This is a genomic window from Enterobacter cloacae complex sp. HYC074_NIDB (assembly GCF_056673345.1).
Map to the genome: position 1 here is coordinate 4,640,251 of NZ_CP114214.1, position 115,343 is coordinate 4,755,593.

At 56.4% G+C, this 115,343-nt stretch carries 96 protein-coding genes, 2 tRNA genes, 2 rRNA genes, 2 pseudogenes and 1 riboswitch (2 of these 103 only partly in view); of the genes and pseudogenes, 54 read left to right on the forward strand and 48 right to left on the reverse strand.

The window, feature by feature from the left end:
- From O1724_RS22510 to btuB, 6 genes are all read right to left on the reverse strand, one after another.
- Positions 1 to 2,518: ribosomal RNA gene (locus tag O1724_RS22510) — 23S ribosomal RNA — on the reverse strand; it reaches 387 nt to the left of the window's first position.
- 171 nt (positions 2,519 to 2,689) lie between these two features.
- Positions 2,690 to 2,765: transfer RNA gene (locus O1724_RS22515), tRNA-Ala, on the reverse strand.
- Positions 2,766 to 2,870: 105 nt separating this feature from the next.
- Positions 2,871 to 2,947: transfer RNA gene (locus O1724_RS22520), tRNA-Ile, on the reverse strand.
- Positions 2,948 to 3,016: 69 nt separating this feature from the next.
- Positions 3,017 to 4,558: ribosomal RNA gene (locus O1724_RS22525) — 16S ribosomal RNA — on the reverse strand.
- The 16S and 23S rRNA genes sit together here with 2 tRNA genes alongside, the layout of an rRNA operon.
- A 386-nt stretch (positions 4,559 to 4,944) precedes the next feature.
- Positions 4,945 to 5,796, reverse strand: coding sequence for a glutamate racemase (murI, locus tag O1724_RS22530; RefSeq protein WP_126297426.1), 852 nt, complete (start codon positions 5,794 to 5,796; stop codon positions 4,945 to 4,947).
- The gene (gene btuB, locus O1724_RS22535) at positions 5,741 to 7,591 is read right to left on the reverse strand and encodes a TonB-dependent vitamin B12 receptor BtuB (protein WP_048210862.1); all 1,851 of its coding nucleotides are present in this window, start codon (positions 7,589 to 7,591) and stop codon (positions 5,741 to 5,743) included. Before btuB ends, murI begins: the two co-directional genes overlap by 56 nt.
- 66 nt (positions 7,592 to 7,657) lie before the next feature.
- Positions 7,658 to 7,833, reverse strand: a riboswitch (cobalamin riboswitch).
- Positions 7,834 to 7,937: 104 nt separating this feature from the next.
- Between btuB and trmA the strand changes: the two genes are divergently transcribed.
- Positions 7,938 to 9,038: a tRNA (uridine(54)-C5)-methyltransferase TrmA gene (gene trmA, locus O1724_RS22540; protein ID WP_003862063.1), complete on the forward strand. Its 1,101-nt coding sequence runs from the start codon at positions 7,938 to 7,940 to the stop codon at positions 9,036 to 9,038.
- Positions 9,039 to 9,128: 90 nt separating this feature from the next.
- Here the strand turns inward: trmA and O1724_RS22545 are convergent, their stop codons facing one another.
- Positions 9,129 to 9,488 carry a YijD family membrane protein gene (locus O1724_RS22545; RefSeq protein WP_003862061.1) on the reverse strand — a complete coding sequence of 120 codons (360 nt, stop codon included), beginning with the start codon at positions 9,486 to 9,488 and terminating at the stop codon, positions 9,129 to 9,131.
- A 9-nt stretch (positions 9,489 to 9,497) separates the two neighbouring features.
- Positions 9,498 to 10,136 carry an HTH-type transcriptional repressor FabR gene (gene fabR / locus O1724_RS22550; RefSeq protein WP_003862059.1) on the reverse strand — a complete coding sequence of 213 codons (639 nt, stop codon included), beginning with the start codon at positions 10,134 to 10,136 and terminating at the stop codon, positions 9,498 to 9,500.
- A gap of 196 nt (positions 10,137 to 10,332) precedes the next feature.
- Between fabR and sthA the strand changes: the two genes are divergently transcribed.
- Entirely contained in the window at positions 10,333 to 11,733 is a 1,401-nt protein-coding gene (gene sthA, locus O1724_RS22555) for a Si-specific NAD(P)(+) transhydrogenase (protein WP_003862057.1), read from the forward strand.
- Here sthA and oxyR read toward each other — a convergent pair.
- The 4 genes from oxyR to argC form a co-directional block, all read right to left on the reverse strand.
- On the reverse strand, positions 11,716 to 12,633 hold the full coding sequence (gene oxyR / locus O1724_RS22560) for a DNA-binding transcriptional regulator OxyR (protein ID WP_003862055.1): 918 nt from the start codon (positions 12,631 to 12,633) through the stop codon (positions 11,716 to 11,718). The two genes, sthA and oxyR, sit on opposite strands and share 18 nt — an antisense overlap.
- A gap of 305 nt (positions 12,634 to 12,938) precedes the next feature.
- Entirely contained in the window at positions 12,939 to 14,312 is a 1,374-nt protein-coding gene (argH, locus tag O1724_RS22565; protein WP_003862053.1) for an argininosuccinate lyase, read from the reverse strand.
- Positions 14,313 to 14,417: 105 nt separating this feature from the next.
- Positions 14,418 to 15,194, reverse strand: coding sequence for an acetylglutamate kinase (argB, locus tag O1724_RS22570; RefSeq protein WP_086527949.1), 777 nt, complete (start codon positions 15,192 to 15,194; stop codon positions 14,418 to 14,420).
- A gap of 6 nt (positions 15,195 to 15,200) precedes the next feature.
- A complete protein-coding gene (argC, locus tag O1724_RS22575; protein WP_023315030.1) occupies positions 15,201 to 16,205 on the reverse strand; it encodes an N-acetyl-gamma-glutamyl-phosphate reductase in 1,005 nt (334 codons plus the stop codon).
- An 88-nt stretch (positions 16,206 to 16,293) separates the two neighbouring features.
- Here argC and argE point away from each other — a divergent pair, with 88 nt between their 5' ends.
- The 3 genes from argE (at position 16,294) to O1724_RS22590 (ending at position 21,319) form a co-directional block, all read left to right on the forward strand.
- Positions 16,294 to 17,445 carry an acetylornithine deacetylase gene (argE, locus tag O1724_RS22580; protein WP_126297428.1) on the forward strand — a complete coding sequence of 384 codons (1,152 nt, stop codon included), beginning with the start codon at positions 16,294 to 16,296 and terminating at the stop codon, positions 17,443 to 17,445.
- Positions 17,446 to 17,716: 271 nt separating this feature from the next.
- Positions 17,717 to 20,368 (forward strand): phosphoenolpyruvate carboxylase, encoded by a 2,652-nt coding sequence (ppc, locus tag O1724_RS22585; RefSeq protein ID WP_017383108.1) that lies wholly within the window; start codon positions 17,717 to 17,719, stop codon positions 20,366 to 20,368.
- A gap of 102 nt (positions 20,369 to 20,470) precedes the next feature.
- Positions 20,471 to 21,319: a helix-turn-helix transcriptional regulator gene (locus O1724_RS22590; RefSeq protein WP_045343486.1), complete on the forward strand. Its 849-nt coding sequence runs from the start codon at positions 20,471 to 20,473 to the stop codon at positions 21,317 to 21,319.
- On the opposite strand, the gene O1724_RS22595 is transcribed toward O1724_RS22590, so the two are convergent.
- The 5 genes from O1724_RS22595 to O1724_RS22615 are packed head-to-tail and all read right to left on the reverse strand — an operon-like array spanning position 21,306 to position 26,269.
- Complete coding sequence (locus O1724_RS22595) at positions 21,306 to 21,662, reverse strand: PTS fructose-like transporter subunit IIB (protein ID WP_045343485.1); 357 nt, start codon at positions 21,660 to 21,662, stop codon at positions 21,306 to 21,308. The genes O1724_RS22590 and O1724_RS22595 overlap by 14 nt on opposite strands.
- A gap of 2 nt (positions 21,663 to 21,664) precedes the next feature.
- Positions 21,665 to 22,540 (reverse strand): [formate-C-acetyltransferase]-activating enzyme, encoded by an 876-nt coding sequence (locus O1724_RS22600; RefSeq protein WP_045343484.1) that lies wholly within the window; start codon positions 22,538 to 22,540, stop codon positions 21,665 to 21,667.
- Positions 22,506 to 24,803: a formate C-acetyltransferase gene (locus O1724_RS22605; RefSeq protein WP_048245113.1), complete on the reverse strand. Its 2,298-nt coding sequence runs from the start codon at positions 24,801 to 24,803 to the stop codon at positions 22,506 to 22,508. Before O1724_RS22605 ends, O1724_RS22600 begins: the two co-directional genes overlap by 35 nt.
- 51 nt (positions 24,804 to 24,854) lie before the next feature.
- Positions 24,855 to 25,175, reverse strand: coding sequence for a PTS fructose-like transporter subunit IIB (locus O1724_RS22610; RefSeq protein WP_045346531.1), 321 nt, complete (start codon positions 25,173 to 25,175; stop codon positions 24,855 to 24,857).
- A 14-nt stretch (positions 25,176 to 25,189) separates the two neighbouring features.
- On the reverse strand, positions 25,190 to 26,269 hold the full coding sequence (locus O1724_RS22615) for a PTS fructose transporter subunit EIIC (RefSeq protein ID WP_045346530.1): 1,080 nt from the start codon (positions 26,267 to 26,269) through the stop codon (positions 25,190 to 25,192).
- Positions 26,270 to 26,574: 305 nt separating this feature from the next.
- On the opposite strand from O1724_RS22615, the gene ptsP reads away from it, so the two are divergent.
- From ptsP to gldA, 3 genes are read left to right on the forward strand one after another with little or no spacing between them, the layout of a single operon-like run.
- A complete protein-coding gene (gene ptsP / locus O1724_RS22620; RefSeq protein ID WP_045346529.1) occupies positions 26,575 to 29,076 on the forward strand; it encodes a phosphoenolpyruvate--protein phosphotransferase in 2,502 nt (833 codons plus the stop codon).
- A 14-nt stretch (positions 29,077 to 29,090) separates the two neighbouring features.
- Positions 29,091 to 29,753 (forward strand): fructose-6-phosphate aldolase, encoded by a 663-nt coding sequence (fsa, locus tag O1724_RS22625; RefSeq protein ID WP_023315033.1) that lies wholly within the window; start codon positions 29,091 to 29,093, stop codon positions 29,751 to 29,753.
- A 12-nt stretch (positions 29,754 to 29,765) separates the two neighbouring features.
- The gene (gene gldA, locus O1724_RS22630) at positions 29,766 to 30,869 is read left to right on the forward strand and encodes a bifunctional L-1,2-propanediol dehydrogenase/glycerol dehydrogenase (RefSeq protein WP_126297430.1); all 1,104 of its coding nucleotides are present in this window, start codon (positions 29,766 to 29,768) and stop codon (positions 30,867 to 30,869) included.
- Positions 30,870 to 30,961: 92 nt separating this feature from the next.
- Here the strand turns inward: gldA and katG are convergent, their stop codons facing one another.
- Together katG and metF are read right to left on the reverse strand one after the other, a co-directional pair.
- Positions 30,962 to 33,142, reverse strand: coding sequence for a catalase/peroxidase HPI (gene katG / locus O1724_RS22635; RefSeq protein ID WP_003862046.1), 2,181 nt, complete (start codon positions 33,140 to 33,142; stop codon positions 30,962 to 30,964).
- A 144-nt stretch (positions 33,143 to 33,286) separates the two neighbouring features.
- Positions 33,287 to 34,177 (reverse strand): methylenetetrahydrofolate reductase, encoded by an 891-nt coding sequence (gene metF / locus O1724_RS22640; protein ID WP_032608105.1) that lies wholly within the window; start codon positions 34,175 to 34,177, stop codon positions 33,287 to 33,289.
- Positions 34,178 to 34,550: 373 nt separating this feature from the next.
- Here metF and O1724_RS22645 point away from each other — a divergent pair, with 373 nt between their 5' ends.
- Positions 34,551 to 35,642, forward strand: coding sequence for an IS4 family transposase (locus tag O1724_RS22645; RefSeq protein ID WP_411320431.1), 1,092 nt, complete (start codon positions 34,551 to 34,553; stop codon positions 35,640 to 35,642).
- 49 nt (positions 35,643 to 35,691) lie between these two features.
- Here O1724_RS22645 and O1724_RS22650 read toward each other — a convergent pair whose 3' ends face one another.
- Both O1724_RS22650 and metB read right to left on the reverse strand, forming a co-directional pair.
- Entirely contained in the window at positions 35,692 to 38,124 is a 2,433-nt protein-coding gene (locus tag O1724_RS22650; protein ID WP_003862044.1) for a bifunctional aspartate kinase/homoserine dehydrogenase II, read from the reverse strand.
- 2 nt (positions 38,125 to 38,126) lie between these two features.
- Positions 38,127 to 39,287 (reverse strand): cystathionine gamma-synthase, encoded by a 1,161-nt coding sequence (metB, locus tag O1724_RS22655; RefSeq protein WP_003862043.1) that lies wholly within the window; start codon positions 39,285 to 39,287, stop codon positions 38,127 to 38,129.
- A 275-nt stretch (positions 39,288 to 39,562) separates the two neighbouring features.
- Here metB and metJ point away from each other — a divergent pair, with 275 nt between their 5' ends.
- Positions 39,563 to 39,880 carry a met regulon transcriptional regulator MetJ gene (metJ, locus tag O1724_RS22660; protein WP_003862042.1) on the forward strand — a complete coding sequence of 106 codons (318 nt, stop codon included), beginning with the start codon at positions 39,563 to 39,565 and terminating at the stop codon, positions 39,878 to 39,880.
- A 42-nt stretch (positions 39,881 to 39,922) separates the two neighbouring features.
- Here metJ and O1724_RS22665 read toward each other — a convergent pair whose 3' ends face one another.
- Positions 39,923 to 40,603 carry an oligogalacturonate-specific porin KdgM family protein gene (locus O1724_RS22665; RefSeq protein ID WP_032608106.1) on the reverse strand — a complete coding sequence of 227 codons (681 nt, stop codon included), beginning with the start codon at positions 40,601 to 40,603 and terminating at the stop codon, positions 39,923 to 39,925.
- 321 nt (positions 40,604 to 40,924) lie between these two features.
- Positions 40,925 to 41,137, reverse strand: coding sequence for a 50S ribosomal protein L31 (gene rpmE, locus O1724_RS22670; RefSeq protein ID WP_003862040.1), 213 nt, complete (start codon positions 41,135 to 41,137; stop codon positions 40,925 to 40,927).
- Between the two features lie 200 nt (positions 41,138 to 41,337).
- Between rpmE and priA the strand changes: the two genes are divergently transcribed.
- From priA to rraA, 7 genes are all read left to right on the forward strand, one after another.
- The gene (gene priA, locus O1724_RS22675; RefSeq protein ID WP_126297310.1) at positions 41,338 to 43,533 is read left to right on the forward strand and encodes a primosomal protein N'; all 2,196 of its coding nucleotides are present in this window, start codon (positions 41,338 to 41,340) and stop codon (positions 43,531 to 43,533) included.
- A 119-nt stretch (positions 43,534 to 43,652) separates the two neighbouring features.
- Complete coding sequence (cytR, locus tag O1724_RS22680) at positions 43,653 to 44,678, forward strand: DNA-binding transcriptional regulator CytR (protein WP_003862038.1); 1,026 nt, start codon at positions 43,653 to 43,655, stop codon at positions 44,676 to 44,678.
- Positions 44,679 to 44,770: 92 nt separating this feature from the next.
- A complete protein-coding gene (gene ftsN, locus O1724_RS22685) occupies positions 44,771 to 45,739 on the forward strand; it encodes a cell division protein FtsN (RefSeq protein ID WP_003862037.1) in 969 nt (322 codons plus the stop codon).
- A 94-nt stretch (positions 45,740 to 45,833) separates the two neighbouring features.
- Positions 45,834 to 46,364 carry an ATP-dependent protease subunit HslV gene (gene hslV, locus O1724_RS22690; RefSeq protein ID WP_003862036.1) on the forward strand — a complete coding sequence of 177 codons (531 nt, stop codon included), beginning with the start codon at positions 45,834 to 45,836 and terminating at the stop codon, positions 46,362 to 46,364.
- 9 nt (positions 46,365 to 46,373) lie between these two features.
- Positions 46,374 to 47,705, forward strand: a complete 1,332-nt coding sequence (gene hslU, locus O1724_RS22695; protein ID WP_003862035.1) for an HslU--HslV peptidase ATPase subunit — start codon at positions 46,374 to 46,376, stop codon at positions 47,703 to 47,705.
- Positions 47,706 to 47,773: 68 nt separating this feature from the next.
- Positions 47,774 to 48,694 (forward strand): 1,4-dihydroxy-2-naphthoate polyprenyltransferase, encoded by a 921-nt coding sequence (gene menA / locus O1724_RS22700; protein WP_022652060.1) that lies wholly within the window; start codon positions 47,774 to 47,776, stop codon positions 48,692 to 48,694.
- A gap of 92 nt (positions 48,695 to 48,786) precedes the next feature.
- Positions 48,787 to 49,272: a ribonuclease E activity regulator RraA gene (rraA, locus tag O1724_RS22705; RefSeq protein ID WP_003862032.1), complete on the forward strand. Its 486-nt coding sequence runs from the start codon at positions 48,787 to 48,789 to the stop codon at positions 49,270 to 49,272.
- 80 nt (positions 49,273 to 49,352) lie between these two features.
- Here the strand turns inward: rraA and zapB are convergent, their stop codons facing one another.
- Positions 49,353 to 49,592 carry a septal ring assembly protein ZapB gene (zapB, locus tag O1724_RS22710; RefSeq protein WP_003862031.1) on the reverse strand — a complete coding sequence of 80 codons (240 nt, stop codon included), beginning with the start codon at positions 49,590 to 49,592 and terminating at the stop codon, positions 49,353 to 49,355.
- 399 nt (positions 49,593 to 49,991) lie between these two features.
- Here zapB and O1724_RS22715 point away from each other — a divergent pair, with 399 nt between their 5' ends.
- From O1724_RS22715 to fpr, 4 genes are all read left to right on the forward strand, one after another.
- Complete coding sequence (locus tag O1724_RS22715; RefSeq protein WP_003862030.1) at positions 49,992 to 50,837, forward strand: MIP/aquaporin family protein; 846 nt, start codon at positions 49,992 to 49,994, stop codon at positions 50,835 to 50,837.
- A 21-nt stretch (positions 50,838 to 50,858) separates the two neighbouring features.
- Complete coding sequence (gene glpK / locus O1724_RS22720; protein WP_003862028.1) at positions 50,859 to 52,367, forward strand: glycerol kinase GlpK; 1,509 nt, start codon at positions 50,859 to 50,861, stop codon at positions 52,365 to 52,367.
- Positions 52,368 to 52,490: 123 nt separating this feature from the next.
- Positions 52,491 to 53,501, forward strand: a complete 1,011-nt coding sequence (gene glpX, locus O1724_RS22725; protein WP_023315041.1) for a class II fructose-bisphosphatase — start codon at positions 52,491 to 52,493, stop codon at positions 53,499 to 53,501.
- A gap of 96 nt (positions 53,502 to 53,597) precedes the next feature.
- Positions 53,598 to 54,344 (forward strand): ferredoxin--NADP(+) reductase, encoded by a 747-nt coding sequence (fpr, locus tag O1724_RS22730; RefSeq protein ID WP_003862024.1) that lies wholly within the window; start codon positions 53,598 to 53,600, stop codon positions 54,342 to 54,344.
- Here the strand turns inward: fpr and O1724_RS22735 are convergent, their stop codons facing one another.
- A complete protein-coding gene (locus O1724_RS22735) occupies positions 54,345 to 54,764 on the reverse strand; it encodes a DUF805 domain-containing protein (RefSeq protein WP_003862022.1) in 420 nt (139 codons plus the stop codon). It lies immediately after the preceding gene.
- Between the two features lie 112 nt (positions 54,765 to 54,876).
- Here O1724_RS22735 and O1724_RS22740 point away from each other — a divergent pair, with 112 nt between their 5' ends.
- Together O1724_RS22740 and tpiA are read left to right on the forward strand one after the other, a co-directional pair.
- Complete coding sequence (locus tag O1724_RS22740; RefSeq protein ID WP_003862020.1) at positions 54,877 to 55,473, forward strand: DUF1454 family protein; 597 nt, start codon at positions 54,877 to 54,879, stop codon at positions 55,471 to 55,473.
- Positions 55,474 to 55,584: 111 nt separating this feature from the next.
- Positions 55,585 to 56,352 carry a triose-phosphate isomerase gene (tpiA, locus tag O1724_RS22745; protein ID WP_003862019.1) on the forward strand — a complete coding sequence of 256 codons (768 nt, stop codon included), beginning with the start codon at positions 55,585 to 55,587 and terminating at the stop codon, positions 56,350 to 56,352.
- 47 nt (positions 56,353 to 56,399) lie between these two features.
- On the opposite strand, the gene O1724_RS22750 is transcribed toward tpiA, so the two are convergent.
- From O1724_RS22750 to cpxP, 6 genes are all read right to left on the reverse strand, one after another.
- On the reverse strand, positions 56,400 to 57,704 hold the full coding sequence (locus O1724_RS22750) for an SLC13 family permease (protein WP_032608110.1): 1,305 nt from the start codon (positions 57,702 to 57,704) through the stop codon (positions 56,400 to 56,402).
- 73 nt (positions 57,705 to 57,777) lie between these two features.
- A complete protein-coding gene (locus tag O1724_RS22755; protein WP_003862014.1) occupies positions 57,778 to 58,521 on the reverse strand; it encodes a CDP-diacylglycerol diphosphatase in 744 nt (247 codons plus the stop codon).
- A gap of 111 nt (positions 58,522 to 58,632) precedes the next feature.
- Positions 58,633 to 59,622: a sulfate ABC transporter substrate-binding protein gene (locus O1724_RS22760; protein ID WP_003862012.1), complete on the reverse strand. Its 990-nt coding sequence runs from the start codon at positions 59,620 to 59,622 to the stop codon at positions 58,633 to 58,635.
- 230 nt (positions 59,623 to 59,852) lie between these two features.
- Positions 59,853 to 60,815: a 6-phosphofructokinase gene (gene pfkA, locus O1724_RS22765; RefSeq protein WP_003862009.1), complete on the reverse strand. Its 963-nt coding sequence runs from the start codon at positions 60,813 to 60,815 to the stop codon at positions 59,853 to 59,855.
- 184 nt (positions 60,816 to 60,999) lie between these two features.
- Complete coding sequence (fieF, locus tag O1724_RS22770; RefSeq protein ID WP_022652064.1) at positions 61,000 to 61,884, reverse strand: CDF family cation-efflux transporter FieF; 885 nt, start codon at positions 61,882 to 61,884, stop codon at positions 61,000 to 61,002.
- A 153-nt stretch (positions 61,885 to 62,037) separates the two neighbouring features.
- Positions 62,038 to 62,544 carry a cell-envelope stress modulator CpxP gene (gene cpxP, locus O1724_RS22775; protein WP_003862006.1) on the reverse strand — a complete coding sequence of 169 codons (507 nt, stop codon included), beginning with the start codon at positions 62,542 to 62,544 and terminating at the stop codon, positions 62,038 to 62,040.
- Between the two features lie 150 nt (positions 62,545 to 62,694).
- Here cpxP and cpxR point away from each other — a divergent pair, with 150 nt between their 5' ends.
- A complete protein-coding gene (gene cpxR, locus O1724_RS22780) occupies positions 62,695 to 63,393 on the forward strand; it encodes an envelope stress response regulator transcription factor CpxR (protein ID WP_003862004.1) in 699 nt (232 codons plus the stop codon).
- Positions 63,390 to 64,763, forward strand: a complete 1,374-nt coding sequence (cpxA, locus tag O1724_RS22785; RefSeq protein ID WP_126297311.1) for an envelope stress sensor histidine kinase CpxA — start codon at positions 63,390 to 63,392, stop codon at positions 64,761 to 64,763. Before cpxR ends, cpxA begins: the two co-directional genes overlap by 4 nt.
- A 52-nt stretch (positions 64,764 to 64,815) precedes the next feature.
- Here the strand turns inward: cpxA and yiiM are convergent, their stop codons facing one another.
- Both yiiM and sodA read right to left on the reverse strand, forming a co-directional pair.
- The gene (gene yiiM / locus O1724_RS22790) at positions 64,816 to 65,490 is read right to left on the reverse strand and encodes a 6-hydroxyaminopurine reductase (RefSeq protein WP_479983910.1); all 675 of its coding nucleotides are present in this window, start codon (positions 65,488 to 65,490) and stop codon (positions 64,816 to 64,818) included.
- A gap of 66 nt (positions 65,491 to 65,556) precedes the next feature.
- Positions 65,557 to 66,177 carry a superoxide dismutase [Mn] gene (sodA, locus tag O1724_RS22795; protein WP_003861999.1) on the reverse strand — a complete coding sequence of 207 codons (621 nt, stop codon included), beginning with the start codon at positions 66,175 to 66,177 and terminating at the stop codon, positions 65,557 to 65,559.
- Positions 66,178 to 66,465: 288 nt separating this feature from the next.
- On the opposite strand from sodA, the gene rhaT reads away from it, so the two are divergent.
- The gene (gene rhaT / locus O1724_RS22800) at positions 66,466 to 67,500 is read left to right on the forward strand and encodes an L-rhamnose/proton symporter RhaT (RefSeq protein WP_003861997.1); all 1,035 of its coding nucleotides are present in this window, start codon (positions 66,466 to 66,468) and stop codon (positions 67,498 to 67,500) included.
- Here rhaT and rhaR read toward each other — a convergent pair whose 3' ends face one another.
- Together rhaR and rhaS (O1724_RS22810) are read right to left on the reverse strand one after the other, a co-directional pair.
- On the reverse strand, positions 67,501 to 68,349 hold the full coding sequence (rhaR, locus tag O1724_RS22805) for an HTH-type transcriptional activator RhaR (protein ID WP_003861996.1): 849 nt from the start codon (positions 68,347 to 68,349) through the stop codon (positions 67,501 to 67,503).
- A 73-nt stretch (positions 68,350 to 68,422) separates the two neighbouring features.
- Positions 68,423 to 69,259 (reverse strand): HTH-type transcriptional activator RhaS, encoded by an 837-nt coding sequence (rhaS, locus tag O1724_RS22810; RefSeq protein ID WP_126297312.1) that lies wholly within the window; start codon positions 69,257 to 69,259, stop codon positions 68,423 to 68,425.
- Between the two features lie 301 nt (positions 69,260 to 69,560).
- Between rhaS (O1724_RS22810) and rhaB the strand changes: the two are divergent.
- The 12 genes and pseudogenes from rhaB (at position 69,561) to O1724_RS22870 (ending at position 82,595) form a co-directional block, all read left to right on the forward strand.
- A pseudogene (rhaB, locus tag O1724_RS22815) lies at positions 69,561 to 71,030 on the forward strand (rhamnulokinase).
- Positions 71,027 to 72,284, forward strand: a pseudogene (rhaA, locus tag O1724_RS22820) (L-rhamnose isomerase). The pseudogenes rhaB and rhaA overlap by 4 nt, the downstream one beginning before the upstream one ends.
- Positions 72,285 to 72,380: 96 nt before the next feature.
- Complete coding sequence (rhaD, locus tag O1724_RS22825; RefSeq protein ID WP_126297313.1) at positions 72,381 to 73,211, forward strand: rhamnulose-1-phosphate aldolase; 831 nt, start codon at positions 72,381 to 72,383, stop codon at positions 73,209 to 73,211.
- A gap of 82 nt (positions 73,212 to 73,293) precedes the next feature.
- A complete protein-coding gene (rhaS, locus tag O1724_RS22830) occupies positions 73,294 to 74,280 on the forward strand; it encodes a rhamnose ABC transporter substrate-binding protein (protein ID WP_003861987.1) in 987 nt (328 codons plus the stop codon).
- Between the two features lie 75 nt (positions 74,281 to 74,355).
- On the forward strand, positions 74,356 to 75,858 hold the full coding sequence (locus tag O1724_RS22835; RefSeq protein WP_023315046.1) for a sugar ABC transporter ATP-binding protein: 1,503 nt from the start codon (positions 74,356 to 74,358) through the stop codon (positions 75,856 to 75,858).
- The gene (locus tag O1724_RS22840; protein WP_022652071.1) at positions 75,859 to 76,863 is read left to right on the forward strand and encodes an ABC transporter permease; all 1,005 of its coding nucleotides are present in this window, start codon (positions 75,859 to 75,861) and stop codon (positions 76,861 to 76,863) included. It begins immediately after the preceding gene.
- Positions 76,860 to 77,864: an ABC transporter permease gene (locus O1724_RS22845; protein ID WP_003861982.1), complete on the forward strand. Its 1,005-nt coding sequence runs from the start codon at positions 76,860 to 76,862 to the stop codon at positions 77,862 to 77,864. The genes O1724_RS22840 and O1724_RS22845 overlap by 4 nt, the downstream gene beginning before the upstream one ends.
- 97 nt (positions 77,865 to 77,961) lie before the next feature.
- Entirely contained in the window at positions 77,962 to 79,110 is a 1,149-nt protein-coding gene (fucO, locus tag O1724_RS22850; RefSeq protein ID WP_003861980.1) for a lactaldehyde reductase, read from the forward strand.
- Positions 79,107 to 79,421: an L-rhamnose mutarotase gene (rhaM, locus tag O1724_RS22855; RefSeq protein ID WP_003861978.1), complete on the forward strand. Its 315-nt coding sequence runs from the start codon at positions 79,107 to 79,109 to the stop codon at positions 79,419 to 79,421. The genes fucO and rhaM overlap by 4 nt, the downstream gene beginning before the upstream one ends.
- Before the next feature lie 355 nt (positions 79,422 to 79,776).
- Complete coding sequence (locus O1724_RS22860) at positions 79,777 to 80,289, forward strand: DUF3304 domain-containing protein (protein ID WP_063944854.1); 513 nt, start codon at positions 79,777 to 79,779, stop codon at positions 80,287 to 80,289.
- On the forward strand, positions 80,289 to 80,807 hold the full coding sequence (locus O1724_RS22865; RefSeq protein ID WP_063855752.1) for a DUF3304 domain-containing protein: 519 nt from the start codon (positions 80,289 to 80,291) through the stop codon (positions 80,805 to 80,807). The genes O1724_RS22860 and O1724_RS22865 overlap by 1 nt, the downstream gene beginning before the upstream one ends.
- 3 nt (positions 80,808 to 80,810) lie before the next feature.
- Positions 80,811 to 82,595, forward strand: a complete 1,785-nt coding sequence (locus O1724_RS22870; RefSeq protein ID WP_126297315.1) for a DUF2235 domain-containing protein — start codon at positions 80,811 to 80,813, stop codon at positions 82,593 to 82,595.
- 33 nt (positions 82,596 to 82,628) lie between these two features.
- Here O1724_RS22870 and O1724_RS22875 read toward each other — a convergent pair whose 3' ends face one another.
- The 4 genes from O1724_RS22875 to O1724_RS22890 form a co-directional block, all read right to left on the reverse strand.
- Positions 82,629 to 83,894 carry an MFS transporter gene (locus O1724_RS22875; RefSeq protein ID WP_126297316.1) on the reverse strand — a complete coding sequence of 422 codons (1,266 nt, stop codon included), beginning with the start codon at positions 83,892 to 83,894 and terminating at the stop codon, positions 82,629 to 82,631.
- Positions 83,895 to 83,938: 44 nt separating this feature from the next.
- On the reverse strand, positions 83,939 to 86,062 hold the full coding sequence (locus tag O1724_RS22880; RefSeq protein ID WP_063855755.1) for an alpha-galactosidase: 2,124 nt from the start codon (positions 86,060 to 86,062) through the stop codon (positions 83,939 to 83,941).
- 105 nt (positions 86,063 to 86,167) lie between these two features.
- Positions 86,168 to 87,163 carry a LacI family DNA-binding transcriptional regulator gene (locus O1724_RS22885; RefSeq protein WP_126297317.1) on the reverse strand — a complete coding sequence of 332 codons (996 nt, stop codon included), beginning with the start codon at positions 87,161 to 87,163 and terminating at the stop codon, positions 86,168 to 86,170.
- Between the two features lie 17 nt (positions 87,164 to 87,180).
- On the reverse strand, positions 87,181 to 87,729 hold the full coding sequence (locus tag O1724_RS22890; RefSeq protein ID WP_003861973.1) for a helix-turn-helix domain-containing protein: 549 nt from the start codon (positions 87,727 to 87,729) through the stop codon (positions 87,181 to 87,183).
- A gap of 103 nt (positions 87,730 to 87,832) precedes the next feature.
- Here O1724_RS22890 and O1724_RS22895 point away from each other — a divergent pair, with 103 nt between their 5' ends.
- Positions 87,833 to 88,492, forward strand: a complete 660-nt coding sequence (locus O1724_RS22895) for an AzlC family ABC transporter permease (RefSeq protein ID WP_022652076.1) — start codon at positions 87,833 to 87,835, stop codon at positions 88,490 to 88,492.
- On the forward strand, positions 88,492 to 88,815 hold the full coding sequence (locus tag O1724_RS22900; protein ID WP_003861969.1) for an AzlD domain-containing protein: 324 nt from the start codon (positions 88,492 to 88,494) through the stop codon (positions 88,813 to 88,815). The genes O1724_RS22895 and O1724_RS22900 overlap by 1 nt, the downstream gene beginning before the upstream one ends.
- A gap of 39 nt (positions 88,816 to 88,854) precedes the next feature.
- Here O1724_RS22900 and O1724_RS22905 read toward each other — a convergent pair whose 3' ends face one another.
- Positions 88,855 to 89,067 (reverse strand): YdgH/BhsA/McbA family protein, encoded by a 213-nt coding sequence (locus tag O1724_RS22905; protein ID WP_003861966.1) that lies wholly within the window; start codon positions 89,065 to 89,067, stop codon positions 88,855 to 88,857.
- A 114-nt stretch (positions 89,068 to 89,181) separates the two neighbouring features.
- Entirely contained in the window at positions 89,182 to 90,018 is an 837-nt protein-coding gene (gene fdhD, locus O1724_RS22910) for a formate dehydrogenase accessory sulfurtransferase FdhD (protein WP_003861964.1), read from the reverse strand.
- 371 nt (positions 90,019 to 90,389) lie between these two features.
- Here fdhD and fdnG point away from each other — a divergent pair, with 371 nt between their 5' ends.
- From fdnG to O1724_RS22935, 5 genes are all read left to right on the forward strand, one after another.
- Positions 90,390 to 93,440: a formate dehydrogenase-N subunit alpha gene (fdnG, locus tag O1724_RS22915; RefSeq protein WP_112018002.1), complete on the forward strand. Its 3,051-nt coding sequence runs from the start codon at positions 90,390 to 90,392 to the stop codon at positions 93,438 to 93,440.
- A 12-nt stretch (positions 93,441 to 93,452) separates the two neighbouring features.
- Positions 93,453 to 94,355 carry a formate dehydrogenase subunit beta gene (gene fdxH / locus O1724_RS22920; RefSeq protein WP_014072386.1) on the forward strand — a complete coding sequence of 301 codons (903 nt, stop codon included), beginning with the start codon at positions 93,453 to 93,455 and terminating at the stop codon, positions 94,353 to 94,355.
- On the forward strand, positions 94,352 to 94,987 hold the full coding sequence (fdoI, locus tag O1724_RS22925) for a formate dehydrogenase cytochrome b556 subunit (protein ID WP_003861958.1): 636 nt from the start codon (positions 94,352 to 94,354) through the stop codon (positions 94,985 to 94,987). Before fdxH ends, fdoI begins: the two co-directional genes overlap by 4 nt.
- On the forward strand, positions 94,984 to 95,913 hold the full coding sequence (gene fdhE / locus O1724_RS22930) for a formate dehydrogenase accessory protein FdhE (RefSeq protein WP_023323896.1): 930 nt from the start codon (positions 94,984 to 94,986) through the stop codon (positions 95,911 to 95,913). The genes fdoI and fdhE overlap by 4 nt, the downstream gene beginning before the upstream one ends.
- A gap of 315 nt (positions 95,914 to 96,228) precedes the next feature.
- On the forward strand, positions 96,229 to 97,149 hold the full coding sequence (locus tag O1724_RS22935; RefSeq protein ID WP_003861954.1) for an alpha/beta hydrolase: 921 nt from the start codon (positions 96,229 to 96,231) through the stop codon (positions 97,147 to 97,149).
- 8 nt (positions 97,150 to 97,157) lie between these two features.
- Here O1724_RS22935 and fabY read toward each other — a convergent pair whose 3' ends face one another.
- The 6 genes from fabY to O1724_RS22965 all read right to left on the reverse strand — a co-directional run bounded on the left by fabY (position 97,158) and on the right by O1724_RS22965 (position 101,902).
- Entirely contained in the window at positions 97,158 to 98,099 is a 942-nt protein-coding gene (gene fabY / locus O1724_RS22940; RefSeq protein ID WP_015569910.1) for a fatty acid biosynthesis protein FabY, read from the reverse strand.
- Between the two features lie 44 nt (positions 98,100 to 98,143).
- Complete coding sequence (gene dtd / locus O1724_RS22945; RefSeq protein ID WP_003861951.1) at positions 98,144 to 98,581, reverse strand: D-aminoacyl-tRNA deacylase; 438 nt, start codon at positions 98,579 to 98,581, stop codon at positions 98,144 to 98,146.
- Positions 98,578 to 99,459 carry a virulence factor BrkB family protein gene (locus tag O1724_RS22950; protein ID WP_003861949.1) on the reverse strand — a complete coding sequence of 294 codons (882 nt, stop codon included), beginning with the start codon at positions 99,457 to 99,459 and terminating at the stop codon, positions 98,578 to 98,580. Before O1724_RS22950 ends, dtd begins: the two co-directional genes overlap by 4 nt.
- Positions 99,453 to 100,052: a glucose-1-phosphatase gene (gene yihX / locus O1724_RS22955; protein WP_003861947.1), complete on the reverse strand. Its 600-nt coding sequence runs from the start codon at positions 100,050 to 100,052 to the stop codon at positions 99,453 to 99,455. Before yihX ends, O1724_RS22950 begins: the two co-directional genes overlap by 7 nt.
- Before the next feature lie 118 nt (positions 100,053 to 100,170).
- Positions 100,171 to 100,971 (reverse strand): DeoR/GlpR family DNA-binding transcription regulator, encoded by an 801-nt coding sequence (locus O1724_RS22960; protein WP_003861944.1) that lies wholly within the window; start codon positions 100,969 to 100,971, stop codon positions 100,171 to 100,173.
- A gap of 34 nt (positions 100,972 to 101,005) precedes the next feature.
- Positions 101,006 to 101,902 (reverse strand): sugar kinase, encoded by an 897-nt coding sequence (locus tag O1724_RS22965; protein ID WP_045346523.1) that lies wholly within the window; start codon positions 101,900 to 101,902, stop codon positions 101,006 to 101,008.
- Between the two features lie 155 nt (positions 101,903 to 102,057).
- On the opposite strand from O1724_RS22965, the gene yihU reads away from it, so the two are divergent.
- From yihU to ompL, 7 genes are all read left to right on the forward strand, one after another.
- Positions 102,058 to 102,948 carry a sulfolactaldehyde 3-reductase gene (yihU, locus tag O1724_RS22970; RefSeq protein WP_023323900.1) on the forward strand — a complete coding sequence of 297 codons (891 nt, stop codon included), beginning with the start codon at positions 102,058 to 102,060 and terminating at the stop codon, positions 102,946 to 102,948.
- Positions 102,949 to 102,965: 17 nt separating this feature from the next.
- Positions 102,966 to 103,841 (forward strand): sulfofructosephosphate aldolase, encoded by an 876-nt coding sequence (gene yihT, locus O1724_RS22975; RefSeq protein WP_023323901.1) that lies wholly within the window; start codon positions 102,966 to 102,968, stop codon positions 103,839 to 103,841.
- A gap of 14 nt (positions 103,842 to 103,855) precedes the next feature.
- Positions 103,856 to 105,097, forward strand: a complete 1,242-nt coding sequence (gene yihS / locus O1724_RS22980) for a sulfoquinovose isomerase (RefSeq protein WP_003861936.1) — start codon at positions 103,856 to 103,858, stop codon at positions 105,095 to 105,097.
- Positions 105,098 to 105,113: 16 nt separating this feature from the next.
- Positions 105,114 to 107,138, forward strand: coding sequence for an alpha-glucosidase (locus tag O1724_RS22985; RefSeq protein WP_126297318.1), 2,025 nt, complete (start codon positions 105,114 to 105,116; stop codon positions 107,136 to 107,138).
- Positions 107,139 to 107,183: 45 nt separating this feature from the next.
- Entirely contained in the window at positions 107,184 to 108,566 is a 1,383-nt protein-coding gene (locus O1724_RS22990; protein WP_003861932.1) for an MFS transporter, read from the forward strand.
- A gap of 43 nt (positions 108,567 to 108,609) precedes the next feature.
- The gene (locus O1724_RS22995; protein WP_126297319.1) at positions 108,610 to 110,034 is read left to right on the forward strand and encodes an MFS transporter; all 1,425 of its coding nucleotides are present in this window, start codon (positions 108,610 to 108,612) and stop codon (positions 110,032 to 110,034) included.
- Between the two features lie 74 nt (positions 110,035 to 110,108).
- A complete protein-coding gene (ompL, locus tag O1724_RS23000) occupies positions 110,109 to 110,795 on the forward strand; it encodes a porin OmpL (protein ID WP_003861929.1) in 687 nt (228 codons plus the stop codon).
- A 79-nt stretch (positions 110,796 to 110,874) separates the two neighbouring features.
- Here ompL and typA read toward each other — a convergent pair whose 3' ends face one another.
- Positions 110,875 to 112,698: a ribosome-dependent GTPase TypA gene (typA, locus tag O1724_RS23005; protein ID WP_003861927.1), complete on the reverse strand. Its 1,824-nt coding sequence runs from the start codon at positions 112,696 to 112,698 to the stop codon at positions 110,875 to 110,877.
- A gap of 377 nt (positions 112,699 to 113,075) precedes the next feature.
- On the opposite strand from typA, the gene glnA reads away from it, so the two are divergent.
- Both glnA and glnL read left to right on the forward strand, forming a co-directional pair.
- Positions 113,076 to 114,485 (forward strand): glutamate--ammonia ligase, encoded by a 1,410-nt coding sequence (gene glnA / locus O1724_RS23010; protein WP_003861925.1) that lies wholly within the window; start codon positions 113,076 to 113,078, stop codon positions 114,483 to 114,485.
- A 167-nt stretch (positions 114,486 to 114,652) separates the two neighbouring features.
- On the forward strand, positions 114,653 to 115,343 hold the 5' portion of the coding sequence (gene glnL / locus O1724_RS23015) for a nitrogen regulation protein NR(II) (RefSeq protein WP_003861923.1). The gene runs 359 nt beyond the window's last position; the window shows 691 of its 1,050 coding nt (coding positions 1-691); its start codon is at positions 114,653 to 114,655; the stop codon falls past the right edge of the window.

Genomic DNA, 115,343 nt, shown 5'->3' on the forward strand with positions numbered 1-115,343 from the left:
GTGATGAGCCGACATCGAGGTGCCAAACACCGCCGTCGATATGAACTCTTGGGCGGTATCAGCCTGTTATCCCCGGAGTACCTTTTATCCGTTGAGCGATGGCCCTTCCATTCAGAACCACCGGATCACTATGACCTGCTTTCGCACCTGCTCGCGCCGTCACGCTCGCAGTCAAGCTGGCTTATGCCATTGCACTAACCTCCTGATGTCCGACCAGGATTAGCCAACCTTCGTGCTCCTCCGTTACTCTTTGGGAGGAGACCGCCCCAGTCAAACTACCCACCAGACACTGTCCGCAACCCGGATCACGGGTCTACGTTAGAACACCAGCCATTAAAGGGTGGTATTTCAAGGATGGCTCCACGCAGACTGGCGTCCACGCTTCAAAGCCTCCCACCTATCCTACACATCAAGGACCAGTGTTCAGTGTCAAGCTATAGTAAAGGTTCACGGGGTCTTTCCGTCTTGCCGCGGGTACACTGCATCTTCACAGCGAGTTCAATTTCACTGAGTCTCGGGTGGAGACAGCCTGGCCATCATTACGCCATTCGTGCAGGTCGGAACTTACCCGACAAGGAATTTCGCTACCTTAGGACCGTTATAGTTACGGCCGCCGTTTACCGGGGCTTCGATCAAGAGCTTCGCGTTGCCGCTAACCCCATCAATTAACCTTCCGGCACCGGGCAGGCGTCACACCGTATACGTCCACTTTCGTGTTTGCACAGTGCTGTGTTTTTAATAAACAGTTGCAGCCAGCTGGTATCTTCGACTGATTTCAGCTCCGCCCGCAGGGGCTTCACCTACCTATCAGCGTGCCTTCTCCCGAAGTTACGGCACCATTTTGCCTAGTTCCTTCACCCGAGTTCTCTCAAGCGCCTTGGTATTCTCTACCTGACCACCTGTGTCGGTTTGGGGTACGATTTCGTGTTACCTGATGCTTAGAGGCTTTTCCTGGAAGCAGGGCATTTATCACTTCAGCACCGTAGTGCCTCGTCATCACACCTCAGCGTTAACAAGGTACCGGATTTACCTGGAACCTCCGCCTACATGCTTAAACCGGGACAACCGTCGCCCGGCTGACATAGCCTTCTCCGTCCCCCCTTCGCAGTAACACCAAGTACAGGAATATTAACCTGTTTCCCATCGACTACGCCTTTCGGCCTCGCCTTAGGGGTCGACTCACCCTGCCCCGATTAACGTTGGACAGGAACCCTTGGTCTTCCGGCGAGCGGGCTTTTCACCCGCTTTATCGTTACTTATGTCAGCATTCGCACTTCTGATACCTCCAGCATGCCTCACAGCACACCTTCAACGGCTTACAGAACGCTCCCCTACCCAACAACACATAGTGTCGCTGCCGCAGCTTCGGTGCATGGTTTAGCCCCGTTACATCTTCCGCGCAGGCCGACTCGACCAGTGAGCTATTACGCTTTCTTTAAATGATGGCTGCTTCTAAGCCAACATCCTGGCTGTCTGTGCCTTCCCACATCGTTTCCCACTTAACCATGACTTTGGGACCTTAGCTGGCGGTCTGGGTTGTTTCCCTCTTCACGACGGACGTTAGCACCCGCCGTGTGTCTCCCGTGATAACATTCTTCGGTATTCGTAGTTTGCATCGGGTTGGTAAGCCGGGATGGCCCCCTAGCCGAAACAGTGCTCTACCCCCGAAGATGAGTTCACGAGGCGCTACCTAAATAGCTTTCGGGGAGAACCAGCTATCTCCCGGTTTGATTGGCCTTTCACCCCCAGCCACAGGTCATCCGCTAATTTTTCAACATTAGTCGGTTCGGTCCTCCAGTTAGTGTTACCCAACCTTCAACCTGCCCATGACTAGATCACCGGGTTTCGGGTCTATACCCTGCAACTTAACGCCCAGTTAAGACTCGGTTTCCCTTCGGCTCCCCTATACGGTTAACCTTGCTACAGAATATAAGTCGCTGACCCATTATACAAAAGGTACGCAGTCACCCCATAAAGAGGCTCCCACTGCTTGTACGTACACGGTTTCAGGTTCTTTTTCACTCCCCTCGCCGGGGTTCTTTTCGCCTTTCCCTCACGGTACTGGTTCACTATCGGTCAGTCAGGAGTATTTAGCCTTGGAGGATGGTCCCCCCATATTCAGACAGGATACCACGTGTCCCGCCCTACTCTTCGAGTTCACAACCTGTGCATTTTCGTGTACGGGACTATCACCCTGTACCGTCGGACTTTCCAGACCGTTCCACTAACACACAAGCTGATTCAGACTCCGGGCTGCTCCCCGTTCGCTCGCCGCTACTGGGGGAATCTCGGTTGATTTCTTTTCCTCGGGGTACTTAGATGTTTCAGTTCCCCCGGTTCGCCTCGTTAACCTATGTATTCAGTTAACGATAGTGCAACGAATTGCACTGGGTTTCCCCATTCGGACATCGCCGGGTCAAAGGTTCATATCACCTCGCCGGCGCTTTTCGCAGATTAGCACGTCCTTCATCGCCTCTGACTGCCAGGGCATCCACCGTGTACGCTTAGTCGCTTAACCTCACAACCCGAAGATGTTTCACTTCATGGTTGCGAAAATTTGAGAGACTCGAACACACATGAGCTGTGTGTCGTTTCAATTTTCAGCTTGATCCAGATTTTTAAAGAGCAAAACTTCGCAGTGCACCTTTTCAGGTTCACTCTGAAGTTTTCTTGTGTTCGCAGTAAAAGATGGTGGAGCTATGCGGGATCGAACCGCAGACCTCCTGCGTGCAAGGCAGGCGCTCTCCCAGCTGAGCTATAGCCCCATCGTAGTCACCTCTGTACCGGTAATTTTTGTTGAGGCAAGGCGTGGTGACACGAAGCATACTCAGGTATGTGAGTGTCGCCGCAACGCAGCATCAGCAAAAATTTGGTAGGCCTGAGTGGACTTGAACCACCGACCTCACCCTTATCAGGGGTGCGCTCTAACCACCTGAGCTACAAGCCTGTAGAGGTTTTTACTGCTGTTTTTCATCAGACAATCTGTGTGGACACTACAAAGGCAGGTTCTTTAAGGTAAGGAGGTGATCCAACCGCAGGTTCCCCTACGGTTACCTTGTTACGACTTCACCCCAGTCATGAATCACAAAGTGGTAAGCGCCCTCCCGAAGGTTAAGCTACCTACTTCTTTTGCAACCCACTCCCATGGTGTGACGGGCGGTGTGTACAAGGCCCGGGAACGTATTCACCGTGGCATTCTGATCCACGATTACTAGCGATTCCGACTTCATGGAGTCGAGTTGCAGACTCCAATCCGGACTACGACGCACTTTATGAGGTCCGCTTGCTCTCGCGAGGTCGCTTCTCTTTGTATGCGCCATTGTAGCACGTGTGTAGCCCTACTCGTAAGGGCCATGATGACTTGACGTCATCCCCACCTTCCTCCAGTTTATCACTGGCAGTCTCCTTTGAGTTCCCGGCCTAACCGCTGGCAACAAAGGATAAGGGTTGCGCTCGTTGCGGGACTTAACCCAACATTTCACAACACGAGCTGACGACAGCCATGCAGCACCTGTCTCAGAGTTCCCGAAGGCACCAAAGCATCTCTGCTAAGTTCTCTGGATGTCAAGAGTAGGTAAGGTTCTTCGCGTTGCATCGAATTAAACCACATGCTCCACCGCTTGTGCGGGCCCCCGTCAATTCATTTGAGTTTTAACCTTGCGGCCGTACTCCCCAGGCGGTCGACTTAACGCGTTAGCTCCGGAAGCCACGCCTCAAGGGCACAACCTCCAAGTCGACATCGTTTACGGCGTGGACTACCAGGGTATCTAATCCTGTTTGCTCCCCACGCTTTCGCACCTGAGCGTCAGTCTTTGTCCAGGGGGCCGCCTTCGCCACCGGTATTCCTCCAGATCTCTACGCATTTCACCGCTACACCTGGAATTCTACCCCCCTCTACAAGACTCTAGCCTGCCAGTTTCGAATGCAGTTCCCAGGTTGAGCCCGGGGATTTCACATCCGACTTGACAGACCGCCTGCGTGCGCTTTACGCCCAGTAATTCCGATTAACGCTTGCACCCTCCGTATTACCGCGGCTGCTGGCACGGAGTTAGCCGGTGCTTCTTCTGCGGGTAACGTCAATCGCTGTGGTTATTAACCACAACGCCTTCCTCCCCGCTGAAAGTACTTTACAACCCGAAGGCCTTCTTCATACACGCGGCATGGCTGCATCAGGCTTGCGCCCATTGTGCAATATTCCCCACTGCTGCCTCCCGTAGGAGTCTGGACCGTGTCTCAGTTCCAGTGTGGCTGGTCATCCTCTCAGACCAGCTAGGGATCGTCGCCTAGGTGAGCCGTTACCCCACCTACTAGCTAATCCCATCTGGGCACATCCGATGGCAAGAGGCCCGAAGGTCCCCCTCTTTGGTCTTGCGACGTTATGCGGTATTAGCTACCGTTTCCAGTAGTTATCCCCCTCCATCAGGCAGTTTCCCAGACATTACTCACCCGTCCGCCACTCGTCAGCGAAGCAGCAAGCTGCTTCCTGTTACCGTTCGACTTGCATGTGTTAGGCCTGCCGCCAGCGTTCAATCTGAGCCATGATCAAACTCTTCAATTTAAAAGTTTGATGCTCAATGAATTAAACTTCGTAATGAATTACGTGTTCACTCGTTGAGACTTGGTATTCATTTTTCGTCCGAGGACGTTAAGAATCCATGTCACTTTGAGTGCCCACACAGATTGTCTGATAAATTGTTAAAGAGCAGTTGCAACGCGGCTTTCAGCTCATCGTTGCGAGGTCCCGTATATTACGTTTTCCTCATTCAGAGTCAAGCAATTATTTTCACTTTTCTCTGTTGGCGTTCATCTCTGAACCCCGCTGTCCCGGCGGCTTGTAAGCCGTTGTTCCGTGTCAGTGGAGGCGCATTATAGGGAGTTCTCAGACGTTGACAACCCCTCTTTGAAAAAAAACGTTCAACCGTCTCTTTTTTGCTCAAAACCGTGCTACAGCGCCAGTTTTTTGAGCGTTTCGAAGCCATAACGACGTAAAACGGGCAAAAGTTGTTCGGTTTCTTTTGTTATCGCCATACAAAAAGCGATGTTCGCATCCGCGGATTTCGCATCCGGCGCCTCGTGTTCCAGCAACCAGGCCGTCCGACGCGCAATCGCAGCACCGGAATCCACCAGCCGGGTCCCTTCAGGCAGAACCTTTAACAGCTCTTCCTGTAATAGCGGGAAATGGGTGCAGCCGAGAACAACCGTATCCGGTGGTTCCTGCATCCGCAGCCATGGACGCAGAATACGACGCAGCTCTTCAAGCGATACCGTCTCGCCGTGCAGTTTCGCTTCCGCCATTTCCACCAGCTCCGCGGAGCCGAGCATGGCGATCTGGCATTCATTGGCAAAGCGCTCAATAAGCTCACGCGTATAAGGACGTTTTACCGTACCGCGCGTAGCCAGCAACCCCACAATGCCGTTCGCCGTCAGACGCGCCGCAGGTTTGATTGCCGGAACAACGCCCACAACCGGGAACGGGAATTTTTCGCGCAGGGCAGGAAGAGAGACCGTGCTTGCCGTATTACAGGCAATGACCGCCAGCGCCAGGGGATAACGCTTTTGTACCGCGGTGACGATTTCAACCACACGCTCAACAATAAAGTCTTCACTCTTTTCCCCATACGGGAACGCGACGTTATCGAAGGCGTAGATGTAATGGAGATCCGGCAGGAGCTGCCGAATCTCATCATAGACCGAAAGCCCACCGACGCCGGAATCAAACACCAGCACGGTGGGACGCGGATCAGAAGGTGTAGCTGCCAGACAAGGTGTATTCCCGTCCTGCAGTTTGGTAGCCATAAACTGTCTCGTAATCTTTATCGAACAGGTTGGCTATTTTACCACGAACTGTGAGATGAGAGGTGACGGGATATGAAACCGCGACGTCCCACAGGCTGACGCCGCCCATTTTCACGCGTTCTGTTGCATAGGTATTCGGATCAACGGCAACGTCATAGCGAGTGCCCAGATAACGGTACGCCAGATTCCAGTCGAGATCCCACACCTGCCAGTCAAGCTGATACTTAACCTGCTGCTTTGAGCGACGTGCCAGGACTTCGTTGGTTTTCGCATTGCGCGGGTCAACGTAGTCATAGGAAATTTGGTGCCCTACCGGTCCGGTATCGAACTGCGCCGTCACCTCAATCCCTTTGATGCGAGCCTCATCCACGTTGTAATAACGGTAGGTCCGCGGGTCGCTGTTAATCAGGTTATCAATATCATTACGATAACCCGTCACGCGCCAGTTTACCGGCCCCGTCAGACCTTCAAAGCCGCCTTCCCACTGCTTACTCTCTTCTGGCTTCAGATCCGGATTACCGTAATCTTTACTGTGGATCTGGCTCATGGTCGGTGCTTTATACGCTGTACCGTAAGAACCGATGATGCGATACCCCTCGATGAACTCCCATGCGGCGCTGGTCTGCCAGGTGGCGTGATTGCCAAAATTAGAGTTATCGTCATTACGCGCCGCCGCTTCCAGCGTCACGCTGTTGAACTGCTGCATCGCCGAAAGGAACACGCCGGTATTACGTTGTTCGTAACCTTTTTCCAGATAGCCCGTACCCGCCTGGGTTTTCTGCTTCTGCCAGTCCAGACCCGCGCCGATATTGCCGTGCCCCACTTCAACCGTATTCAGCCACTGGGTGGTGTACTGCTTCACGTCATCCATGGTTGCGGAGTCAGCGTAGCGGCCTTTTTTCGGATCATAGTTCTGATCTTTGCTACGGCCATACCCTGCCACCAGCTGTGACTGGAAAATACCCTGGTTATAGCGCAACCCGGTGTCCCAGTTCTGGCTGTAAACCTGACGCGTGTCCGGCCGCCCATCAATGCCGGTCGCGCCATAGTGATCGTAACCGTCATACGCGGAGCGGTTATCGTAGCCAAAACCACGGACGAATCCGCTGACGCTGTCGGTAAACTGCTGCTCCACCGAGCCAAACAGCGATTTACTCATAAAACCATCGCGGTCTGGCTGGCGCGGGGCATCTTTTGCGGCAATATCAAAACCACGGGTATAGGTATAATCACCGGCCATGGTGATTTTGGTTTTATCGAACACCTGCTGGAAGGCACCGTTATAGTTTTGATACCCCTTTGAACCGACACCCGCAGAAATTTCCGCACCCGGCTTGTCGCGCCCGGTAATGATGTTAATCACACCGCCAATCGCGTCGGAGCCATACAGCGCCGAACGTGGGCCGCGAATGTACTCAATACGCTGAATCAGCGACGTCGGAATTTGGCTTAAATCGGGAACGTTGCTGATCCCGGCATTATTCAGAGGGATACCATCAATCAGTACCAGAACATGGCGGGATTCCGTACCGCGAATAAACGTTGAAGAGGTCGACCCCATCCCGCCGCTTTGTGCGATGTCCACACCCGGCAGGCGTGACATGATTTCCACAACACTCGTTGCCTGCCAGCGTTCAATATCCTCACGCGTCACGACGGAGGTCGGAGCCAGAACGGTTTTTGCTGGTTGTTCGAAACGGTTTGCTGTCACCACCAACGAGTCGGCGCTTTCCTGCGCCCAGCCCGAAAATGCCGTGACGGAAAACACCGTCAACAGCGATACTTTTTTAATCATTGTTAAAGCATCCACAATATAAGAAGGATGCCGCAGGCCTCACCGATAGCACGCGATGATGAAACCAAATGCGACGTGATCCCGGCAGGTCTTCGGGCTGGGTGGCGTTATACGGATGAAGACTTCCCATTTTCACAGTGTCTACAACTCTCATCCCGCCAGTCTTTACCGCTGCGCGTCAGCTCCAGATTTGCACTGGATTCCCTTTTCACTCTAAGGAGACCGGAAACAGAATGCTACAATTAGACACGTATAGATGTCCAGATAGCTATTAGCCATTAAATCTGGACATCCACTGCACAATCCCTACAATCCCCGCGTAATTCTTTATCACTCAGGACGCATCATGACCCCCGAACACCTCCCGACAGAACAGTACGACGCACAGCTGGCAGAAAAAGTTGTCCGCCTGCAAAGTATGATGACGCCTTTCAACGCGCCCGTTCCCGAGGTGTTTCGTTCTCCGGTCAGCCACTACCGTATGCGCGCTGAGTTCCGCATCTGGCACGATGGCGATGACCTGTACCACATCATTTTCGATCAGCAGACGAAATCCCGTATTCGCGTAGACAGTTTTCCGGCGGCGAGTGAGCTTATCAACCAGCTGATGACGCTGATGATCGACGGTGTGCGCAACAATCCGGTACTGCGCAACAAGCTGTTCCAGATTGACTACCTGACCACCCAAAGCAATCAGGCCATTGTTTCTCTGCTCTATCACAAAGCACTGACTGACGAGTGGCGCGAGCAGGCAGAAGCCCTGCGCGATGCGCTGCGCGCGCAGAATATCAACGTGCACCTGATTGGCCGCGCGACCAAAACCAAAATCATGCTGGACCAGGATTACATCGACGAGCGTCTGCCGGTGGCAGGAAAAGAGATGGTTTACCGTCAGGTGGAGAACAGCTTCACCCAGCCGAATGCCGCCATGAACGTGCAGATGCTGGAGTGGGCGTTGAAGGCGACGGAAGGGTCTAAGGGCGATCTGCTGGAACTCTACTGCGGTAACGGCAACTTCTCGCTGGCGCTGGCGCGTAACTTCGAACGCGTGCTGGCGACGGAAATCGCCAAACCGTCGGTGGCAGCCGCGCAGTACAACATCGCCGCTAACCATATTGATAACGTACAAATTATTCGTATGGCGGCAGAAGAGTTTACCCAGGCGATGAACGGCGTACGCGAGTTTAACCGCCTGCAAGGGATTGATTTGAAGAGCTACCAGTGTGAGACAATTTTTGTCGATCCGCCGCGCAGTGGCCTGGACAGCGAAACCGAGAAGATGGTGCAGGCGTACCCGCGTATTTTGTACATCTCCTGTAACCCGGAGACGCTGTGCAAGAATCTGGAAACATTGAGCCAGACGCACAAGGTTGAACGTCTGGCGCTGTTCGATCAGTTCCCGTATACGCACCATATGGAGTGCGGCGTACTGCTTACTGCACGATAATCTTTAGGCCGGATAAGCGTAGCGCCATCCGGCATTTTTTGGCAGGTGGCGCTTCGCTTACCTGCCCTACAACGACTACAAAACCCTTCTCTACTCCGGCAACTCGCTCTTGCGGCTACGCATGCGAGAGCCAATCCAGAACACCAGCGCCACAGACAGTACCGCAGGCAGGAAGTTAGAGCCAATATCCGGATACTCCGCGCGCACCACCGTGCTATAAAGCAATACACCCAGAATAAAACAGGCTGCGGCCAGTCCCGGTAACCCAACTGGCATCGTGCGGTTCAGATAACGTTGATGCAGGCAGTACACCGTCAGCACCAGCGCGATAATCGGGAAAATCGAGAACGGTACAATTGAGCTGAAAACCGCCGCAAACGTACCATTAATGGATAAGCCAGCGATCAATGCCAGCAACAGCGTTCCTTTATCCTGACCTGACTGTTTCATTACTCACCTTCACTCATCGTTTTGATGTGCCAACTTCTCTTGTTCACGGCGATACCAGTAGTACGCACCTTTAGAAATCATCCGAAGCTGCAATACCAGTCGCTCTTCGAGTTGCTTACGTTGTTCAATGCTGACATCCAGCGCTTCAGCACCCGCGCTGAACACAATCGTCACCATCGCCTCAGCCTGTGCTTCAGTAAACGCACGCGGCATATGGTTTTCGAGTTCAAGATAGTCGGCAAGTTCCGCGATGAAATGCTGAATTTCACGCGCGACGGCGGCACGAAACGCGGCTGACGTTCCGGAACGCTCACGCAACAGCAGGCGAAACGCGTTAGGGTTATTGCCGATAAATTCCATAAATGTCGACACGGAAGTGCGGATCACGCTGCCGCCCTTGGCGATACGCTGACGCGCCTGACGCATAAGCTGGCGCAGCATCAAACCGCTCTCGTCGACCATGGTCAGGCCCAGTTCATCCACATCACGGAAATGACGATAGAAGGACGTTGGCGCAATCCCGGCCTCGCGCGCCACTTCACGCAGGCTCAAACTGGCAAAACTCCGCTCAGCACTCAGTTGACTGAATGCGGCTTCCACCAGCGAACGCCGGGTTTTCTCTTTTTGTTGTGCTCTTACGCCCATCACGATAGTTGAATCCTTCCAAAGGCCCGTTGGCACTATACCAGAGAATAAAATTAATCTGTTTACCTGACTTTGTGAATGATTGTTTACGCGCGGTTTGTGCTCCACTGCCCGAAAAAAGCACAACGATAATTGGGTTACCCTGGCAATGATGTTATGATTCTGTTGCTTTTATGTATAAGAACAGGTAAGCCTTGCCATGCCACATTCCTACGATTACGACGCAATAGTTATTGGTTCCGGCCCCGGCGGCGAAGGTGCTGCTATGGGTCTGGTAAAACAGGGAGCCAGAGTAGCGGTTATTGAGCGCTACCATAATGTCGGCGGCGGTTGCACCCACTGGGGCACCATCCCTTCGAAAGCCCTCCGCCACGCCGTTAGCCGCATTATCGAATTTAACCAGAACCCTCTTTACAGCGACCACTCCCGACTTCTTCGCTCCTCCTTTGCCGATATCCTGAATCACGCAGACACGGTCATTAACCAGCAGACGCGCATGCGTCAGGGTTTCTATGAGCGCAACCACTGTGAAATTCTGCAAGGGAACGCGCATTTTGTGGATGAACACACCCTGGCGCTGGAGTGCCACGACGGTTCGGTTGAGACGCTCACCGCTGAAAAATTTGTGATCGCCTGCGGCTCCCGTCCTTACCATCCGGCTGACGTGGATTTCTCGCACCCGCGCATTTACGACAGCGACTCCATCCTCAGCCTGCACCATGAGCCACGCCATGTGATCATCTACGGCGCGGGCGTGATTGGCTGCGAATATGCGTCGATTTTCAGGGGAATGGAGGTCAAAGTTGATCTGATCAACACCCGCGACCGCCTGCTGGCGTTCCTCGATCAGGAGATGTCAGATTCCCTCTCCTACCACTTCTGGAACAGCGGCGTGGTGATTCGCCACAACGAAGAGTACGAGAAAATCGAAGGCTGCGACGACGGTGTGATCATGCACCTGAAATCCGGTAAGAAGCTGAAAGCCGACTGCCTGCTGTATGCCAACGGCCGTACCGGCAATACGGATTCATTGCAGCTGGAGAATATCGGGCTTGAAACCGACAGCCGCGGTCAGCTCAAGGTCAACAGCATGTACCAGACTGCGCTGCCGCACGTTTACGCGGTCGGCGACGTGATTGGTTACCCAAGCCTGGCCTCCGCCGCTTACGATCAGGGCCGCATCGCCGCACAGGCGCTGGTGAAAGGTGAAGCGACGGCGCATCTGATTGAAGATATCCCGACGGGCATCTACACCATTCCGGAAATCAGCTCTGTCGGCAAAACCGAGCAGCAGCTGACGGCCATGAAGGTGCCTTACGAGGTGGGTCGTGCCCAGTTTAAACATCTGGCGCGGGCGCAAATCGTGGGAATGAGCGTAGGTACACTGAAGATCCTGTTCCATCGCGAGACGAAAGAGATCCTCGGTATTCACTGCTTCGGTGAACGCGCGGCGGAAATCATTCATATCGGCCAGGCGATCATGGAGCAAAAAGGTGGTGGCAACACCATTGAGTACTTCGTTAACACCACCTTTAACTACCCGACCATGGCGGAAGCTTATCGGGTCGCTGCGCTGAACGGCTTAAACCGCCTGTTTTAACGCGCTGTCAAAATGGCCATCCATCGCACCGCGGATGGCCTCTGCCAGCTGCTCATAGCGGCTGCGCAGCGGTGACCCCGGACGATAAACCAGACCAATGGTGCGACGCGGCTCCGGCTTAATACACGGCAGATAGACCACGCCATCACGTTTACGCTCGTGCGGCACCGCCAGCGCCGGCAACAGCGTAATACCGCTTCCCGCCGCCACCATATTACGCAGCGTTTCCAGGCTGGTTGCGCGGAAATGGGTATCTTCATCGGCACCCGCTTCGAAGCAGAAGCCCATCGCCTGATCGCGCAGACAGTGGCCGTCTTCCAGCATCAGCAGTTTTTCACCGGCCAGATCGGCCATCGGTACGCGATCGCGGTTCGCCCACGGGTGATCTTCATAGATCGCCAGCATCATCGGCTCATCGAACAGCGGTACTTCAATAAACGCTTCACTCTCTTTAACGAGCGCCAGAATCGCACAGTCGAGCTTACCGCTGTCTAACTGCGCCAGCAGCTGATGGGTTTGCGCTTCATGCAGGTACATTTCGAGTTTCGGGAACGTCTGGTGCAGCATCGGAATGATTTGCGGCAACAGGTACGGGCCAACGGTTGGGATCAGGCCAATATGCAGCGGGCCGGACATCGCTTCCCCCTGCTGGCTTGCCATTTCCTTGAGCACTTTGACCTCGCGCAGTACGGTGCGCGCCTGATCCACCAGCAGCAGACCTGCCTGCGTGAACAGTACTTTACGACTGGTGCGCTCCAGCAGCATCACGCCCAGCTCATCTTCCAGCTTGCGGATCTGACCGCTCAGCGTTGGCTGGCTGACATGGCAGGAGTCTGCCGCGCGGCGAAAATGGCGATGCTCAGCTAACGCTACCAGGTATTCAAGATCACGAATATTCATTATTCATCCTCCGTCGCCACGATAGTTCATGGCGATAGATAGCATAGCAACGAACGATTATCCCTATCAAGCATTCTGTTGAATAATACATCACATAGACGAGGCGGCACGTGTTTGACCCTTGACGTCCCCGCACCGTCAGCGAGTTTCTCTCAAAACTCGAAAAACTAAAGCCAACGTGAACTTTTGCGGACCCCGTGGTCCGCTTTTTTTTGCGTAAAAAAAAGCCCAGCACTAAGCCAGGCTCCGTTTTTCTCCCTCTCCCAGTGGGAGAGGGCCGGGGTGAGGGCACCAGCCCGCACGGTTTAAACCAACCGGTTTTTCGCATCCGCAATCGCCTGCGCTACCTGCTTCGGTGACACGCCGCCTTTCGCTGCACGCTTATCCAGGCAGGATTGCAGGGCCAGAATCGGGTAGACATCATCCCCGATAACCGCGCTGAATTTTTGCAGGTCGGCAAGCGCCAGCTCTTCAAGGGCTTTACCCTGACGAATCGCTTCCACTACCGCTTCACCCACAATATGGTGCGCCTCGCGGAACGGTACGCCTTTCGCCACCAGGTAGTCCGCCAGCTCGGTAGAGTTAGCATACCCCTGCTGCGCCGCTTCCTGGCAGCGCGGACGTTTCACCTGAATGCCGTCCAGCACCAGCGCGCCCATATGCAGACAGTCCAGCCAGGTGTCGAGCGCGTCGAACAGCCCCTCTTTGTCTTCCTGCATGTCTTTGTTGTACGCCAGCGGCAGCCCTTTCAGGGTCATCATCATACCGGTCAGCGCACCCTGCACGCGGCCACATTTCCCGCGGATCAGCTCCAGCGCGTCCGGGTTTTTCTTCTGCGGCATCAGGGAGGAGCCGGACGTCACACGGTCGGACAGCTCCACAAACCCGGCTTCGCCAGAGTTAAAGAAGATCAGGTCTTCGGCAAAGCGCGACAGGTGCACCATCCCGATAGACGCATTTGAGAGCAGTTCCAGCACGTGGTCACGGTCAGAGACGCTGTCCAGACTATTGCGGGTGGCGGAGGCAAAGCCCAGCCAGCCTGCCAGCTGCTCACGGTCAATTTCATAAGCCGTACCGGCAAGCGCGCCGCTGCCCAGCGGGCTCACGTCCAGACGCTTTAAGGTATCCTGTAAACGGCTCTCATCACGCGCCAGCATCTCAACATAGGCCAGACACCAGTGCGCGAACGTCACCGGCTGCGCGCGTTGCAGGTGGGTATAACCCGGCATCACCGCGTCCTGATTGTTCTGCGCGGTGTCCACCAGCGCGCCCTGCAACTGACGATTCGCCGCCAGCAGTTCGCCGACGGTCTCTTTGCACCACAGCTTCAGGTCGGTCGCCACCTGGTCATTACGGCTACGCCCGGTATGGAGCTTTTTACCCAACTGGCCGACTTTGTCGATCAGTTTGCCTTCCACCCAGCTGTGAATATCTTCAGCATCGCTCTGGAGGATTTGCTGCGGATCCAGACGCACCTCTTCCAGCAGATTGTTCAGCGCCTCTTCCAGCTGCTGCTGTTCGTCTGCGGTCAGCACGCCAACGGTCACCAGCGCTTTGGACCAGGCCACAGAGCCGACAATATCCTGTTCGGCCAGGCGGTAGTCGAAGCGCAAAGAGTCGTTGAACTGTTTGAACCGCTGATCCGCTGCCTGTGTAAAACGCCCACCCCAAAGTGCCATAACGAATTTCCTTAATGATGATATTTTTGCCCGGTGGCGCTGCGCTTACCGGGCCTACAAAATTCACGTAGGCCGGATAAGCAAAGCGCCATCCGGCACAGAAACTTAAGCCAGAATACGCGTACCAATCGGCGTACCGTTAAACAGCGCCGGGAGTTGCTCCGCGTGCCGCCAGGAGGCGATATCCACCGGGCGACCCAACGTGCGGGCCGCATCCAGCGCCGCATTCACTTTAACAATCATGCCGTCGGTGATAATGCCTTGATCGATCAGCTGCTCGGCTTTTGCGGCGGTCATTTCCGCAATACGCTGGCCTTTGCCGTCCAGTATGCCGCTCACGTCGGAGAGCAGGATCAGGTCTGCGCCCAGCGTGGCCGCCAGCGCGGTTGCCGCCTGGTCAGCGTTAACGTTCATCAGCTCGCCCTCTTCGGTCACGCCGATTGAGCTCACCACCGGCAGGAAACCGCCTTCCAGCAGGGTGTTAATCAGCTTAGGCGAACCCGGCTGCGCCAGTCCAACATGGCCAAGCTCTTCGTCGAGCTGGGTCACTTTCACGCTATCGCCATCGCCCAGACAGAGGCCAACGGAGGCGATATGGTGCTTCTTCGCCCAGGCCAGCAGCGTTTTGTTCGCCGTGCCCGCCAGCGCGCCGGTAATGATGTCAATCTGGTCGGCAGGCGTCACGCGCAGGCCATTTTTCTTTTTCACCGGCAGGTTGAGCCCTTTCATCAGCTCATCCACCACACAGCCGCCGCCGTGCACAATCACCAGCGGACGTTGGTGTGATTCACGATAGTTCACCAGTGCGTTAAACAGGCGCTCCAGCGCTTCTTCGCTGTCCAGCAGTACACCACCGAGTTTGATAATTAATGGATTCATCATCACACCTTAAATAAGAGCCTGCGTTTCAGGGAAGCCGAAACGAATATTTGCACACTGCATTGCCTGTGCGGCAGCGCCTTTGAGTAGGTTATCTTCTGCTGCCACCACGATGAGATGCTCACCCTGCACGGCAAAGCCGATATCGCAGAACGGCAGGCCGACCACATTTTTCAGCGCCGGCACGCCTTTGTCGTACAGGCGCACCAGCGGTTTGTCCGCATACGCCTGCGTGAAGACCTCGTTCACCTGTTCTTTGGTCACACCCGGCTTCAGGCGGCAGGTAATGGTTTCGAGGATCCCGCGCGGGAAGCTGCCCAGATGCGGGGTGAAAATGACGTCCGCGCCCAGATGCGTCGTGATTTCAGGATGATGACGGTGGTTAAACACGCCATACGGCTGAAGGCTCACTTCGCAGAAGCTGTTGGAGATTGCCGCTTTGCGCCCGGCGCCGCTCACGCCGCTGGTGGCGTTGATCACCGGCCACTGGTTCAGATCCAGCAACCCGGCGTCGATCAGCGGCTTCAGGGAAAGCTGCGCCGCCGTCGGGTAGCATCCCGGAACGGCAATCAGGTTCGCTTCTTTCAGTTTATCTGCGCTCCACTCCGCCAGGCCGTACACCGCTTTTTCAAGCAGTTCCGGATGCTGGTGGGTGAAACCGTAATATTTTTCGTAGAACGCGCCGTCGTTAACGCGGAACGCGCCGGAGAGATCGAACACCACGCATCCGGCTGCCAGGAACTGCGGCGCCAGGTCGTGACTGACCTCGTGTGCGGTGGCTAAAAACACCACGTCAACGCCGTCGGTAAACTCGCTGATGTCAGACATGGGCTGCAAAGGCAAATCAACCACGCCCTTAAGCTGTGGATGCAAATCGGAAATTAACTTTCCGGCATCATTGCTTTGCGCTGACACGGTCAAAGCGGTTATGGTCATATGAGGGTGGCGATTTACGTAGCTTACAAGCTCTGCGCCCGCATAACCGCTAGCGCCTACAATCAGCGTATTCAACATCGGGTTCCTTTATGCTCAACGTTAATGTATTTTTATTCACATTTATTGCATGAATATTGATACTATCACGACCTAAGGTGTGTCAACAATGAAAATGAACTTACCGCCATTTATCGAGATTTACCGCGCCCTGATCGCCACACCCTCCATCAGCGCGACGGAAGAAGCCCTGGATCAGAGCAATGAGTCTTTAATCAATCTGCTGGCGGGTTGGTTTAGCGATCTTGGGTTTAACGTTGAGGTTCAGCCCGTCCCCGGAACACGCCACAAATTTAACCTGCTCGCCAGTACCGGACATGGCGCGGGCGGCCTGCTGCTGGCTGGGCACACTGACACCGTGCCGTTTGATGATGGCCGCTGGACGCGCGATCCGTTCACGCTGACCGAGCATGACAACAAGCTTTATGGTCTGGGCACCGCCGACATGAAAGGCTTCTTCGCCTTTATCCTCGACGCGCTGCGTGACGTGGTCGTGACGAAGCTGAAAAAACCACTCTACATTCTGGCGACCGCCGATGAAGAGACCAGCATGGCGGGCGCACGTTATTTCTCTGAAAACACATCGATTCGTCCTGACTGCGCGATCATCGGCGAACCAACCTCTCTGCAACCGATTCGGGCGCACAAAGGCCATATTTCTACCGCGGTGCGCGTACTGGGCCAGTCTGGCCACTCCAGCGATCCGGCGCGCGGCGTGAACGCCATTGAGCTGATGCATGACGCGATTGGCCGCATCATGACCCTGCGCGACGATCTGAAAGAGCGCTATCACTACGAGGCGTTCACCGTGCCTTACCCAACGCTTAACCTCGGCAGCCTGCACGGCGGTGATGCGTCCAACCGTATCTGCGCCTGCTGCGAACTGCATATGGATATCCGTCCTCTGCCGGGCATGACGCTAAGCGATCTGGATGGCTTACTGAACGAAGCGCTGGCACCGGTCAGCGAGCGCTGGCCGGGCCGTCTGACGGTCTCCGAACTGCATCCGCCGATTCCAGGCTACGAATGCCCGCCTGACCACCAGCTGGTTCAGGTGGTGGAAAAACTGCTTGGCGAGAAAACCGACGTGGTGAACTACTGCACCGAAGCGCCGTTTATTCAGACGCTGTGCCCGACGCTGGTTCTGGGCCCTGGCTCCATCAACCAGGCACACCAGCCGGACGAATATCTCGAAACCCGCTTCATCAAGCCCACCCGCGAACTCATTACCCAGGTTGTGCATCACTTCTGCTGGCATTAAAACCGCACCGAAAAGTCCCCTCTCCCTGTGGGAGAGGGTTAGGGTGAGGGCAACAAATCGCATGATCACCGTCACATTTCCATAAGCATCTCTTATCTGACGCAATGCGAATTAAATTTCGTAAATTGTCCGCATTTATTCGTCTGCTGAACCGTTTTCGCAGCAATTGACGACGGGGGTTTTACGTGGCTTTATAAAGGGAGATGACAAAATAATGTCCAGAAGATTTTCGCCTGGGCATAAACAAAAATGATGGGGTGACTGGGTTTTTATGAACGAACAATATTCCGCGTTGCGTAGTAATGTCAGTATGCTCGGCAAAGTGCTTGGAGATACCATCAAAGACGCACTGGGGGAGAACATCCTCGACCGCGTTGAAACCATCCGCAAGCTGTCCAAATCTTCCCGCGCCGGTAATGAGGCCAACCGTCAGGAGCTGCTTACCACCTTGCAGAACCTCTCCAACGATGAGCTGCTGCCCGTTGCCCGCGCCTTCAGCCAGTTCCTGAACCTGGCAAACACCGCTGAGCAATACCACAGCATTTCGCCAAAAGGCGAAGCGGCCAGCAACCCGGAAGTCATTGCCCGCACCCTTCGTAAACTCAAAGACCAGCCCGACCTCAACGAAGCGACCATCAAAAAAGCGGTGGAATCCCTTTCGCTGGAGCTGGTGCTGACCGCACACCCAACCGAAATCACCCGTCGTACGCTGATCCACAAAATGGTGGAAGTGAACAACTGTCTGAAGCAGTTGGATAACAAAGACATCGCCGACTACGAACGTAACCAGCTTATGCGCCGCCTGCGCCAGCTGATTGCCCAGTCCTGGCACACCGATGAAATTCGTAAGCATCGCCCAAGCCCGGTCGACGAAGCCAAGTGGGGCTTTGCGGTGGTGGAAAACAGCCTGTGGGAAGGGGTACCCAACTACCTGCGCGAGCTGAACGAACAGCTGGAAGAAAATCTGGGCTATCGCCTGCCGGTCGACTTTGTGCCGGTTCGCTTCACCTCCTGGATGGGCGGCGACCGCGACGGCAACCCGAACGTGACGGCGGAAATCACCCGTCACGTCCTGCTGCTGAGCCGCTGGAAAGCAACCGACCTGTTCCTGAAAGATATTCAGGTGCTGATCTCCGAGCTGTCGATGGTGGAAGCGACGCCGGAACTGCGCGCGCTGGCCGGTGAAGAAGGCGCCAGCGAGCCGTACCGCTTCCTGATGAAAAAGCTGCGCGGTCAGCTGATGGCCACTCAGGCCTGGCTGGAAGCGCGCCTGAAAGGCCAGCGCCTGCCGAAGCCGGAAGGTCTGCTGAGCCAGAACGAACAGCTCTGGGAGCCTCTATACGCCTGCTATAAATCGCTCCAGGCTTGTGGGATGGGCATCATTGCCAACGGCGAACTGCTCGACACCCTGCGCCGCGTGAAGTGTTTCGGCGTGCCGCTGGTGCGTATCGACGTTCGTCAGGAAAGTACCCGTCATACCGAAGCGCTGGGCGAGCTGACCCGCTACCTCGGCATTGGCGACTACGAAAGCTGGTCAGAAGCCGACAAACAGGCGTTCCTGATCCGCGAGCTGAACTCCAAGCGCCCGCTGCTGCCGCGCAACTGGGAGCCAAGCAATGACACCCGCGAAGTGCTCAACACCTGTAAAGCGATTGTAGATGCGCCGAAAGGATCGGTGGCCGCCTACGTGATCTCCATGGCGAAGACCCCGTCCGACGTGCTGGGCGTTCACCTTCTACTGAAAGAAGCGGGCATTGACTATGCTCTGCCGGTAGCACCGCTGTTTGAGACTCTCGACGACCTGAACAACGCTAACGACGTGATGACCCAGCTGCTGAACATCGACTGGTATCGCGGCTTTATTCAGGGCAAACAGATGGTGATGATCGGCTATTCCGACTCCGCGAAAGATGCGGGGGTGATGGCAGCCTCCTGGGCGCAGTATCAGGCGCAGGATGCACTGATCAAAACCTGTGAGAAAGCCGGTATCGAGCTGACCCTGTTCCACGGACGCGGTGGCTCAATTGGTCGTGGCGGTGCGCCTGCACACGCGGCGCTGCTCTCTCAACCACCAGGAAGCCTGAAAGGCGGCCTGCGCGTGACCGAGCAGGGCGAGATGATCCGCTTCAAGTACGGCCTGCCGGAAGTGACCATCAGCAGCCTGTCGCTTTATACCAGCGCGATCCTCGAAGCCAACCTGCTGCCGCCGCCGGAGCCAAAAGAATCCTGGTGCCGGATTATGGACGAACTGTCTGACATCTCCTGCGATCTGTACCGCGGCTACGTGCGTGAAAACAAAGACTTTGTCCCTTACTTCCGCTCGGCCACGCCTGAACAGGAGCTGGGTAAACTGCCGCTGGGTTCGCGCCCGGCCAAGCGTCGCCCGACCGGTGGCGTTGAATCCCTGCGCGCGATTCCGTGGATCTTCGCCTGGACGCAAAACCGCTTAATGCTGCCAGCCTGGCTGGGTGCCGGTGCGGCGTTGCAAAAAGTGGTGGAAGACGGTAAGCAGAGCGAACTGGAAACCATGTGCCGCGACTGGCCATTCTTCTCTACCCGTCTGGGAATGCTGGAGATGGTCTTCTCGAAGGCCGACCTGTGGCTGGCGGAATACTACGATCAGCGCCTGGTGAAGCCGGAGCTGTGGGCGCTGGGCAAAGAGCTGCGCGAACTGCTGGAAGGCGACATCAAAGTGGTGCTGGATATCGCCAATGACTCCCACCTGATGGAAGACCTGCCGTGGATCGCCGAGTCTATCCAGCTGCGTAACATCTACACCGACCCGCTGAACGTTTTACAGGCTGAACTGCTGCACCGTTCGCGTCTGGCGGAAGAGGAAGGTAAAGAGCCGGATCCACGCGTTGAACAGGCGCTGATGGTAACGATTGCGGGCGTTGCGGCAGGTATGCGTAACACCGGTTGATCGGTTTTGCCAGGTGGCGCTTACGCTTACCCGCCCTAAAATAGGCTTTTCGTAGGCCCGGCAAGCACCAGCGCCGCCGGGCAATACCCTGGTATCCACACCATGCACCACGACATTACCCAGATCCTGACTAACCTGATCAACGGCACAACGCCGCTGCGTCAGGTGCATTTTGCAAACTCCGCTACCTCCGCCCCCGAACTTGCCTTGCAGGTCGATTTTCCACGTCTGGAGATCGCGATCGAAGGTTCGATGAAAGACCAGGCTGGCTGCGTTTTACAGCAGGGTGATGTTTTATACGTCCCGGCTGGCGGCTGGAATAATCCACAATGGCAAGCACCCGCAACAACGCTGAGCATCCTGTTTGGCAAACAGCAGCTTGGGTTTAGCCTTTTGCACTGGAATGGTATAGACGTTCGAAACCTGACAAAGCAGCACGTTGCCCGCCGCGGTCCCCGTATTGGATCGCTACTCTTACAGACGCTTCATGAAATGCAGATGCAACCGCATGAGCAACAAACCGCGCGGCTGATTATTGCCAGCCTGCTTAGCCACTGCGTCGACCTGCTGGGTAGTCAGATCCAAACCGCCTCCCGCAGCCAGGCTTTGTTTGAAGCAATTCGGGTCTATATTGACGAACACTACGCCACTCCCCTTACCCGGGAATCCGTCGCGCAGGCGTTTTATATCTCCCCAAACTACCTGTCGCATCTGTTCCAGAAAACGGGCGCAGTGGGTTTCAATGAGTACCTGACGCACACCCGACTGGAACACGCGCGCCAGTTACTGAAAGGATATGATTTGAAAGTGAAAGAGGTGGCGCATGCCTGCGGATTTGTCGACAGCAACTATTTCTGCCGGTTGTTTCGTAAAAACACCGAGCGTTCGCCGTCAGAATACCGTCGCCAGTATCACAGCCAGCTCACCGGGAAGGTCATTAGTCCAGAATGACCTGAGTATGCTGCGGAGCGGCTAACATTTTACGCACCGCCCCCATCACCTTTTGTGGGTCGCGTAAAAAGGCGCTAATACCGCACTTCACGTAGCGCGCATGCTCGAAACGTTCGCTGCCCGCCAGTTCGATATCGGTAATGAGCAATACGACATCGGCTCGCCGTATGTCGTCTTCCGTAAGCTCGCACTCAACACCCAGCGCTCCCTGCGTCTCAATGTTAACGCTCCACTTCTCCTGCTGGCAGAGCTTTTCCAGACGTTCGGCAGCCATATAGGTATGTGCGACGCCACTGACACACGCGGTCACCGCCACCAGATGACGTCCCGTTATCACTGTCATGTTCAGCCTCCCACGGTAACATTGAAACCTTCGCGCTCTGCCAGTTGACGCATCGCTGACACCTCATCTTCTGTCGGAGGGGTCGCTTGCCGCATTCCCCACTCCTGTCCCAGCAGACGGTATTTTGGCTCCCCATACTGATGAAAGGGCAATAAATGCAGTTGCCGTATTCCTGAAGGTAGCAGGAAAGCCAGCACGCGCGCCATGTTCGTTTCGTTAAGCGTATAGCCAGGAATAAGCGGCACACGAGGAATCACGTTTATCCCGTCAGCCACCAGCTGGCGGAAATTATCCAGCACTCTGGGAAGATTCATTGCCACAATCGATTGGGCCAGATCCGCGTCCATGATCTTTAAATCAAACAACACTTCATCACACTGGCGAGCCAGCGGCATTAATCGGGACAAAGGGGCATCGCCTGCCGTTTCGATGGCCGTATGCACGCCGAAACGGCGTAAACCCTGTAGAAATTTTGTCGCGAAAGGCGCATGCAGCAACACTTCGCCACCCGAGAGCGTCACCCCACCTCCCGAGGAACGAAAGAAAACATCGTCTTTCATTACCTCGCTTACCAGCTCCTCCAGCGTAACATCCCGCCCAATAGGCTCAAATGCGCCGGAGGGGCACTCATCGACGTCCCGCAAACAGGGTGCACAGTGAAGACATTTGCTTTCTCTGCGCACCGTTTCGATTTTCGGTGAAATTGACTCCGGATTCGCACACCACGGACAACGGTGAGGACAACCTTTAAAAAAGACCACCGTACGGATGCCGCGACCGTCATTCAATGAGTAGCGCTGGATATTGAAAATACGCGCCACCTCGGCGTGCGTTTCAACCACGTCACAGCTGATGCGCTGTGCGGCGGATAATGTCATCCTGGATCTCCTTCGATAACTCAACAAAGAAGGCGCTGTAGCCAGCAACGCGCACCACCAGCCCGGCAAAATCCTGTGGACGCTGTTGCGCTTCACGCAATGTTTCCGCGTTCACCACGTTGAACTGGATATGCTGCAACTTAAGCTGGGTGAAAGCACGAAGGAAATCCGCCAGCTTTTGCAGCCCGGCATCGCCTTCCAGCGTCGCAGGGGTAAATTTAACGTTTAACAGCGTACCGTTAGATAACAGATAGTTATCCAGCTTGCTTACCGATTTAAGTACCGCCGTTGGGCCCTGCATATCTTGCCCAAGCATCGGCGAGAGCCCACCGTCAGCCAGTTGCTCTCCGGCAAAGCGGCCATCCGGTGTAGCTCCCACCACTGCCCCCAGCGGCACGTGTGCCGATACGGTATAAGAGCCTGGCGTGAACTGTCCGCCGCGCGGGTTCCGGTATTTTTCGACCTCTTTACAGTAATGGCGCAACAGTTCAGCGCTGATATTGTCGACATCATCGATATCATTGCCGTATTTTTCGAAGCGATTGATCAACCTTGCACGCACCTTTTCTCCCTCAGGGGTGGCAAAGTTCGCTTTTAACACGGCTAAGAGCTCATCAAAACTTAAGCGATGCTGTTCAAAGACCAACCCTTTCAGGGCGTGCAGTGAATCACTCAGGTTGGCTATCCCGATCCCCTGAACGCCAGAAAAGTTATATCGCGCCCCGCCGTCGGTAATATCTTTCCCTGATTCAAGGCAATCGCTGATAAATGAAGAGAGCAACGGTACCGGTGCCCAGTCTCGATGGCCGATATCGCAAATGTTGCTCCCCTCAACCATCAGCGCAATGTAGTGGTTAATTTTGGCCCGAATATGGTCCAGCAAGCCTTCATAACTCAGCGTTGAATTGCCTTCGTTCTCCAGCATCGCGATTTCCATTACTTTCAGCAGGTTAAACATCGCGATATCGTGCAGACCGTAGGTTTTACCCGGAATTGACAGTTCTACACAGCCTACCACCGCGTAGTCGCGCGCATCCTCCAGCGACACACCCCGATTCAGGAAAGCGGGTACCACCACTTCATCATTGAAAATCTGCGGAATACCAGTGCCCAGGCGGATCGTCTCTGCCGTTTTAAGCAGGAAAGGTCGGTCGATAAGTTCATTAACCCGTACGCCAAGGTTCGGTTGAGGAAGCTGAACGCTTTGGTAAGCATCCAGGCACAGGAAGGAAAGCACATTCACCGCGTTACGCCCGCTTTCCGTCAGTCCGCCCAATAACGCGGTATACCCGGTCGGGAAGCCGGCAAAATAACGGGCGCTGCTGGTCGAGCGCAAGAGCACCACGTCGTTACACTTCACCCACAGCGATTCCAGCAGCTCTTTCAGAAATGCCGGGTCGTCTCCCTGCGTTAACGAGGCCTGATAAAACGGCAGCATATACTGGTCGAAGCGCCCAATAGAAAGCGAGCTGGCGTTAGATTCGTATTGCAAAATGACGTTCATATACCAGAACAGCTGACACGCCTGCCAGAACGTTTGCGGCTTATGCTCCGCGTTGTGCCGCGAGATTTCGGCAATCTTTCGTAGCTCTTCACGCCGTGAAGCGTCATCACAGACGGTTGCAAGCGTTTCAGCCAGCGCAGCATAGCGCAGAATATGGCGCTGGGAGGCTTCAAGCAGAATCAGCGCGGCGGCATAGAACGTGTTCTGAGCATCGCGGGCACAATATTCTCGCATTTGCTCCACCAGCGCACCCAGCCCGTTATTCAGCAGGCGCGGATAATCAATAATGATATGCCCCTGCCCTTTGTCCGTCTGGTTGACGCTGAAAATTTGCGTCCCTACAGCGGCTTTCACCTCATCCGTCATCTGGCTGTTGATGAAATCTTTCATCGACCGTTTTTCCCAATAGGGATACAGCACGTCGCGGTAGATCTGCTTATCCGCTTCGCCGATCTCGAAGCGGTCCTGCGGACGTGTGGAAAACTGGTCCAGCTCCTTAAGTAGCCAGTACGGATCCATCTCAGGGGACATAATGCCCGCGCGCGGTTTAACGGTGCGGTTTCCGGCAATCAGTTCCTCATCACGAATCGCGATATTCACATGGTCAAGAATGTACGCCGTGGCTTTTGCTCGCCTGAGGATAACCGGCTCGCCCTCCGTCTGTTGATGGCTGGCGGTATAGAGCAAAGCACGCTCAAGCGAGATTTCACGTGGACTGGCAAAAAGTGCGTCTTTCAAACGCTGGATACGATTCGTCATGAGGGAACTCCTGTAACGGAAAACGAACCCGCCCCGAAGGGCGGGAGAGCGTCAGGCGATTTGCGCCAGGTGGGCATCAATTTTGTTCATGATGGCGTCGGCGCGTTTTACCGCGTCGCTGATATTGACGCGTACAATGGTTTTCCCGGCAAAGCGCTCTTCGAATTTAATGCCGATATCTTTGGTCAGGATCACCATATCGGCGGCGGCAACGTCTTCTGCCGTCAGTTCGTTCTCCAGGCCAATTGACCCCTGCGTTTCAACCTTCACTTCCCAACCTTTAGATTTGGCGGCACTTTCCAGCGCTTCGGCCGCCATGTAGGTATGGGCAACGCCTGACGGACAAGCTGTTACTGCGATAATTCGGGCCATGTTCTTTTCCTCAATCAGTTAATTTCGAAATCCAGATCCAGGTCGTCCTCTTTTTCCTCGACCTGTTTTGCATTCTTGCGGGCAAAACTCTTCAGCACGTTAACGCTAATGGCCGTCACAACAGCCCCCACGGCAACCGCCACGATGTAGCCCAGCTTGCCCTCCACCACAGGGAGAACGATGAGCCCGCCCCAACCGGCATAGCATTGTGCGCCCATCACGGCGGCCGTCACTGCGCCACATGCGGATCCCAGCATGATGGAGGGAATAACGCGCAGAGGATCAGCAGCAGCGAACGGAATGGCCCCTTCGGTGACCCCCACGCAGCCCATCACTAATGCAGCCTTACCCGCTTCACGCTCTTCACCGGTAAAACTCTTGCGATTAATCAGCGTCGCCAGGCCTAATCCTAGCGGTGGTATGCAAATAGCCACGGCGGCAATTGCAACGACGGTATAGACGCCCTGCGCAACGCAAATCAGCATGAAGGCATACGCCACTTTGTTGACCGGGCCGCCCATATCGAACGCCAGCATGAGACCGATAATAATGGCGAGTACCACAATGCTGCCCTGCTGCATTCCTTGCAGCCACTGGGTAAGGCCGGTGGTCAGTGCGCCTACAGGCTCGCCCAGCCCCCACATCATGATGCCTGCTGTGATAAACGTGCCGATAATCGGGATGATGAAGATAGGCATGACGGAGCGCAGCACTTTCGGGACCGGCAGTTTTTTCAAGTACCAAACGACAATCCCACCGAAAATCCCGGCGATAATCGCGCCAAAGAACCCGGCACCGAAGCTGTTGCCCACCCAGGCGGCAATTGCACAGGGAGCCAGCGCGGCACGTTCTGCAATGGAGTAGCCGATATAGGCGGCGAGGAATGGCACCATCAGCGTTAACCCCGCCACGCCGATATCAAAGAGCTTTTTCAGGTTGGGATCAGTTGCGGCATCGGGCACCGCGCCTTTGCCATACAACATGACCGAAACCGCCAGCAAAATGCCGCCCGAGACCACAAACGGGATCATGTGCGACACCCCAGTCATCAGATGCTGCCGCGTGTTCTTGAGAATATGCACCAACTCTTTCATATGTCGCTCCTGGCCTAAAACCATAAAGATGTTGTGGCAAACAATAGGCAATCAGGAAGACGGCGGACAGGAGACAAAAAGGCCATTTACTGGATTTTTGTAATGTCGAAATAAAAATGCGATCCGCCTCGACATTTCTGATAGACGTTACGCATAAGACAAAGGACCACAACCTGTGAGTCAAATCTCACTTTCCACGTGACATTACATTTGTCCAGCTTTTGGCAGATTTGTCACATGGCGCGCGTCATCAACACACTCGTATGCTGTTGCCCAATGAATGAGGATTGATTTCAGGAGTGTGTATGGCTCTCGTAGTGGAATTTACCTGTGAATTACCCAACGGTGTTCACGCGCGTCCGGCAAGTCATGTGGAAACGCTGTGCAATACGTTTATCTCGCAAATCGAATGGCACAACCTGCGCACAGACCGTAAAGGGAATGCCAAGAGCGCACTGGCAGTCATTGGCACCGATACGCTGGCAGGCGATGCCTGTCGTCTGGTGATCCAAGGTGAAGATGAGCAGAACGCCTATCAGCAACTGGAACAATGGCTCCGGGAAGAGTTCCCACACTGTGATGCGCCGCTCGCAGAAGCCATTAATAATGAGCGCGATCCGCTGCCAGAATCCCTCGCGCGCCTTAACCCAACACTTTTCCGCGCCCTGCCCGTTTGCAGCGGTAGCGCCCAGGGCGTGTTGACCTTGCTGGCCTCGCTGGATCTCAACGCACTGTCAGATTTAGCCGAAGCGAAAGACGAAGAAGATGAGCAGTTAGCACTGGATAATGGTCTCACCCTGCTGGTGAAAAACATTGAGCTGCGCGCGCTGGACAGCGACAGCACCGCCAGCGCCATTCTTGAAGCCCATCGTTCGCTGGCTACAGATACCTCGCTGCGCCAGCACCTCCTGTCAGGGGTCAACCGGGGCTTAAGCTGCGCCCAGGCCATCATCGCCACGGCGAACCATTTCTGCGAAACGTTCTCTCGTTCCAGCAGCACGTATTTGCAGGAGCGTGTGCTGGACGTTCGCGACGTCTGCTATCAGCTTTTACAGCATATCTACGGTGAAGCGCGTTTCCCGTCTCCGGGGCAACTGACGCAGCCGAGCGTCTGCCTTGCTGACGACCTCACGCCCGGCCAGTTCCTGGAACTGGATAAAACTCTGCTCAAAGGGCTGCTGTTAAAAAGCGGTGGAACAACCTCGCACACGGTTATTCTTGCACGTTCCTTTAATATTCCGACGCTGGTGGGCGTCGACGGTGAAAGCCTGTTGCAGTGGCGCAATCAATCCGTATTTATCGATGGCAATGCTGGTGCCGTCGTGGTCGATGCAAGCGATGCGGTGGCGCGCTACTACCGACAGGAAGCACGGGTACAACAGGCACTACGCGAGCAGCAGGGCATCTGGCTGGACCGGGAAGCCAGAACCGCCGACGGCCTGCGGGTTGAGATTGCCGCGAACATCGCCCATGCGGTGGAAGCGCAGGCAGCCTTTGAGAACGGCGCCGAGGGCGTTGGCCTGTTTCGCACCGAAATGCTTTATATGGACCGCAGCAGCGCGCCCGGTGAAAACGAGCTCTACAACATTTTCTGTCAGGCACTGGAAAGTGCAAACGGGCGCAGCATCATCGTGCGGACCATGGATATCGGCGGCGATAAGCCGGTAGAGTACCTGAAGATCCCGGCCGAAAATAACCCGTTCCTCGGTTACCGCGCCGTACGTATTTACGAAGAGTATGCAGTGCTTTTCACCACCCAGCTTCGGGCGATCCTGCGCGCCTCTGCTCACGGCAGCCTGAAGATCATGATCCCGATGATCTCTTCCATGGAAGAGATCCTGTGGGTGAAAGAGAAACTTGCCGAAGCGAAACAACAGCTCCGCGCTGAGCATATTCCGTTTGATGAGAAAATCCCGCTTGGCATCATGCTGGAAGTCCCTTCGGTGATGTTTATCATCGACCAGTGTTGCGAAGAGATTGATTTCTTTAGCATCGGTAGCAATGACCTGACGCAGTATCTGCTGGCTGTTGATCGCGATAACGCCAAAGTCACACGCCATTACAACAGCCTGAACCCGGCCTTCCTGAGGGCGCTGGATTACGCGGTACAAGCCGTCCATCGCCAGGGGAAATGGATTGGCCTGTGCGGCGAACTGGGTGCAAAAGGCTCGGTGTTGCCATTGCTGGTGGGTCTGGGTTTGGACGAGCTGAGCATGGGGTCGCCTGCTATCCCGGCAACCAAAGCGCGTCTGGCTCAGCTTGATAGCCGCGCCTGCCGCCAGTTGCTGAATCAGGCCATGGCGTGTCGCACCTCACTTGAAGTGGAGCACCTGCTGGCGCAGTTCCGCATGAATCAGCAGGACACACCTCTGGTTACACCTCGCTGCATTTCACTGGACAATGACTGGAACAGCAAAGAAGAGGTCATGAAAGGAATGACCGATAACCTGCTGCTCGCAGGACGTTGCCGCTACCCACGCAAGCTGGAGGCCGATCTGTGGGCACGCGAAGCGGTCTTCTCCACCGGGCTCGGCTTTAGCTTTGCTATCCCGCACAGCAAATCGGAGCACATTGAGCAATCCACCATCAGCGTTGCACGCCTGAAAGCCCCCGTCATGTGGGGAGATGAAGAAGCACAATTCATCATCATGCTAACGCTGAATAAACACGCCGCGGGCGATCAGCATATGCGTATTTTCTCCCGACTGGCACGCCGCATCATGCATGAGGATTTCCGCAATGCGCTGGTTAACGCCAGCTCAGGGGAGGCGATTGCTTCCCTGCTACAACACGAATTAGAACTGTAAAACGAGGAAGAGTGATGGAACTGTACCTGGATACCGCCAACGTAGCGGAAGTTGAACGCCTGGCGCGCATTTTTCCCATTGCGGGCGTTACCACCAACCCGAGCATCATTGCCGCCAGCCGTGAATCCATCTGGGACGTGCTGCCGCGCCTGCAAAAAGCCATTGGGCCGGAAGGCATGCTGTTTGCTCAAACCATGAGCCGCGATGCCGAAGAAATGGTGGCGGAAGCAAAACGGCTGAACAATGCCCTGCCGGACATCGTGGTAAAAATTCCCGTCACTGCACAGGGGCTCATCGCGATTAAGGCGCTGAAGAAAGAGGGAATTACCACGCTGGGCACCGCCGTTTACAGCGCCGCTCAGGGTTTACTGGCCGCGCTGGCAGGCGCGAAATACGTTGCGCCGTACGTCAACCGCGTCGACGCACAGGGCGGCGACGGTATTGGCATGGTACAGGAGCTGCAGTCCCTGCTGGAACTGCATGCGCCGGAAAGCATGGTGCTGGCTGCCAGCTTTAAAACGCCGCGCCAGGCGCTGGATTGCCTGTTGGCAGGATGTGAGGCAATCACGCTTCCCTTAGACGTAGCGCAACAAATGCTCGACACACCAGCGGTAGAGTCAGCCATAGAGAAGTTCGAGCAGGACTGGAAAAACGCGTTTGGTAACCTCAACCTCTAAGGGAGAACTGTTATGGACCGTATTATTCAATCGCCGGGGAAATACATCCAGGGTGCAGATGTTCTTACTCGCCTCGGCGACTACCTGAAGCCGCTGGCGAATCGCTGGCTGGTGGTGGGCGATAAATTTGTGCTGGGTTTTGCTGAAGAAACCCTGCGTCAGAGTTTTAAAAAAGCCGGACTCCATGCCGAAATTGCACCCTTTGGTGGCGAATGTTCGCAAAATGAAATCGATCGGCTGAAAAAACTGGCCGACAGCGCCGACTGCCTGGCGGTGCTGGGTATCGGTGGCGGAAAAACGCTGGATACCGCCAAAGCGCTGGCCCACTTTATGGACGTGCCGGTGGCCATTGCCCCGACCATTGCCTCCACCGATGCGCCGTGCAGCGCCCTCTCCGTGATTTATACCGACAGCGGTGAGTTCGATCGCTACCTGATGCTGCCGCACAACCCGAACATGGTGATTGTCGATACCAAAGTGGTGGCAGGCGCACCTGCGCGCCTGCTGGCCGCCGGGATTGGCGATGCACTGGCAACCTGGTTTGAAGCGCGCGCCTGTTCGCGCAGCGGCGCCAAGACCATGGCGGGTGGCAAGTGCACGCAGGCAGCGTTAGCGCTGGCAGAGCTGTGCTACAACACGCTGGTTGAAGAGGGCGAGAAAGCGATGCTGGCGGCAGAGCAGCATGTCGTCACACCGGCGCTGGAACGCATTATCGAAGCCAACACCTATCTCAGCGGGGTGGGCTTTGAAAGCGGCGGGCTGGCGGCGGCGCATGCCATTCACAACGGCATGACGGCGGTGCCGGATGCGCATCATTTTTACCATGGTGAAAAGGTCGCGTTCGGCACGCTGACACAGCTGGTACTGGAGAACGCGCCGGTTGAAGAAATTGAGACCGTCGCCGCGCTTTGCCACAGCGTTGGGCTGCCGATCACCCTGGCGCAGCTGAACATCAAAGAGGATATTCCGGCCAAAATGCGGCTGATCGCGGAAGCGTCCTGCGCCGAAGGTGAAACCATTCACAACATGCCTGGCGGCGTCACGCCGGATCAGGTCTATGCGGCGCTGCTGGTGGCCGACCAGTATGGACAGCGATTCTTGCAGGAGTGGGAGTAACGAAAAAAGCCGGGTGGCGCTGCGCTTACCCGGCCTACATGGCACTTTAATTTGTAGGCCGGGTAAGGCGTAGCCGCCACCCGGCACATGGGTTACTTCACGTCAAACCGGTCCAAATCCATCACTCGCGCCCACGCGGCAACAAAATCACGGACGAACTTCTCGTGTGCATCACTGCTGGCGTATACTTCGGCCAGCGCACGCAGGACGGCGTTTGAACCGAAGACCAGATCGGCGCGGGTGGCGGTGTATTTCACTTCTCCGCTGGCGCGATCGCTACCGGCAAACAGCTCGTTTGAGTCATCGGTCGCTTTCCACTGGGTGTTCATATCCAGCAGATTAACGAAGAAGTCGTTGCTCAGCACGCCCTCGCGGTTGGTAAACACGCCATTCTTGCTGCCATCGAAGTTTGCACCCAGTACGCGCAGACCGCCGATTAGCACCGTCAGTTCCGGCGCGGTCAGGGTCAGCTGCTGGGCTTTGTCGATCAGCAGCGACTCGGTGGTGGATACATCCACCTGCGCACGGTAGTTGCGGAAACCGTCGGCAACCGGTTCGAGCAGGTTAAACATCTCGATGTCCGTCTGGTCCTGACGCGCATCTACGCGGCCTGGGGTAAACGGTACGTTGACGTAAACGCCTGCCGCTTTCGCCGCCTGCTCAACGCCCACAACACCTGCCAGCACGATGATATCGGCCAGTGAGGCTTTATTAGTGGTGCGCTGAATAGCTTCCAGAGCCGGTAACGCCCGTACCGCCGCGGCGTTCACATCCCAGTCGCGCTGAGGCGCCAGCGCCAGACGCGCGCCGTTAGCGCCGCCACGCTTGTCGCCGCCGCGGAAGGTCGATGCCGACGCCCAGGCCACGGAAACCAGCTCGCTCACGGAGAGACCAGAGGCCGCGATTTCCGCTTTCAGGCTTTCAATATCTTCCTGCGTCGGATGGAACACCGGCTGAGGCAGCGGATCCTGCCAAATCAAATCTTCTTTCGGCACTTCCGGGCCAATGTACCGCGCTTTTGGCCCCATATCGCGATGGGTCAGCTTGAACCACGCGCGCGCAAAGGCTTCGTTGAAGGCCTGCGGATCGTTCAGGAAGCGACGGGAAATTTTCTCGAATTCCGGATCAAAACGCAGCGTCAGGTCGGTGACCAGCATGGTTGGCTTGCGTTTTTTCGACGGGTCAAACGGGTCAGGCATAATTTCTGGCGCATCCACGGCTTCAAACTGAATGGCGCCCGCCGGGCTACGCGTCTGCACCCATTCGTATTTGAACAGGTTCTCGAAGAAGTAGTTGCTCCACTGGGTCGGGGTTTGAGACCAGATAACTTCCAGCCCGGAGGTGATGGCGTCAGCGCCAATACCGGTGCCGTGCGTGCTGGCCCAGCCCAGACCCTGCGCTTCAATCGGCGACGCTTCCGGGTCAGTGCCCACATGCGTGGCTTCGCCTGCGCCGTGCGTTTTACCGAGCGTATGGCCGCCTGCAATCAGCGCGACGGTCTCTTCGTCGTTCATGCCCATATTGCCAAAGGTAGCGCGGATCGCCGCCGCCGCAGACAGCGGTTCACCGCTGGCGTTTGGCCCTTCCGGGTTAACGTAAATCAGGCCCATTTCAGTGGCCGCAAGCGGGCGCTTCGCCAGCGCTTCCGGGTCACGGTGGGTCAGCCAGGCTTTTTCATCGCCCCAGTTCACATCCAGATCCGGTTCCCAGACGTCTTCACGCCCGGCACCGAAACCAAAAGTGCGGAAGCCGGAGTTCTCCAGCGCCACGTTACCCGCGAGGATAAACAGGTCGGCCCAGGAGATTTTTTGTCCGTATTTTTGCTTAACTGGCCACAGCAGACGGCGAGCCTTATCCAGGCTGACGTTATCAGGCCAGGAGTTCAGCGGCGCAAAACGTTGCTGGCCGCGCCCCGCGCCGCCGCGACCGTCAACGGAGCGATAGGTACCCGCACCGTGCCAGGCCATACGAATAAACAGGCCCGCATAGCTTCCCCAGTCGGCAGGCCACCACGGTTGTGAGTCGGTTAAAAGGGCTTTGAGATCGCCCTTAAGGGCGGAATAGTCGAGCTTGCTGAATTCTTTGCGGTAGTCGAAGTCTTCACCCAGCGGGTTCGAACGGTTGGAATGTTGGTTTAGAAGATCGATGCGGAGTTGTTTAGGCCACCAATCTTTGCTGCCGGTACCTGCACCCGCGCTGTGATCGACGCCGCCCTGGTGGAACGGACATTTGCCGGCGGATGCCGCGTTATTGGTCTCGTCTGACATGCTCATCGCTATGCTCCCTTTACAGTGTTACCGTTACGATATACACCACTAGCGATAAGAGATAGTTGAATTAATCCACAGATTCGATAGCTAATACCTTTTAACTCTCTGTTCGATTAAAAAGCCCTCGTTTTATGAGGGCTTTTTACTTTACAGCGCCGGGCGAACACCGAGCGTATGGCAAATGGCATAGCTCATTTCCGCGCGATTCAGGGTATAGAAATGGAAATCTTTCACCCCTTCGCGGCTTAAAATCTTCACCATGTCCATCGCGATATTGGCCCCCACCAGCTTGCGGGTTTCCGGGTCGTCGTCCAGCCCTTCATACATTTTGGACATCCACAGCGGAATGCGCACGTTGGTCATATCCGCGAATTTCTTCGCCTGTTTGAAGTTCGAGACCGGCAGAATACCAGGGATGATTTCGACATCAATACCTGCCGAGACGCAGCGGTCACGAAAGCGCAGGTAGCTTTCAACGTCAAAGAAGAACTGAGTAATCGCACGGTTAGCACCAGCCTCCACTTTACGCTTCAGGTTGAGCAGATCCGCCTGGGCACTTTTGGCTTCCGGGTGAACTTCAGGGTAGGCGGCCACGGAGATATCAAAGTCGGCAACGTCTTTCAGCAGGCCGACCAGATCGGCGGCAAACATCTCTGGCTTACCGCTGCCTGGCGGGAGGTCGCCGCGCAGGGCCACAATGTGGCGAATGCCGTTATTCCAGTAGTCCTGGGCAATGGCGTGCAGTTCATCACGGGTGGCGTCGATACAGGTCAGGTGCGGCGCCGCTTCCAGACCGGTTCGGTCTTTAATGCCCTTAATGATGCTGTGCGTGCGGTCACGCTCACCGGAGTTGGCGCCGTAGGTCACGGAGACGAACTTCGGCTTGAGGCTGCTCAGGCGATCGATAGAGCTCCACAGGGTTTGCTCCATTTCACTGGTGCGCGGCGGGAAAAATTCAAAAGAGACGTTAATCTGGCCGTTTACTTCGGCCAGGCTCTGGTTCAGTGCTTCCCGCTGGTTGGCGTGAAAAAAGCTCATACCCTACCCCTATCAATCGCGTGTCATTGTCTGTTGTGTTGTGAACTTCTATACGTTTAGACGTCCAGATGTAAAAATGACGGAAAAGCGGGATGACGTCAACAGAAATAATCAACATTAACGGTGAGGTTTGTTCAGGGAAGATGAAGGGCATTCATGATGGGGGTGAGTGCGGTCTGATACCCTCACCCTGACCCTCTCCCACAGGGCTGAGGGTTCCCCAGAAAAATGAAAAGCACGATGAAGTGTGATCTACTGGTTGCGCTAACAAATCAGAAGAGACCTCATCGTGCCTTTACAGACAGTCTGCCAGAAATTTTTCTCCGCGTCTTTACCGGACATTCACAGCTTTCGGGTTAATGTCCTTGTTTCCATGGCTGTTGCCCTCACCCACGGCGCCAGACTGACCCTGACCAGCCTGGGACGAACCCTGCCCGGCAGGGCGCACGTCAAAAATAAAATTAAACGGGTTGACCGTGCCCTGGGCAATACCGCTCTCCAGCGTGATATTCCCCGTATTCAGCACCACCTCACACATGCCATCACCTCCGTGATGCCCTTCTGTGTTATCGCTGTCGACTGGACAGGCTGGCATGACAGGAACTGGCATCTTCTGCGGGCAAGCCTGCTCTGTAATGGTCGTTCACTTCCTCTTATGAGTGAGGTGGTTCCCGCAGAGCTGGCGCAGAACAGCGATGTACAGTGTCGCTTCCTTGACCGCCTCCATGATGCCATCCCGAAAGATAAAGCCGTCACCGTCATTACGGATGCCGGCTTCAGAACAGACTGGTTCCGGCATGTCAGCCAGCTGGGCTGGAGCTTTACCGGCAGGGTCAGGGGCTGCATCAGCTTCCGGCTGGACGGAGAAAAAAAGTGGATGAAAATCAGCGAGCTTGAGGCCTCCGGGCAACCGGTCTGCGTGGGGCACGGTGTCCTGTCCCGTAAACCACGTACGCCCTGTTACGGACGGTTTTATCTGCACAGGCGCCCGGAAGCAGGGCGTCATGGAAAGGGCGGAATGCCAAAAACACAGCGGGAACACCGCAGCAGCGCACGGGAGCCGTGGCTGCTGTTCAGTAATGCAGAAAGTCTGGAGCCACACCAGATAATGGCGCTGTACAGCCGCAGAATGCAGATAGAACAAAACTTCCGGGACGACAAGAGTCCGCGCTTCGGGTTCGGTCTGAGGCTGAGCCGGAGCCAGGGAAAAGGACGACTGGAAGTACTGAATATGGTGGCGGCGATGGCAAGTCTGGTGATGTGGCTGGCAGGCTACAGGGCCGAAAGACAGTGCTTACACAGGCACTATCAGGCAAGCAGCGTCAGGCATAAACGGGTTCTGTCCTACCTGAGTCTGGCAGAAGAAGTGATCCGGCATGAGCCTGATAAAGTAAGGCGACTGAATATAGGTAACGAGATGAAAAAGCTGGGAAAAGAGTACAGTAATATGGTCATGGTGGCATGACCATATTACTGGGGATCCCTCAGCCCACAGGGAGAGGGAAATGCAGACGTTACAGCAGCTTAGCCAGACGATTAATGTCGGACTGAATGGCTCCGGCGGTGACATCGCGTCCCGCGCCCGGGCCACGGATCACCAGCGGGTTATCGCGGTACCAGCGGCTTTCGATGGCGAAGACGTTGTCGCATGGCAGGAGCGCCGCCAGCGGATGTTCAGGACGCACCGCCTCCACGCCCACGCGCGCTTTACCGTTCGCCTCGAAGCGCGCCACGTAACGCAGCACCAGCCCCATCTCGTTAGCCGCTTCCAGACGTTGCACCATCTGCTCGTTCAGCTCGTCGCCGTTCTCGAAGAAGTGATCGACGGACCCTTCCTCGCAGCCCGCAGGCACCAGCGACTCAACGCGTACCTGACCCGGCTCAATGTCGTAGCCGGCTTCACGCGCCAGGATCACCAGCTTGCGCATCACGTCTTTACCGGCAAGGTCAACGCGCGGATCCGGCTCGGTTAAACCCTGCTGCCACGCCTGATCCACCAGGTCGGTGAACGGCACGGTGCCGTCAAATTGCAGGAACAGCCAGGAGAGCGTGCCGGAGAAGATCCCGCTCAGCGCCAGAATGCTGTCGCCGCTTTCAATCAGGTCGCGTACGGTATGGTTAACCGGCAGACCTGCGCCAACGGTGGCATTATACAGCCAGTGACGACCCGTTTTTTCGAACGCGTCGTGGATCTGGCGATATTTATCAGTGCTGCTCGCGCCCGCCAGCTTGTTGGCGCTGATGACGTGGAACCCGTGGCTGGCGAAATCCAGATACTGATCGGCCAGCTGCTCGCTGGCGGTCACATCCAGCACTACCAGATCGTCATACGGGTGCGCACGCATCCACAGGAACAGCGACTCTTCATCCTGCTCAACCGCTTCATCGTTAAAGAAGGCCAGCGCCCGGCTGGCGTCCAGCCCTTCGTAGTTCAGCAGGCTGCGGCGGCTGTCCACCACCCCTGCCAGAATAAATTCAAACCCGGTACGCGCCGAAAGCGTTACCTGCTCGCGGGCGAACAGCTCCAGCCAGCGGGAACCGATATTCCCTTTCCCGAACAGTACCAGGCCGATGCGTTTTTCCGCGCGGAACAGGGAGGTGTGCAGACCCTGAATCAGGCTTTCGGTTGGCCCTTTACGCAGCACGGCAACCAGACTGATGCCCTCTTCTGATTGCCAGGTGAATTCCACCGGCTGGCCTTTCAGCTGCTGCCAGAAGCGGTGGCAGTGCAGCGGGTTACGGGTGACGCCCGCGCCTACCATCGCCACCAGCGCCAGCCCCTGACGCAGGCGAAGCTCGCCCGGCAGGCCCGCTTCATCCAGAATTTTCAGGGCGCTGTCCACCACTTCAGCGGTATAGCAGAACTGCAACAGCTGGCGATCGTTATGTACGCCAACGGCCAGCGGACGGACCTGGGCACGTTTCAGGATGGTGTCGATATCTTTGTGTGCCAGTTTGAAATCCTGGCCCGCAGGCACCTGGAACTCAATCAGGCAGATGTCATCGTGGCTGGTGACAATGCGCGCGCCCGTGCCGGATGCCAGCACGCGTTCAATGCGGGTGGAACCCTGATCCGGCGTGTAGCTACAGCGTAGTTGCAGGTCGATGTCGCTGCCGGAAACCGGCTGTAGCGTGCGCGCGTGCAGCACCGGGGCCGCCAGACGCGCCAGTTCGCTCGCTTCGTCGAGACGCAGCAGCGGCAGCAGGCAGGCATCTTTTACTTTGCGCGGGTCCGCGCTGTAGACACCGGCCACGTCGCTCCAGATGGTGACGCGGGACACGCCCGCCAGGGCGCCAATCTGCGTTGCCGAGTAGTCAGAGCCGTTACGGCCCAGCAGAACGGTTTCGCCAGCATTGCTGCGGCTGATAAAGCCGGTGACGACAATACGTTTACCGGGATGTTGCACCAGCAGCTGTTGCAGCAGTGGGTAGGACAACCCTTCGTCCACCTGCGGCTGCGCGGCACGTTCGGCACGCAGGAAATCACGCGCGTCGAGCCAGGCGGCTTCCACACCCAGGTGTTGCAGCACGGCGGCCATCAGGCGCGCAGACCACACTTCACCGTGGCCAACCACTTCGGCATACACCGCATCGGTAATGCCGCTGTCCAGCAGAGCGGCCAGACGCTCAAGGTCGTGCGTAAAAGCGCTAATCAGCCCGTCCGCCACGTCCGCAGGCAGCAAACCGGCAATCAGTTCGCTCTGGTAACGACGTAAGGACTGTTGCACCTGATGCGCAGAGAGGCGATCGGTCTGGCTCAGTTTCAGCCAGCTAATCAACTGGTTGGTGGTGCTGCCTGCCGCAGAGACAACCATCATGTCCCCCGGCTGTGAATACTCGGTCATGATCCCTGCGACACGCAGGTAACATTTCACATCAGCAAGACTACTACCACCAAACTTGTGCAGCTGACGACCCTTCGCCCCTGCCTGCGCTATCACACTCATGATTACCCCTTGGCTGCGACCCGGAAGCCATTTTCCAGATCGGCAATTAAATCTTCAGAATCTTCAATACCGGTCGAGATACGCAGCAGCGTCTCGGAAATCCCGGCGGCGGCACGTGCTTCGGGTGCCATACCTGCGTGCGTCATAGTTGCGGCGTGGGAGATCAAGCTTTCTACTCCCCCTAAGGATTCCGCCAGCGTAAACAATGACAACCCGCTCAGGAAGCGACGCAGCGTTTGCTCGTCACCGTCCAGTTCAAAACTTAACATCGCGCCAAATCCTTTCTGTTGGCGCGCGGCAATCTCGTGCCCCTGGTTTTCCGGCAGCGACGGGTGATAAAGCTTTTTCACCAGCGGCTGGTTTTTCAGGAAATCCACGATCGCCTGGGCATTACGCTGCGCCACGTCCATACGCGGTGATAGCGTGCGAATACCGCGCAGCAGCAAATAGCTGTCGAACGCGCCCGCGGTGACGCCAATGTTATTGGCCCACCATGCCAGTTCGGTGACAACGTCGGGATCTTTGGCAATCACCACGCCCGCCACCACGTCAGAATGGCCGTTCAGATATTTCGTGCATGAATGCAACACCAGATCGGCACCCAGTGCCAGTGGGTTCTGAAGGGCCGGACTGAGGAACGTATTATCCACTACACTTATCGCTCCCGCATCCCTTGCGAGCTGACAAATTTTCGCAATATCGACTACGCGCAACAATGGATTGCTTGGACTTTCCACCAGAACCAGCTTCGGCTGCTCGGCAAGCGCCTGTTTCAGCGCCTGTTCGTCGTTTTGATCGACAAACAGCACACGGTAGCAGCCACGTTTCGCCAGGCTATCAAACAGACGATAGCTGCCGCCGTAACAGTCGTGTGGCGCCACCAGCAGATCGCCAGGTTTCAGGAACACTGTGGTTACCAGGTGAATGGCAGACATGCCGGTATTGGTTAATACCGCCCCTGCGCCGCCTTCCAGTTCCGCCAGCGCGCGCTGGGTGACGTCGCGCGTAGGATTGCCGCGACGCGAGTAGTCATGCGCGCGAGGTTCATTAAATCCGGTGAAATTATAGGTACTGGAGAGATGAATTGGCGGGACAACGCAGCCGTACTGCTCGTCATCATTCAATCCGCTACGCACTGCGATGGTGGCCTGTTTACGCGTCATGGTGAGGCTTCCTGGCGAATGAGGTGAAAAGTCAGGCACCAGAGTAAACATTGAAAGTATGGACGTCAATACATCTGGACATCTAAACTTCTTTGCGTATAGATTGAGCAATGCGCAAATAGCCGTTAAAATTATATGCTTTAGGACACGCTACAGCGGCAATATCCGTGCCTCGGTATCGTCTCTACGGTAAACTACGCAAGATTACGGTTCAAAACTGATGGTTACGGGTTTTGCACCTTTAGATTAATGACTGAGAGGATTAAAGGTATCTCATGGCTGAATGGAGCGGCGAATATATCAGCCCATACGCTGAGCACGGTAAGAAGAGTGAGCAAGTCAAGAAAATCACGGTGTCCATTCCTCTGAAGGTGTTGAAGATCCTCACCGATGAACGTACGCGTCGTCAGGTGAACAACCTGCGTCACGCCACTAACAGCGAACTGCTGTGCGAAGCGTTCCTGCATGCGTTTACCGGCCAACCGTTGCCGAACGATGACGATCTGCGTAAAGAACGCAGTGACGAAATCCCGGAAGAGGCGAAGGTGATCATGCGTGAACTGGGTATCGACCCGGAGACCTGGGAATATTAACAGCGATGCGGTCCCGCTGAGGGTGCTCAGCGGGATGGTTTCTCAGAAGTTGTAACCTAAGCCGACACGCAGACGCGTTTGTCGGTCGTCAGTGGTAGCGGTGTTATAGCCGGAAGAGACATTACCCACCTCCACGAATGGCACCCACGAATCGATGTTATACGCCACGCGGAAGTTATATTCGTAATCCTCTTTTTTGTTGTTATACAGATCTTCGTTGTCGGCGAATTTATAAATTCCGTTCAGTTCAAACATCCAATTATCAATATTATATCCCAGCCACATTTCCGGGCGATATACCAGTCTGTCATCTTTACCGTCTGCATTACGGCGGGTATATTCGGTACGATAACGGAACGCCGTCCACCAGCTGTCATTAATATTATACTGTACGCGTAAATAGGGTTTATAAATAGCCATGTCGTCACCCATTTCAACCGCGACACCCGGCTGCCAGATAAATCCCTGCCAGGTAAACTGGTAGCTGGCAGTATATTCGTTGCTGTTACTCTCCATATTATTGAGCGCATCATTAGATTGCTTTTCGTCTGAGCGTGAGACGGCCTCTACGGCCACACCAAAGCCCGTCCCGAAACGGTGTGACATGTACACACGGTCATAGTTACGTCCATCGTCGTAATACTCGTGTCGGTAATCAACATATCCCGCCTGCGCCGCGCACGATAGTAATGGAAGCACGAATAAAAGTTGCTTCAGTTTCATCCTTTTTCCCTCAAAGTAAATACACCCTGAAAGCCATCGCTGTTGAAATGGCAAATAAGAATTTATGTCGAGCGCAGTGTAATTTTACACCCAGAGGGAAACCTTTTATTTATTGCCATATCCGGCAATAAAATGGCAAACAGGCCAAGAATACAGAGATAAAGCTCACTATCCGTATAAATAGGAATATATTAAGACACGGTGATTATTTTCCGGAAAAATTAAAATATATATTTGAAGAGGAAATATAAATACAGAATTAATTCAGGAGAGATATTACAGGCACAAAAAAACCGCCCGGAGGCGGTTTCTTCTGGATGCTTATTTAGCGCCCGGGATGCTGAAACGCTTGTTGAAGCGGTCAACACGGCCACCGGTTGCAACATCACGCTGCTTACCAGTGTAGAACGGGTGGCATTTGCCGCACACGTCCAGGTTCAGATCGTGACCCACGGTAGAGCGGATCTGGATAGAGTTACCGCAAGAGCAGTTTGCAGTAATCATTTCGTATTTCGGGTGAATATCTTTTTTCATGGGAGAACCTCAGTTAAGGCCGCGTCGCTCTTCCAGCCCTAACGCCAGACACCACGCGATGTTGAATGTAAGTTCTTTGGCGTAAAATACACCAAAGGCGGCGAATCATACAGAATTTGACCAACGTATGCAAACTGATCCGCACGCCGCTTTCACTAATGTGTATACTAACGCGCCACTTTTCAAGTCAGGAAGATTCGATGCCCGTAGCTCACGTTGCCCTGCCCGTTCCGCTTCCCCGCACCTTTGACTACCTGCTGCCCGACAGCATGAGCGCCAAAGCGGGCTGTCGCGTGACCGTGCCGTTTGGCAAACAGCAGCGCGTGGGGATCGTGGTGTCCGTCAGCGACAAAAGCGAACTGCCGCTTAACGAGCTGAAATCGGTTGTTGAGGTGCTGGACAGCGAGCCGGTTTACTCCACCAGCACCTGGCGACTGCTGCTGTGGGCGGCAGATTATTATCATCATCCGATTGGCGACGTCCTGTTCCATGCCCTGCCCATTATGCTGCGCCAGGGTAAGAGCGCCAGCCACGCGCCAATGTGGTACTGGTTTGCCACCGAGCAGGGCCAGGCGGTGGACATTAACAGCCTGAAGCGCTCGCAAAAACAGCAGCAGGCGTTGGCCGCGCTGCGCCAGGGAAAAATCTGGCGCCATCAGGTCGACGAGCTTGAGGTAAGCGAAACCGCGTTGCAGGCATTAAGGAAGAAAGGGCTGAGCGAGCTGGCCAGTGAAGCACCTGCCCTTCACGACTGGCGCGACGGCTTTTCCGTCTCGGGCGATCGTCTGCGTCTGAATACCGAGCAGGCCACCGCCGTAGGCGCGATTCACAGCGCTGCCGATCGTTTTTCCGCCTGGCTGCTGGCGGGCGTCACCGGCTCCGGTAAAACCGAAGTGTATCTGAGCGTGCTGGAAAACGTGCTCGCGCAGGGCAAACAGGCGCTGGTGATGGTGCCGGAAATCGGCCTGACGCCGCAAACCATCGCGCGTTTCCGTGAACGTTTTAATGCGCCCGTTGAGGTTCTGCACTCCGGCCTGAACGACAGCGAGCGCCTCAGCGCCTGGCTGAAAGCGAAAAACGGCGAAGCGGCGATTGTGATCGGCACCCGTTCATCGCTGTTTACGCCGTTTAAAAATCTCGGCGTTATCGTGATCGATGAAGAGCATGACAGCTCCTATAAACAGCAGGAAGGCTGGCGCTATCACGCCCGCGACTTAGCCGTGTACCGCGCCCACAGCGAGCAAATCCCCATTATTCTCGGGTCTGCCACCCCCGCGCTTGAAACGCTGCACAACGTTCGCCAGCGTAAATACCACATGCTGCGCCTGACGCGCCGCGCGGGAAATGCCCGCCCGGCCATTCAGCATGTGCTGGATCTGAAAGGTCAGCAGGTGCAGGCCGGGTTAGCGCCTGCGCTGATTAGCCGCATGCGTCAGCATTTGCAGGCGGGCAACCAGGTGATCCTGTTCCTGAACCGCCGCGGCTTTGCGCCTGCGCTGCTGTGCCACGACTGCGGCTGGATCGCGGAGTGCCCGCGCTGCGATCACTACTACACCTTCCACCAGGCTCAGCGCCATTTGCGCTGCCACCACTGCGACAGCCAGCGTCCGGTCCCCCGTCAGTGCCCGTCCTGCGGCTCAACGCACATCGTGCCGGTCGGTCTGGGAACGGAACAGCTTGAACAGGCGCTCGCGCCCTTCTTCCCGGATGTGCCCATCTCCCGTATCGACAGGGATACCACCAGCCGTAAAGGGGCGCTGGAGCAGCAACTGGCGGAAGTACATCGTGGCGGCGCGCGTATCCTGATTGGTACTCAGATGCTGGCGAAAGGGCACCACTTCCCGGACGTGACTCTGGTCGCCCTGCTGGACGTCGACGGCGCGCTGTTCTCCGCGGATTTTCGCTCCGCCGAGCGTTTCGCCCAGCTTTATACCCAGGTTGCCGGTCGCGCTGGTCGAGCGGGTAAGCAGGGCGAGGTGGTGCTGCAAACGCACCACCCTGAACATCCGCTGCTGCAAACCCTGCTGCACAAAGGCTATGACGCCTTCGCGGACCAGGCGCTGGCCGAACGTCAGACGATGCAGCTTCCCCCGTGGACCAGCCACGTTATCATCCGTGCGGAAGACCATAATAACCAGCAGGCGCCGCTGTTCCTGCAACAGCTGAGAAACCTCCTGCAAGCCAGCCCGCTGGTGGATAATCAGCTGTGGATTTTAGGCCCGGTACCCGCGCTCGCCCCGAAACGCGGCGGCCGTTTCCGCTGGCAACTCTTACTTCAGCACCCCTCGCGTATCCGTTTACAGCAGATCGTCAGCGGCACGCTGGCGCTGATCACTACCCTGCCGGAAGCGCGAAAAGTGAAGTGGATTCTGGACGTCGATCCGATTGAAGGCTGAAGACGGATCGAAAAATTTAATGCGCCTCACACTTTTTATGAAAATTCTGTAACCGATTCCATTAACTATCTGTAAAAATGGTGCGGTCCGCAGTTCGGTGTTCAGGCGAGGAGAAGACGTTGAAGTCCAGGAAAGAGGTTGCCTCGGCGACCATGAAAGACGTTGCCGAGAAAGCACAAGTCTCAACAGCAACCGTGTCCCGCGCATTGATGAACCCTGACAAAGTCTCCCAGGCGACCCGAAACCGGGTTGAAAAGGCGGCACTTGAGGTCGGTTATTTTCCGCAAGCCATGGGGCGTAACGTAAAACGCAACGAATCCCGCACCATCCTGGTGATCGTGCCCGACATCTGCGATCCCTTCTTCAGCGAAATCATCCGCGGCATTGAAGTCACGGCCGCCGCCCAGGGCTATCTGGTGCTGATTGGCGATTGTGCCCACCAGAACCAGCAGGAAAAAACGTTCATCGACCTGATCATCACCAAGCAGATTGATGGCATGCTGCTGCTTGGCTCACGCCTGCCGTTTGATGCCAGCATTGAAGAACAGCGCAATTTACCGCCGATGGTCATGGCGAACGAATTCGCGCCGGAGCTGGAGCTGCCAACCGTTCATATCGATAACCTCACCGCCGCGTTCAACGCCGTGAACTATCTTCAGGAACTGGGGCATAAGCGCATCGGTTGTATCGCCGGACCAGAAGAGATGCCGCTGTGTCATTACCGCTTGCAGGGCTACGTTCAGGCGCTGCGCCGTACCGGGGCTATCGTCGATCCGCACTACATTGCGCGCGGTGATTTCACCTTTGAAGCGGGCGGGCAGGCGCTGGAAAAATTGCTGGCCTTGCCAGAACCGCCTACCGCGGTCTTCTGCCACAGCGACGTGATGGCGCTAGGGGCGTTATCCTACGCCAAACGTCACGGCCTGCGTGTGCCGCAGGACCTGTCGATAATCGGTTTTGATAATATTTCGCTTTCGGAGTTTTGCGATCCGCCGCTTTCGACCGTTGCACAGCCGCGGTATGACATTGGCCGGGAAGCGATGCTGCTTTTGCTGGATCAGCTGCACGGTCAAACAGTTAGCAGTGGGTCACGGCTACTGGATTGTGAGCTAATTGTGCGCGGCTCTACCCAGGCATTAACTTAAAGTAAATACCTTTCGACACCCTTATCTGGTCAAAGCCCCGTCGCTTAAGTAACATGGCGGGCTGACGAACGAATAAATACAGCGAAACGATAGTGGCACAACGAGATTATGTACGTCGCGGCCAGCCGGCACCTTCGCGACGCAAAAAGAGTAGTTCAAAAAGCAAGCAACGTAGCCTGTCTGCTGTCTCCCCAGCCATGGTCGCCATTGCTGCGGCCGTGCTGGTGGCCTTTATTGGCGGCCTCTACTTCATTACGCATCATAAAAAAGAAGAGTCTGAAGCCCTTCAGGGTAACAAGGTCGTCGGCAACGGCCTTCCTCCTAAGCCTGAAGAGCGCTGGCGCTACATTAAAGAGCTGGAAAGCCGCCAGCCTGGCGTACGTGCGCCTACCGAGCCTTCTGCCGGGGGTGAAGTGAAGAATGCCGATCAGCTGACGGACGAACAGCGTCAATTGCTCGCTCAGATGCAGGCGGACATGCGCCAGCAGCCTACGCAGTTGAACGAAGTGCCGTGGAACGAACAAACCCCGGCGCAGCGTCAGCAAACATTGCAGCGCCAGCGTCAGGCTCAGCAGCAAACGCAACAGCAGCAGTGGACGCAGACGCAGCCGGTACAGCAGCCGCGTTCACAACCGCAGCAGCAGACGCGTACCGTACAAACTCAGCCTGTCCAGCAGCAACCGAAGGCGCAGCCGCAGAAGCAAACGGCACAGCCGTATCAGGATCTGTTGCAGACGCCTGCGCATACCACTGCGCAACAGCCAAAAACGCAGCAGGCTGCGCCGGTCACCAAAGAGACCGAGGTGCCGAAGCAGACGGCTGAGAAAAAAGATGAACGCCGCTGGATGGTTCAGTGCGGTTCGTTTAAAGGCGCCGAACAGGCAGAAACGGTGCGTGCTCAGCTGGCATTTGAAGGATTTGACTCACGCATTACCACCAATAACGGCTGGAATCGCGTAGTGATTGGACCGGTCAAAGGCAAAGAAAACGCAGACGGCACCATTTCCCGTTTGAAAGTGGCTGGCCACACAAACTGCATTCGACTCGCCTCCGGGGGTTGAAACCCCCAAAATCCCCCCCATCTATCATTTAATTCAGCCCTGAGCACAGGCTCAGGGCTTCTGTTTCCCGAATCTGTAACCAGGGGGTCTGCTCGTGACAACAATAGTAAGTGTACGCCGTAACGGCCAGGTGGTAATTGCCGGTGATGGCCAGGCCACGCTGGGTAATACCGTCATGAAAGGCAACGTGAAGAAAGTACGTCGTCTTTATAACGACAAAGTGATCGCCGGTTTCGCAGGCGGCACGGCTGATGCCTTCACGCTGTTTGAACTGTTTGAACGCAAACTGGAAATGCATCAGGGTCATCTGGTGAAAGCCGCCGTTGAGCTGGCAAAAGACTGGCGTACCGACCGCATGCTACGCAAGCTCGAAGCGCTGCTGGCCGTGGCTGACGAAAACGCCTCGCTGATCATCACCGGTAACGGCGACGTAGTTCAGCCTGAAAACGACCTGATTGCCATCGGCTCTGGCGGCCCGTACGCCCAGGCCGCAGCCCGTGCGCTGTTGGAAAATACCGACATGAACGCGCGCGATATCGCGGTGAAAGCGTTGGATATTGCAGGTGATATCTGCATCTATACCAACCACAATCACACCATCGAAGAATTACCGTCTAAAGCGTAAGGATCGCCCATGTCTGAAATGACCCCACGCGAAATTGTCAGCGAACTGAACAAACACATTATCGGCCAGGACAATGCCAAGCGCTCCGTGGCTATCGCACTGCGTAACCGCTGGCGTCGCATGCAGCTCGACGAAGAGCTTCGCCACGAAGTGACGCCAAAAAATATTCTGATGATCGGCCCGACCGGTGTGGGTAAAACCGAAATCGCCCGTCGTCTGGCCAAACTGGCTAACGCGCCCTTCATCAAAGTTGAAGCCACCAAGTTCACCGAAGTGGGCTATGTGGGTAAAGAAGTGGACTCCATCATCCGCGATCTGACCGATTCGGCGATTAAGATGGTGCGCGTCCAGGCGATTGAGAAAAACCGCTATCGCGCCGAAGAGATGGCCGAAGAGCGTATTCTCGACGTGCTGATCCCACCGGCAAAAAACAACTGGGGACAGGCTGAACAGCAGTCTGAACCTTCTGCTGCGCGTCAGGCATTCCGTAAAAAACTGCGCGAAGGCGAGCTGGACGATAAAGAGATTGAGATCGATCTCGCTGCCGCGCCAATGGGCGTGGAAATTATGGCGCCTCCGGGCATGGAAGAGATGACCAGCCAGTTGCAGTCCATGTTCCAGAACCTGGGCGGGCAGAAGCAGAAAGCGCGTAAGCTGAAAATCAAAGACGCGATGAAGCTGCTGATTGAAGAAGAAGCCGCGAAGCTGGTTAACCCGGAGGAGCTGAAACAGGACGCTATCGACGCGGTTGAGCAGCACGGTATCGTGTTTATCGACGAAATCGACAAAATCTGTAAGCGCGGCAACGCGTCCGGCCCGGATGTCTCCCGCGAAGGCGTTCAGCGCGACCTGCTGCCGCTGGTGGAAGGGTGCACCGTCTCCACCAAGCACGGCATGGTTAAGACTGACCACATTCTGTTTATCGCCTCCGGTGCGTTCCAGATTGCCAGCCCGTCTGACCTGATCCCGGAACTCCAGGGTCGTCTGCCAATCCGCGTTGAGTTGCAGGCGCTGACCACCGAAGATTTCGAACGTATCCTGACTGAGCCAAACGCTTCTGTGACCGTACAGTACAAAGCGCTGATGGCGACCGAAGGCGTGAACATTGAATTTACCGATGACGGTATCAAGCGCATCGCCCAGGCCGCGTGGCAGGTCAACGAAACCACCGAGAACATCGGTGCGCGTCGTCTGCACACCGTGCTGGAACGCCTGATGGAAGACATCTCTTATGATGCGAGCGACCTTAACGGTCAAAGCATTACCATTGACGCAGACTATGTGGGCAAACACCTGGATGCGTTAGTGGCAGATGAAGATCTGAGCCGTTTTATTCTATAATCGCGTTCAATGCATTTTCATCACTGTTGATGGGGGATATGGCCCCCATTTTTATTGGCTAAATAACTATGACTGATATCAGCCGTACACAGGCGTGGCTCGAAAGTCTGCGCCCTAAAACGCTTCCTCTGGCTTTTGCCGCCATTATTGTCGGTACCACGCTTGCCTGGTGGCAGGGTCATTTCGATCCGCTGGTAGCAGGCCTGGCGCTTGTCACCGCCGGGCTGCTGCAAATCCTCTCTAATCTCGCCAATGATTACGGCGATGCGGTAAAGGGCAGCGACAAGCCTGACCGTATCGGGCCGCTGCGCGGGATGCAAAAAGGGGTGATCACCCAGGCACAGATGAAGCGGGCGTTGATTATCACCGTGGTGTTAATTTGCCTGTCCGGGCTGGCGCTGGTGACGGTCGCCTCGAAAACCACCAGCGACTTCATTGGCTTCCTGGTGCTGGGCCTGCTCGCCATTATCGCGGCCATTACCTATACCGTCGGCACGCGCCCTTACGGATATATTGGCCTGGGCGATATCTCCGTGCTGGTTTTCTTCGGCTGGCTAAGCGTGATGGGAAGCTGGTACTTGCAGGCGCATACGGTGATCCCTGCCCTGTTCCTGCCCGCGACCGCCTGTGGCCTGCTGGCGACAGCGGTGCTAAATATCAATAACCTGCGCGACATCGACAGCGACCGCGAGAACGGTAAAAACACGCTGGCCGTGCGTCTGGGTCCGGTGAATGCACGCCGCTATCACGCCTTCCTGCTCATCGGCGCGCTGGTCTGCCTGGCACTGTTCAATCTGATCTCTCTGCACAGCCTGTGGGGCTGGCTGTTTGTGCTCGCCGCACCGCTGCTGATTAAGCAGGCCCGCTATGTCATGCGTGAACGCAGCCCGGCCGCCATGCCACCGATGCTGGAACGTACGGTAAAAGGCGCGTTACTGACTAACCTGCTGTTCGTCATCGGGATTGTCTTAAGCCAGACGCTGAGTTAGCTGACAAATATCAATTAACAATTGATGATTTTGCCAACAACGCATTTCGCACGATATACTGAACACATTCGCAGCAACAGAGCGTTAAACCTATGAAATACGATACCTCCGAGCTTTGTGACATCTACCAGGAAGATGTCAACGTCGTTGAACCCCTGTTCTCCAACTTTGGTGGACGGTCGTCGTTTGGCGGACAAATCATCACGGTGAAATGTTTCGAGGACAACGGGTTGCTGTACGATCTGCTCGAAGAGAACGGCCGTGGCCGCGTTCTGCTGGTGGATGGTGGCGGTTCAGTGCGCCGTGCACTGATCGATGCGGACCTCGCCCGCCTTGCGGTGCAAAACGAGTGGGAAGGGATTGTGGTCTACGGCTCCGTGCGCCAGGTGGACGATCTGGAAGATCTGGATATCGGTATTCAGGCCATTGCCGCCATTCCGGTTGGCGCAGCGGGTGAAGGCATCGGCGAAAGCGACGTGCGCGTTAACTTCGGCGGCGTGACCTTCTTCTCGGGTGACCACCTTTATGCTGACAATACCGGCATTATCCTTTCTGAGGATGCGCTGGATATTGAGTAGTTAATCGGTAAGCGAGATGCATAAAAAAGCCGGGTGGCGGCTACGCCTTACCCGGCCTGTTCAATTCATTCCCAAGGAAATCAGACTTCTTCCATACGTCCCAGCAGCGCCTGCAAGCGTTCCTGCCAGCCGTTCTGCTGTTCGCGCAGCTGGTTGTTTTCGCGCTCCAGTTCTTCGCGGCTGTGCTGAGCGTTCTGAACTTCCTGAGACAGGGAGTTGTTCTTCTCTTTCAGTTCTTCAATTTCCATTTGCAGCAGCGTGATGGTGTCAATCGCCTGCTGTACTTTCGATTCCAGTTTCTCAAACACTTCTAAAGACATGATCCTACCTCTCCTGAATTGCAAGGCGACGCTTTAACGTAAACGCGCACAACATATGTTCCGATTGTATGGAGCGCCGTCGCCCCTGTCCAGCGGCATGCCACGCAGATCGTGGTTTGCAACACTTTTCGGCCTCGTCCTGGTGCGTTCGCCGCATATACCCCTAAGTTGTTAACCCATAAGTTAAAGAAATGATTCAACCCACAATCATTACCTGATGCAAAAACGCGCTTTATGGCGCGAAAACGCTCATTTTATTGACACAGACCACACATTTCGATTTCGATATTTCTCGTTTGTGCTCGTTAACGATAAATTAACACTATGTCTACAGGGCATCGTGACTGTCACGGGCGGTCACGCAAACAATAAACATTACTCTTTTGCAGGATTCCGATTATGAGTCAGACATCAACCTTAAAAGGCCAGTGCATTGCCGAGTTCCTGGGTACCGGGTTGTTGATATTCTTCGGAGTAGGCTGTGTCGCTGCACTGAAAGTGGCGGGTGCCAGTTTTGGTCAGTGGGAAATCAGTATTATCTGGGGTCTGGGCGTGGCGATGGCCATCTACCTGACCGCAGGGGTTTCCGGCGCACATCTTAACCCGGCGGTGACCATCGCGTTGTGGCTATTCGCGTGCTTTGACGGACGCAAAGTTGTTCCTTTCATCATTTCGCAATTTGCCGGCGCCTTTTGCGCAGCGGCGTTAGTTTACGGGCTTTATTACAATCTTTTCATCGACTTCGAACAGACGCATCATATGGTGCGTGGCAGTGTCGAAAGTCTGGATCTGGCAGGCATTTTCTCAACGTATCCGAATCCGCATATCAATTTTGTGCAGGCGTTCGCAGTTGAAATGGTGATTACCGCTATTCTGATGGGCGTCATTATGGCGCTGGGCGACGACGGAAACGGCATTCCGCGCGGCCCGCTGGCACCACTTCTGATTGGCCTTCTGATTGCGGTGATTGGCGCATCCATGGGTCCGCTGACCGGTTTTGCGATGAATCCGGCGCGTGACCTGGGTCCAAAAACCTTCGCCTTCTTTGCGGGATGGGGCGATGTCGCCTTCACGGGCGGCAAAGACATTCCTTACTTCCTGGTTCCGCTGTTCGGGCCAATTGTAGGGGCGGCACTGGGCGCATTCGGCTATCGCAAATTAATTGGTCGCCACTTACCGTGCGACACCTGTGTGGAAGAGGAAAAAGAGACAACTTCCACCACACAACAAAAAGCTTCGCTGTAATCTGACTACGGGACACATACCATGACCGAAAAAAAATATATCGTTGCGCTCGACCAGGGCACTACCAGCTCCCGCGCTGTCGTAATGGATCATGACGCGAACATTGTCAGCGTGTCTCAACGCGAATTTGAGCAAATTTATCCGCGTCCAGGCTGGGTTGAACACGACCCGATGGAGATCTGGGCGTCACAAAGCTCCACGCTGGTGGAAGTGCTGGCGAAAGCCGACATCAGTTCTGACCAGATTGCCGCTATCGGTATCACCAACCAGCGTGAAACGACTGTGGTCTGGGAGCGCGAAACCGGTAAGCCCATCTACAACGCCATCGTCTGGCAGTGCCGCCGTACGTCAGAGATCTGCGAACAGCTGAAGCGCGACGGGATGGAAGAGTACGTGCGCAGCGCCACCGGCCTGGTGGTTGACCCCTATTTCTCCGGCACCAAAGTGAAGTGGATCCTCGACCACGTGGAAGGTTCACGCGAGCGCGCACGTCGTGGCGAGCTGCTCTTCGGTACCGTCGATACCTGGCTTATCTGGAAGATGACTCAGGGACGCGTTCACGTCACCGACTACACCAACGCCTCGCGCACCATGCTGTTCAACATCAACACTCTGGAGTGGGATGACAAGATGCTGGACGCGCTGGACATTCCGCGAGCGATGCTGCCAGACGTGCGTAAATCTTCAGAAGTGTACGGTCAGACCAACATTGGCGGTAAAGGCGGCACGCGTATTCCTATCGCCGGTATCGCCGGTGACCAGCAGGCAGCCCTGTTCGGCCAGCTGTGCGTAAAAGAAGGGATGGCGAAGAACACCTACGGCACCGGCTGCTTTATGCTGATGAACACGGGCGAGAAAGCGGTGAAATCAGAAAACGGTCTGCTGACCACCATCGCCTGCGGCCCGCGCGGCGAAGTGAACTATGCCCTGGAAGGCGCGGTATTCATGGCGGGTGCCTCCATTCAGTGGCTGCGCGACGAGATGAAGCTGATTAGCGACGCGTTTGACTCCGAATACTTCGCGACCAAAGTGAAAGACACCAACGGCGTGTACGTGGTGCCAGCGTTCACCGGTCTGGGCGCACCGTACTGGGATCCGTACGCCCGCGGCGCGATTTTCGGCCTGACGCGCGGCGTGAACTCTAACCACATCATTCGCGCGACGCTGGAATCCATCGCCTACCAGACGCGCGACGTGCTGGAAGCGATGCAGGCTGACTCTGGCATTCGTCTGCACGCCCTGCGCGTGGACGGCGGTGCAGTAGCCAACAACTTTCTGATGCAGTTCCAGTCCGACATTCTGGGCACTCGCGTTGAACGTCCTGAGGTGCGAGAAGTGACGGCGCTGGGCGCGGCGTATCTGGCAGGTCTGGCGGTTGGCTTCTGGCAAAACCTCGACGAGCTTCAGGAAAAAGCGGTTATCGAACGCGAATTCCGTCCTGGCATCGAAACCACCGAGCGCAACTACCGCTACAGCGGCTGGAAGAAAGCGGTGAAACGTGCCCTGGCGTGGGAAGAGCACGACGAGTAAGCCTATATTCCCTCTCCCCTGGGGAGAGGGTTAGGGTGAGGGGCTCCAACCGCACCGGTCCCCTCGCCCCTCCCCACTCTGTGATAAACTTCGTGCAATTCCTTTTGATTGTACGAGTACCTCATGAAACGTGAACTTGCTATCGAGTTTTCCCGCGTCACCGAAGCTGCCGCCCTCGCAGGCTACAAGTGGCTGGGCCGTGGCGACAAAAATACCGCAGACGGCGCAGCCGTCCACGCCATGCGCATTGTGCTTAATCAGGTTAACATCGACGGCACTATCGTCATCGGTGAAGGCGAGATCGACGAAGCGCCGATGCTCTACATCGGTGAAAAGGTCGGGACCGGCAAAGGCGATGCGGTGGATATCGCGGTCGACCCGATCGAAGGCACGCGCATGACGGCGATGGGCCAGGCCAACGCGCTGGCGGTACTGGCGGTGGGCGATAAGGGCTGCTTCCTCAACGCGCCCGATATGTACATGGAAAAGCTGATCGTCGGTCCTGGCGCTAAAGGCGCTATCGACCTTAGTCTGCCGCTGGACGCCAACCTGCGCAATATCGCTGCGGCGCTGGGTAAAGCGCTCAGCGAACTCACCGTGACCATTCTGGCAAAACCGCGCCACGACGCCACCATCGCGTACCTGCAAACGCTTGGCGTGCGCGTATTTGCTATTCCGGATGGCGACGTTGCCGCCTCTATTCTGACCTGCATGCCTGACAGCGAAGTCGACGTGCTTTACGGCATCGGCGGCGCGCCGGAGGGTGTGGTCTCTGCGGCAGTGATCCGCGCGCTGGACGGCGATATGCAGGCGCGTCTGCTGCCACGCCATGAGGTCAAAGGCGACAGCGACGAGAACCTTCGCATTGGTGCAGACGAACTGGCGCGCTGCGCGGCGATGGGCATCGAGGCCAATAAAGTGCTCGCGCTAAACGAGATGGCCCGCAGCGATAACGTGGTCTTCTCCGCAACCGGCATCACCAAAGGCGATCTGCTGGACGGCATCACCCGCAAGGGCAACATGGCCACCACTGAAACCCTGCTGATCCGCGGTAAATCCCGCACTATTCGCCGCATTAAGTCCATTCATTATCTCGATCGTAAAGATCCGGACGTACAGACGCACATTCTGTAAAACCGTTTGATCGATAGAGCTTTCCGGCCCGAATGGGCTGGAAATGTTTCCCACAAGTACGGAAGATAGAAGAGAGAAACAGCACAGGAGAAGATCATGGCGGACTGGGTAACAGGTAAAGTCACAAAGGTACAGTTCTGGACCGATGCGCTATTTAGCCTCACGCTGCACGCTCCCGTTCATCCGTTTACTGCCGGGCAGTTTGCCAAACTCGGGCTGGATATCGACGGTGAACGCGTACAGCGCGCCTACTCTTACGTTAATGCGCCTGATAACCCGGACCTTGAGTTCTATCTGGTCACCGTCCCGGACGGTAAGCTCAGCCCGCGCCTCGCCGCGCTGAAGCCAGGCGATGAAGTGCAGATTGTCTCCGACGCGGCGGGGTTCTTCGTGCTGGATGAAATCCCCGACTGTGACACGCTCTGGATGCTGGCGACCGGCACGGCCATCGGCCCGTATCTTTCCATTCTGCAATACGGCAAAGATCTGGAGCGCTTTAAAAATATCGTGCTGGTTCACGCCGCGCGCTACGCCGCAGACCTGAGCTATTTGCCGCAGATGCAGGCGCTGGAACAGCGATATGGCGGAAAGTTAAAAATTCAGACGGTGGTCAGCCGCGAAACCGCAGCTGGCTCGTTAACCGGTCGCGTTCCGGCGTTGATTGAAAGCGGCGCGCTGGAAGAGGCGGTGGGTTTACCGATGAATACCGAAACCAGCCATGTGATGCTGTGCGGTAACCCGCAGATGGTACGCGATACGCAGCAGCTGCTGAAAGATACCCGACAGATGACGAAGCACCTTCGCCGCCGGCCGGGCCACATGACCGCTGAACACTACTGGTGATCAGCGGTACTTCACCTCAAGGGTATCTTTTCCATATTTGTTCTCGCTCTGGGTGCCGATAAACGCGCCCAGTTCGACAACCATCATTACAAAGATAACCGTCGGCAGCAGTCTGCCCACCACCCATGGGAGGATTGAGGGCAGCAATGACCAGTTCCCCGCCACCAGCATCCACGCCAGAATAATCAGGAAAGCCCATGCGCCGGAGCGGCCACGATCGTGCAGACGTTTCACCACCACGGCGGCGGTTGGCCACAGTAAACAGACCAGCGCAAATGCCGCGGTTTGCGTGCTCAGCCATGCGTTGTAGGCAACAAAAAACAGAAGCAGCATGGCGACAACCCACGTTGCAATCCAGATCCAGAAGTCACGGCGCCCAATACGCCCTTTGAATGAAAACAGCCACTGCTGTATGGTCATGTAAGGTTCCTTATTATTGTTTAGCCCGCATTTTACCCTGGAGTTGTGACCTTTTGACAAGCCGACCAGATATCGTTTTAATCATGGGCAATGACGGCCAGGGGCAATGTTGATGAAAAGTTCGGCACACTCTCTTTATTTGTGTTTAGCGATGCTGAGCGCCAGTTTTTCCCTGTACGCCACGGAAACGGCTTCCCCGGTCACCGCCCCCTATCTTCTGGCGGGCGCTCCCTCTTTCGATCAATCTATCAGCCAGTTCCGCGAAGCCTTCAACAAAGAAAACCCCTCACTTCCGTTGGGAGAGTTCCGAGCGATTGACAGCGCCCGCGATACGCCGACCCTGACCCGCGCGGCCAGCAAAATTAACGAGAATCTGTATGCCTCTACCGCCCTTGAGCGCGGAACGTTAAAAATCAAAAGCATGCAGATCACCTGGCTGCCGATTCAGGGCCCAGAGCAGAAAGCGGCGAAAGCGAAAGCGCTGGAGTACATGAGCGCTATTCTGCGCGCCTTTACCCCCACCTTCACGAAAGCACAAAGCCAGCAAAAGCTGCAAAAACTACTTACCGCGGGGAAAAACAAACGCTATTACGCCGATACGGAAGGTGCCGTTCGCTATGTCGTCGCAGATAACGGCGAAAAGGGGCTGACCTTCGCGGTTGAACCGATTAAGCTGGCCCTATCAGACGCACTCGAGGGGGCGAATTAATGACAAAAAGCAAAGCCTTTCGAGGGAAAATCTCTATACTGATTCACAGACCATGCTGCCCTTAAGGGTGGCCATATTCCTTAATTCGCTTATTGAGCGTGGAGAATTGAAATGCGACATCCTTTAGTGATGGGTAACTGGAAACTGAACGGCAGCCGCCACATGGTAAACGAACTGGTTGCTAACCTGCGTAAAGAGCTGGCTGGCGTGACCGGCTGCGCGGTTGCTATCGCTCCGCCGGATATGTACCTGGATCTGGCTAAACGTGCCGCTGACGGCAGCCACATCATTCTGGGCGCGCAGAACGTTGACGTTAACCTGTCTGGCGCGTTTACCGGTGAAACCTCCGCTGAAATGCTGAAAGACATCGGCGCGAAATACATCATCATCGGCCACTCTGAGCGTCGCACCTACCACAAAGAATCTGACGAGTTCATCGCGAAGAAATTCGCTGTGCTGAAAGAGCAGGGTCTGATCCCGGTTCTGTGCATCGGTGAAACCGAAGCAGAAAACGAAGCGGGTAAAACCGAAGAAGTGTGCGCACGTCAGATCGACGCTGTGCTGAAAACCCAGGGCGCGGCAGCGTTCGAAGGCGCGGTTATCGCTTACGAGCCAGTCTGGGCGATCGGTACCGGCAAATCTGCAACTCCAGCGCAGGCACAGGCGGTGCACAAGTTCATTCGTGACCACATTGCAAAAGCAGACGCGAAAGTGGCGGAGCAGGTCATCATCCAGTACGGCGGTTCCGTTAACGCATCAAACGCAGCTGAGCTGTTCACCCAGCCAGACATCGATGGCGCGCTGGTTGGCGGCGCATCCCTGAAAGCAGACGCTTTCGCGGTGATCGTTAAAGCGGCAGAAGCGGCTAAGCAGGCGTAATTGCCTTTGGGGCGGGTGGCGCTTCGCTAACCCGCCCTACAAAACCACTACAAACGTCCTAATACGCTAAACCACAAATAATCCAGCGGCAGCAGCACCAGATACGTCGCAATCGCCAGCGCCAGGCAGAGCAGCATCCCCGCCTTCGCAGGCACTTTCCCTAAGCCCATCGCCACCACAATCGGCGACGCCTGATACGGCAGCAACGGTGTGGAATACCCCAGCACCTGAATCATGATCACCGACAGCAGCGGGAAGCCGGTCGCGTCCGAGAAGCTCTGCGCCAGCGTGGTGTACAGCGCCGGAACGCCATTGGCGGTCATAATGAAGTTGAGCGCCGTGGTGATCCCCGTCAGCGCCAGGAAGCTGGTAAACGGGCGATCTGCATCCAGCGGCATGATATGGAGCAACGCCTCGCCTACGGCCGCACCGATACCGGTCTGCGTCACCGTAATGGCCAGCCCGAGTATACCCGCGACGTAAATACAGGTGCGCATATTCACCCCCGCCGAGAACTCCTCCCCGGTGATAAAACCTATACGCGGCAGCATAACGACGACCGAGGCCGCCAGCCCTGTCCACGCTGGGCCCACGCCGTGCCAGCTCTCCGTCACCCACATCGTCAACACCACCGCCAGCAGCCAGGCGAGCCGTTTTTCGTCACGCCCCATCGGTTCCGATGGCGCGAGATCCTTCGCCGGTTTCGGGTTGCCGGGGAACAGCCAGCAGATCAGGCCAATCAGAATCAGGCCTTTGAGAATACCCAGCACCGGCGTGTGCAGCAGCAGATACGGGACATAGTTGAGGTGGATACCGTATGAGCCTTCCGCCGCGCCGCTCATCACCAGGTTGGGCACGTTGGCGGGCAAAATAGTGGCCGAGAGCTGGAAGGTGCCAAACCCGACCGCCAGCGCCAGGCCAAACCAGGCCCGCGAGCCATCAGGAATGCCGGCCCGCTTCGCCATCGCGGCGACAATCGGCATCAGCAGAGCAATACGTCCCATGTTCGACGGCATCACGAATGCCAGGGCATAGCTCAGTAGCACAACGCTTGCCACCATCAGCACCCAGGAGTCGGTAAGCTTTGCCGACAGCGCCCGGGCGGCCCTGTCCGCCAGGCCGGTTTTCCGAATCGCCACACCCAGCACAAAGCCGCTGAACACCAGCCAGAAGGCAGACGAGGCGAAGCCGCCGAAGATTACTTCCGGCGGGGCGATTCTGGCGGCCATCGCCGCCGTGAAAAACAGCAGCGCGGTGATAAATTCGGGCAACAGCGACGTCGCCCACAGCACGATGGTGACGCCGACGATCAGCGAGGGAAGCAGCAGAGGATGCGTTAACCAGAGCGACATACCTGTCTCCTGTAGAATTTTTCAGCAAGTCTACGGCGACAGGCAGGGCGAGTAAACGCTATTTATGGTGGGGTCACTTCAGGATATCGCATTGATGATCCTGCAATTCCTCAGCTGACGCGCGGTTAAAGGTAAGCAAATTACGCTCTGTCGCCAGCAATACAAACGAGCCGTCTGACTGCTGCGCCATCGCCAGCGCGAAGCGTCCCATATGGTCGCGCGCTTCTGGCAGCTCTTCCGCCAGCATCATAAACGGGCTGCGCTGCACCAGTTCGTTCTCCGTCACCCGACGGGCAAGGTATTCATGCCCTTCCAGCCCGCCCGGAAGCGGTAACCACTGGGTGCTGATTTGCCCCTGCGACGCGTTCAGCTTCTCGCGCACGTCTGGGCGCAGACAGGAGATGTGGATATGAAAATGGTTTTGCGTGCGCCCGGTCGGGGAGTTGATGGTTAGCGAAACGGCGCTGTCAGGCACGTCGGCCCCTCGTTTCATGCTCATAAAATGACGAGACTGCCATGCCAGCCAGAAGAAATTCGGTGTCTGCGGCTCTGTCAGCAGCGGGCTTTCAGTGCCGTTGATACGGTACGTGGGCATCAGCAGGTATTGCAGCGGTCCGTTGCGGTCTTTGAACACCACGTAGCCCGCATCTGGCTTCACCTGCGCGCACGGTGCCGGGTTACGGTTATGCAGCTGGTTGGGCACACACTGGTCGAGAACAATATGACGCAACGCATTCGGATTACCCGCTTTCATCCAGTACACGCCGCCTGCGGCAAGGGCGATAACGATCAGAATCAGTAAGATAATTTTTTTCACAACGCGTTCCCTGTTTTCAATAGAGGCAAAAGAGTAACGCAAAATGATGACCAAATAAAAAACCCGGCGGATTTCTCACACCGGGTTACCGTGTCGTTCTTTGTAAAACGCTTAGCGCTTGCTGATCTGGTCGAAGGTGCCGCCGTTAGAAAAGTGCTCTTTCTGCGCTTTGGTCCAGCCGCCAAAAACATCATCGATAGTAAACAGCTTCAGTTTCGGGAAGGCGTTTTCGTATTTCTTCGCGACGGCCTCATCGCGTGGGCGGTAGAAGTTTTTCGCCGCAATTTCCTGCCCTTCCGGTGAGTAGAGGTACTTCAGGTAGGCTTCCGCCACCGCTTTGGTGCCCTTCTTATCAACAACCTTATCGACGACGGAGACGGTCGGCTCAGCGAGGATCGATTCGCTCGGGGTGACGATCTCGAACTTGTCTTTACCCAGCTCGTTGGTCGCCAGCAGGGCTTCGTTTTCCCAGGCGATCAGCACGTCGCCGATGCCGCGCTCGACGAAGGTGTTGGTTGCGCCGCGCGCGCCGGAGTCCAGCACTTCGACGTTTTTAAACAGTGCTTTGACGAAGTCCTGTGCTTTGGCCTGATCGCCGTTGTTGTGGTGCAGCGCGTAGCCCCAGGCCGCCAGGTAGTTCCAGCGTGCGCCGCCGGAACTTTTCGGGTTCGGGGTAATGACAGACACGCCCGGCTTAATCAGGTCGTTCCAGTCTTTAATCTGTTTCGGGTTGCCTTTGCGCACCAGGAAGACGATGGTCGAGGTGTATGGCGCAGAGTTGTCCGGCAGGCGCTTGATCCAGTTTTTGTCGATACGGCCACGCTCCGCGATCGCATCCACGTCATAAGCCAGCGCCAGGGTCACCACGTCGGCTTCGATACCGTTGATCACCGATGTCGCCTGCTTACCGGAACCGCCGTGAGACTGGCGAACCACCACGTTATCGCCGGTTTCCTGTTTCCAGTGCGCCGCGAAAGCTTTGTTGTACTGGTCGTACAGTTCACGCGTCGGATCGTACGACACATTCAGTAACTGAATGTCCTTTGCCAGAACGCTGGTTGATGCCAGCAATAATGTTAACCCCACGCCCCATTTATTCATCGCCCAGCTCTCTTGTGTAGTGTTTTGATGAATGCAGCGTGCCAGAAAGCTAATCGATGATTAAAGAATAAAAAAAGATTGGCTATAACGTGAAGGAATAAAAAAATGAATGAGCGGCCTGATGCCCTCACCCCAACCCTCTCCCACGGGAGAGGGAGCAACCATAAAAAACGGTAACCCAAGGGTTACCGTTTTGCATTTACCTTGTCACCACCGGGCAACAGAGCCAATCAGTACAGTTTTTTCGCACAGTCCAGCCAGTCACCCTTGAACGGACGCTTCATGTTTTCAATGGCGTCGATGATGTCATGGTGAACCAGTTTCTCGTTCTGGATACCGACGCAGCGGCCGCCGTGGCCCTGTAGCAGCAGCTCGATCGCGTACGCGCCCATGCGGGACGCCAGGATACGGTCGTACGGGCCTGGGGAACCGCCACGCTGGATGTGACCCAGAACGGTCGCGCGGGTTTCGCGTTTGGTTTCGGTTTCGATGTACTTCGCCAGCTCGTCAACGTCACAGATGTGCTCGGTGATGGCAACGATGGCATGTTTCTTACCTTTCGCGATACCAGCTTTGATTTCAGCGACCAGATCTTCACGGCTGAATTCCACTTCCGGCACCACCACGAACTCACAGCCACCGGCAATTGCCGCCGCCAGAGTCAGGTCACCGCAGTAACGGCCCATCACTTCAACAATGGAAATACGCTGGTGAGAGGAAGAGGTGTCACGCAGGCGGTCAATCGCTTCCACAACGGTACCCAGCGCGGTGAAGTAACCGATGGTGTAGTCGGTGCCTTTAATGTCGTTGTCGATGGTGCCAGGCAGGCCGATGCACGGGAAGCCCATTTCAGTCAGACGTTTTGCACCCATGTAGGAGCCGTCGCCGCCGATAACCACCAGCGCATCCAGACCCCGTTTTTTCATGTTTTCGATAGCCACTTCACGGATGTGTTCGTCACGGAATTCCGGGAAGCGTGCAGAACCGAGGAAAGTACCGCCACGGTTGATCATGTCAGACACGCTGTAGCGGTCGAGCTGAACCATGCGGTCTTCATACAGACCCAGGTAACCGTCATAGATACCAAAAACTTCCAGACCTTCCGTCAGCGCTGCACGGACAACCCCCCGGATTGCCGCGTTCATGCCCGGCGCATCACCGCCGCTTGTCAACACACCGATTTTCTTAATCATGACTACCTCTGAACTTAGGAATGCAAAATTGAAATCTGCTGCCGGAAGAAACTGTTCAACCGTCGAATACTGCAAATAGTATATCAATCCCTTCCAGCTGAATTGATTCAGGTCAGGCCATATGGTGGTAATTTATCCACAAAATGCTGCTCTGGCTCACTTTTTTACAACGAATTACGAAAGCTCAAAACGCCCTGGGTACGACAGAGCATGGGTCCTGGTGAATAATGACGTCTGACCCAGGGAAACGCTGCAAAATCGCCTGCTCCACCTGTTCAGCGACCATATGCGCCTGAACCAGTGGCAGGTTGTCTTCCATTTCCAAATGAATCTGAATAAAGCGGGTCGGCCCTGACTGCCGCGTACGAAGATCGTGAGCACCACTGACGCCAGGCCAGTTGGTCACGATGGCATAAATTTCATCACGTTCTGCATCCGGAAGCGCACGGTCAAGAAGCGACTGTACCGCGTCATACCCCATCCGCAAGGCGCTGTATAAAATATAGATCCCTATCCCTAACGCAAACAACGCATCGGCCCGATGCCAGCCATACCAGGCCAGACCAAGCGCAATAAGAATAGCCCCATTCATCATAACATCAGACTGATAATGAAGCATATCGGCCCGTACAGCCTGGCTTTGTGTTTTGCGTACAACCCAGCGCTGGAACGTTACAAGAACAAGTGTGCTTATAAGAGCAACTACCGTTACGACCACGCCAACGCCCGGATCGTTCATTGGTGACGGCGAAACAAGATGCTGAATGCCTGTCAAAAACAGGAAAAGCGCAGAGCCCGAAATAAACATGCTTTGTGCCAGCGCGGCCAGCGATTCCGCTTTGCCGTGGCCAAACGTATGCTCTTCATCCGCCGGTTGCAGCGAGTAGCGCACCACCAGCAGGTTGGTCAGCGAGGCGGCAATATCCACCAGTGAGTCCACCAGCGCCGCCAGAATACTGACCGATCCGGTGTACCACCACGCGAAAATTTTAATGATCAGTAAACACGACGCCATCACCGTCGCGGCTATTGCGGCCCGGCTTACCAGCCGTCCATAGGATTGATTCATAAACACTCCTGTCATGCCATGGCGCTAGTATAACGGATGGTGGTGGAGTGAAAGGATGAATAAAGCGTTAACAAACCGGAACGATGGGCAAAAAAAACCCCCACATCATGTGGGGGAAGACAGGGATGGTGTCTATGGCAAGGAAAACAGGGTTTACTGGTTACTACGGGTACTGCTATTGCTACTGAAAAGCGTCATATCTGAGCTTCGCTGCATCCGTGCAACCTCACGCAACTGGTTCATACGTTGCTGATGTTTGGTATTCAAAACCGCTTGCTGCTCGGGCGTTAGCAGGTGGAACATCTGGTTGCGAACCTTCGCCATCTCTACCTGGCGGGCAACCTGTTCCTGCGCCATTTTTTCGGCCTGAGCGCGTACAGCGCTTTCGTCAAAATTTTCTGCTGTGACAAGGCGATGCATTGTCTCCATTTCGCTAACATTAACAGGGGGCTGGTCGTGTCTTGCCCTCTGCATCAGATCTCGCATCTGTTGACGCTGATGTTCGGTTAAACTTATGCCGTCAAACATATGGCTTTGGCTGCTGTGCTGCGTTGCGCCCTCTGCTGAGGAACCGTTATCGCTGATGATAGCTACAGCAGCCTGGCTAAACGCACTGAAGGCCAGCGTTGAGGCCATGACGGCAGCGGTAACTTTGCGCATCACTTGCTCCCAAAATCTTTCGTGTCGCGATTCAACGAGAGACAGTCTACGATTCAGGCTGCAAACATGCGTCAGGGGGTGTAAAACAACGTAAAGTCATGGATTAGATAGCCTTGATGTCGTAATTTCTGCCTCGGAGGTATTTAAACAATGAATAAAATCCTGTTAGTTGATGATGACCGAGAGCTCACATCTCTTTTAAAGGAGTTGCTCGACATGGAAGGTTTCAACGTCCTGGTTGCCCATGATGGCGAGCAGGCGCTGAGTCTCCTTGACGACAGCATCGATTTACTTTTGCTCGACGTCATGATGCCGAAGAAAAACGGTATTGATACGTTGAAAGAGCTTCGCCAGACACACCAGACCCCCGTCATTATGCTAACCGCACGCGGCAGCGAGCTTGACCGCGTACTCGGCCTTGAGCTGGGTGCGGATGACTATTTACCTAAGCCGTTCAACGACCGTGAACTGGTGGCCCGTATTCGCGCGATCCTGCGCCGCTCTCACTGGAGCGAGCAGCAGCAGAATACCGACAACAGCTCACCTACGCTGGAAGTGGACTCCCTGAGCCTGAACCCGGGCCGCCAGGAAGCGAGCTTCGACGGTGAAACGCTGGAGCTAACCGGCACCGAGTTCACCCTGCTGTATCTGCTGGCGCAGCATCTCGGCCAGGTGGTGTCGCGTGAACACTTAAGCCAGGAAGTGCTGGGCAAACGCCTCACCCCGTTTGACCGCGCCATCGACATGCATATCTCGAACCTGCGCCGTAAGCTGCCGGAGCGTAAAGACGGTCATCCCTGGTTCAAAACCCTGCGTGGTCGTGGTTATCTGATGGTTTCCGCTTCATGATAGGCAGCTTAACCGCCCGCATCTTCGCCATCTTCTGGCTGACGCTGGCACTGGTTTTAATGCTCGTTTTGATGTTGCCAAAACTCGACTCACGCCAGATGACGGAGCTACTCGACAGCGAGCAACGTCAGGGCGTGATGATCGAGCAGCACGTGGAAGCGGAGCTGGCAAACGATCCGCCGAACGATTTAATGTGGTGGCGCAGGTTGTTTCGCGCTATCGACAAGTGGGCGCCCCCCGGACAACGTCTTTTACTGGTCACCAGTGAAGGCCGCGTGATTGGGGCCGATCGCAATGAAATGCAGATTATCCGCAACTTTATTGGCCAGGCGGATAATGCCGATCACCCCCAGAAAAAGAAATATGGTCGGGTAGAGATGGTCGGTCCTTTCTCGGTGCGGGATGGGGAAGACAATTATCAGCTCTACCTGATTCGCCCTGCGAGCAGTTCCCAGTCCGACTTCATCAACCTGCTGTTTGACCGTCCGCTTTTGCTGTTGATTGTCACGATGCTGGTCAGTTCCCCGCTGCTATTATGGCTGGCGTGGAGCCTGGCGAAACCGGCGCGTAAGCTGAAAAATGCGGCGGACGAAGTGGCGCAGGGCAACCTGAGGCAGCATCCGGAGCTGGAGTCCGGGCCGCAGGAGTTCCTGGCCGCCGGAACCAGTTTTAACCAGATGGTCTCTGCTCTTGACCGCATGATGACCGCGCAGCAACGCCTGCTGTCGGATATCTCCCACGAGCTGCGGACGCCGCTCACGCGCTTACAGCTGGGTACCGCCCTGCTGCGTCGCCGCAGCGGAGAAAGCAAAGAGCTGGAGCGCATCGAAACCGAAGCGCATCGTCTGGACAGCATGATCAACGATCTGCTGGTCATGTCGCGCAATCAGCAGAAAAACGCGCTGGTGAGCGAAACGGTGAAAGCCAATCACCTCTGGCATGAGGTGCTGGACAACGCGGCGTTTGAAGCGGAGCAGATGGGCAAATCCTTCACCGTTAACTTCCCGCCGGGGCCATGGCCGCTCTACGGTAACCCCAACACGCTGGAAAGCGCGCTGGAGAATATCGTGCGTAACGCCCTGCGCTACTCGCACACGAAGATTGAGGTGGCGTTCTCGGTGGATAAAGACGGGATAACCGTCATTGTCGACGACGACGGTCTTGGCGTCAGCCCGGAAGATCGCGAGCAGATTTTCCGTCCGTTCTACCGTACCGACGAGGCACGCGACCGTGAATCTGGCGGTACGGGACTGGGTCTGGCGATTGTTGAAACCGCCATGCAACAGCACCGTGGCTGGGTGAAAGCCGATGACAGCCCGCTGGGCGGGCTCAGGTTAACGCTGTGGCTGCCGCTGTATAAGCGTTCGTAACCGTATGTGCCGGGTGGCGGCTTCGCCTTACCCGGCCTACTTTCTGCGGGAACTATTTCCCCCATAATCTCCGCGAACTGCTCTCGATCTTGCCGCTTATCCGCCGCTTCTGCATCGTTCTGGTCCAGCTGGTGGATAATCCCGCCGCTGACAGCAGACGGTGATACTGATCGTCATCAAACGGCATATGCCAGGCAATTGCGCAGGCCTCGTACACCGACACCACACTCAAACGCGAAGCCAGCTCAAGCGGCGCATCCGCCGAAACCTGTCCCGCCTGCACAACGCGATACAGCCAGCCGGTTTTACCCGCGTTTTGCAACTGGGCCGACATATCCTGAATGCCGAAATGGTAATTAAGCTTAAAGCACGGTGAGCGCGGCTGGGTGACCTGAATCAAAGCATCGCCCCAGCGGTAAATATCGCCGATAAAGACGTTCTTCTCCGTCAGCCCCTCCGTTGAGAGATTTTCGCCAAACGCGGGGGCGACGAAGAGGTCAGCCTGTTCAGGAAATTCGGTTTTCCAGTGCTGATAGTGCTCGCGCGGATAGTGGCACAGCGCGCGATCGGGCCCGCCGTGGATTTTCTTTTCAGCCTGCTGGTCACCCGCAAGCCCGAGATCGGTCAACGTCAGCTCACCGTCGACCTGCACTTTGGCGATGGCACTCGGGCGGCTGCCTTCGTACTCCCTTACCTTGCCTGTAAACACATTCACCGGGTAATGCATCTCCACTCCTTCAGATACAAAAAAAGCGAGTCATCAGACTCGCTTCTCACAGGCGTCAATGCAACCTTATTTTTTAGCGGCGAAACGCGCTGCTGCTTCGTCCCAGTTCACCACGTCCCAGAAGGCTTTGATGTAGTCAGGGCGACGGTTCTGGAACTTCAGGTAGTAAGCGTGTTCCCACACGTCCAGACCCAGAATTGGGAAGCCGGATGCGCCAGAGATAGCTTCACCCATCAGCGGGGAGTCCTGGTTAGCGGTAGAAACGACCGCCAGTTTGTCACCTTTCAGGACCAGCCACGCCCAGCCAGAGCCGAAACGGGTTGCAGCGGCTTTTTCGAATTCCGCTTTGAAGTTGTCAACGGAACCGAAGTCACGCTCGATAGCCGCTTTCAGGTCGCCCTGAAGGGTGGTGCCGGTTTTCAGGCCTTTCCAGAACAGGCTGTGGTTAGCGTGACCGCCCGCGTTGTTGCGCAGCACGGTTTTCTTGTCTGCCGGCAGCTGGTCCAGTTTGGTGATCAGCTCTTCAACAGGCAGATTAGCGAACTCTGGCAGGCTTTCCAGCGCAGCATTCGCGTTGTTCACGTAGGTCTGGTGGTGTTTAGTGTGATGGATTTCCATCGTCTGCTTGTCGAAATGCGGTTCCAGTGCGTCGTAGGCATACGGCAGGGATGGCAGTGTATAACTCATAATCCTCTCCATTATTGTCGGGCGGCACAGCTGTTAATGCCGCGTAAGCAGTTGGTTCATTATAGTTAATTAAATGATATTGAAAATGATTATCAATGCCGTAGTTTTTATAAGGTTATTCGGTTTTTGATAAATGACAAAATTGTGAGTCTGCTCACGTGTTTAACGTGCTGATTGCCATCCTGAACAAAAGTGCGGCAACCTTCTGAAGGTTCCCAAACCGCCTCATTTTTACACTCATCAAGTCGGCGGGAAGCCTCCGGCTATAAAAACGATGAGGATGTAAAAATGAATCATGCGATTACGATGGGTATCTTCTGGCATTTGATAGGCGCGGCCAGTGCAGCCTGTTTCTATGCCCCGTTTAAAAAGGTGAAAGGCTGGTCATGGGAAACCATGTGGTCCGTTGGCGGTACCGTGTCCTGGCTGATTTTGCCGTGGACAATCAGCGCCATGCTGCTGCCCGATTTCTGGGGCTACTTCTCCTCCTTCAACGCCTCCACCCTGCTGCCGGTATTCCTGTTCGGCGCGATGTGGGGCATCGGTAATATCAACTACGGCCTCACCATGCGCTACCTCGGCATGTCGATGGGGATTGGCATCGCGATTGGCATAACGTTGATTGTTGGCACCCTGATGACGCCAATCCTCAACGGCAACTTCGATGTGCTGATCAACACCCAGGGAGGGCGAATGACCCTGCTGGGCGTGCTGGTGGCGGTGATCGGCGTGGGCATCGTCACCCGCGCGGGCCAGCTGAAAGAACGCAAGATGGGCATCAAAGCCGAAGAGTTCAACCTGAAGAAAGGGCTGCTGCTGGCGGTGATGTGCGGCATCTTCTCGGCGGGCATGTCGTTCGCCATGAATGCCGCCAAACCGATGCACGACGCCGCTGCGGCGCTGGGCGTCGATCCGCTGTACGTTGCCCTGCCAAGCTACGTGGTGATCATGGGCGGCGGCGCGCTGGTAAACCTCGGCTTCTGCTTTATTCGTCTGGCAAAAGTGAACAACCTGTCGGTAAAAGCCGACTTCTCGCTGGCAAAACCGCTGATCGTCACCAACGTCCTGCTCTCCGCCCTTGGCGGCCTGATGTGGTATCTGCAATTCTTCTTCTACGCCTGGGGTCACGCCAGTATTCCGGCGCAGTATGACTACATGAGCTGGATGCTGCACATGAGCTTCTACGTGCTGTGCGGCGGGCTGGTTGGGCTGGTGCTGAAAGAGTGGAACAACGCCGGGCGTCGTCCGGTTGGCGTGCTGAGCCTGGGCTGCGTGGTGATTATCATTGCGGCCAATATCGTCGGCCTCGGCATGGCGAACTGATTACGCTGCCTTTCGACTGCGATGACGCCACTGAACCGGCGTCATCCCCACCTCACGGTTAAACACCACCGAGAAGTAGTTACTGTCCTCAAAGCCGCAGCGCATCGCCACTTCACTCACCATCAGCTCCGTATGCTGTAACAGGTACTGGGCGTGGCAGATGCGCAGCTGGCGCAGATAGTGGTTTACCGTCATCCCCGTCTGGGTGCGGAACTGCTGGCGCAGCGCGCGCTCGCTGCACTGCTCCTGCTCGCAGAATTTTTCCAGCACGAAACTCTTGTTCAGACTGCCCGCAAGCCGGGTGATGAGCTTATCCAGCAACGCTTCCTGCATGGTGGCAGAGGGATTATCCGTAGCGTAACGATGGCGCTTCAGGGTCATCACCAGCTGGGCGAAAAGCAGCTCCGACATCTGGTTTGCCACCGGATCGCTCTTCTGGCTCTCCTGCTCCAGCTGGGAAATCGTCTGGCGCACCTGAGCCATGCCGTTGCTGCTTAAGCGCCAGTGCGGTTCGCCTCTGGCATCATGAAAACCGGGGATATTGCCCGCCCAGTCGACATTCAGTTTAAGTCTGTCGGGGCAATAGATGACGTTCTGCAACACCAGATCGTTAACCGAGGCGTAGGAGTGTTTGTCTTCAGCGCGGATGTAGAACAGGTCTCCGCGCGTGATGCGGTAGGGACGGTCGTTGAGGACGTGCAGGCCATTGCCCCGCCACACCAGCACCAGCTCGCAAAACTCGTGGGTGTGCTCGGCGAAGACGTTTTGCGGGTAGCGGTCGGCCACCGCGACGGCCTGACTCGCGGAGGCAAAAAAATCATCTTTGCGAAGAATGAGCTGAGCAGCCACACCACAACCTCTACGGCGAATAACCGGACATTATTAGCCTTTTTGCAGCAAAAAAACGGTGACTGCCCTCGCGTTACTGAAGCAACGCGTCTTTCCCCTGACGAATATCGCGCGGCGACCAGCTAAACTCCCGGCGAAACAGCGTCGAAAAGTGGTTACTGTCGCCGAAACCGCAGCGATAGGCGATATCGGTGACGCTTTCGTCGGTATGACGTAAAAGGTGACGCGCTTTGATCAGGCTCAGACGGTTAAGGTAACGCTGCGGCGTCAGGCCGGTATGCTGCTTGAGCTGACGATGCAGCGTGCGCAGCGAGAGCGAAAAGTCATCCGCCAGCGTTTCCCAGCAGACATCTTCGGCGAAATGATATTCCAGCCATGCCATCAGCTGATTCAGGCGCGCGTCGTTATTTTCCAGCCCTTCCACCAGGCTGCTGCGCCGCAGCAGCACCAGCAGCTGCATAAACAGCAGCTCGCGGGTAGCAATGGCGTGCGTCTCCTGTCCATCCTCGCTCTGCTCCATCTGGCTCACCAGCTGACGCACCTGCTGCAACGTGGACTGATTCACCCGCCAGTGCGACGGATAATGGCCGTCCTTCTCCTGCGGCAACAGCTGATTCAGCCCGGAAAGAAACTGGAACGCATCCGGAGAACGATAGAGCACATTGGTCAGGCACAGGTTGTCGGTATGTTCATACAGGTGCCTGTCGTGATCGCGCACGAAGCACACCGTACCGCCGCTGATGGTATACGGCTGACCGTTAAACACGTGGATGCCCGTTCCGTGCTCAACAATCACAATTTCATGAAAATCATGATGATGCTCCGGGAACGCAGCCTGAGGCAGCCGTGGCTCAATCGCGACCGGCGAAGCCCCCGTAGGAAAAAAATCGACGCTGTGCAGTACGGTCATAACGGCCCCCACCAATGAGAAAAGTTCTCAAAATAGTAATTAAGGCCTTTCACGCTCACCTTAAATTTTTGACAGCAAACCGCGCAAAAGCTGTCGGTTTTTCAAGAAACAGGCGGAAAGATCGGGAAATGCGGTCAGCGTCACACTGCCTGCAAACCCCGCCATTACTGGAAACTGTGAACTCCCTCACGTTCATCTTTGCTTTCTTGCCAGCGCGAGATTTGGGCTGTCAGTGGCGAGAAGGTGGCTATTTCTTCCCTTTCTTACACTCCTCGCTAATGACTTAAGAAAGGACCCGACCATGACTTTTCGCCATTGTGTGGCTGTCGATTTAGGCGCATCCAGCGGCCGTGTAATGCTCGCCACCTGGGACTGCGACCTGCACACCCTTACGCTTCGCGAAATGCACCGTTTCGCCAATTGTCTGCAAAAACAGGACGGTTTTGTTACCTGGGATATCGACGCCCTGGAAGCAGAGATCCGCACCGGACTTCACAACGTCTGCGAAGACGGTATTCGCATCGACAGTATCGGCATTGATACCTGGGGTGTGGATTACGTACTGCTGGACCGTCACGGCGAACGCGTCGGCCTGCCCGTCTCCTACCGCGACAGCCGCACCGATGGGCTAATGGCGCACGCCATCGCCCAGCTTGGCAAGGAGAACATCTATGGTCGCAGCGGCATTCAGTTTCTGCCGTTTAACACGCTGTATCAGCTGCGCGCGCTGGTTGAGCAACAGCCAGAGCTGGTCGAAAAGGTGGCGCATGCGCTGCTGATCCCGGACTACTTAAGCTACCGTCTGACCGGCAACATGAACTGGGAATACACCAACGCCACCACCACGCAGTTGGTCAACATCAACACCGATAACTGGGATGAACATCTGCTGGCCTGGACGGGCGCCTCGCCGTCCTGGTTTGGCGCGCCAACCCATCCGGGCAATGTGATCGGCCACTGGCTTTGCCCGCAGGGGAATAAAATCCCCGTTGTCGCCGTCGCCAGCCACGACACCGCGAGCGCGGTCATTGCCTCGCCGCTCGCCGGCTAAGATGCGGCCTACCTCTCATCCGGCACCTGGTCGCTGATGGGCTTTGAGAGCAAAACGCCCTACACCAGCGATGCCGCGCTGGCCGCGAACATCACCAACGAAGGCGGTGCCGAAGGGCGCTACCGGGTGCTGAAGAACATCATGGGCCTGTGGCTGCTCCAGCGGGTGCTGAAAGAGCAGAACATCACCGACCTGCCCGAGCTTATCGCCGAAACCGAAACGCTGAAGGCCTGTACCTTCCTGATTAACCCGAACGATGACCGCTTTATCAACCCGGCGCACATGAGCGCCGAAATCCAGGCCGCCTGTTTTGAAGCGGGGCAGCCGGTACCTTCCCGCCCCGCCGAGCTGGCACGCTGCATTTTTGACAGTCTCGCCCTGCTGTATGCCGACATCCTGAGCGAGCTGGCTGACCTTCGCGGCAAACCGTTCACACAACTGCATATCGTGGGCGGCGGCTGCCAGAACCAACTGCTGAACCAGCTCTGCGCGGATGCATGCGGCATTACCGTGGTGGCAGGTCCGATTGAAGCCTCCACGCTCGGCAATATCGGCATTCAGCTGATGACCCTGGACGAACTGTCCAACGTCGACGATTTCCGTTCGGTGGTGACGGCGAATAACAGCCTGACCACCTTCACCCCCCATCCCTGCCATGAAATTGCCCGCTACCGGGCGCAGTTTCAGCAAAAACGACTGACTAAGGAGCTTTGCGCATGACCACTCAACTTGAACAAGCCTGGGACCTGGCTAAACAGCGTTTCGCCGCTGTCGGCGTGGATGTCGAAGAGGCGCTGCGCCAGCTCGATCGCCTGCCCGTCTCCATGCACTGCTGGCAGGGTGATGATGTCGCCGGTTTCGAGAACCCGGGCGGTTCCCTGACGGGGGGTATTCAGGCCACGGGTAACTATCCTGGCAAAGCGCGCAACGCCACCGAACTGCGTGCGGATCTGGAGCTGGCGCTGAGCCTGATCCCCGGGCCAAAGCGCCTGAACCTGCACGCCATTTATCTCGAATCCGATGAGCCGGTCGCGCGTAACGAAATCAAACCGGAACACTTTACGAACTGGGTGGCGTGGGCGAAAGCCAACCGGCTGGGTCTGGATTTTAACCCGTCCTGCTTCTCGCACCCGCTGAGCGCGGACGGGTTTACCCTTGCGCATGCCAACGATGAAATCCGCCAGTTCTGGATCGACCATGTCAAAGCCAGCCGCCGCGTCTCGGCTTATTTTGGCGAGCAGCTTGGCACGCCATCGGTAATGAATATCTGGATCCCGGACGGCATGAAGGACATCACCGTAGACCGACTGGCCCCGCGTCAGCGCCTGCTGGCCGCGCTGGATGAAGCCATCAGCGAGAAGCTGGACCCGGCGCACCACATCGACGCCGTCGAGAGCAAGCTGTTCGGCATTGGCGCAGAGAGCTACACCGTGGGCTCAAACGAGTTCTACATGGGTTATGCCACCAGCCGCCAGACCGCGCTGTGCCTGGATGCTGGCCACTTCCACCCAACGGAAGTCAACTCCGACAAGATCTCCGCCGCCATGCTCTACGTGCCGCGCCTGCTGCTGCACGTCAGCCGCCCGGTGCGCTGGGACAGCGACCACGTGGTGCTGCTGGATGACGAAACCCAGGCCATTGCCAGCGAAATCATCCGCCACAACCTTTGACCGCGTACATATCGGCCTCGACTTCTTCGACGCCTCCATCAACCGCATCGCGGCGTGGGTTATCGGCACCCGTAACATGAAGAAAGCCCTGCTGCGCGCGCTGCTGGAGCCTGTCGCCGCCCTGAAACAGCTGGAAGAAAACGGCGACTACACCGCGCGCCTGGCGCTGCTGGAAGAGCAGAAATCCCTGCCGTGGCAGGCGGTGTGGGAGATGTACTGCCAGCGTCACGATGCACCTGCGGGCAGCCAGTGGCTGGATAACGTGCGGGCGTATGAGAAAGAGGTTCTTGCCGCTCGTCAGTAAAAAACATCGCCCGGCGGCGCGTTGCTTTCCGGGCCTACAGATAAGACCAGGCCGGGTAAGCGTAACGCCACCCGGCATTTTCAAAGGAACTACAGTATGCAGACCATCACCACCTCCTGGTTCGTCCAGGGCATGATCAAAGCCACCTCCGACGCCTGGCTGAAGGGCTGGGATGAGCGCAACGGCGGCAACCTGACGCTACGCCTGGACGACGCGGATATCGAGCCATTTGCCTCCGATTTCCACCAGAAGCCGCGCTATATCGCCCTGAGCCAGCCGATGCCGCTGCTCGCCAACACGCCGTTTATCGTCACCGGTTCCGGGAAGTTTTTCCGCAACGTACAGCTGGACCCGGAAGCCAACCTCGGCGTGGTGAAGGTGGACAGCGACGGCGCGGGTTACCACATTCTCTGGGGACTGACGGACGACGCGGTACCCACATCCGAACTGCCGGCGCACTTCCTCTCCCACTGCGAGCGCATTAAGGCGACCAATGGCAAGGACCGCGTAATCATGCACTGCCACGCCACCAACCTGATCGCCCTGACCTACGTGCTGGAAAATAATTCTGATTTCTTCACCCGCAAACTGTGGGAAGGCAGCACCGAGTGTCTGGTGGTGTTCCCGGACGGCGTCGGCATTCTGCCGTGGATGGTGCCGGGTACCGACGAAATCGGCCAGGCGACCGCGACGGACATGCAGAAGCACTCACTGGTGCTGTGGCCGTTCCACGGCGTCTTCGGCAGCGGCCCGACACTGGATGAAACCTTCGGCCTGATCGACACCGCCGAGAAATCCGCGGAGGTGCTGGTGAAGGTCTATTCCATGGGCGACATGAAGCAGACCATCACCCGGGAAGAGCTGATTGCCCTGGGCAAACGCTTTGGCGTCACCCCGATGCAGTCGGCGTTAGATCTGTACCAATAACAACATCGCGCCCCGCTCACCGAGACGGGGCGAAAACCACCTGCAATCCCTACAACTAACTCAAGTCAGTGGAGTAAAAGCAATGAAAATAAAAGCAAGCTTGATCCTCACCGTTGCCGCTCTGGCGTTGTCCGGTTCCGCTTTAGCAGAAGTGAAAATCGCCCTGGTGGCGAAGTCCTTAGGGAATGGATTCTTCGAGGCAGCGAACGTCGGCGCGCAGGAGGCGGCCAAAGAGTTAGGCGATGTAAAAGTGATTTATACCGGCCCGACCACCACCACGGCGGAAGCGCAGATCGAGGTGCTGAACGGGCTGATCGCCCAGGGCGTGGATGCGATCGCAATTTCCGCGAACGATCCGGACGCCGTCGTGCCGGTGCTGAAAAAAGCGATGCAGCGCGGCATTAAGGTTGTGTCGTGGGATTCCGGGGTGGCGAAAGCCGGGCGTCAGATCCATCTCAACCCGTCCAATAACGCCCTGATTGGCGAAACCAACGTCAAGCTCGCCGCCGATGCCCTGAAAGCGCTGAACGTGGAGAAGGGCGAAGTAGCGGTGCTGAGCGCCACGCCAACCTCCACCAACCAGAACACCTGGATTGCGGAGATGAAAAAGGTGCTGCCGAAGTACCCGTCCGTCAATCTGGTGACCGTGGCCTACGGAGACGATCTCTCTGACAAAAGCTACCGCGAAGCGGTCGGCCTGCTGAAAACCTACCCGGAGCTGAAAGTCATCGTCTCGCCGTCGTCCGTGGGCATTGTGGCTGCCGCGCAGGCGGTGAAGGACCAGGGCAAGATTGGCAAAGTGTACGTCACCGGTTTAGGCCTGCCGTCTGAGATGGCGGGCGCGGTGAAATCCGGCGCGAGCAAGAGCTTTGCCATCTGGAACCCGATTGACCTGGGCTATGCCGCGACTTACTTAGCGGACGATCTGGTGAAAGGCACGGCCACGAAAGGTGAGGCCAGCATGGGCAAACTGGGCAAAGTGAAGCTGGATGCGGACGGCAACGGCGCGATGGCCGAGCCGTTCGTCTACGATGCCAGCAATATTGATAAGTTCTCGAAAATCTTTTGATCCTTTCCCCCCTCACCCTAGCCCTCTCCCAAAGGGAGAGGGTCGGGGTGAGGGTGAACCAAACGGAGAACTATCATGACCCCATTGCTACAGCTTTCTGGCATCACCAAGGTGTTCCCCGGCGTACGTGCTCTTGAGAACGTGCAGCTTGCGCTGTGGCCCGGCAAAGTGACGGCGCTTATCGGCGAAAACGGCGCGGGCAAGTCGACGCTGGTCAAAGTGATGACCGGCATATACCAGCCCGACGAGGGCGAAATTCTCTACAAGGCGATCCCCGTTCACCTTCCAACGCCGGAGTCGGCGCATAAAATGGGTATCACCGCCATACACCAGGAAACCGTCCTGTTTGATGAACTCTCGGTCACCGAAAATATCTTTGTTGGTCAGTACCTTCACAAAGGCTTCCTGAAAAAGCTCGACTGGCCGGAAATGCACCGCCGGGCGCAGGCTATTCTCGCCCGCCTTGAGGTGCAAATCGACCCGCGCGCAACGCTGAAAACCCTAAGCATCGCCCAGCGTCACATGGTGGCGATTGCCCGCGCGCTGTCGTTTGAGGCGCAGGTGGTGATCCTCGACGAACCCACGGCGGCGTTGTCGCAGCATGAAATCCTCGAGTTTTACCAGATTGTGGAGCGCTTAAAGCAGGAGGGAAAAGCCATCCTGTTTATCTCCCACAAGTTCGACGAGATTTTTGAGCTGGCCGATCACTACACCATTTTGCGCGACGGCGTGTTCGTCGGTGCAGGGGCAATAAATGAGATCACCGAGGAGCGGATGGTGTCGATGATGGTCGGGCGCGCCATTACCCAAACCTTCCCGAAAATCGACTGCGAAAAAGGCGAGACGGTGCTGGAGGTGAAAAACCTCTGCCATCCGACCGAGTTTGCGCATATCTCGTTCTCCCTGCGTAAAGGGGAAATCCTCGGCTTTTACGGGCTGGTGGGTGCCGGGCGTACCGAATTGATGCAGGCGCTTTCCGGCGTCACGCGGCCATCGTCCGGGGAAATTATCCTCAACGGACAGCCCCGGCGCTTCCGCCAGCCTGCGGATGCGATCAAAGCCGGTATTGTCTGCGTGCCGGAAGAAAGGCAGAAACAGGGGGCGATTATCGCCCTGCCGATTGCCCAGAACATCAGCCTGCCTCAGCTTAGCACGCTCAATCCGAACGGCGTGCTGCATGACGACCGTGAATGGAAACTGGCGAACGAGTACGCCAAACGCCTGCAAGTGAAAGCCTTCAGCTGGAAGCAGGCGGTGGAGACCCTCTCTGGCGGCAACCAGCAAAAGGTGGTGATCGGCAAATGGCTGGCGACGCACCCTGACGTGATCATCCTCGATGAGCCAACAAAAGGCATCGATATCGGCTCAAAGGCAGCCGTTCATCAGTTTATGTCCGAGCTGGTCAGTCAGGGGCTGGCGGTGATTATGGTCTCGTCCGAACTACCGGAAGTGATGGGCATGGCGGATCGCATTATCGTCATGCACGAGGGGCTGATGGTGGCCGAATACCAGGCGGGAGACGCGACGGCGGAAACCATCGTCAGCGCCGCCAGCGGTGCAAAACAGGAGGCGGCATAAATGCTTAGCTCACTCTTAAAACACCGCGAAGCCCTGCTGGGCGCGGTGATTATCCTGATGATCGTCGCCATTGGCAGCCGCGTGCCATCGTTTATCGCGCCGGGCAACCTGGTGGAGATGTTTAACGACACCGCCATTCTGATCGTCCTCGCGCTCGGGCAGATGATGGTGCTGCTCACTAAAGGCATCGACCTGTCGATGGCGGCCAATCTGGCCCTGACCGGGATGATTGTCGCCCTGATTAACTTCCATTACCCGGACGTGCCCGTCTGGGCGCTGCTGATCCTCGCCAGCGCGCTTGGGCTGCTGATGGGCGCGATAAACGGCCTGCTTGTGTGGAAGCTGGGCATTCCGGCGATTGTGGTAACACTCGGCACCATGAGCATCTACCGCGGAATGATCTTTTTGCTCTCCGGCGGCGGCTGGGTGAACTCCAACCAGATGGGTGCAGACTTCCTCGGCCTGCCGCGTGCGTCAGTGCTGGGCCTGCCGGTGCTGAGCTGGTGCGCCATCGCCGTACTGCTGCTGGTGGGCTACTTCCTGCGCTACAGCCGCACCGGACGGGCGCTCTACACCGCAGGCGGTAACGCCACGGCAGCGTACTACACCGGGATCAACGCCGGGAAAATGCAGTTCATCAGCTTCTGCCTTTCCGGTCTGCTGGCCGGGTTCTGCGGCTACCTGTGGATATCGCGCTTTGCCGTTGCGTATGTTGACGTCGCTAACGGTTTTGAATTGCAGGTGGTGGCAGCCTGCGTGATTGGCGGGATCAGCACCATGGGCGGCACCGGCCGCGTGCTCGGCTGTCTGTTCGGGGCGCTGTTCCTTGGCGTCATCAACAACGCCCTGCCGGTGATCGGCGTCTCCCCGTTCTGGCAGATGGCGATTTCCGGCTCGGTCATTGTCATCGCTGTGCTGCTGAACGAGCGCGGCAACAAGCGCAAAGGCAGGCTGATCCTGCGCGACGCGGCGCTGGCACGTCAGAAACTGGCGGTGAAACCATGAGTAAAATGATGACATCTGAAGAGTTCAAACCCACTTCTGCGCCGGGCATCTTCCAGCGTCTGCTGTGCTGGGAGGGCTTCCTGCTGGCGGTGACGCTGGCGGTATTTGTGGTGAACGCGCTCGCCTCGCCCTACTTCCTCAATATCTGGAACCTCTCCGACGCGACGTTCAACTTCACGGAAAAAGCGATCATTGTGTTGCCGATGGCGATGCTGATTATCGCCCGGGAAATTGACCTGTCGGTGGCCTCCACCATCGCGCTCAGCTCGACGGTGATGGGCTTTTGCGCGGCGGCGGGCGTCGATACGCCACTGCTGGTGTGCGTGGGATTAGGCGTCGGGCTACTGTGCGGGTTGTTCAACGGCATTCTGGTGACGCGCTTTAACCTGTCGTCCATCGTCATCACCATCGGCACCATGAGCCTGTACCGCGGGATCACCTACATCCTGCTCGGGGACCAGGCGCTGAACAGCTACCCGGAGAGCTTTGCCTGGTTCGGCCAGGGCTACGTCTGGGGCGCGTTGTCGTTTGAGTTCGCGCTGTTTATCGTCCTGGCCGCTCTGTTTGCCTTTGTGCTGCACCGTACCAACTTTGGCCGCCGCACCTACGCCATCGGCAACAACCCGACCGGCGCGTGGTACTCCGGCATCAACGTGAAGCGCCACAACCTGATCCTCTTCGCGCTGGTGGGGCTGATGTCCGGCCTGGCGTCGGTGCTGCTCACCTCGCGTCTGGGCAGCACCCGTCCGACCATCGCGATGGGCTGGGAGCTGGCGGTGGTGACGATGGCGGTGCTCGGCGGCGTCAACATTCTCGGCGGGTCCGGCAGCATGGTGGGCGTGATTATCGCCGCCTTCCTGATGGGGCTGGTGACCTTCGGCCTGAGCCTGCTCAACGTGCCCGGCATTGTGATGTCGGTGATTATCGGCGCGATGCTTATCGTGGTGATTTCGCTGCCGATTATTACCCGCCGGATTATGCAGCGAAGACGGATCTCATAGCCGGGTGGAGCTGCGTTTACCCGGCCTGCTTAACCGTAGGCCCGCGCAAGCGCAGCGCCGCCGGGCATAAAATTCACAGTAATTAAGGAGAATTATCATGAGCTTTATGTTGGCACTCCCCAAAATCAGCCTGCACGGCGCGGGCGCGATCGGCGATATGGTCAATCTGGTGGCAAACAAACAGTGGGGAAAAGCGCTGATTGTCACCGACGGTCAGCTGGTGAAGCTGGGCCTGCTCGACAGTTTGTTTTCCGCGCTCGACGCCCATCAGATGTCGTATCACCTGTTCGATGAGGTATTCCCGAATCCGACGGAAGCGCTGGTGCAAAAAGGCTATGCGGCATATCAGGATGCGGAGTGTGATTACCTGATTGCCTTTGGCGGCGGCAGCCCGATTGATACCGCCAAGGCAATCAAAATCCTCACCGCCAACCCCGGTCCGTCAACCGATTACTCCGGCGTCGGCAAAGTGAAAAACGCGGGCGTGCCGCTGGTGGCGATCAACACCACCGCAGGCACGGCGGCGGAGATGACCAGCAACGCGGTGATCATTGACGCCGCACGACAGGTGAAAGAGGTGATCATCGACCCGAACATCATCCCGGATATCGCCGTGGACGATGCCAGCGTGATGCTCGATATTCCGGCCTCCGTGACCGCCGCAACCGGCATGGATGCCTTGACTCACGCCATTGAAGCTTACGTGTCCGTCGGCGCGCACCCGCTGACCGATGCCAACGCACTGGAGGCGATTCGCCTGATCAACCTCTGGCTGCCGAAAGCGGTCGACGACGGTCACAACCTGGAAGCGCGCGAGCAGATGGCTTTTGGTCAGTATCTGGCGGGCATGGCGTTTAACAGCGCCGGTCTGGGGCTGGTGCATGCCCTGGCGCACCAGCCGGGCGCGACGCACAACCTGCCGCACGGCGTGTGCAACGCCATTCTGCTGCCGATCATCGAAAACTTTAACCGCCCGAACGCGGTTGCCCGATTTGCCCGCGTGGCGCAGGCGATGGGCGTTGACACGCGCGGCATGAGCGATGAAGCGGCCAGCATGTCAGCCATTCAGGCGATTCGCGACCTGAGCGCCCGGGTCGGCATTCCGTCCGGATTTAGCCAGCTCGGCGTGACCAAAGCCGATATTGAAGGCTGGCTGGATAAAGCTCTCGCCGACCCGTGCGCGCCGTGTAACCCGCGCACCGCCAGCCGCGATGAGGTCCGCGAGCTGTACCTGGAGGCTTTATGATCCGCAAAGCGTTTGTGATGCAGGTAAACCCGGACGCGCACGAGGAGTACGCACGTCGCCACAACCCGATCTGGCCTGAGCTGGAGGCGGTACTGAAAGCCCACGGTGCGCACCACTACGCCATTTACCTCGACAAAGCCCGCAACCTGCTGTTTGCGACGGTGGAGATTGAATCGGAGGAACGCTGGAACGCGGTAGCGAATACCGACGTCTGCCAGCGCTGGTGGAAGCATATGGGTGACGTTATGCCGTCGAACCCGGATAACAGCCCGGTGAGTGCGGAGCTGGAAGAGGTGTTTTACCTGGACTGATGAATACTCCCCCTGGAGACCGCTCTACGGGGAGGCATTTTTCAGAATTAGACATGCATTTCATCCGTTTACAGCATCTCTTCTTCATGTAACCATCCTGATTAACCTTAAGATAAGTCAGGTTTTAATGATGGATTACTGGCGAAAGCATTTCAACGGACAACCTCGCGTGACTAAATTATCCGATCACGTCAGATTCTCCGCATTTTGTGGCAGGGTAACCCTGCCACTTGCCTTTAGATGAACCATACATTTTTCCGGGCTGCCCCATTACAGGGTGGTACTGAGTTAGCGTATGACACTGCTTTACGACTTCTTGATTAACAACCCCCAACATCATGGATGAATGCACAGAATGGGATTTTTCAGTGTGTATAAAAAAATAGACGGCGCGGTTAACCGGGGTTATGCCCGCTGGGGAAAATGGCTCTGGGGAACACTTATACTGCCGGTGGTGGTTTATCTTGGCTGGTCGGTGTGGGCTGCGGTCTGGGGACCACCGTCAGGGCCGGTAACGCTGATTATTCACAGTGAAATTGACAGACCTATCCTGGGGTTTAGCGTAAATGGCGTGGCGGGGGCGAATGCCTTTGCGCAAGGGGGGGGAGGGGCAACCTGCTGTGGGAATATTAGCGGGGATAAGGCTGAAATAATCTGGACGCTGGATATTACTCATGAACAATATCTTAAAGGTATGCGTCTCGAAACTCGTCGCACAGAAATGCCTATGCCAGTACGGAAGCAGGGCGAAAATGATTTACACGTTCATTTCCTCCCGGGCGATAAAGTCCTGTTGGGATGGAGTGATAACGCATGGTCGCCTTATGAAACGCATCAGGAGAATGCTAATAACAGGGAAACAGAATAATGGGATGGTTCGGTAAATATCAAAATATAGACAGCGCCGTGAATCGCGGTTATGCCCGCTGGGGAAAATGGCTCTGGGGAGCACTGATACTGCCGGTGGTGATTTATCTTGGCTGGTCGGTATGGGCTGCGGTCTGGGGACCACCGTCAGGGCCGGTAACGCTGATTATTCACAGTGAAATTGACAGGCCAATAAGAGAGTTTAGCGTAAACGGCGTGGCGGGGGCAAATGCATTTGCTTATGGTGGCGGTGGAGCAACCTGCTGCGGCAGCATAAGCGGGGACAAGGCAGAAATTATCTGGACTGTAGATTACACACTTGCGCAATACAAGGCGGGGGTGCGATCAGAAGTCCACAAAAAAATATTGCCCATGCCGCAACGTCAGTGGGGAGAAAATTACCTTCATACCTATTTCCTGCCTGAAGAAAACGTCCGGTTATGGTGGAGTACCGGTTTTAATCATCCTGATTCTCGCGATATTAAAGACCAAACCTCAGAATTAAAAAAGGATAAATAATATATGGATATTGAAAGCCTTATCGCCGCGGCAAATCGGGCCCAGCAGGCAGAAGATGCTGGTTTAGGGAACTGTTCGCGGATATGGCATGTTGGCTTCTTCTTTGACGGTATTCACAGGAATATAGAACAGGACGCAGCAGAACGTCGACTTAGCAATATTGCTCGTTTGTTTCGTGCATTTCCTGATGATGCGCAAAAAACAAGTAAAGAGTACTACTCAAAGTTTTACATTTCTGGCCTGGGTACCCCTTTCCATGAAACCATTGCTGAAAAGCTTCACACCATCATGGATGGCGGCCTGGACAGCATAACGGATAATTTAAAAGATCAGCCCGGTGAAATGGCCAAAGAATCGGGTGTGGATTTTTTAAAAGGCAACAGCTGGTACGAGATTTTAAAACATCAGGGTAAGAAACTCCTTAACCCTGTGGAATGGAAATATCTGGCCTTCGACACTGCAAAAAATGCGGCCAAAAAAGTCAGTATCGAAGCCACCCCCTGGCTGCGCGATAACCCCACAATAGCGGATATGCTGGTGACTGGCGCCGATACCCGTATTGTATCGACCAAAATAACGTTTGAAGAGGGATACAAAGAAGCCGTTAAAAAAAGCCCGGTCCCCGTTAAACTCATTTCTGTCTCCCTTTTCGGTTTTGACCTCGGCGCTACCCTGGCACGTAAATTCCTGGACAGTCTGCTGAAAGATATCTGTAAGAAAGAGGGGGATAAATACACCTACCAGGGCATACCCGTCGATATCGTCTTTACCGGCCTGTTTGACTGCTCGCGACGCACGTCGGCCAGCAACAACAACGGCGTGGATTACTTTATCTCTGCGTTTGGCGGGCCGATAAAAGGGATTAGCGTGTTGCTGGGAGACAAGTCCATCGACCAGGATACCCCCTTGCCTGAGTCGGTAAAGAAAAGCCTGCATCTGGTTGCCGCCCATGAAACCCGCGTCTGGCGCTGCCTGTACCGCACCGGCAATAACCCGGCGCACAAGGAAGAACTCTATCCCGGATGCGCGGAGGATATCGGCGGGGGCCTGAAACCTGACGAACAGAAGCCCAGTGCGGAGCTTTGTCGCGTGGCGCTCCACAGGATGTACCGTGAGGCGGCCATGGCGGGCGTGCCTTTCCCTGATTTTCAGTCGTTAAATGAAAGCAACCCTGTTGTTGCCGAGTATTTCATCGTCCAGGACAACGTCAAAAACCAGTCCGTCCTGCAGTGGGCAGAGGCGTACCAGAGCGCACTACCCTTTACTTCATTAAGCACCGCATGCCAGAACCGTCATCTGGACAGCTATATCGACTGGCTGGGCCGTCAGTACTATCAGTACCGCACGGAATGCATGAAATATGAAAAACATCGCGGGGATACGCTGGCCGCAGCTGGCGCATCGGCAGGGTTTGCTGGCATCACGCAGGAGGCGAAAGAGACCGCCGGGCAGTACGCCAGTGAACTGGCCGTATTGCAGCAAAACTGGGGCTGGCTTGATGACGTCAAGGATGCCGCCATAAGAATGCGAAACAGTATGGAACAGGACCCCAGGGACAAACGCAGGGATATCGTTCCAAACGTATATGGACCAGCGCTGTGGCGTGCGAAGCGGTTTCTGGAATACTTCCACGCGGCAAATCTCGGTAAGCCCCGGCCATTACCCCTGGATACCGCACCGCCAGAAATATACGCATGGTTCGTTCACGATCTGCAGACGGTCGACAAAGGGGCGGGTATTTCGCAGGACTTTTTTGCGATCCGCTCAATGGAGATGCCTGAAGCCTAAGTCATGCTGCCGCATTCGCGGCAGCACCCTTCCCTAATTCACCTCCACCGCGCCCCTGCTAGCAGCAATCTCCCGCCTGCCACTCAGCGTAAACGCCGACACCACCGTGATCGCCAGCACGAAACAGCCCAGTATCAGATACGTCTCCTGGAAGCCGACCCGGTCATACATATTTCCGGCAAAGGCGGAGAGGAAGATCGCCGCCGACTGTTTGGCAAACTGGAAGCCAATCAGGTAGATGGTGGCCGACAGGCGCGTATCAAACACCCCGGTGATGTACTTGAATGCCCCCACCAGCAGGAACGGGACTTCCAGCGCGTGCAGCATCTTCAGGGCAATCACCTCCACGGCGGTGGTGGCAAACGACGATCCGATAATGCGCGTCGCCATGATCACCCCGGCAATCAGCAGCGTGTTTTTCGCACCGATGCGGTTAATGATCCACGGCGAGCAGAACATGATGATCGCGTTACAGATTTCCCCCGCTGTGGTGGCGAAACCAAAGGCGCGGGTCCCCTCCTGCGGCGTGGCGAAGAAGGTTTTGAAGAAGGTAGCAAACTGCTGGTCGAAGACGTCATATACGCAGGCCACGCCAATCACGTACAGGATGAACATCCACATTCTGCGCTGGCGGAACAGGTTGAACACGGTTTTAGCAGTGATCTGCCGCTGGTTCGCGCCCAGGGCGTTCATGACCTGCGCCGTCTGGTTGGGCTTCGGTTTCGCGACCACCAGCAGCAGCATCAGCAACAGCGCCGCCGCCGATCCCATCCAGAAAACATACGACGGATCGATGCCGAACAGGATGCCGCCCGTTGAGGCGCACAGCCCCCAGCCGAGACAGCCGAACATGCGCGCCTTGCCGTACTCAAAAAAGCTGTTGCGGCTCACACGTTCAATGTAGGCCTCAATCGCCCCCGAACCCGCTGAGAAGACAAAGCCGATATACAACCCACCGCTCAGCGCCCCCAGCCAGATATTGGTTTTCAGCAGCGGGGCGAAGACGTACAGGAAGAACGGCGCGAACAGGAACAGCAGCACCGAAATGATCCAAAGCAAATGTTTTTTCAGCCCCAGCTTGTCCGAAATGACCCCCAGCACCGGCTGGAAGGCAATGGCCGACAGCGAGATGCAGGAGAAAACAATCCCCGTATGGGTTTTGTTCAGGCCGATGATGTCCGACAGCCAGATCGGCAGGAACGGAAAACAGGTGGCCATGATGAAGAAGTAGAGAAAGAAGAACAGCCCGAAGATCCAGAAGTTAGGGTTGTCTTTGTGGGTACAGGTTGTTGTGTTCATTATTTTTATCCTCAACGGAGGGCCGGTTGCCCGGCCCGTCACCCTTACACGCGTTCCACACCAATCAGAATGGTGGTTTCCGGATCCAGAATCGGCAGCGCAATACCCGCCTGCATCAGCCATTCACCGCTTACCGTTTGCGGCGCGTCCATCCACGCCGGCAGCTTGCGCATGGTGTGCCCGCCCTCGCCCGTAATCTGAATGTTCGGGTGATCGAGCAGCGTGATGCGGTACTGCGCGCTGGCGTCTAACCCCGGCATGCGCAGCGGCATCATCAGGGTGTAATCCGCCATCGCGAGCTGGCTGACCAAAAACAGCCCCTGCGTCTTGTCTTCGCTCACTATACCCTGCGCCAGGGTGGTGGCGTCCGGCATATCCACGCGCCACTGGGTGCCGTGATGAATGACCTCGCGCCACCGCTTATACAGCGCGGCGTAATGTCGATAGCCTTCACGCTCCTGCGCGACGACGGTGAGCGGATCCAGCTCCAGCCCCATGTGACCAAACAGCGCCGTCAGCCCGCGGAACTGAATGCTGTGCTGGCGGAAGGTAGCGTGACACTTATGATGACCTATATGCGCCCCCATCACCTCCGGCGGGAAGAAGTAGCTCATGCCGCGCTGGATAGTGTTGCGCTCCAGCGCGTCGTTATTGTCGGACGCCCAGAAGCGGTGGCAGCGGGTCAGCACTTCATAATCGATTCGCCCGCCGCCGGAGGAGCAGGATTCAAACTCAATGTGCGGGAAACGCTCGCCCAGCACGTCCAGCAGGCGATAAAACTGGCGCGTCTGGGCATCGGCGGCGGCTTTGCCCTTGTGCCCTGGCTGCACCAGCTCGCGGTTCATGTCCCATTTCACGTAGTCGACCGCGTGTTCACCCAGCAGCCAGCTCATGCGCTCGACCAGATAATCAAAGGCCTGAGGAATATTAAGATTGAGCACCAGCTGATGTCGCCCGGTCGCCTGGGCGTAGCCCGGCAGCGCCAGCACCCAGTCAGGGTGCGCGCGGTACAGATCGGAATCCGGGTTAATCATCTCCGGCTCAACCCAGATACCAAACTCCATGCCGAGCTGTTTAACGTGATCGATCACCGGCTTAAGGCCGTTCGGGTATTTTTTCTCGTCCAGATACCAGTCGCCCAGCGCGGCGTGGTCGTCGTTGCGGCCTTTGAACCAGCCGTCGTCAATGATAAAGCGCTCCACGCCCAGCGCTGCGGCCTCGTCGGCCATGCGCATGATGTAGTCCGGATCGTGGTCGAAGTAGATCCCCTCCCAGGTGTTGAGATGCACCGGGCGCGGTTTATCTTCCGGGAAGCGGATAACGTTATCGCGCAGGTAGCGGTGGAACTGCTGGCTCATGCCGTTCAGCCCGTGCGGGGAGTGGCTGGCATACAGGCGCGGCGTCCAGAGCGTTTCCCCCTCTTCAATCGCCATTTCACCCGGCAGGTAGAGCGCTTCGGCCTGCATATAGCGGCGGCCATCGGTTTTCGCCTCTGCGCGCAGGCGATGGTTGCCGCTCCAGCCCAGATGCACACCCCAGACGTGGCCGTGCATTTCACTGAATGACGGCGTACCTGAAATCAGTGCCGGGAAATGTTCGTGGGAGGTTTTACCCCGGCGGTTTTCAATCACGAAGCTGTCGTGCTCAAGCGTAACGCGGTGCGGCTGAAACTCCCTGATCCAGCGTCCGTGGAAGGCCATCACCTCCTGCGCGCGTTCGGCCACCGGCAGCGTCACGGCAAAGCGATCCACCTGCCACGCCAGCGTTTTCAGGTTGGTTAACCCATGGCGCACCACCAGTACGCCGCTGGCATCCAGCGCTATTTCACTGGTCAGGCGCAAGCCTGCATGCTCGTCTTCAGCAGTGATTGTCAGGGCGTTTAACGCCTGCTGCACCTGCGTGGTTTTAAATACCGGCGATCCGTCCAGCCCCTGGCGATGCCCCTCAATGCCCGGCGAGCCAAACAGCCCATGCCCCAGCTCTGCCATCAGCGTGACGGGGGAGTCGACGTCCAGCCTGCCGTTAGCAACCGGGCGCGCGATACTCAGGACATCCTGCGGCGAGAAGTGCTGAAGGTGCGGCCCCCAGTAGAGAATTTCGGCGAACGGGTGGGTTTTTAGCACCACGTCAACCGTATTGCTTTCAAGTCGAAAAATGGCATCTTGCATCGGACATCTCCTGTCATCGGGATGTCCTGAGTTTTGATCCGAAACGTTTCGGATACAAACCAAAACGTTTCGGATCTGTGATCGGGTTTGGAATTTTTGGTGTGATTAGGCCGTCTGGCCTGGGGAGAATTCTGGCTGCCAGAGCACCTGAAGGGTGTCAATGTCGTCGCCGTTAATCAGCTGGCGCACCATATCGGCAATCTGTTTCCCGACGCCCTGACGGGTAGACTGGATCACCGCCGCGACGTCGATATCGACAATGCTGTCCTGCGGTAAGCCGTCATAGACCACCAGCGAGACGGCATTTTCACCGGTTAAGCGTCCCATCTGCGCCAGGGCCATCGCTGCGCCGTCGCCGTGGGTGTTGCAGTCGGTAATGATGGCCGTGGGCGGCTGCGGCAGGGAGAGAAGTTCTTGCGTGGTGGCATAACCCACGCGGCGCGAAGGGGGCATGGCGCGCAGCCATTCGCTGGAAAGTCCGGCTTCCCGCAGCGCGTCCAGGTAGCCCTGGCGGCGCTGGGTGATGAATGCCTGGTTGTTGCTTTCGCCCAGCAGCGCAATGCGCTGATGGCCTTTCTCGATCAGCCAGCGGGTGGCCTGATACGTACCGTCATAGTTGTCGAAATCGAACCACGCGTACGGCTGCGGGAGCTGGCTGCGGCCGAGCGCCACGAACGGAAACCCGGCGGCCTGAAGCTGCTCAAGACGCGGATCGTGATCCAGCGTATGCGCCACTATCAGCGCATCCACGCGTCGGCTCTGCACCATGCGCATATAGCTGTGTTTGTCCGCCAGATCGTCGTCAGCGATGAGCAGCAGGTCAATCTCATGTCGCGCCAGTTCGTGGCTAATTTCGCCGACCATGTCCATAAAAACGCTGTTATTGAGCGGAACAGGATGCACCGGAAACACCAGCCCAACGGCGTCAATTTTGCCCATCTTCAGGCGACGGGCAAAGGTATTTGGTCGGTAGCCACGGCGCTGGGCCTCCGCTTCCACGCGGGCGCGCGTCTCAGCAGAAACGTCGTCATATCCGTTGAGGGCGCGGCTGACGGTGGTAACAGACAGCCCCAGTTCTTTGGCAATGGCTTTAAGCGACATGATTTTCCGTATCTTCTTTAGTTTTGTTCCGCCACCAGCAGCGCGTGCGTATCGGGCTCCAGCGCCTTAAAGATATGCGGCTGGTCAGCAGGGTAGCAAATGTAATCTCCCGGGCCGAGTTCTTCCGCCGCGTCGATCAGACCGACCATCGCCCGCCCCTGGGTCACGATAATATGCTCAACCGAACCAGGCGGATGGGGCTGGGAAATACGGTCTGCCCCCGGCTGAGTCAGCAGCAGATAGATATCACGACGCGCGCCCGGCGGACACGCCGCGAGCAAAATCGCCTCGTAGTTCGCCTGCCCGGCGACGACTTTTGTGCCCTCGCCGCGGCGGATCACCTGCGTGACGGGTTGCTGCGGCTCCAGTAACCGGGCAAACGGAATATCCAGCGCCACGCAAAGCGACCACAGCGTTTCCAGGCTAGGATTGCCGTTGCCAGACTCCAGTTGTGAAAGCGTGGATTTGGCGATCCCGGCACGGCGGGCAATTTCCGCCAGTGAGAGCCCGGTTCGCAGGCGTTCTCGTACCAGGCTTTTGGCGATCACGCTGATTGGCTGCGTCATAAAAACGGCCTCTTTCTCTCTATAACGAACGAATCGTTCGCCTTGTAAAACGATTTTGATGCGTTCATTATAATGGAAATACGTTCGATATGGCTAAAATGGTATGAAGAAACACCTCTCCTGTCTGAAAGGCGACACGATAAAAGCGATCGTCCTGGTCTGCCTCGCGGTGGGCGTAGTCGGCATGTCTTATGGCTCACTGGCGATGGCCTACGGTTTCCCGCTGTGGGTGCCGTTTGTCCTCTCCCTCACGGTGCTGGCAGGCGCATCCGAGTTTATGTTTATTGGCATCGTGGCAAGCGGCGGCAATCCGCTGGCAGCGGCCGCGGCCGGTTTACTGGTAAACGCGCGCCATGTGCCGTTCGGCGTAACGGTGCGTGACCTGGTGGGCAAGCGCGGCCTGAGCTTTCTGGGCTGTCATATCATGAACGATGAAAGCGTGGTGTTCGGCCTTTCGCAAAAAACCGCCGAGCAGCGTAAAGCGGCCTACTGGCTGTGCGGCCTGGGCGTGGCAATTATCTGGCCGCTGGGGGCGGTGCTGGGGGCGATGGTCGGCAAGCTGCTGCCAGACCCGGAAACCATCGGGCTGGACGCGGTGTTCCCGGCGATCCTGCTGGCGTTAGTGGTGCCGGCATTTAAAAACCGTACCACGCTGATCCGCGCCTGTAGCGGCGCAGTGTTGTCGCTGGCCGCCGTACCGTTTGCGCCGGTGGGTCTGCCGGTGCTGCTCTCTTTGCTCGGCCTTGCCGCGAGGAAAAAATAATGGAAAACATGACGGTCTTTATTCTCGGCATCGCCATTCTTTCTGCCGGAACCTATCTGATGCGTCTTGGCGGAGCGAAGCTTGGCAACCGGCTGGCGCTTTCAGAACGGTCGCAGGCGCTGCTTTCAGACGCGGCTACCGTTTTGCTGTTCTCCGTCGCGCTGGCGACAACGTTTTATGAAGGGGACCATTTTGCCGGGATGGCACGTGTGCTGGGCGTGGGGTTCGCGGTGTTTCTGGCCTGGCGCAAAATGCCGTTAATTGTGGTGATCGTCGCGGCGGCGGTGGTGACCGCACTGCTGCGTCTGGCAGGCATAAACTAAAAAGCGCCCCAGGGGCGCTCTTTCGACGGTATAGCGGAATTATTTGTTCAGTTCAGCGGTCATGTGTACGCGGTTACCGGTGAATGCCTGGGTAATTTTGTACGATGACGCGCCCGCTTCCTGAGCCTGTGCAGCGATTTTAGCTTCTGCACCATCCAGGGTAGAGGCGGATGCGGTCACTGTCTGCGCAGCGAAAGAACCAAAAGAGGTAGCCAGAGCGATTACTGCGACAAAAGTTTTGATGCTTTTCATGAGGTAAACCCTTTCGTTAAGTTGTTTAGATAAGGCGCCGTGCCTTGATGAGATAAATATTAGACCTCATCATGAACAACTAAAAGCGGAAGGATTTGCTATACTCATTCAAAATTACTGATCAACTATCAATCGCTGCGGATGGGTGTAAATAGTTGCTCTACCCGGCTTGCAGAACCCCACCAGCGTCAGGTTGCAGCGCTCCGCCACTTCCACCGCCAGCGTGGTTGCCGCTGACACCGCAAACAGAATTTCCACGCCGCACATGGCGGACTTTTGCACCATCTCATAGCTGGCGCGGCTGGAGACTAACGCCGCGCCCTGCTGCCAGACGTTGCTTTCCCGAGCGCGGCGACCTAACAGCTTATCCAGCGCGACGTGGCGGCCCACATCTTCATGACCGCCGGCAATGTTGCCTGACGGCAATATCCATGCCGCCGCGTGGGTACAGCCGCTGAGCTGACCGATGGGTTGCACGTCGTTCAGGTGCTCAAGCGCCCGATCAAGGTGCGCCAGATTGAACGTCTGGGTGAACGGCAGCGGGATAATGGGTTTGCCGATATCGTTAAGCTGTTCAACGCCGCACACGCCGCAGCCGGTACGTCCGGCCAGCGCCCGGCGGCGCTCTTTCAGCCCCATAAAGCGGCGGCTGGAGAGTTCGATTTGCACTTCAAGACCATTACAGGCATGAACCACATCCATGCCGTAGATCTCCTGCGGATGCGCAATGATGCCTTCCGAGAGGGAAAAACCTATGGCGAACAGCTCCAGATCTTTCGGCGAGGCCATCATCACCACATGCGAAATACCGTTGTAAACCAGGGCAACGGGGACCTCTTCCGCCAGAAAATCCGGCGTGGCATGTGAAATGTGAGGCGGTCTGTGTACCGACAGTTCCACAATACCCGCAGGCAGTGGCGACGCGTGGGCAACACGGTTTTGTTTAGACACAACGGTATTCCTGAACAACCACGGAAGTGAGCCTGCTATTGCAACACAAACGGCAGGCCTTACGCATAGTATGGATCAACTTTTCAGCAACCATTCTCCTACTCAATACGGAGGGGTGCAACCGATCACCTGCTACACCTCTTTAACATGCACAGGTTAAAATGTGATTGATATCACATTTTATAATCAATGCCGTGATAATACGTTCACTTTGTTTTAACCCCGTTGGAACAGGCGTACCGACATTGTGGTATTCTGGGCTTATCCCTCGGAGAAATGAGGGATTAACGCAAATTTTTCTCCTTTGCGGTTAATTCTCAACCGCAAAGTAAAACTACATAGCAATGTCGTAATGAACCAAGGAGTGACCCATGCAGGTCAGCAGAAGGCAGTTCTTTAAGATCTGCGCTGGCGGTATGGCAGGCACCACGGCGGCGGCACTGGGCTTTGCGCCCGGTGTAGCGCTGGCGGAAACACGGCAGTATAAACTGCTGCGCACCCGCGAAACCCGTAACACCTGTACGTACTGCTCCGTCGGCTGTGGGCTGTTAATGTATAGCCTCGGCGACGGTGCGAAAAACGCCAAAGCATCTATTTTCCACATCGAAGGCGATCCGGATCACCCGGTAAACCGTGGTGCACTCTGTCCGAAAGGGGCCGGTCTGGTAGATTTTATCCACTCCGAAAGCCGCCTGAAGTTTCCTGAGTATCGCGCTCCCGGCTCTGACAAATGGCAGCAAATCAGCTGGGAAGAAGCGTTCGATCGCATCGCTAAGCTGATGAAAGAAGACCGCGATGCCAACTTTATCGCGAAGAATGCCGAAGGCACCACCGTTAACCGTTGGCTCTCCACCGGCATGCTGTGTGCTTCAGCGTCCAGTAACGAAACCGGCTATTTAACCCAGAAATTTACGCGCGCACTCGGTATGCTCGCGGTCGACAACCAGGCGCGTGTCTGACACGGACCAACGGTAGCAAGTCTTGCTCCAACATTTGGTCGCGGTGCGATGACCAACCACTGGGTCGACATCAAGAACGCCAACCTTATTGTGGTGATGGGCGGTAACGCCGCTGAAGCGCACCCTGTCGGGTTCCGCTGGGCGATGGAAGCCAAAATCCACAACGGCGCGAAGCTGATTGTGATCGATCCCCGCTTTACGCGTACAGCGTCAGTGGCGGATTTCTACACCCCTATTCGTTCAGGTACTGACATCACTTTCCTGTCAGGCGTACTGCTGTACCTGATGACCAACGAAAAATATAACCGCGAGTACACCGAAGCCTATACCAACGCCAGCCTGATCGTGCGTGAGGATTACCACTTCGAAGATGGCCTGTTCAGCGGTTACGACGCCGAAAAACGCAAATACGATAAAACCAGCTGGAACTACGAGCTGGACGAAAACGGCTTTGCGAAGCGCGACACCACCCTGCAACACCCCCGCTGCGTGTGGAACCTGCTGAAAGAGCACGTTTCCCGCTATACGCCGGAGGTTGTCGAAAACATCTGTGGGACGCCGAAAGCGGATTTCCTGAAGGTTTGCGAGTTGATTGCGGAAACCAGCGCGAAAGATAAAACCGCGTCGTTCCTGTATGCGCTCGGCTGGACGCAGCACTCCATCGGCGCGCAGAACATCCGCACCATGGCGATGGTTCAGCTGCTCCTCGGCAACATGGGGATGGCAGGCGGCGGCGTGAACGCCCTGCGCGGTCACTCCAACATTCAGGGTCTGACCGACCTCGGCCTGCTGTCTCAGAGCCTGACGGGTTACATGAACCTGCCGAGCGAGAAACAGACTGACCTGCAAACCTACCTGACGGCCAGCACGCCAAAACCGCTGCTCGAAGGCCAGGTGAACTACTGGGGCAACTATCCGAAGTTCTTCGTCTCGCTGATGAAAGCCTTCTACGGCGACAAGGCGACGGCGGAAAACAGCTGGGGCTTTGACTGGCTGCCGAAGTGGGACAAAGGTTACGACGTACTTCAGTACTTCGAAATGATGCACCAGGGCCAGGTCAACGGCTATATCTGCCAGGGCTTTAACCCGGTGGCGTCGTTCCCGAACAAGAACAAGGTTGTCGAGTCTCTGTCGAAGCTGAAGTTCCTGGTGACGATTGACCCGCTCAATACCGAAACGTCGACGTTCTGGCAGAACCACGGTGAGTCGAACGACGTCGATCCGTCGAAGATTCAGACCGAAGTGTTCCGTCTGCCGTCCACCTGCTTCGCGGAAGAGAACGGATCTATCGTCAACTCCGGCCGCTGGTTGCAGTGGCACTGGAAAGGCGCAGACGCCCCGGGCATCGCCCTGAATGACGGCGAGATCCTGGCCGGCATCTTCTTACGCCTGCGTAAGATGTACGCCTCTGAGGGCGGCGCAACGCCTGAGCCGGTACTGAACATGACCTGGAACTACTCGACGCCGGAAAACCCAGCGCCGGAAGAAGTGGCCATGGAGAGCAACGGTAAAGCGCTGGCGGACGTTATCGACCCGGCGACCGGTGCGGTGCTGGCGAAGAAAGGCGATCAGCTCAGCACCTTCGCGCACCTGCGCGATGACGGTACGACGTCAAGCGGCTGCTGGATCTTTGCCGGGAGCTGGACGCCGAAAGGCAACCAGATGGCCAACCGCGATAACGCCGACCCGTCGGGCCTCGGTAATACGCTGGGCTGGGCATGGGCGTGGCCGCTTAACCGCCGCATCCTCTATAACCGTGCCTCCGCTGATCCGCAGGGCAACCCGTGGGATCCGAAGCGTCAGCTTCTGAAGTGGGACGGCGCGAAATGGGGCGGCGTGGATATTCCGGACTACAGCACTGCCGCACCAGGCAGCGATGTCGGGCCGTTTATCATGCAGCCTGAAGGGATGGGCCGTCTGTTTGCTATCGATAAGATGGCGGAAGGGCCATTCCCGGAACACTACGAGCCGTTTGAGACGCCGCTGGGTACTAACCCGCTGCACCCGAACGTGGTCTCTAACCCGGCAGCCCGTATCTTCAAGGGCGATTTTGAAGCGCTGGGTAAAAAGGACAAGTTCCCGTATGTCGGCACCACTTACCGTCTGACCGAACACTTCCACTACTGGACCAAGCACGCGCTGCTGAATGCCATCGCGCAGCCGGAACAGTTTGTGGAGATCGGCGAGAAGCTGGCGAACAAACTCGGCATTGCCCATGGCGATACCGTGAAGGTCTCCTCTAACCGCGGCTACATCAAAGCCAAGGCGGTGGTGACCAAGCGTATTCGCACGCTGAACGTTCACGGTCAGCAGGTGGATACCATCGGCATCCCGATTCACTGGGGTTATGAGGGCGTGGCGAAGAAAGGGTTCATTGCGAACACCCTGACGCCGTTCGTCGGTGATGCGAACACGCAGACGCCGGAGTTTAAGGCCTTCCTCGTGAACGTGGAAAAGGTGTAACGGAGACGACTTATGGCTTATCAATCTCAAGACATTATCCGTCGTTCCGCGACTAACGGTTTCACGCCCGCGCCTCAGGCGCGGGACCACCAGCAGGAAGTGGCGAAGCTTATCGACGTGACCACCTGTATCGGCTGTAAAGCCTGTCAGGTGGCCTGCTCTGAGTGGAACGACATCCGTGACGAAGTGGGTCACAACGTCGGGGTGTACGACAACCCGGCGGACCTGACCGCCAAGTCCTGGACGGTAATGCGTTTCTCGGAAGTGGAGCAGAACGACAAGCTGGAATGGCTTATTCGCAAAGACGGCTGTATGCACTGTGCGGATCCGGGCTGCCTGAAGGCGTGTCCGTCAGAAGGGGCTATCATTCAGTATGCCAACGGCATCGTCGACTTCCAGTCCGAGCAGTGCATTGGCTGCGGCTACTGCATCGCGGGCTGTCCGTTTGACGTGCCGCGCCTGAACCCGGAAGACAACCGCGTCTACAAATGTACGCTGTGCGTTGACCGCGTAAATGTCGGCCAGGAGCCAGCGTGCGTGAAGACCTGCCCAACCGGCGCTATCCACTTTGGCTCCAAAGAGGATATGAAAACGCTGGCGGCAGAGCGCGTGGGCGAGCTGAAAACCCGTGGTTACGATAACGCGGGCCTGTACGATCCTGCCGGGGTTGGCGGTACGCACGTCATGTACGTGCTGCACCACGCCGACAAGCCGAACCTGTATCACGGCCTGCCGGAGAACCCGGAAATCAGCGCCACCGTGAAGTTCTGGAAAGGTATCTGGAAACCGCTGGCCGCGGTCGGTTTTGCTGCCACCTTCGCAGCGAGCATCTTCCACTACGTCGGCGTTGGTCCGAACCGCGCGGAAGAGGAAGACGACAACCTGCATGAAGAGAAAGACGAGGTGCGCAAATGAGAAAACGTGACACCATCGTGCGCTACACCGCGCCGGAACGTATCAACCACTGGGTCACCGCCTTCTGCTTCATGCTGGCGGCGATAAGCGGGCTGGGGTTCTTCTTCCCGTCCTTCAACTGGCTGATGCAGATCATGGGGACACCACAGCTGGCGCGTATACTGCACCCGTTTGTGGGCGTCATCATGTTCGCGTCGTTCATCATCATGTTTTTCCGTTACTGGCACCATAACCTAATCAATCGGGATGATATCTTTTGGGCGAAGAATATTCGTAAGATCGTCGTCAACGAGGAAGTAGGTGATACCGGGCGTTATAACTTCGGCCAGAAATGCGTATTCTGGGCGGCGATTATCTTCCTGGTCCTGTTGCTGGTGAGCGGCGTGATCATCTGGCGTCCGTACTTTGCGCCTGCTTTCTCAATCCCGGTGATCCGATTTGCGCTAATGCTGCATTCATTTGCCGCAGTGGCGTTAATTGTGGTTATCATGGTGCATATTTACGCCGCCCTTTGGGTGAAAGGCACCATTACCGCGATGGTGGAAGGCTGGGTCACCAAAACGTGGGCGAAGAAACATCACCCGCGCTGGTACCGTGAAGTCCGCCAGAAACAGGAAAAGTCATCTGAATGAGTATTCGCATAATCCCGCAAGATGAGCTGGGGTCGAGCGAGAAACGTACGGCGGAGTATATTCCGCCGTTGTTATTCCCCAGACTCAAGAACCTCTACAACCGCCGCGCAGAGCGTCTGCGCGAGCTGGCAGAGAACAACCCGCTGGGCGATTTTCTGCGTTTTGCCGCGCTGGTCGCCCATGCGCAGGAAGTGGTGCTGTACGACCATCCGCTGCAAATGGACCTGACCGCACGCATCAAAGAAGCCAACGAACAGGGCAAGCCGCCGCTGGACATTCACGTCCTGCCGCGCGACAAGCACTGGCATAAGCTGCTGCATTCGCTGATTGCCGAGCTGAAGCCCGAGATGAGCGGCACGGCGCTGGCGGTCATTGAGAACCTGGAAAAAGCCTCAGAGCAAGAGCTGGAAGAGATGGCGAGCGCGCTGTTTGCTTCCGACTTCTCGCTGGTGAGCAGCGATAAAGCGCCGTTCATCTGGGCTGCGCTGTCGCTCTACTGGGCGCAAATGGCGAGCCTGATCCCAGGCAAAGCCCGCGCCGAATACGGCGAAGCGCGCCAGTTCTGTCCGGTGTGTGGTTCAATGCCGGTCTCCAGCATGGTACAGATTGGTACGACACAGGGGCTGCGCTACCTGCACTGCAACCTGTGTGAAACCGAGTGGCACGTGGTGCGCGTGAAGTGCAGCAACTGCGAGCAGACCCGCGATCTGAACTACTGGTCGCTGGAAAACGAAGACGCAGCGGTGAAAGCCGAAAGCTGCGGCGACTGCGGGACTTACCTGAAGATTCTGTATCAGGAAAAAGACCCGAAAGTCGAAGCGGTGGCCGACGATCTCGCCTCGCTGATTCTGGACGCCAAAATGGAGCAGGAGGGCTTTGCCCGCAGCTCTATCAACCCGTTCCTGTTCCCGGGTGAAGGGGAGTAATCTCCTGTGACAGTGCCGGGCGGCGCGAGCTTGCCCGGCCTACACCTCGACAGCAATACCTGCCGTCTTATATGCCAGATGCTCTTCAGCCCGTAGTCCAGGATCCGTCTAAAGACGCGTTATCGCTTTAGCATCTCTTCCACGGCAAATCTCAGGCAACATCCGCACTTTATGTCTGTGACGAAAGCAGATAATAAAAAAGCTCTCGCCTTTGCGAGCAGCTTTCAAGACTTTTCCCCTCAATAATATTCTTGTTTTCTTTTGAATCAAACCAGGCTATAAAGCTGTACATTCATACAGTTAAAAGGTGTTTTCATGGCACTGGAAAAGGGTATTGAACGGCTGGTTCAAGGATTTATCGCTGCAGGTCGCCCCTCATCGCGTCGCCAGACAATTGAGGTACGACGAGCAGGCTATATTGCCAGCACGGAGCTTGCCGGGAAGACCGAAACGCGCGTTCAGCTGGAGACGCTTGTTCTTGAGGGTCTTACCATTCGGGTATTTTCACCTCTCAATGCGCCTGAAATATTGCCTGCTGCCATCTACTACCACGGCGGATGTTTTATCAGCGGCGGCTTTGATACCCATGACAACCAGCTCCGTCAGTTAGCCTACTACGGCAATTGCCGGGTGATTGCGATTCAGTACAGACTGGCGCCGGAGCATACCTTCCCCGCCGCACATGACGATGCTGAAAGAGGTGCGAATCTGGTCTGGCAGTATGCAGACGAATTAGGCGTGGATAAGAACCGACTCACCCTCTGTGGAGACAGCGCAGGAGGGCATTTGGCGCTGGTAACGTCATTGCGGCTTAAGGCAAAAGGGCTCTGGGATCCCGCGCAGCTCATTCTTATCTATCCCATGCTCGACGCTACGGCCAGTCTTGAAAGCTATACCCTCAATGGCATGGATTACGTGATTACTCGCGATACCCTTTTGAGCGGCTATGAAATGTATCTGGCTGGAGCCGACCGTCAGCATCCTGAAGTCAGTCCACTGTGGCGCAACGACTTTAGCGGTCTGCCGAAGGTCCATATTGTTACCGCTGAGTATGATCCGTTACGTGACGAAGGCGAGGCGCTTTATCAGCGCCTCACGGCGCAAGGCGTGAAGTGTACCGCTCAACAATGGCGGGGTGTAATTCACGGCTTCTTCCAGTTGGGTGGAATTAGCCAGTCAGCGCGAGACATTATGCGAGATATTGCCTGGCGCATTAACCATGCCGGGCGAGAGTGAGAAGGAGACTACTCCTCCTCGTTCCCACCCTCTTCATACGCGCCATACGGCTTCGCAGGCAGAACGATATAGGTGCCTTCAAACACCGCGCCTGGCGTTTCATCGCCGAACAGCTCAACCTGCATCTGTACGCGTGCTTTACGTCCACGCGCCAGACGGTCGAGATCGCCGCCCAGTGCGCCCAGGTCAGCTACCGCGCTCGGCTTGCCGCTGATCGGCGCGCTGTAGCGGATATGGGCATCGGCCAGAATAATGGTGCCGCCGAGATGACGTTCGCGCAGCATCAGCCAGATCAGTCCCCATCCGGTGAGCGTGGCGAGTGAAAACAGGCTGCCGGCAAACAGGGTATGGTGCGGGTTCTGGTTGCCGGTTTCCGGCATGGTGGTGATAAATTTTTGTCCGGTATACTGCTGAATACGCACGCCCATTTTTTCACTGAGCGGTATGTGCTGATACCACGCCTGCTGGAGCTGCCCGCACCAGTCGGCGCGATGGAGAATATCGTCCAGCGTGGCGATGGGTTTGATCATCAAAAAGTGACGAATCGGCGTAGTTTGCGGGGCGGTGATTTCCCCCTGATTCACGAAACCAAGCTTGGCAAAGAACTCAACGGCATCTTCGCGGGCGCTACAGGTGACGCGCTTGACCCCTTCCTGACGGGCAACGGATTCCAGCGTCATTGCCATCAGCGTTCCAAGGCCTTTGTCCTGCACGGAGGGATGAACGGCCATAAAGCGGATTGAAGCTTCGTTGTCGGCATTGATGTACAGACGTCCCACGGCAACGAGGTTGCCCTCTTCATCAACCACCATCTGGTGGTGCGCCATCGCGTCCCAGGCGTCGCGTTCAGAGCCTTTCGGTTGATGCAGTGGTTTGCGCAGCATTTCCCAGCGGAAATGGTAATAAGCGTCTAATTCTTCTTCCGTTTGCGGTACTCGAAGGTGATACATAGCTGTACTCTCTCTTGTTACCCGCGGCCATACCGCCAGTTGGCTCATACCTGGAGCCAGAATGTGACGGGGCCATCGTTCACCAGCGAAACCTGCATATCCGCAGCGAATCGTCCGGTTTGTGTATTCATGTCCTGTTGGCGACAGCGCTCAACAAAGTACTCGTATAGAGCTTCTGCGCGCTCCGGTGCCGCGCCCTTCGAAAAACTCGGCCGCATGCCGCGTTCGGTATCCGCAGCCAACGTAAACTGGGAAACCACCAGCACGCTGCCGCCCGCCTGCTGAACGTTCAGGTTCATCTTGCCTTCCGCATCGCTGAAAATGCGGTAGCCCAGCACGCGCTCACATAAGCGGTTAGCTTTTTGTTCGTCGTCATCTTTTTCGACACCCAGGAGCACCAAAAGTCCTGGGCCAATTTCACCCGTCACCTCATCCGCCACGGTGACGCTGGCACGGGTTACGCGCTGAATCAATGCAATCATGGTTGGTCTGCTTCTTGTTGTTTTTCAGCTTCTGCTGCTTTTTTGAGTTCGCGGTAGACTCCGAGAGTGACAGTTATTTCGGCGCCAAGCAAGACGATACACCACGTCCAGTAGACCCAGACAAACAAAATGGGGATCACCGCCAGCACACCGTAAATCAGCTGATAAGAGGGGAACATGGTGATATAAAGCGCGAATCCTTTCTTGCCCAGCTCAAAGAGCAACGCCGCGACCAGCGCACCCACCACGGCATCCCGGTTGGGTACGCGCGTGGTTGGTACCACGCTGTAGAGCAGCCAGAACGAAAGCCACGATAAAATCAGCGGGAAGATACGCAGCACGTTATCGATCACGCTGTTTAAGTCGGTCGCCCAGCGCAGCGAAAGAAGGTAGGAGCTGATCGCCAGGCTTGCCCCCGCCAGCAATGGGCCAAGGGTTAAAATCATCCAGTAGACGGCAAAGGAGTAAACCTTCGGGCGGACTTTTTTGCTCCGCCAGATGGTGTTGAGCGCACTGTCGATGGAGTACATCAGCAGCAGCGCGGTAACAATAAGCCCACACGCCCCCACCGCCGTCATCTTGCTGGAGTTTGCGACAAACTGCTCAATGTAGTTCTGGATCACATCGCCGGTGGCAGGAATAAAGTTTGCGAAAACAAAATGGCGAAGCTGCATGCTCACATCGGCAAACATTGGAAATGCCGAAAAAAGCGCAAAAATCACCGCCACCAGCGGCACCAGCGAGAGCAACGACACGTAAGCGAGATTGCCCGCCAGCGTGGTCATGTTGTCCTCATCAATGCGATGCCAGAGGAGTTTCAGCCACGCCCTCAGCGGGCGCGTGTGGTGATTGGCTTTTTGATGAACGGTTTTTAGCATAACTGCTTCGCAAAGTAGTTCGGTATCGTCTCTTTTCCGGTCACCAGAATGGAGGTGATACCTAACTGATTAGCCCCTTCTATATTATCGGCGTTGTCGTCAAAAAAGACCGCATCCGCTGCCGTGAATCCTTCTTCCTGCAATACTGCCTGATAGATGCGCGCCTCAGGTTTACGCATCCCCATCTCCTGGGAGAGATACACTTTATCTGCCGCCGCGTGAATTTCCGGGTATTCATCCGGCCAGAAGGTGGTATGCAGGCGGTTAGTATTAGACAGCACGACAACACGATGCCCCTGCTCGCGCAGCTTGTGCATGATGTCGATCACTTCCGGGCGGATCGCGACAAATATGGCCTGCCAGCCGTGGGAAAACTGCTCGTAGCTTAACGAAAGACCCATTTCCTGGCAGAAACGCTCTGCGAACGCTTCGTCGCTGATCTCACCGCGCTCGTGCAGATGGAAAGTCTCACCCATCGCGAAATTCTGCTTTAACGTCGCCAGCGGAACACGGCTAAAATCGCTCCATGCGCCCAACACCCGGTTAAAATCGATATCGACGATTACATTTCCTAAGTCAAAGATATAAAGCATGTTTATCTCCTTTCGCCGTGGAGAAGTAACTGTAGCGGGAAAGAGAAACTTTAGCTATGCGCCAGATTCAGCTTAGAGAAAGGAAAGGCCCGAATCGCAATATCGGGCCATAGGATGATCAGCCAGCCTGCTGCTCTTCTCCGGAATTGACTTCGACAACCTCAACCTTGCTGGATTTGAGGTGATTTTGCAGCGCCGGGCCGGGCAGCTCATCGGTGAACAGCGCCGTCGCCTGCGCCACGTTGCCAATTTCAACCGCCGCGGAGGCGTGGTATTTCGTATGATCGGCCGCCAGTAAAATGTGACGGGAGTGAGCGATCATGGTTTTCACCACGCTGGCTTCGTTAACGTCAAATTCCATCATCGCGCCGTCGTGCTCTATCGCCCCGACGCTGGTGACCAGGTAATCTGCGCGAAATCCTGACACGAACGCCGTTGCCGCAGGACCGATAATGCCGCCGTTATGCGGGCGCAGCGTACCGCCGGGCACCATCACCTCAAAGCGCGGATTCTTATAAAGAATGTGCGCCACCCGCAGGCTGTTAGTGATGATGCGCAGATGATTATGGTTAAGCAGCGCCCGGGCAACGTGCTCCACGGTCGTCCCGATGGTGATAAAAATGGTCGAACCGTCGGGAATATAGTCCGCAATCGCTTCGGCAATCGCCCGTTTCTCTTCGGTAAGCGAGACTTCACGCTGTTCGAACGCCGTGTTGACCACGCTGGATGCCCTGCCCGCGCCGCCGTGATGACGGGTGATCAGCCCCTGCTCGCTGAGCTTACGGATATCCCGGCGCACGGTTTGCGTGGAGACATCCAGCAGCTGCGCCAGTTCATCAATGTTCATATAGCCGCGATCGGCAATCAGCGTCAGCAGCTGATCGTGACGCGGGTTGCCGGTCAGTTCGGTAAGGCTCATGGGCTGTCCTCTGAAAACCATCACGCCCCGCATTTTATACAAAAAGTGACAAAAAAGAGCGGGTTTGATCACAGTCGGGTATACCCGCGCGCCCGCCGGGCTTTGTGCATTTCAGTGCTGCGACGGCGCTGGCAAAACGCACGGCGTCTGCGGCGGGTAATTTCTGCCCCAGGCTGACCGCCAGCGCACCGTGGAACACGTCGCCCGCCCCGGTGGTATCCACCACGTTCACCTCAAAGCCGGGCTGATGACACAATGCGCCGTTTTCCAGCCAGAAGCAGCCGTCTCGCCCCTGCGTAACATACACATGTCCATTTGTGAGCGTTTGTGCTTTTTTCAGCGCGTCTTCGGTGTCATCCCGCTGCGTTAAACGCCGCAATCCCGGCGCGGAGAAGGCCGCGTGGTCGCTTAGGGCGATCAGCTCCGCGATGTCCTGCGGGGTGACATCCGCATCAAGCAACGTCGGTACGCCCTGCTGACGGGCCAGGGTAAATGCCTGTTTTGCCCCGTCATGCCAGCGCACATCGGCTAAGACAATATCCCACTGCGAGAAGTCGATTTCTTGCAGCCAGTCTGCCACCGCAGGGAGATCGGGGCTGGAATAGTTCGCTATAACACGCTCCCCGCTGCCGTCCACCAGCACCGCCGATTGCGACGATCGGGCTCCCTTAACTACGCGCGTGTAGCGGGTATTCACCCCCAGGGATTCCAGCTCCGCGAGCAGCCGTCTGCCGGTATCGTCGTCCCCCACCCGGCCAATAAAATCCACTTCCGCGCCCAGTTTCGCGGCTGCCACTGCCGCCGTTGCCGCCGGGCCACCGCCCACTTCCGTATAGTCTTTTGCGACATATTTCCCACCTTCTTTCGGTAAATCATCGAGATACCAGATGCGATCCAGCACGGTAATGCCGACACAAACGATGCGAGTCATGGTGATTCCTTCTGCGATTTCTGATGCCTTCATTTTAATTTCACCAAATGTTTAAAAAGTGACCCGTGTCAATTTTTTGACTATAAATTACAAATACGATCAAAAACAGACACCACAAACGCGCAAAAATTGACACGATGTGACAGGAGAGAGGCATGTCAGCAATCGCATTTATCGGCTTAGGACAGATGGGCGCGCCCATGGCGAAGAATCTGTTGAAACAGGGCCACCAGCTTAACGTTTTTGATGTGAACCCGCAGGCGGTTCAGGCGCTGGTAGAGAGCGGCGCTCGGGCGGCGGCTACGCCAGCACAGGCAGCAACGGACGCGGAATTCGTAATTACCATGCTGCCAAACGGCGACCTGGTACGCAGCGTCCTGTTCGGCGAGCACGGCGTGTGCGAAGGATTATCCCGCGACGCGCTGGTCATTGATATGTCCACCATTCACCCGCTGCAAACCGACGCGCTGATACGCGACATGGCTGAGCAAGGCTTCAGCCTGATGGACGTGCCCGTCGGACGCACCTCTGACCATGCCATCGCCGGCACGCTGCTCCTGCTGGCAGGCGGCACGGCCCAGCAGGTTGAGCGCGCCACCCCGGTCTTAATGGCGATGGGCAATGAGCTGATTAACGCCGGCGGGCCAGGCATGGGCATCCGCGTGAAGCTTATCAATAACTACATGAGCATTGCCCTGAACGCCCTTTCCGCCGAGGCCGCCGTGCTGTGCGAAGCGCTTGGCCTCTCCTTTGACGTGGCGCTCAAGGTCATGAGCGGTACGCCTGCGGGTAAAGGCCACTTCACGACATCCTGGCCGAACAAGGTGCTGAAAGGGGATCTTTCTCCCGCCTTCATGATCGACCTTGCGCATAAAGACCTGGGGATCGCCCTCGACGTGGCCAACCAGCTCCACGTTCCGATGCCGCTGGGCGCGGCCTCCCGCGAAGTTTACAACCAGGCTCGCGCCGCCGGGCGCGGGCGCGAGGACTGGACGGCCATTCTTGAACAGGTTCGCGCATCTGCCGGGCTGAAAAAATCACACTGATACGAAAGGACTGAGGAATGACGATGTACACCCTGAAAGATATCACCCGACCTTCCGGCGGTTTTGCGATGCTGGCCGTGGATCAGCGCGAAGCGATGCGCCTGATGTTTGCGGCGGCAGGCGCGCCGGTACCGGTAACCGACCAGCACCTGACGGATTTTAAAGTCAACGCGGCAAAAATTCTGTCGCCGTACGCCTCTGCGATCCTTGTCGACCAGCAGTTCTGCTATCGCCAGATTGTCGGGCAGCAGGCCGTGGCAAAAAGCTGCGCGATGATTGTTGCAGCCGACGAGTTTATTCCGGGGAACGGTATTCCGGTCGACAGCGTGGTGATCGACAAGAACGTCGACGCGCAGGCGGTCAAACGCGATGGCGGCAAAGCACTGAAGCTGCTGGTGCTGTGGCGCAGCGATGAAGATCCGCAGCAGCGCCTGGAGATGGTGAAAGCGTTCAATACGCTGTGCCACGATAACGGTCTGCTGAGCATTATCGAGCCGGTGGTGCGTCCACCGCGTCGCGGTGCCGCGTTTAACCGCGAACAGGCGATTATCGACGCGGCCAAAGAGCTGGGCGACAGCGGTGCCGACCTCTACAAAGTGGAGATGCCACTGTTTGGCAAGGGCACGCAGCAGGAGCTGCTGGCGGCCTCGCAAAAGCTTAACGAGAACATCGCCATGCCGTGGGTGATCCTCTCGTCCGGCGTTGACGATAAGTTATTCCCGCGCGCGGTGAGCGTGGCGATGCAGGCGGGGGCATCGGGCTTTTTAGCCGGTCGCGCCGTCTGGTCCTCTGTGATTGGCCTGCCGGACACCGAGCTGATGCTGCGTGATATTTCCGTACCAAAACTTCAGCGTCTGGGTGAGATCGTCGACGAAATGATGGCTCGCCGTTAAGAAAGGATCCGAACATGAAATGGTTTAACACCCTGAGCCATAACCGCTGGCTCGAACAAGAGACCGACCGCATTCTCGATTTCGGTAAAAACGCCGCCGTACCGACCGGCTTTGGCTGGCTGGGCAATAACGGGCAGGTGCGTAGCGATATGGGGACACATCTGTGGATCACCGCCCGCATGCTGCATGTGTACGCGGTGGCGGCGAACATGGGGCGCCCCGGCGCGTACGCCCTGGTTGAGCACGGCATTAATGCCCTGAACGGTCCGCTGCGCGACAAGCAGCACGGCGGCTGGTACGCCTGCGTTAACGATGAAGGCGTCATTGATGCGTCCAAGCAGGGCTATCAGCACTTCTTCGTCCTGCTGGGCGCGGCGAGCGCCGTGACCACGGGTCACCCGCAGGCACGCAAGTTGCTGGACGACGCCATCGAGGTGATTGAGCGCTACTTCTGGAGCGAACAGGAGCAGATGTGCCTGGAGTCCTGGGACGAAGCCTTCAGCAAAACGGAAGACTATCGCGGCGGTAACGCCAACATGCACGCCGTGGAAGCTTTCCTCATCGTTTATGACGTGACCCACGACCGCAAATGGCTCGACCGCGCCCTGCGCATCGCCTCGGTGATTATTCACGACGTGGCGCGCAAAGGGGAGTACCGCGTTAACGAGCATTTTGACACCAACTGGAACCCGATCCGCGACTATAACATCGATAACCCCGCCCACCGCTTCCGCGCCTATGGCGGCACGCCGGGGCACTGGATCGAGTGGGGCCGCCTGATGCTGCACCTGCGCGCCGCCCTGGAAGCGCGCTTTGAAACCCCGCCGGAGTGGCTGCTGGAAGATGCGAAAGGACTGTTCCACGCCACCATCCGCGACGCCTGGGCACCCGACGGGGCGGACGGCTTTGTCTACTCCGTGGGCTGGGACGGCAAGCCAATCGTGCGCGAACGCGTGCGCTGGCCGATCGTCGAGGCGATGGGCACGGCCTATGCCCTCTATACCGTGACCGGCGAGGCGCAGTACGAAGCCTGGTATCAGAAATGGTGGGATTACTGCATCAAGTATCTGATGGATTACGAAAACGGATCCTGGTGGCAGGAGCTGGACACCAATAACGAAGTGACCACCAAAGTCTGGGACGGCAAGCAGGATATTTACCATCTGCTGCACTGCCTGGTGATCCCCCGCCTGCCGCTGGCGCCGGGCTTAGCGCCTGCCGTCGCCGCCGGATTACTGGATAGCCAGGCCAAATAATTAAGACGGAGTTTTTATGCGTACCCTACACAATATTGACCTGAAAAATAACGAAAGTGGCTTCACCCTGCGCTGGCAGGACCGTCTGATTTTATCCCACACCGCGGATGCCCCTTGCCTGTGGATTGGCGCAGGTGAGGCGGATATCGAGATGTTTCGCGGCAACTTCAGCATCAAAGACAAGCTCAACGAAAAGATTGCCCTGACGAACGCGACCGTTACGCAGCAAAGCGCGGGCTGGGCAATCCGCTTTACCCGCGGCGATGCGGTAAGCGCCACGCTGCTGGTGGGCGTGGATGCGGAAGGCCGTCTGGAGCTGAAGCTGAAAAATGATGCTCCCGGCCATAACCGCATCTGGCTGCGGCTGGCGGCGCAGCCAGAAGATCATATTTACGGCTGCGGCGAGCAGTTCTCGTACTTCGATCTGCGCGGCAAGCCGTTCCCGCTGTGGACCAGCGAGCAGGGCGTGGGCCGCAACAAGCAGACCTACGTCACCTGGCAGGCCGACTGCAAAGAGAACGCAGGCGGTGACTACTACTGGACCTTCTTCCCGCAGCCCACCTTCGTGAGCACCCAGAAGTACTACTGCCACGTGGATAACAGCTGCTATATGAACTTTGACTTCAGCGCCCCTGACTTCCACGAGCTGGCGTTCTGGGAAGATAACGCCACGCTGCGCTTCGAATGTGCGGAAACGTACGTCGATCTGCTGGAAAAACTGACCGGCCTGCTGGGGCGCCAGCCGGAGCTGCCGGACTGGGTGTACGACGGCGTGACGCTGGGCATCCAGGGCGGCACCGAGGTGTGCCAGCAGAAGCTCGACACCATGCGTAACGGCGGCGTAAAGGTGAACGGCATCTGGGCGCAGGACTGGTCCGGCATCCGCATGACCTCCTTCGGCAAACGCGTAATGTGGAACTGGAAGTGGAACAGCGCGCTCTATCCGCAGCTTGATACGCGGATTGCGCAGTGGAAAGAAGAAGGCGTGCAGTTCCTCTCCTATATCAACCCGTACGTCGCCAGCGATAAAGATCTCTGCGAAGAGGCCGCGAAACGCGGCTATCTGACCAAAAACGCCGACGGCAAGGACTACCACGTCGAGTTCGGCGAGTTCTACGCGGGCGTTATCGACCTGACCAACCCGGCAGCCTACGACTGGTACAAAGAGGTCATTAAAAAGAACCTGATCGAACTGGGCTGCGGCGGCTGGATGGCCGATTTCGGGGAATATCTGCCGACCGATACCTTCCTGCACAACGGCGTGAGCGCGGAGATCATGCATAACGCCTGGCCTGCCCTGTGGGCGAAATGTAACTACGAAGCGCTGGAGGAGACCGGCAAGCTCGGGGAGATCCTGTTCTTCATGCGCGCAGGCTACACCGGTAGCCAGAAACACTCGGTGATGATGTGGGCGGGGGATCAGAACGTCGACTGGAGCCTGGACGACGGTCTGGCTTCCGTCGTACCGGCGGCGCTGTCGCTGGCGATGACCGGGCACGGCCTGCACCACAGCGACATTGGCGGCTATACGACGCTCTTCGAGATGAAGCGCAGCAAAGAGCTGCTGCTGCGCTGGTGTGATTTCAGCGCCTTTACGCCGATGATGCGTACCCACGAGGGCAACCGCCCTGGCGATAACTGGCAGTTCGACGGCGACGCGGAAACTATCGCCCACTTCGCGCGCATGACTACCGTCTTCACCACCCTGAAGCCGTATATCAAAGCTGCGGTTGCGCAGAACGCGAAAAGCGGCCTGCCGGTGATGCGTCCGCTTTTCCTGCACTACGAGGACGACGCGCGCGCCTACACGCTGAAATACCAGTATCTGTTTGGCCGCGATCTGCTGGTGGCGCCGGTCCATGAAGAGGGACGCCGCGACTGGTCGCTCTATCTGCCGCAGGACACCTGGTTCAATGCGTGGACCGGAGAAACCTGCCAGGGCGGTGACATCACCGTTGATGCCCCGCTCGGCAAACCGCCGGTCTTCTATCGCCAGCAAAGCGAATGGGCTGATCTGTTTAGCACCTTACGTCATATCTGATAAGGCTCGCCCGCGGGAAAACCTGCGGGCAGACGGAGAACAATAATGAGTCAACATACTTCTGATCCGGCAACCCTGCGCCTGCCGTTTAAAGAAAAACTCGCCTACGGGATGGGCGATCTCGGCTCTAACATCCTGCTTGATATCGGCACGCTGTATCTGCTGAAGTTCTACACCGACGTGCTGGGGCTGCCGGGCACCTACGGCGGGATTATCTTCCTGATTGCGAAGTTTTTTACCGCCTTCACCGATATGGGCACCGGGATCATGCTCGATTCCCGGCGCAAGATCGGCCCGAAAGGGAAATTCCGCCCGTTTGTGCTGTATGCAGCCTTCCCGGTAACGTTGCTGGCGATTGCCAACTTCGTCGGCACACCGTTTGAAATCACCGGTAAAACGGTGATGGCGACGGTGCTGTTCATGCTGTACGGCCTGTTCTTCAGCATGATGAATTGCTCCTACGGCGCGATGGTGCCCGCCATTACCAAAAACCCGGACGAGCGTGCTTCGCTGGCCGCCTGGCGCCAGGGCGGCGCCACGCTGGGTCTGCTGCTCTGTACGGTGGGCTTTGTCCCGGTGATGAACCTGATTGAGGGCAACGACCAGCTTGGCTACATCTTTGCCGCCACCCTCTTCTCGCTGTTCGGGTTGTTCTTTATGTGGTGGTGCTATAAGGGCGTAACCGAGCGTTACGTCGAGACGCAGCCTGCTAACCCGGCGCAGAAACCGGGGCTGTTGCAGTCGTTTCGCGCCATCGCCGGGAACCGTCCGCTGTTTATCCTGTGCATCGCTAACCTGTGCACGCTGGGCGCCTTTAACGTTAAGCTCGCCATTCAGGTCTACTACACGCAGTACGTGCTGAACGACCCGATCCTGCTGTCGTATATGGGCTTCTTCAGCATGGGCTGTATTTTTATCGGCGTCTTTATGATGCCCGGCGCGGTGCGGCGCTTCGGCAAGAAAAAGGTCTACATCAGCGGGCTGATGATTTGGGTGGCGGGCGATCTGCTTAACTACTTCTTCGGCGGCGGCTCGGTGAGCTTTGTGGCGTTCTCCTGCCTGGCGTTCTTCGGTTCCGCGTTCGTGAACAGCCTGAACTGGGCGCTGGTGTCCGATACCGTGGAATACGGCGAGTGGCGCACCGGCGTGCGCTCCGAGGGAACGGTCTACACCGGCTTTACCTTCTTCAGGAAGGTCTCGCAGGCGCTGGCGGGCTTCTTCCCGGGGATCATGCTCACCCAGATCGGCTATGTGCCGAACGTGGTGCAGTCCGCCGGGACGGTTGAAGGGCTGCGGCAGCTGATATTTATCTACCCGAGCCTGCTGGCGGTCATCACCATCGTGGCGATGGGCTGCTTCTACAACCTCAACGAGAAGATGTATGTGCGCATAGTGGAAGAGATCGAACTGCGCAAACGTACGGCATAAATGACGTGATTGAGCGCCCTGCGGGGCGCTTTGAGGATCGACCATGACACATAATACTGATCCGTTAACCCTGAAATTGAGCCTGCGAGAGAAGTGGGCCTACGGGATGGGCGATTTTGGCTCGAATCTGATGCTGTGTATTGGCACGCTGTACCTGCTGAAGTTTTACACCGATGAACTGGGCATGCCGGCGTTCTATGGCGGCATTATTTTCCTCGTCGCGAAGTTTTTCACCGCGTTTACCGACATGCTGACCGGGGTGCTGCTGGACTCCCGGCGTAACATCGGCGCGCGGGGGAAATTCCGGCCATTCATTCTCTACGCCTCCGTTCCTGTGGCGCTGGTGGCCACGGCGCAGTTTATGGCCAACGACTTTAGCCTGACGGTGAAAACGGCCCTCGCCACCGTGCTCTTCATGATGTTTGGCCTCTGCTACAGCCTGATGAACTGTGCCTACGGTGCAATGGTTCCGGCCATCACCAAAAACCCGAACGAGCGCGCGCAGCTTGCGGCGTGGCGTCAGGGCGGCGCAACGGTAGGGCTGTTGCTCTGCACCGTCGGCTTTATGCCGATCCAGGCGCTGTTCGTCAGCCAGCCCTCACTCGGCTATCTGGTGGCCGCGCTGGTGTTTGTCACCGGGGGGCTGTTCTGCATGTGGTGGTGCTACAGCGGGGTGAAAGAGCGCTACGTCGAGCTTACGCCCGATCACCATAAGCCCGGCATTCTGAAATCGTTCTGCGCGATTTTCCGTAACCCGCCGCTGCTGGTGCTGTGCATCGCCAACCTATGTACCCTCGCCGCGTTTAACATCAAGCTGGCGATTCAGGTCTATTACACCCAGTACGTGCTGAACGATGTGCATCTCCTGTCGTGGATGGGCTTTTTCAGCATGGGCTGCATTCTGATTGGCGTGTTTCTGGTGCCTGGCGCGGTGAAGCGCTTTGGCAAGAAACCGGTCTATCTGGGCGGGCTGACGCTGTGGGCGGTGGGCGACGTGCTGAACTTCGTCTGGGGGACCAGTTCCCTGCTGTTCGTGCTCTTTTCCTGCATGGCCTTTTTCGGCACCGCGTTTGTGAACAGCCTGAACTGGGCGCTGGTGCCGGATACGGTTGATTACGGCGAGTGGAAAACCGGGATACGCGCCGAAGGGTCGGTGTATACCGGCTATACCTTCTCGCGCAAAATCTCCGCGGCGCTGGCCGGTTTTCTGCCCGGTATTATGCTGACCCAGATTGGCTACGTTCCCCATGCCGTGCAGAGCGCGGGCACGCTGCTTGGGTTGCGTCAGCTTATTTTCCTCTGGCCGTGCGGCCTGGCGATCGTTGCCGCCGTGACCATGGGGCTATTTTATAAACTCAACGAAGCGCGCTTCGCCTTTATTATCGAGGAGATTGGAAAACGGAAGAAACAGACAGCAAATACCCCTGAGATAACCACCAACAATAAAGCGTCAGCAGTCACTTTATAACTATAAATCCGGCCACTATGTCCTTCCTGTTTATCAGGAGGGAGGCCTTTCTGTACCTGATACATGGACAAATTATGAAAAGAATCATCACCGTACTGATCGTGTCGTCTGTGTCCTGCCCGGTATTTGCCGGGGCCTATGTCGAAACGCGCGAAGCCTACAACACCGCCTCAGAGCTGCACGAAGTGATCCTGCGTGCGGGCTATAACTTCGATATGGGCGCGGGGCTGATGTTCACCAACGCTTATAACGTGGGGAAATGGGACGAACTGAAACACAGCTATAACGAAATCGAGGGGTGGTATCCGCTCTTCAAACCGACCGACAAACTGACCTTCCAGCCCGGCGGCTTAATTAATGACAGCAGCGCAGGATCAGGTGGCGCGGTTTATTTAGATACCAATTACAAATTTACGGACTGGTTTAATCTGACGTTCCGCTATCGCTATAACCATAACAATTACGATACGCCGGACTATAACGGGCAGATGGATAAGAACGACACGCATGAATTCGCCAACTACTGGAATTTCAAAGTGACGGATGCGTTTTTCTACACCTTTGAGCCGCACTTTTTCCAGCGGGTGAATGATTACCACAGCAAAAATGGCAAAGATCATCACTGGGAAATTACTAACAAGTTCAGCTATAAAATCGACAGAAACTGGCTGCCGTATCTTGAGCTACAGTGGCTGGACCGATGGAATGATTACAACCGGGAGCAGTACCGGATCCGTTTAGGGTTACGGTATTCGTTCTAATAAAAAAGCCGCTGATCGCTCAGCGGCTTTTTCGTTGCCGGGTGGCGCATGCGCTTACCCGGCCTACGGCATAACCGAATTAGTCTTCTTTCGCACCGCGCATTGCACGTTTACGATCGTTCTCAGTCAGGTGACGTTTACGGATACGAATTGACTGAGGCGTCACTTCGACCAGTTCGTCATCATCGATGAATTCCAGAGCCTGCTCCAGCGTCATCTTGATCGGTGGAACCAGAACCGTTGCTTCGTCAGTACCGGACGCACGCATGTTGGTCAGTTTCTTACCGGTCAGGCAGTTTACCGTCAGGTCGTTAGAACGGCTGTGAATACCGATGATCTGGCCTTCGTAAACTTCAGCACCGTGACCCAGGAACAGCTTACCGCGATCCTGCAAACCGAACAGCGCAAACGCAACCGCTTTACCCTGACCGTTGGAGATCAGCACGCCGTTGTTACGCTGGCCCACTTCGCCCGGACGAACGTCGTCGTAGTGGCTGAAGGTGGAGTACAGCAGACCGGTACCGGAAGTCATGGTCATGAACTCAGAACGGAAGCCGATCAGGCCACGGCTTGGGATCACGTAGTCGAGACGTACGCGGCCTTTGCCATCTGGATTCATGTTTTTCAGGTCGCCTTTACGCTCACCCAGTGCCTGCATCACAGAACCCTGGTGCTGCTCTTCAACGTCCAGCGTTACGTTTTCGAACGGCTCTTGTTTACGGCCATCGATTTCGCGGAAGATAACTTTCGGACGGGAAACCGCCATCTCGAAACCTTCACGACGCATGTTCTCAATCAGAACAGACAGGTGCAGCTCACCACGACCCGAAACGCGGAATGCATCAGCGTCTTCGGTTTCTTCAACGCGCAGCGCAACGTTGTGCACCAGCTCTTTGTTCAGGCGGTCAAGGATCTGACGAGAGGTAACGAACTTACCTTCTTTACCACAGAACGGAGAGGTGTTGACGTTGAAGAACATGGATACGGTTGGTTCATCAACGGACAGGGCTGGCAGCGCTTCGACGTTCTGCGGATCGCAGATGGTGTCGGAGATGTTCAGTTCACCCAGACCGGTGATAGCGATGATGTCGCCCGCTTCAGCGATGTCGCTCTCGATACGCTCAAGACCCAGGTGAGTCAGCACTTTACCGACTTTACCGTTACGGGTTTTGCCTTCGCTATCGATGATAGTGACCTGCTGGTTAGGCTTCACTTTACCGCGCTTGATACGACCAATGCCGATTACGCCAACATAGTTGTTGTAGTCGAGCTGAGAGATCTGCATTTGCAGGGTGCCTTCCAGGTCAACGTTTGGCGCAGGAACGCGGTCAACAATCGTCTGGTACAGCGGAGTCATGTCTTCCGCCATGTCTTCGTGATCCAGACCGGCGATACCGTTCAGCGCAGACGCATAAACGATAGGGAAGTCCAGCTGTTCGTCGGTCGCGTCGAGGTTAACGAACAGGTCGAAGACCTGGTCAACAACCCAGTCAGGACGCGCGCCAGGACGGTCAACCTTGTTGATCACAACGATAGGTTTCAGGCCGTGGGCAAATGCTTTTTTGGTCACGAAGCGCGTTTGCGGCATAGGGCCATCAAATGCGTCAACCACCAGCAGCACGGAATCCACCATGGACATCACGCGCTCAACTTCACCACCGAAGTCGGCGTGCCCTGGGGTATCAACGATGTTGATACGGTAGTCATTCCATTTGATAGCGGTGTTTTTGGCGAGGATGGTAATCCCACGCTCTTTCTCCAAATCGTTGGAGTCCATCACACGCTCTTGAGTTTCGGCACGAGCATCAAACGTACCGGACTGCTGTAGCAGCTTATCAACCAGGGTAGTTTTACCATGGTCGACGTGCGCGATGATGGCGATATTACGCAATTTTTCGATCACAACTTTGCCTCAGGCATTTAGAAATAGCGCGTTATTGTACACGGATTAATCGCACTACAAAACAGGATCACAAACATCCCCCGCAAACAAGTATTGCAGAGATGCTTTGTGATCGCTTTCACGGAGCGGTAAAAGGGCACCTTAACGTAAATTGCACCAATATGGTGCTCGATGTTCACACAGAAGCACTATAATGGTGCAACAAATCCAATGTGGTGCAGCCCTTCTGCACTATGGTGCGCATGATAACGCCTTTTTGGGGTGTTTTAAAAGTTGGCACAGATTTCGCTTTACAGAAATACAGTAAAAATATGGCAGCCCAGCCGATTTGAAGACCTCGTTACCACGACGACAATGACCAATCTGGAGAGTTAAGTATGTCCGCTGAACACGTTTTGACGATGCTGAACGAACATGAAGTGAAGTTTGTTGATCTGCGCTTCACCGATACCAAAGGTAAAGAACAGCACGTCACGATCCCTGCTCATCAGGTGAACGCCGAATTCTTTGAAGAAGGCAAAATGTTTGACGGCTCCTCCATTGGCGGCTGGAAAGGCATTAACGAATCCGACATGGTTCTGATGCCAGATGCAACCACTGCGCTCATTGACCCGTTCTACGAAGAACCTACGCTGATCATCCGCTGCGATATTCTGGAACCTGGCACGCTGCAAGGCTATGACCGTGACCCACGCTCCATCGCAAAACGCGCTGAAGAGTACCTGCGCTCTACCGGCATCGCAGACACCGTTCTGTTCGGGCCAGAGCCAGAGTTCTTCCTGTTCGACGACATCCGTTTTGGTGCTTCCATTTCTGGCTCCCACGTCGCTATCGATGACATCGAAGGCGCATGGAACTCTTCCACCAAGTACGAAGGTGGTAACAAAGGTCACCGTCCGGGCGTGAAAGGCGGTTACTTCCCGGTTCCTCCGGTCGATTCTTCACAGGACATCCGTTCTACCATGTGTCTGATCATGGAAGAGATGGGCCTGGTTGTTGAAGCGCACCACCACGAAGTGGCAACGGCTGGCCAGAACGAGATCGCTACCCGCTTCAACACCATGACCAAAAAAGCGGATGAGATTCAGATCTACAAATACGTTGTACACAACGTTGCGCACCGTTTCGGTAAAACCGCGACCTTCATGCCAAAACCAATGTTTGGCGACAACGGTTCCGGCATGCACTGCCACATGTCCCTGTCCAAGAACGGCACCAACCTGTTCTCTGGTGACAAGTATGCGGGTCTGTCTGAGCAGGCGCTGCACTACATCGGCGGTGTTATCAAACACGCTAAAGCGATCAACGCCCTGGCGAACCCGACCACGAACTCCTACAAGCGTCTGGTTCCAGGCTACGAAGCACCCGTGATGCTGGCGTACTCTGCCCGTAACCGTTCTGCTTCTATCCGTATCCCGGTGGTTGCGTCTCCGAAAGCGCGTCGTATCGAAGTGCGCTTCCCGGACCCGGCGGCTAACCCATACCTGTGCTTCGCAGCACTGCTGATGGCCGGTCTGGACGGTATCAAGAACAAGATCCACCCGGGCGAAGCCATGGACAAAAACCTGTACGACCTGCCGCCAGAAGAAGCGAAAGAGATCCCACAGGTTGCCGGCTCTCTGGAAGAAGCCCTGCAAGCGCTGGACGCAGACCGCGAGTTCCTGACCGCTGGCGGCGTGTTCACCGATGAAGCTATCGACGCTTACATCGCGCTGCGTACCGAAGAAAACGACCGCGTTCGCATGACGCCGCACCCGGTTGAGTTTGAACTGTACTACAGCGTTTAATTGTTTTGTTTTACTCGGCGCATACGCGTCGGGAGTAGTTGCCGTGGAAACTTTAGCCCATCTTCGGATGGGCTTTTTTCTCCACCAACAACCTGATCTCACGCGCTTTTTACCTCTAAAACGCTATACTGCACTAAAATAGTGCAACGACTCCAGGAGACTGCTGAATGGCAACTGGCACGCTGCCCGATGCTGGGCAGATCCTCAATTCTTTGATTAACAGTATTTTGCTGGTCGACGACGAGCTGGCGGTGCATTACGCCAACCCGGCGGCGCAACAGCTGCTCGCCCAAAGCGCCAGAAAACTGTTTGGCACGCCGCTGCCGGAACTGCTGAGCTATTTCTCGCTGAATATTGGTCTGATGCAGGAGAGTTTGCAGGCGGGTCAGGGCTTCACCGATAACGAAGTGACGCTGGTGATTGACGGACGCTCGCATATTTTGTCCCTCACCGCACAGCGCCTGCCAGATGGCATGATTCTGCTGGAAATGGCGCCGATGGATAACCAACGTCGTCTCAGCCAGGAGCAGCTTCAGCATGCGCAGCAGATTGCGGCACGCGACCTGGTGCGCGGGCTGGCCCATGAGATCAAAAACCCGCTGGGCGGCTTACGCGGTGCGGCACAGCTTTTGACCAAAGCGCTGCCTGACCCTGCCCTGGCGGAGTATACCAACGTCATTATTGAGCAGGCGGACCGTCTGCGTAATCTGGTCGATCGCCTGCTCGGGCCACAGCAGCCGGGGATGCATGTTTCAGAAAGCATTCACAAGGTCGCGGAGCGGGTGGTGAAACTCGTCTCTATGGAGCTGCCGGATAACGTCACGCTGGTGCGTGATTACGACCCAAGCCTGCCGGAGC

Coding starts and splice junctions, on each gene's coding strand:
- O1724_RS22885 (WP_126297317.1), bottom strand. CDS start 87,163: ATGTCGCTTAAAGCCATTGCCAAAGAACTGGGGCTGTCTGTTACCACC.
- gldA (WP_126297430.1), top strand. CDS start 29,766: ATGGACCGTATTATTCAATCGCCGGGGAAATACATCCAGGGTGCAGAT.
- dtd (WP_003861951.1), bottom strand. CDS start 98,581: ATGATTGCATTGATTCAGCGCGTAACCCGTGCCAGCGTCACCGTGGCG.
- O1724_RS22995 (WP_126297319.1), top strand. CDS start 108,610: ATGACACATAATACTGATCCGTTAACCCTGAAATTGAGCCTGCGAGAG.
- tpiA (WP_003862019.1), top strand. CDS start 55,585: ATGCGACATCCTTTAGTGATGGGTAACTGGAAACTGAACGGCAGCCGC.
- yihS (WP_003861936.1), top strand. CDS start 103,856: ATGAAATGGTTTAACACCCTGAGCCATAACCGCTGGCTCGAACAAGAG.
- O1724_RS22965 (WP_045346523.1), bottom strand. CDS start 101,902: ATGACTCGCATCGTTTGTGTCGGCATTACCGTGCTGGATCGCATCTGG.
- rraA (WP_003862032.1), top strand. CDS start 48,787: ATGAAATACGATACCTCCGAGCTTTGTGACATCTACCAGGAAGATGTC.
- fabY (WP_015569910.1), bottom strand. CDS start 98,099: ATGTATCACCTTCGAGTACCGCAAACGGAAGAAGAATTAGACGCTTAT.
- glpX (WP_023315041.1), top strand. CDS start 52,491: ATGAAACGTGAACTTGCTATCGAGTTTTCCCGCGTCACCGAAGCTGCC.
- pfkA (WP_003862009.1), bottom strand. CDS start 60,815: ATGATTAAGAAAATCGGTGTGTTGACAAGCGGCGGTGATGCGCCGGGC.
- fsa (WP_023315033.1), top strand. CDS start 29,091: ATGGAACTGTACCTGGATACCGCCAACGTAGCGGAAGTTGAACGCCTG.
- O1724_RS22985 (WP_126297318.1), top strand. CDS start 105,114: ATGCGTACCCTACACAATATTGACCTGAAAAATAACGAAAGTGGCTTC.
- O1724_RS22610 (WP_045346531.1), bottom strand. CDS start 25,175: ATGGCCCGAATTATCGCAGTAACAGCTTGTCCGTCAGGCGTTGCCCAT.
- sthA (WP_003862057.1), top strand. CDS start 10,333: ATGCCACATTCCTACGATTACGACGCAATAGTTATTGGTTCCGGCCCC.
- ptsP (WP_045346529.1), top strand. CDS start 26,575: ATGGCTCTCGTAGTGGAATTTACCTGTGAATTACCCAACGGTGTTCAC.
- O1724_RS22890 (WP_003861973.1), bottom strand. CDS start 87,729: ATGACGCAGCCAATCAGCGTGATCGCCAAAAGCCTGGTACGAGAACGC.
- rhaM (WP_003861978.1), top strand. CDS start 79,107: ATGATCCGCAAAGCGTTTGTGATGCAGGTAAACCCGGACGCGCACGAG.
- fucO (WP_003861980.1), top strand. CDS start 77,962: ATGAGCTTTATGTTGGCACTCCCCAAAATCAGCCTGCACGGCGCGGGC.
- metB (WP_003862043.1), bottom strand. CDS start 39,287: ATGACGCGTAAACAGGCCACCATCGCAGTGCGTAGCGGATTGAATGAT.
- O1724_RS22750 (WP_032608110.1), bottom strand. CDS start 57,704: ATGTCGCTCTGGTTAACGCATCCTCTGCTGCTTCCCTCGCTGATCGTC.
- argH (WP_003862053.1), bottom strand. CDS start 14,312: ATGGCACTTTGGGGTGGGCGTTTTACACAGGCAGCGGATCAGCGGTTC.
- O1724_RS22665 (WP_032608106.1), bottom strand. CDS start 40,603: ATGAAACTGAAGCAACTTTTATTCGTGCTTCCATTACTATCGTGCGCG.
- O1724_RS22960 (WP_003861944.1), bottom strand. CDS start 100,971: ATGAGCCTTACCGAACTGACCGGCAACCCGCGTCACGATCAGCTGCTG.
- O1724_RS22880 (WP_063855755.1), bottom strand. CDS start 86,062: ATGCAAGATGCCATTTTTCGACTTGAAAGCAATACGGTTGACGTGGTG.
- O1724_RS22935 (WP_003861954.1), top strand. CDS start 96,229: ATGGCACTGGAAAAGGGTATTGAACGGCTGGTTCAAGGATTTATCGCT.
- O1724_RS22905 (WP_003861966.1), bottom strand. CDS start 89,067: ATGAAAAGCATCAAAACTTTTGTCGCAGTAATCGCTCTGGCTACCTCT.
- cpxR (WP_003862004.1), top strand. CDS start 62,695: ATGAATAAAATCCTGTTAGTTGATGATGACCGAGAGCTCACATCTCTT.
- O1724_RS22715 (WP_003862030.1), top strand. CDS start 49,992: ATGAGTCAGACATCAACCTTAAAAGGCCAGTGCATTGCCGAGTTCCTG.
- fieF (WP_022652064.1), bottom strand. CDS start 61,884: ATGAATCAATCCTATGGACGGCTGGTAAGCCGGGCCGCAATAGCCGCG.
- O1724_RS22860 (WP_063944854.1), top strand. CDS start 79,777: ATGGGATTTTTCAGTGTGTATAAAAAAATAGACGGCGCGGTTAACCGG.
- O1724_RS22600 (WP_045343484.1), bottom strand. CDS start 22,540: ATGACATTATCCGCCGCACAGCGCATCAGCTGTGACGTGGTTGAAACG.
- O1724_RS22875 (WP_126297316.1), bottom strand. CDS start 83,894: ATGAACACAACAACCTGTACCCACAAAGACAACCCTAACTTCTGGATC.
- ppc (WP_017383108.1), top strand. CDS start 17,717: ATGAACGAACAATATTCCGCGTTGCGTAGTAATGTCAGTATGCTCGGC.
- O1724_RS22760 (WP_003862012.1), bottom strand. CDS start 59,622: ATGAATAAATGGGGCGTGGGGTTAACATTATTGCTGGCATCAACCAGC.
- fpr (WP_003862024.1), top strand. CDS start 53,598: ATGGCGGACTGGGTAACAGGTAAAGTCACAAAGGTACAGTTCTGGACC.
- O1724_RS22590 (WP_045343486.1), top strand. CDS start 20,471: ATGCACCACGACATTACCCAGATCCTGACTAACCTGATCAACGGCACA.
- rhaS (WP_003861987.1), top strand. CDS start 73,294: ATGAAAATAAAAGCAAGCTTGATCCTCACCGTTGCCGCTCTGGCGTTG.
- O1724_RS22950 (WP_003861949.1), bottom strand. CDS start 99,459: ATGCTAAAAACCGTTCATCAAAAAGCCAATCACCACACGCGCCCGCTG.
- glnA (WP_003861925.1), top strand. CDS start 113,076: ATGTCCGCTGAACACGTTTTGACGATGCTGAACGAACATGAAGTGAAG.
- trmA (WP_003862063.1), top strand. CDS start 7,938: ATGACCCCCGAACACCTCCCGACAGAACAGTACGACGCACAGCTGGCA.
- murI (WP_126297426.1), bottom strand. CDS start 5,796: ATGGCTACCAAACTGCAGGACGGGAATACACCTTGTCTGGCAGCTACA.
- menA (WP_022652060.1), top strand. CDS start 47,774: ATGACTGATATCAGCCGTACACAGGCGTGGCTCGAAAGTCTGCGCCCT.
- rpmE (WP_003862040.1), bottom strand. CDS start 41,137: ATGAAAAAAGATATTCACCCGAAATACGAAATGATTACTGCAAACTGC.
- zapB (WP_003862031.1), bottom strand. CDS start 49,592: ATGTCTTTAGAAGTGTTTGAGAAACTGGAATCGAAAGTACAGCAGGCG.
- O1724_RS22595 (WP_045343485.1), bottom strand. CDS start 21,662: ATGACAGTGATAACGGGACGTCATCTGGTGGCGGTGACCGCGTGTGTC.
- yihT (WP_023323901.1), top strand. CDS start 102,966: ATGACGATGTACACCCTGAAAGATATCACCCGACCTTCCGGCGGTTTT.
- sodA (WP_003861999.1), bottom strand. CDS start 66,177: ATGAGTTATACACTGCCATCCCTGCCGTATGCCTACGACGCACTGGAA.
- rhaD (WP_126297313.1), top strand. CDS start 72,381: ATGCAGACCATCACCACCTCCTGGTTCGTCCAGGGCATGATCAAAGCC.
- fdhE (WP_023323896.1), top strand. CDS start 94,984: ATGAGTATTCGCATAATCCCGCAAGATGAGCTGGGGTCGAGCGAGAAA.
- O1724_RS22870 (WP_126297315.1), top strand. CDS start 80,811: ATGGATATTGAAAGCCTTATCGCCGCGGCAAATCGGGCCCAGCAGGCA.
- O1724_RS22845 (WP_003861982.1), top strand. CDS start 76,860: ATGAGTAAAATGATGACATCTGAAGAGTTCAAACCCACTTCTGCGCCG.
- katG (WP_003862046.1), bottom strand. CDS start 33,142: ATGAGCATGTCAGACGAGACCAATAACGCGGCATCCGCCGGCAAATGT.
- O1724_RS22650 (WP_003862044.1), bottom strand. CDS start 38,124: ATGAGTGTGATAGCGCAGGCAGGGGCGAAGGGTCGTCAGCTGCACAAG.
- O1724_RS22840 (WP_022652071.1), top strand. CDS start 75,859: ATGCTTAGCTCACTCTTAAAACACCGCGAAGCCCTGCTGGGCGCGGTG.
- argE (WP_126297428.1), top strand. CDS start 16,294: ATGAAAATGAACTTACCGCCATTTATCGAGATTTACCGCGCCCTGATC.
- O1724_RS22990 (WP_003861932.1), top strand. CDS start 107,184: ATGAGTCAACATACTTCTGATCCGGCAACCCTGCGCCTGCCGTTTAAA.
- yihX (WP_003861947.1), bottom strand. CDS start 100,052: ATGCTTTATATCTTTGACTTAGGAAATGTAATCGTCGATATCGATTTT.
- O1724_RS22740 (WP_003862020.1), top strand. CDS start 54,877: ATGAAAAGTTCGGCACACTCTCTTTATTTGTGTTTAGCGATGCTGAGC.
- O1724_RS22835 (WP_023315046.1), top strand. CDS start 74,356: ATGACCCCATTGCTACAGCTTTCTGGCATCACCAAGGTGTTCCCCGGC.
- metF (WP_032608105.1), bottom strand. CDS start 34,177: ATGAGCTTTTTTCACGCCAACCAGCGGGAAGCACTGAACCAGAGCCTG.
- priA (WP_126297310.1), top strand. CDS start 41,338: ATGCCCGTAGCTCACGTTGCCCTGCCCGTTCCGCTTCCCCGCACCTTT.
- argB (WP_086527949.1), bottom strand. CDS start 15,194: ATGATGAATCCATTAATTATCAAACTCGGTGGTGTACTGCTGGACAGC.
- yiiM (WP_479983910.1), bottom strand. CDS start 65,490: ATGCATTACCCGGTGAATGTGTTTACAGGCAAGGTAAGGGAGTACGAA.
- O1724_RS22895 (WP_022652076.1), top strand. CDS start 87,833: ATGAAGAAACACCTCTCCTGTCTGAAAGGCGACACGATAAAAGCGATC.
- O1724_RS22545 (WP_003862061.1), bottom strand. CDS start 9,488: ATGAAACAGTCAGGTCAGGATAAAGGAACGCTGTTGCTGGCATTGATC.
- fdxH (WP_014072386.1), top strand. CDS start 93,453: ATGGCTTATCAATCTCAAGACATTATCCGTCGTTCCGCGACTAACGGT.
- metJ (WP_003862042.1), top strand. CDS start 39,563: ATGGCTGAATGGAGCGGCGAATATATCAGCCCATACGCTGAGCACGGT.
- O1724_RS22735 (WP_003862022.1), bottom strand. CDS start 54,764: ATGACCATACAGCAGTGGCTGTTTTCATTCAAAGGGCGTATTGGGCGC.
- O1724_RS22645 (WP_411320431.1), top strand. CDS start 34,551: ATGGCTGTTGCCCTCACCCACGGCGCCAGACTGACCCTGACCAGCCTG.
- cpxP (WP_003862006.1), bottom strand. CDS start 62,544: ATGCGCAAAGTTACCGCTGCCGTCATGGCCTCAACGCTGGCCTTCAGT.
- O1724_RS22605 (WP_048245113.1), bottom strand. CDS start 24,803: ATGACGAATCGTATCCAGCGTTTGAAAGACGCACTTTTTGCCAGTCCA.
- rhaT (WP_003861997.1), top strand. CDS start 66,466: ATGAATCATGCGATTACGATGGGTATCTTCTGGCATTTGATAGGCGCG.
- btuB (WP_048210862.1), bottom strand. CDS start 7,591: ATGATTAAAAAAGTATCGCTGTTGACGGTGTTTTCCGTCACGGCATTT.
- rhaS (WP_126297312.1), bottom strand. CDS start 69,259: ATGACCGTACTGCACAGCGTCGATTTTTTTCCTACGGGGGCTTCGCCG.
- yihU (WP_023323900.1), top strand. CDS start 102,058: ATGTCAGCAATCGCATTTATCGGCTTAGGACAGATGGGCGCGCCCATG.
- cpxA (WP_126297311.1), top strand. CDS start 63,390: ATGATAGGCAGCTTAACCGCCCGCATCTTCGCCATCTTCTGGCTGACG.
- glpK (WP_003862028.1), top strand. CDS start 50,859: ATGACCGAAAAAAAATATATCGTTGCGCTCGACCAGGGCACTACCAGC.
- hslU (WP_003862035.1), top strand. CDS start 46,374: ATGTCTGAAATGACCCCACGCGAAATTGTCAGCGAACTGAACAAACAC.
- fdoI (WP_003861958.1), top strand. CDS start 94,352: ATGAGAAAACGTGACACCATCGTGCGCTACACCGCGCCGGAACGTATC.
- argC (WP_023315030.1), bottom strand. CDS start 16,205: ATGTTGAATACGCTGATTGTAGGCGCTAGCGGTTATGCGGGCGCAGAG.
- O1724_RS22615 (WP_045346530.1), bottom strand. CDS start 26,269: ATGAAAGAGTTGGTGCATATTCTCAAGAACACGCGGCAGCATCTGATG.
- O1724_RS22900 (WP_003861969.1), top strand. CDS start 88,492: ATGGAAAACATGACGGTCTTTATTCTCGGCATCGCCATTCTTTCTGCC.
- oxyR (WP_003862055.1), bottom strand. CDS start 12,633: ATGAATATTCGTGATCTTGAATACCTGGTAGCGTTAGCTGAGCATCGC.
- O1724_RS22865 (WP_063855752.1), top strand. CDS start 80,289: ATGGGATGGTTCGGTAAATATCAAAATATAGACAGCGCCGTGAATCGC.
- ompL (WP_003861929.1), top strand. CDS start 110,109: ATGAAAAGAATCATCACCGTACTGATCGTGTCGTCTGTGTCCTGCCCG.